The organism is Halorubrum rutilum (assembly GCF_042665015.1).
Classification (GTDB): domain Archaea; phylum Halobacteriota; class Halobacteria; order Halobacteriales; family Haloferacaceae; genus Halorubrum; species Halorubrum rutilum.
This window is the reverse complement of record NZ_JBHTBL010000002.1, coordinates 113,066-222,659: the sequence shown is the minus strand read 5'-3', so window position 1 is coordinate 222,659 and position 109,594 is coordinate 113,066. Positions and strand designations below refer to the sequence as shown.

At 66.2% G+C, this 109,594-nt stretch carries 112 protein-coding genes, 1 tRNA gene and 4 pseudogenes (1 of these 117 only partly in view); 60 read left to right on the top strand and 57 right to left on the bottom strand.

Going from position 1 to position 109,594, the window contains the following annotated elements; all coding sequences use genetic code 11:
- The 3 genes in view from ACFQMF_RS03935 to ACFQMF_RS03925 are tightly spaced (each overlapping or abutting the next) and all read left to right on the top strand, a layout consistent with a single transcriptional unit that may run on beyond the window.
- Positions 1–3,239: the 3' portion of a cobaltochelatase subunit CobN gene (locus tag ACFQMF_RS03935; protein WP_256407601.1), read on the top strand. 721 nt of this gene lie to the left of the window's left edge; 3,239 of the gene's 3,960 nt are visible here — the last part of the coding sequence; its start codon lies beyond the left edge, outside the window; its stop codon occupies positions 3,237–3,239.
- Positions 3,229–3,927 carry a precorrin-8X methylmutase gene (locus ACFQMF_RS03930; RefSeq protein ID WP_256407602.1) on the top strand — a complete coding sequence of 233 codons (699 nt, stop codon included), beginning with the start codon at positions 3,229–3,231 and terminating at the stop codon, positions 3,925–3,927. Before ACFQMF_RS03935 ends, ACFQMF_RS03930 begins: the two co-directional genes overlap by 11 nt.
- On the top strand, positions 3,924–4,706 hold the full coding sequence (locus ACFQMF_RS03925; RefSeq protein ID WP_256407603.1) for a cobalt-precorrin-7 (C(5))-methyltransferase: 783 nt from the start codon (positions 3,924–3,926) through the stop codon (positions 4,704–4,706). The genes ACFQMF_RS03930 and ACFQMF_RS03925 overlap by 4 nt, the downstream gene beginning before the upstream one ends.
- A 50-nt stretch (positions 4,707–4,756) precedes the next feature.
- Here ACFQMF_RS03925 and ACFQMF_RS03920 read toward each other — a convergent pair whose 3' ends face one another.
- Positions 4,757–5,506: a CbiX/SirB N-terminal domain-containing protein gene (locus ACFQMF_RS03920; RefSeq protein WP_256407604.1), complete on the bottom strand. Its 750-nt coding sequence runs from the start codon at positions 5,504–5,506 to the stop codon at positions 4,757–4,759.
- 218 nt (positions 5,507–5,724) lie between these two features.
- On the opposite strand from ACFQMF_RS03920, the gene ACFQMF_RS03915 reads away from it, so the two are divergent.
- Positions 5,725–5,850 carry a hypothetical protein gene (locus ACFQMF_RS03915; RefSeq protein ID WP_256407605.1) on the top strand — a complete coding sequence of 42 codons (126 nt, stop codon included), beginning with the start codon at positions 5,725–5,727 and terminating at the stop codon, positions 5,848–5,850.
- A gap of 85 nt (positions 5,851–5,935) precedes the next feature.
- Here ACFQMF_RS03915 and ACFQMF_RS03910 read toward each other — a convergent pair whose 3' ends face one another.
- Positions 5,936–7,024 (bottom strand): sensor histidine kinase, encoded by a 1,089-nt coding sequence (locus ACFQMF_RS03910; RefSeq protein ID WP_256407606.1) that lies wholly within the window; start codon positions 7,022–7,024, stop codon positions 5,936–5,938.
- 131 nt (positions 7,025–7,155) lie between these two features.
- Between ACFQMF_RS03910 and ACFQMF_RS03905 the strand changes: the two genes are divergently transcribed.
- Positions 7,156–7,839, top strand: coding sequence for a haloacid dehalogenase type II (locus ACFQMF_RS03905; RefSeq protein ID WP_256407607.1), 684 nt, complete (start codon positions 7,156–7,158; stop codon positions 7,837–7,839).
- 169 nt (positions 7,840–8,008) lie between these two features.
- On the opposite strand, the gene ACFQMF_RS03900 is transcribed toward ACFQMF_RS03905, so the two are convergent.
- Positions 8,009–8,082 (bottom strand) — tRNA-Val (locus ACFQMF_RS03900).
- 61 nt (positions 8,083–8,143) lie between these two features.
- Here ACFQMF_RS03900 and ACFQMF_RS03895 point away from each other — a divergent pair.
- The 3 genes from ACFQMF_RS03895 (at position 8,144) to ACFQMF_RS03885 (ending at position 9,881) form a co-directional block, all read left to right on the top strand.
- Positions 8,144–8,623, top strand: a complete 480-nt coding sequence (locus ACFQMF_RS03895) for a DUF192 domain-containing protein (RefSeq protein WP_256407608.1) — start codon at positions 8,144–8,146, stop codon at positions 8,621–8,623.
- A 99-nt stretch (positions 8,624–8,722) separates the two neighbouring features.
- A complete protein-coding gene (locus ACFQMF_RS03890; RefSeq protein WP_256407609.1) occupies positions 8,723–9,136 on the top strand; it encodes an SHOCT domain-containing protein in 414 nt (137 codons plus the stop codon).
- Positions 9,137–9,200: 64 nt separating this feature from the next.
- A complete protein-coding gene (locus tag ACFQMF_RS03885; protein WP_256407610.1) occupies positions 9,201–9,881 on the top strand; it encodes a DUF4013 domain-containing protein in 681 nt (226 codons plus the stop codon).
- Positions 9,882–9,935: 54 nt separating this feature from the next.
- Here ACFQMF_RS03885 and ACFQMF_RS03880 read toward each other — a convergent pair whose 3' ends face one another.
- From ACFQMF_RS03880 to ACFQMF_RS03865, 4 genes are all read right to left on the bottom strand, one after another.
- The gene (locus ACFQMF_RS03880) at positions 9,936–11,081 is read right to left on the bottom strand and encodes an ABC transporter ATP-binding protein (RefSeq protein WP_256407611.1); all 1,146 of its coding nucleotides are present in this window, start codon (positions 11,079–11,081) and stop codon (positions 9,936–9,938) included.
- Positions 11,082–11,177: 96 nt separating this feature from the next.
- Positions 11,178–12,125, bottom strand: coding sequence for a carbohydrate ABC transporter permease (locus ACFQMF_RS03875; protein ID WP_256407612.1), 948 nt, complete (start codon positions 12,123–12,125; stop codon positions 11,178–11,180).
- Positions 12,122–13,204: a carbohydrate ABC transporter permease gene (locus ACFQMF_RS03870; protein ID WP_256407613.1), complete on the bottom strand. Its 1,083-nt coding sequence runs from the start codon at positions 13,202–13,204 to the stop codon at positions 12,122–12,124. The genes ACFQMF_RS03875 and ACFQMF_RS03870 overlap by 4 nt, the downstream gene beginning before the upstream one ends.
- 31 nt (positions 13,205–13,235) lie before the next feature.
- The gene (locus ACFQMF_RS03865; protein ID WP_256407814.1) at positions 13,236–14,393 is read right to left on the bottom strand and encodes an ABC transporter substrate-binding protein; all 1,158 of its coding nucleotides are present in this window, start codon (positions 14,391–14,393) and stop codon (positions 13,236–13,238) included.
- 545 nt (positions 14,394–14,938) lie between these two features.
- Here ACFQMF_RS03865 and ACFQMF_RS03860 point away from each other — a divergent pair.
- Together ACFQMF_RS03860 and ACFQMF_RS03855 are read left to right on the top strand one after the other, a co-directional pair.
- A complete protein-coding gene (locus tag ACFQMF_RS03860; RefSeq protein ID WP_256407614.1) occupies positions 14,939–15,988 on the top strand; it encodes an AAA family ATPase in 1,050 nt (349 codons plus the stop codon).
- 2 nt (positions 15,989–15,990) lie between these two features.
- Positions 15,991–16,623 (top strand): protein sorting system archaetidylserine decarboxylase, encoded by a 633-nt coding sequence (locus ACFQMF_RS03855; RefSeq protein ID WP_256407615.1) that lies wholly within the window; start codon positions 15,991–15,993, stop codon positions 16,621–16,623.
- Between the two features lie 42 nt (positions 16,624–16,665).
- Here the strand turns inward: ACFQMF_RS03855 and ACFQMF_RS03850 are convergent, their stop codons facing one another.
- A complete protein-coding gene (locus ACFQMF_RS03850) occupies positions 16,666–17,415 on the bottom strand; it encodes a pirin family protein (protein ID WP_256407616.1) in 750 nt (249 codons plus the stop codon).
- A 201-nt stretch (positions 17,416–17,616) separates the two neighbouring features.
- On the opposite strand from ACFQMF_RS03850, the gene sod reads away from it, so the two are divergent.
- Complete coding sequence (gene sod / locus ACFQMF_RS03845) at positions 17,617–18,216, top strand: superoxide dismutase (RefSeq protein WP_256407617.1); 600 nt, start codon at positions 17,617–17,619, stop codon at positions 18,214–18,216.
- A 124-nt stretch (positions 18,217–18,340) separates the two neighbouring features.
- Here the strand turns inward: sod and ACFQMF_RS03840 are convergent, their stop codons facing one another.
- Positions 18,341–19,318: an ArsR/SmtB family transcription factor gene (locus ACFQMF_RS03840; RefSeq protein ID WP_256407618.1), complete on the bottom strand. Its 978-nt coding sequence runs from the start codon at positions 19,316–19,318 to the stop codon at positions 18,341–18,343.
- Positions 19,319–19,424: 106 nt separating this feature from the next.
- Positions 19,425–19,768: pseudogene (locus tag ACFQMF_RS16280) on the bottom strand (IS6 family transposase); the annotation flags it as partial.
- A gap of 52 nt (positions 19,769–19,820) precedes the next feature.
- Here ACFQMF_RS16280 and ACFQMF_RS03835 point away from each other — a divergent pair.
- A pseudogene (locus ACFQMF_RS03835) lies at positions 19,821–20,009 on the top strand (IS6 family transposase); the annotation flags it as partial.
- Between the two features lie 2 nt (positions 20,010–20,011).
- On the opposite strand, the pseudogene ACFQMF_RS03830 reads toward ACFQMF_RS03835, so the two are convergent.
- Positions 20,012–20,194, bottom strand: a pseudogene (locus ACFQMF_RS03830) (IS6 family transposase); the annotation flags it as partial.
- 200 nt (positions 20,195–20,394) lie between these two features.
- Between ACFQMF_RS03830 and ACFQMF_RS03825 the strand changes: the two are divergent.
- A complete protein-coding gene (locus ACFQMF_RS03825; RefSeq protein ID WP_256407619.1) occupies positions 20,395–21,576 on the top strand; it encodes an AGE family epimerase/isomerase in 1,182 nt (393 codons plus the stop codon).
- A gap of 175 nt (positions 21,577–21,751) precedes the next feature.
- Here ACFQMF_RS03825 and xacF read toward each other — a convergent pair whose 3' ends face one another.
- Entirely contained in the window at positions 21,752–23,194 is a 1,443-nt protein-coding gene (gene xacF / locus ACFQMF_RS03820) for a 2,5-dioxovalerate dehydrogenase (protein WP_256407620.1), read from the bottom strand.
- Between the two features lie 84 nt (positions 23,195–23,278).
- Between xacF and ACFQMF_RS03815 the strand changes: the two genes are divergently transcribed.
- The gene (locus tag ACFQMF_RS03815; RefSeq protein ID WP_256407621.1) at positions 23,279–24,145 is read left to right on the top strand and encodes a fumarylacetoacetate hydrolase family protein; all 867 of its coding nucleotides are present in this window, start codon (positions 23,279–23,281) and stop codon (positions 24,143–24,145) included.
- 6 nt (positions 24,146–24,151) lie between these two features.
- Here the strand turns inward: ACFQMF_RS03815 and ACFQMF_RS16275 are convergent, their stop codons facing one another.
- The 3 genes from ACFQMF_RS16275 to ACFQMF_RS03805 are packed head-to-tail and all read right to left on the bottom strand — an operon-like array spanning position 24,152 to position 26,728.
- Positions 24,152–24,409, bottom strand: coding sequence for a DUF7968 family protein (locus ACFQMF_RS16275; RefSeq protein ID WP_465261785.1), 258 nt, complete (start codon positions 24,407–24,409; stop codon positions 24,152–24,154).
- Between the two features lie 44 nt (positions 24,410–24,453).
- A complete protein-coding gene (locus tag ACFQMF_RS03810; RefSeq protein WP_256407622.1) occupies positions 24,454–25,551 on the bottom strand; it encodes a Gfo/Idh/MocA family protein in 1,098 nt (365 codons plus the stop codon).
- 1 nt (position 25,552) lies between these two features.
- Entirely contained in the window at positions 25,553–26,728 is a 1,176-nt protein-coding gene (locus ACFQMF_RS03805; protein ID WP_256407623.1) for a mandelate racemase family protein, read from the bottom strand.
- A gap of 83 nt (positions 26,729–26,811) precedes the next feature.
- Between ACFQMF_RS03805 and ACFQMF_RS03800 the strand changes: the two genes are divergently transcribed.
- The 3 genes from ACFQMF_RS03800 to ACFQMF_RS03790 all read left to right on the top strand — a co-directional run bounded on the left by ACFQMF_RS03800 (position 26,812) and on the right by ACFQMF_RS03790 (position 29,220).
- Positions 26,812–27,618 (top strand): SDR family NAD(P)-dependent oxidoreductase, encoded by an 807-nt coding sequence (locus ACFQMF_RS03800; protein ID WP_256407624.1) that lies wholly within the window; start codon positions 26,812–26,814, stop codon positions 27,616–27,618.
- A 2-nt stretch (positions 27,619–27,620) separates the two neighbouring features.
- A complete protein-coding gene (locus tag ACFQMF_RS03795) occupies positions 27,621–28,490 on the top strand; it encodes an amidohydrolase family protein (protein WP_256407625.1) in 870 nt (289 codons plus the stop codon).
- Between the two features lie 274 nt (positions 28,491–28,764).
- Positions 28,765–29,220: a universal stress protein gene (locus ACFQMF_RS03790; protein WP_256407626.1), complete on the top strand. Its 456-nt coding sequence runs from the start codon at positions 28,765–28,767 to the stop codon at positions 29,218–29,220.
- A 359-nt stretch (positions 29,221–29,579) separates the two neighbouring features.
- Here ACFQMF_RS03790 and ACFQMF_RS03785 read toward each other — a convergent pair whose 3' ends face one another.
- From ACFQMF_RS03785 to ACFQMF_RS03775, 3 genes are all read right to left on the bottom strand, one after another.
- The gene (locus tag ACFQMF_RS03785; RefSeq protein ID WP_256407627.1) at positions 29,580–30,341 is read right to left on the bottom strand and encodes an IclR family transcriptional regulator; all 762 of its coding nucleotides are present in this window, start codon (positions 30,339–30,341) and stop codon (positions 29,580–29,582) included.
- A 68-nt stretch (positions 30,342–30,409) separates the two neighbouring features.
- Positions 30,410–31,381: a carbohydrate kinase family protein gene (locus ACFQMF_RS03780; protein ID WP_256407628.1), complete on the bottom strand. Its 972-nt coding sequence runs from the start codon at positions 31,379–31,381 to the stop codon at positions 30,410–30,412.
- Positions 31,382–31,432: 51 nt separating this feature from the next.
- Positions 31,433–32,089: a transaldolase family protein gene (locus ACFQMF_RS03775; RefSeq protein WP_256407629.1), complete on the bottom strand. Its 657-nt coding sequence runs from the start codon at positions 32,087–32,089 to the stop codon at positions 31,433–31,435.
- A gap of 299 nt (positions 32,090–32,388) precedes the next feature.
- Here ACFQMF_RS03775 and ACFQMF_RS03770 point away from each other — a divergent pair, with 299 nt between their 5' ends.
- The 4 genes from ACFQMF_RS03770 (at position 32,389) to ACFQMF_RS03755 (ending at position 36,460) form a co-directional block, all read left to right on the top strand.
- Entirely contained in the window at positions 32,389–33,603 is a 1,215-nt protein-coding gene (locus ACFQMF_RS03770) for a sugar ABC transporter substrate-binding protein (RefSeq protein WP_256407630.1), read from the top strand.
- 3 nt (positions 33,604–33,606) lie between these two features.
- Complete coding sequence (locus ACFQMF_RS03765; protein WP_256407631.1) at positions 33,607–34,614, top strand: ABC transporter permease; 1,008 nt, start codon at positions 33,607–33,609, stop codon at positions 34,612–34,614.
- Entirely contained in the window at positions 34,611–35,438 is an 828-nt protein-coding gene (locus ACFQMF_RS03760) for an ATP-binding cassette domain-containing protein (protein ID WP_256407632.1), read from the top strand. The genes ACFQMF_RS03765 and ACFQMF_RS03760 overlap by 4 nt, the downstream gene beginning before the upstream one ends.
- Before the next feature lie 116 nt (positions 35,439–35,554).
- Positions 35,555–36,460: an SMP-30/gluconolactonase/LRE family protein gene (locus ACFQMF_RS03755; protein WP_256407633.1), complete on the top strand. Its 906-nt coding sequence runs from the start codon at positions 35,555–35,557 to the stop codon at positions 36,458–36,460.
- Here the strand turns inward: ACFQMF_RS03755 and ACFQMF_RS03750 are convergent.
- Entirely contained in the window at positions 36,457–37,422 is a 966-nt protein-coding gene (locus ACFQMF_RS03750) for a mannonate dehydratase (protein ID WP_256407635.1), read from the bottom strand. The genes ACFQMF_RS03755 and ACFQMF_RS03750 overlap by 4 nt on opposite strands.
- 82 nt (positions 37,423–37,504) lie before the next feature.
- Here ACFQMF_RS03750 and ACFQMF_RS03745 point away from each other — a divergent pair, with 82 nt between their 5' ends.
- Entirely contained in the window at positions 37,505–37,849 is a 345-nt protein-coding gene (locus ACFQMF_RS03745; RefSeq protein ID WP_256407636.1) for an L-rhamnose mutarotase, read from the top strand.
- Between the two features lie 26 nt (positions 37,850–37,875).
- Here the strand turns inward: ACFQMF_RS03745 and ACFQMF_RS03740 are convergent, their stop codons facing one another.
- The 3 genes from ACFQMF_RS03740 to ACFQMF_RS03730 are packed head-to-tail and all read right to left on the bottom strand — an operon-like array spanning position 37,876 to position 40,605.
- Complete coding sequence (locus ACFQMF_RS03740) at positions 37,876–38,901, bottom strand: aldo/keto reductase (RefSeq protein WP_256407637.1); 1,026 nt, start codon at positions 38,899–38,901, stop codon at positions 37,876–37,878.
- A 46-nt stretch (positions 38,902–38,947) separates the two neighbouring features.
- Positions 38,948–39,736, bottom strand: coding sequence for an SDR family NAD(P)-dependent oxidoreductase (locus ACFQMF_RS03735; protein WP_256407638.1), 789 nt, complete (start codon positions 39,734–39,736; stop codon positions 38,948–38,950).
- 20 nt (positions 39,737–39,756) lie between these two features.
- Positions 39,757–40,605: a fumarylacetoacetate hydrolase family protein gene (locus ACFQMF_RS03730; protein WP_256407639.1), complete on the bottom strand. Its 849-nt coding sequence runs from the start codon at positions 40,603–40,605 to the stop codon at positions 39,757–39,759.
- Positions 40,606–40,922: 317 nt separating this feature from the next.
- On the opposite strand from ACFQMF_RS03730, the gene ACFQMF_RS03725 reads away from it, so the two are divergent.
- The 4 genes and pseudogenes from ACFQMF_RS03725 to ACFQMF_RS03710 all read left to right on the top strand — a co-directional run bounded on the left by ACFQMF_RS03725 (position 40,923) and on the right by ACFQMF_RS03710 (position 45,047).
- The gene (locus ACFQMF_RS03725; protein WP_256407640.1) at positions 40,923–42,851 is read left to right on the top strand and encodes an archaea-specific SMC-related protein; all 1,929 of its coding nucleotides are present in this window, start codon (positions 40,923–40,925) and stop codon (positions 42,849–42,851) included.
- 364 nt (positions 42,852–43,215) lie between these two features.
- On the top strand, positions 43,216–43,842 hold the full coding sequence (rdfA, locus tag ACFQMF_RS03720) for a rod-determining factor RdfA (RefSeq protein WP_256407641.1): 627 nt from the start codon (positions 43,216–43,218) through the stop codon (positions 43,840–43,842).
- A 449-nt stretch (positions 43,843–44,291) separates the two neighbouring features.
- Positions 44,292–44,456: a DUF1931 domain-containing protein gene (locus ACFQMF_RS03715; RefSeq protein WP_256407642.1), complete on the top strand. Its 165-nt coding sequence runs from the start codon at positions 44,292–44,294 to the stop codon at positions 44,454–44,456.
- Positions 44,449–45,047 (top strand): annotated as a pseudogene (locus ACFQMF_RS03710) (IS6 family transposase). Before ACFQMF_RS03715 ends, ACFQMF_RS03710 begins: the two are co-directional and overlap by 8 nt.
- Before the next feature lie 317 nt (positions 45,048–45,364).
- Here ACFQMF_RS03710 and ACFQMF_RS03705 read toward each other — a convergent pair.
- The 3 genes from ACFQMF_RS03705 to ACFQMF_RS03695 form a co-directional block, all read right to left on the bottom strand.
- Complete coding sequence (locus ACFQMF_RS03705) at positions 45,365–45,835, bottom strand: hypothetical protein (RefSeq protein WP_256407643.1); 471 nt, start codon at positions 45,833–45,835, stop codon at positions 45,365–45,367.
- 178 nt (positions 45,836–46,013) lie between these two features.
- Complete coding sequence (glnA2, locus tag ACFQMF_RS03700; RefSeq protein ID WP_256407644.1) at positions 46,014–47,366, bottom strand: gamma-glutamylputrescine synthetase; 1,353 nt, start codon at positions 47,364–47,366, stop codon at positions 46,014–46,016.
- Positions 47,367–47,444: 78 nt separating this feature from the next.
- On the bottom strand, positions 47,445–48,152 hold the full coding sequence (locus tag ACFQMF_RS03695) for an N-acyl homoserine lactonase family protein (RefSeq protein ID WP_256407645.1): 708 nt from the start codon (positions 48,150–48,152) through the stop codon (positions 47,445–47,447).
- A 134-nt stretch (positions 48,153–48,286) separates the two neighbouring features.
- Here ACFQMF_RS03695 and ACFQMF_RS03690 point away from each other — a divergent pair, with 134 nt between their 5' ends.
- A complete protein-coding gene (locus ACFQMF_RS03690) occupies positions 48,287–49,099 on the top strand; it encodes a M14 family metallopeptidase (RefSeq protein WP_256407646.1) in 813 nt (270 codons plus the stop codon).
- A gap of 25 nt (positions 49,100–49,124) precedes the next feature.
- Here ACFQMF_RS03690 and ACFQMF_RS03685 read toward each other — a convergent pair whose 3' ends face one another.
- The 3 genes from ACFQMF_RS03685 to ACFQMF_RS03675 form a co-directional block, all read right to left on the bottom strand.
- Positions 49,125–49,928: an alpha/beta fold hydrolase gene (locus tag ACFQMF_RS03685; RefSeq protein WP_256407647.1), complete on the bottom strand. Its 804-nt coding sequence runs from the start codon at positions 49,926–49,928 to the stop codon at positions 49,125–49,127.
- A 41-nt stretch (positions 49,929–49,969) separates the two neighbouring features.
- Positions 49,970–50,188 (bottom strand): hypothetical protein, encoded by a 219-nt coding sequence (locus ACFQMF_RS03680; protein ID WP_379791578.1) that lies wholly within the window; start codon positions 50,186–50,188, stop codon positions 49,970–49,972.
- A gap of 180 nt (positions 50,189–50,368) precedes the next feature.
- Positions 50,369–51,346 carry a bile acid:sodium symporter family protein gene (locus ACFQMF_RS03675; RefSeq protein ID WP_256407648.1) on the bottom strand — a complete coding sequence of 326 codons (978 nt, stop codon included), beginning with the start codon at positions 51,344–51,346 and terminating at the stop codon, positions 50,369–50,371.
- A 273-nt stretch (positions 51,347–51,619) separates the two neighbouring features.
- On the opposite strand from ACFQMF_RS03675, the gene ACFQMF_RS03670 reads away from it, so the two are divergent.
- The 4 genes from ACFQMF_RS03670 to ACFQMF_RS03655 are packed head-to-tail and all read left to right on the top strand — an operon-like array spanning position 51,620 to position 55,348.
- Positions 51,620–52,762 carry an FAD binding domain-containing protein gene (locus ACFQMF_RS03670; RefSeq protein WP_256407649.1) on the top strand — a complete coding sequence of 381 codons (1,143 nt, stop codon included), beginning with the start codon at positions 51,620–51,622 and terminating at the stop codon, positions 52,760–52,762.
- Between the two features lie 50 nt (positions 52,763–52,812).
- Positions 52,813–53,490 carry an HVO_2922 family protein gene (locus ACFQMF_RS03665; RefSeq protein ID WP_256407650.1) on the top strand — a complete coding sequence of 226 codons (678 nt, stop codon included), beginning with the start codon at positions 52,813–52,815 and terminating at the stop codon, positions 53,488–53,490.
- Between the two features lie 7 nt (positions 53,491–53,497).
- Positions 53,498–54,034 carry a DUF5518 domain-containing protein gene (locus ACFQMF_RS03660; RefSeq protein ID WP_256407651.1) on the top strand — a complete coding sequence of 179 codons (537 nt, stop codon included), beginning with the start codon at positions 53,498–53,500 and terminating at the stop codon, positions 54,032–54,034.
- A 54-nt stretch (positions 54,035–54,088) separates the two neighbouring features.
- A complete protein-coding gene (locus ACFQMF_RS03655) occupies positions 54,089–55,348 on the top strand; it encodes a DNA primase (protein ID WP_256407652.1) in 1,260 nt (419 codons plus the stop codon).
- A 13-nt stretch (positions 55,349–55,361) separates the two neighbouring features.
- Here ACFQMF_RS03655 and ACFQMF_RS03650 read toward each other — a convergent pair whose 3' ends face one another.
- Entirely contained in the window at positions 55,362–55,577 is a 216-nt protein-coding gene (locus ACFQMF_RS03650) for a DUF7472 family protein (RefSeq protein ID WP_256407653.1), read from the bottom strand.
- A gap of 171 nt (positions 55,578–55,748) precedes the next feature.
- Here ACFQMF_RS03650 and ACFQMF_RS03645 point away from each other — a divergent pair, with 171 nt between their 5' ends.
- Positions 55,749–56,435 (top strand): hypothetical protein, encoded by a 687-nt coding sequence (locus ACFQMF_RS03645; RefSeq protein ID WP_256407654.1) that lies wholly within the window; start codon positions 55,749–55,751, stop codon positions 56,433–56,435.
- Here the strand turns inward: ACFQMF_RS03645 and ACFQMF_RS03640 are convergent.
- Positions 56,416–56,607, bottom strand: coding sequence for a hypothetical protein (locus tag ACFQMF_RS03640; RefSeq protein ID WP_256407655.1), 192 nt, complete (start codon positions 56,605–56,607; stop codon positions 56,416–56,418). The two genes, ACFQMF_RS03645 and ACFQMF_RS03640, sit on opposite strands and share 20 nt — an antisense overlap.
- A 156-nt stretch (positions 56,608–56,763) precedes the next feature.
- Between ACFQMF_RS03640 and ACFQMF_RS03635 the strand changes: the two genes are divergently transcribed.
- Complete coding sequence (locus ACFQMF_RS03635) at positions 56,764–57,336, top strand: response regulator (protein WP_303654672.1); 573 nt, start codon at positions 56,764–56,766, stop codon at positions 57,334–57,336.
- A gap of 39 nt (positions 57,337–57,375) precedes the next feature.
- Here ACFQMF_RS03635 and ACFQMF_RS03630 read toward each other — a convergent pair whose 3' ends face one another.
- The 4 genes from ACFQMF_RS03630 to ACFQMF_RS03615 form a co-directional block, all read right to left on the bottom strand.
- Entirely contained in the window at positions 57,376–58,344 is a 969-nt protein-coding gene (locus tag ACFQMF_RS03630) for a sensor histidine kinase (protein WP_256407657.1), read from the bottom strand.
- Positions 58,345–58,501: 157 nt separating this feature from the next.
- Positions 58,502–58,648, bottom strand: a complete 147-nt coding sequence (locus tag ACFQMF_RS03625) for a hypothetical protein (RefSeq protein WP_256407658.1) — start codon at positions 58,646–58,648, stop codon at positions 58,502–58,504.
- Between the two features lie 169 nt (positions 58,649–58,817).
- Positions 58,818–59,162 (bottom strand): winged helix-turn-helix domain-containing protein, encoded by a 345-nt coding sequence (locus tag ACFQMF_RS03620; protein ID WP_256407659.1) that lies wholly within the window; start codon positions 59,160–59,162, stop codon positions 58,818–58,820.
- Between the two features lie 159 nt (positions 59,163–59,321).
- The gene (locus ACFQMF_RS03615; RefSeq protein WP_256407660.1) at positions 59,322–60,860 is read right to left on the bottom strand and encodes a bacterio-opsin activator domain-containing protein; all 1,539 of its coding nucleotides are present in this window, start codon (positions 60,858–60,860) and stop codon (positions 59,322–59,324) included.
- Positions 60,861–61,108: 248 nt separating this feature from the next.
- Between ACFQMF_RS03615 and ACFQMF_RS03610 the strand changes: the two genes are divergently transcribed.
- Together ACFQMF_RS03610 and ACFQMF_RS03605 are read left to right on the top strand one after the other, a co-directional pair.
- The gene (locus ACFQMF_RS03610) at positions 61,109–62,248 is read left to right on the top strand and encodes a hypothetical protein (protein ID WP_256407661.1); all 1,140 of its coding nucleotides are present in this window, start codon (positions 61,109–61,111) and stop codon (positions 62,246–62,248) included.
- Positions 62,249–62,701: 453 nt separating this feature from the next.
- A complete protein-coding gene (locus ACFQMF_RS03605; RefSeq protein ID WP_256407662.1) occupies positions 62,702–63,271 on the top strand; it encodes a hypothetical protein in 570 nt (189 codons plus the stop codon).
- 72 nt (positions 63,272–63,343) lie between these two features.
- On the opposite strand, the gene ACFQMF_RS03600 is transcribed toward ACFQMF_RS03605, so the two are convergent.
- Positions 63,344–63,838 (bottom strand): hypothetical protein, encoded by a 495-nt coding sequence (locus ACFQMF_RS03600; RefSeq protein ID WP_256407663.1) that lies wholly within the window; start codon positions 63,836–63,838, stop codon positions 63,344–63,346.
- A 98-nt stretch (positions 63,839–63,936) separates the two neighbouring features.
- Here ACFQMF_RS03600 and ACFQMF_RS03595 point away from each other — a divergent pair, with 98 nt between their 5' ends.
- A complete protein-coding gene (locus ACFQMF_RS03595) occupies positions 63,937–64,290 on the top strand; it encodes a hypothetical protein (protein ID WP_379791572.1) in 354 nt (117 codons plus the stop codon).
- Between the two features lie 27 nt (positions 64,291–64,317).
- Here the strand turns inward: ACFQMF_RS03595 and ACFQMF_RS03590 are convergent, their stop codons facing one another.
- Entirely contained in the window at positions 64,318–66,018 is a 1,701-nt protein-coding gene (locus ACFQMF_RS03590) for an ATP-binding protein (RefSeq protein ID WP_256407665.1), read from the bottom strand.
- Between the two features lie 410 nt (positions 66,019–66,428).
- Between ACFQMF_RS03590 and ACFQMF_RS03585 the strand changes: the two genes are divergently transcribed.
- Positions 66,429–66,899, top strand: a complete 471-nt coding sequence (locus tag ACFQMF_RS03585; RefSeq protein ID WP_256407666.1) for a hypothetical protein — start codon at positions 66,429–66,431, stop codon at positions 66,897–66,899.
- Positions 66,900–66,968: 69 nt separating this feature from the next.
- The gene (locus tag ACFQMF_RS03580; RefSeq protein ID WP_256407667.1) at positions 66,969–67,238 is read left to right on the top strand and encodes a hypothetical protein; all 270 of its coding nucleotides are present in this window, start codon (positions 66,969–66,971) and stop codon (positions 67,236–67,238) included.
- Between the two features lie 129 nt (positions 67,239–67,367).
- Here the strand turns inward: ACFQMF_RS03580 and rpl12p are convergent, their stop codons facing one another.
- The 3 genes from rpl12p to ACFQMF_RS03565 are packed head-to-tail and all read right to left on the bottom strand — an operon-like array spanning position 67,368 to position 69,406.
- Entirely contained in the window at positions 67,368–67,712 is a 345-nt protein-coding gene (rpl12p, locus tag ACFQMF_RS03575; protein WP_256407668.1) for a 50S ribosomal protein P1, read from the bottom strand.
- 18 nt (positions 67,713–67,730) lie between these two features.
- Complete coding sequence (locus ACFQMF_RS03570) at positions 67,731–68,771, bottom strand: 50S ribosomal protein L10 (protein WP_256407669.1); 1,041 nt, start codon at positions 68,769–68,771, stop codon at positions 67,731–67,733.
- Entirely contained in the window at positions 68,768–69,406 is a 639-nt protein-coding gene (locus ACFQMF_RS03565; protein WP_256407815.1) for a 50S ribosomal protein L1, read from the bottom strand. Before ACFQMF_RS03565 ends, ACFQMF_RS03570 begins: the two co-directional genes overlap by 4 nt.
- A gap of 350 nt (positions 69,407–69,756) precedes the next feature.
- On the opposite strand from ACFQMF_RS03565, the gene ACFQMF_RS03560 reads away from it, so the two are divergent.
- Positions 69,757–71,301: an acyl-CoA carboxylase subunit beta gene (locus ACFQMF_RS03560; RefSeq protein ID WP_256407670.1), complete on the top strand. Its 1,545-nt coding sequence runs from the start codon at positions 69,757–69,759 to the stop codon at positions 71,299–71,301.
- Positions 71,301–71,651, top strand: coding sequence for a hypothetical protein (locus tag ACFQMF_RS03555; protein ID WP_303654643.1), 351 nt, complete (start codon positions 71,301–71,303; stop codon positions 71,649–71,651). The genes ACFQMF_RS03560 and ACFQMF_RS03555 overlap by 1 nt, the downstream gene beginning before the upstream one ends.
- A 214-nt stretch (positions 71,652–71,865) precedes the next feature.
- Here ACFQMF_RS03555 and ACFQMF_RS03550 read toward each other — a convergent pair whose 3' ends face one another.
- Entirely contained in the window at positions 71,866–72,096 is a 231-nt protein-coding gene (locus ACFQMF_RS03550; protein WP_256407671.1) for a hypothetical protein, read from the bottom strand.
- Positions 72,097–72,236: 140 nt separating this feature from the next.
- On the opposite strand from ACFQMF_RS03550, the gene ACFQMF_RS03545 reads away from it, so the two are divergent.
- On the top strand, positions 72,237–74,135 hold the full coding sequence (locus ACFQMF_RS03545) for an ATP-binding protein (protein WP_256407672.1): 1,899 nt from the start codon (positions 72,237–72,239) through the stop codon (positions 74,133–74,135).
- Between the two features lie 164 nt (positions 74,136–74,299).
- Here the strand turns inward: ACFQMF_RS03545 and ACFQMF_RS03540 are convergent, their stop codons facing one another.
- The 3 genes from ACFQMF_RS03540 to ACFQMF_RS03530 form a co-directional block, all read right to left on the bottom strand.
- Positions 74,300–74,686: an RDD family protein gene (locus ACFQMF_RS03540; RefSeq protein ID WP_379791568.1), complete on the bottom strand. Its 387-nt coding sequence runs from the start codon at positions 74,684–74,686 to the stop codon at positions 74,300–74,302.
- A 646-nt stretch (positions 74,687–75,332) separates the two neighbouring features.
- Complete coding sequence (locus ACFQMF_RS03535) at positions 75,333–76,175, bottom strand: beta-keto acid cleavage family enzyme (RefSeq protein WP_256407674.1); 843 nt, start codon at positions 76,173–76,175, stop codon at positions 75,333–75,335.
- Positions 76,172–76,399: a hypothetical protein gene (locus tag ACFQMF_RS03530; RefSeq protein ID WP_256407675.1), complete on the bottom strand. Its 228-nt coding sequence runs from the start codon at positions 76,397–76,399 to the stop codon at positions 76,172–76,174. Before ACFQMF_RS03530 ends, ACFQMF_RS03535 begins: the two co-directional genes overlap by 4 nt.
- A gap of 97 nt (positions 76,400–76,496) precedes the next feature.
- On the opposite strand from ACFQMF_RS03530, the gene ACFQMF_RS03525 reads away from it, so the two are divergent.
- The 3 genes from ACFQMF_RS03525 (at position 76,497) to ACFQMF_RS03515 (ending at position 78,089) form a co-directional block, all read left to right on the top strand.
- Complete coding sequence (locus ACFQMF_RS03525; protein ID WP_256407676.1) at positions 76,497–76,844, top strand: hypothetical protein; 348 nt, start codon at positions 76,497–76,499, stop codon at positions 76,842–76,844.
- A gap of 131 nt (positions 76,845–76,975) precedes the next feature.
- Positions 76,976–77,455 carry a TRAM domain-containing protein gene (locus tag ACFQMF_RS03520; RefSeq protein ID WP_256407677.1) on the top strand — a complete coding sequence of 160 codons (480 nt, stop codon included), beginning with the start codon at positions 76,976–76,978 and terminating at the stop codon, positions 77,453–77,455.
- Positions 77,456–77,591: 136 nt separating this feature from the next.
- On the top strand, positions 77,592–78,089 hold the full coding sequence (locus ACFQMF_RS03515; protein ID WP_256407678.1) for a Tfx family DNA-binding protein: 498 nt from the start codon (positions 77,592–77,594) through the stop codon (positions 78,087–78,089).
- A 36-nt stretch (positions 78,090–78,125) separates the two neighbouring features.
- Here the strand turns inward: ACFQMF_RS03515 and ACFQMF_RS03510 are convergent, their stop codons facing one another.
- Together ACFQMF_RS03510 and ACFQMF_RS03505 are read right to left on the bottom strand one after the other, a co-directional pair.
- On the bottom strand, positions 78,126–79,154 hold the full coding sequence (locus ACFQMF_RS03510; RefSeq protein ID WP_256407679.1) for a succinylglutamate desuccinylase/aspartoacylase family protein: 1,029 nt from the start codon (positions 79,152–79,154) through the stop codon (positions 78,126–78,128).
- A gap of 42 nt (positions 79,155–79,196) precedes the next feature.
- A complete protein-coding gene (locus ACFQMF_RS03505; protein WP_256407680.1) occupies positions 79,197–80,429 on the bottom strand; it encodes an RNA-guided endonuclease InsQ/TnpB family protein in 1,233 nt (410 codons plus the stop codon).
- A 215-nt stretch (positions 80,430–80,644) separates the two neighbouring features.
- Here ACFQMF_RS03505 and ACFQMF_RS03500 point away from each other — a divergent pair, with 215 nt between their 5' ends.
- Both ACFQMF_RS03500 and ACFQMF_RS03495 read left to right on the top strand, forming a co-directional pair.
- Positions 80,645–81,472: an MBL fold metallo-hydrolase gene (locus ACFQMF_RS03500; protein WP_256407681.1), complete on the top strand. Its 828-nt coding sequence runs from the start codon at positions 80,645–80,647 to the stop codon at positions 81,470–81,472.
- 60 nt (positions 81,473–81,532) lie between these two features.
- The gene (locus ACFQMF_RS03495; protein WP_256407682.1) at positions 81,533–82,621 is read left to right on the top strand and encodes a molybdopterin-dependent oxidoreductase; all 1,089 of its coding nucleotides are present in this window, start codon (positions 81,533–81,535) and stop codon (positions 82,619–82,621) included.
- Between the two features lie 34 nt (positions 82,622–82,655).
- On the opposite strand, the gene ACFQMF_RS03490 is transcribed toward ACFQMF_RS03495, so the two are convergent.
- Entirely contained in the window at positions 82,656–85,094 is a 2,439-nt protein-coding gene (locus ACFQMF_RS03490) for a DEAD/DEAH box helicase (RefSeq protein ID WP_256407683.1), read from the bottom strand.
- Between the two features lie 311 nt (positions 85,095–85,405).
- Here ACFQMF_RS03490 and ACFQMF_RS03485 point away from each other — a divergent pair, with 311 nt between their 5' ends.
- The gene (locus ACFQMF_RS03485; protein ID WP_256407684.1) at positions 85,406–85,852 is read left to right on the top strand and encodes a DUF5807 family protein; all 447 of its coding nucleotides are present in this window, start codon (positions 85,406–85,408) and stop codon (positions 85,850–85,852) included.
- A gap of 27 nt (positions 85,853–85,879) precedes the next feature.
- Here ACFQMF_RS03485 and ACFQMF_RS03480 read toward each other — a convergent pair whose 3' ends face one another.
- The 3 genes from ACFQMF_RS03480 to ACFQMF_RS03470 all read right to left on the bottom strand — a co-directional run bounded on the left by ACFQMF_RS03480 (position 85,880) and on the right by ACFQMF_RS03470 (position 90,584).
- Complete coding sequence (locus ACFQMF_RS03480) at positions 85,880–87,532, bottom strand: long-chain fatty acid--CoA ligase (RefSeq protein WP_256407685.1); 1,653 nt, start codon at positions 87,530–87,532, stop codon at positions 85,880–85,882.
- Positions 87,533–88,006: 474 nt separating this feature from the next.
- Positions 88,007–89,290, bottom strand: a complete 1,284-nt coding sequence (metX, locus tag ACFQMF_RS03475; protein ID WP_256407686.1) for a homoserine O-acetyltransferase MetX — start codon at positions 89,288–89,290, stop codon at positions 88,007–88,009.
- Between the two features lies 1 nt (position 89,291).
- A complete protein-coding gene (locus tag ACFQMF_RS03470; RefSeq protein ID WP_256407687.1) occupies positions 89,292–90,584 on the bottom strand; it encodes an O-acetylhomoserine aminocarboxypropyltransferase/cysteine synthase family protein in 1,293 nt (430 codons plus the stop codon).
- Positions 90,585–90,741: 157 nt separating this feature from the next.
- Here ACFQMF_RS03470 and ACFQMF_RS03465 point away from each other — a divergent pair, with 157 nt between their 5' ends.
- Positions 90,742–92,163 carry a DHHA1 domain-containing protein gene (locus ACFQMF_RS03465; protein ID WP_256407688.1) on the top strand — a complete coding sequence of 474 codons (1,422 nt, stop codon included), beginning with the start codon at positions 90,742–90,744 and terminating at the stop codon, positions 92,161–92,163.
- 40 nt (positions 92,164–92,203) lie between these two features.
- On the opposite strand, the gene ACFQMF_RS03460 is transcribed toward ACFQMF_RS03465, so the two are convergent.
- Together ACFQMF_RS03460 and ACFQMF_RS03455 are read right to left on the bottom strand one after the other, a co-directional pair.
- Positions 92,204–92,503, bottom strand: a complete 300-nt coding sequence (locus tag ACFQMF_RS03460) for a DUF8036 family membrane protein (RefSeq protein WP_256407689.1) — start codon at positions 92,501–92,503, stop codon at positions 92,204–92,206.
- Entirely contained in the window at positions 92,500–92,772 is a 273-nt protein-coding gene (locus tag ACFQMF_RS03455; RefSeq protein WP_321169209.1) for an ArsR/SmtB family transcription factor, read from the bottom strand. The genes ACFQMF_RS03460 and ACFQMF_RS03455 overlap by 4 nt, the downstream gene beginning before the upstream one ends.
- A gap of 126 nt (positions 92,773–92,898) precedes the next feature.
- Here ACFQMF_RS03455 and ACFQMF_RS03450 point away from each other — a divergent pair, with 126 nt between their 5' ends.
- Positions 92,899–94,122 (top strand): RNA-guided endonuclease InsQ/TnpB family protein, encoded by a 1,224-nt coding sequence (locus ACFQMF_RS03450; protein ID WP_256407691.1) that lies wholly within the window; start codon positions 92,899–92,901, stop codon positions 94,120–94,122.
- A gap of 198 nt (positions 94,123–94,320) precedes the next feature.
- Here the strand turns inward: ACFQMF_RS03450 and ACFQMF_RS03445 are convergent, their stop codons facing one another.
- Both ACFQMF_RS03445 and ACFQMF_RS03440 read right to left on the bottom strand, forming a co-directional pair.
- Entirely contained in the window at positions 94,321–95,844 is a 1,524-nt protein-coding gene (locus ACFQMF_RS03445) for a molybdopterin-dependent oxidoreductase (RefSeq protein ID WP_256407692.1), read from the bottom strand.
- A gap of 3 nt (positions 95,845–95,847) precedes the next feature.
- Positions 95,848–96,774, bottom strand: coding sequence for a spondin domain-containing protein (locus ACFQMF_RS03440; protein ID WP_256407693.1), 927 nt, complete (start codon positions 96,772–96,774; stop codon positions 95,848–95,850).
- A 343-nt stretch (positions 96,775–97,117) separates the two neighbouring features.
- Here ACFQMF_RS03440 and ACFQMF_RS03435 point away from each other — a divergent pair, with 343 nt between their 5' ends.
- On the top strand, positions 97,118–98,365 hold the full coding sequence (locus tag ACFQMF_RS03435) for an RNA-guided endonuclease InsQ/TnpB family protein (protein WP_256407694.1): 1,248 nt from the start codon (positions 97,118–97,120) through the stop codon (positions 98,363–98,365).
- A gap of 77 nt (positions 98,366–98,442) precedes the next feature.
- On the opposite strand, the gene ACFQMF_RS03430 is transcribed toward ACFQMF_RS03435, so the two are convergent.
- Entirely contained in the window at positions 98,443–99,006 is a 564-nt protein-coding gene (locus tag ACFQMF_RS03430) for a HalX domain-containing protein (protein ID WP_256407695.1), read from the bottom strand.
- A gap of 145 nt (positions 99,007–99,151) precedes the next feature.
- On the opposite strand from ACFQMF_RS03430, the gene ACFQMF_RS03425 reads away from it, so the two are divergent.
- On the top strand, positions 99,152–99,883 hold the full coding sequence (locus ACFQMF_RS03425; RefSeq protein ID WP_256407696.1) for an RAD55 family ATPase: 732 nt from the start codon (positions 99,152–99,154) through the stop codon (positions 99,881–99,883).
- Positions 99,884–99,894: 11 nt separating this feature from the next.
- On the opposite strand, the gene ACFQMF_RS03420 is transcribed toward ACFQMF_RS03425, so the two are convergent.
- Positions 99,895–101,169 carry an RNA-guided endonuclease InsQ/TnpB family protein gene (locus ACFQMF_RS03420; protein ID WP_256407697.1) on the bottom strand — a complete coding sequence of 425 codons (1,275 nt, stop codon included), beginning with the start codon at positions 101,167–101,169 and terminating at the stop codon, positions 99,895–99,897.
- Positions 101,170–101,540: 371 nt separating this feature from the next.
- Positions 101,541–101,876, bottom strand: a complete 336-nt coding sequence (locus tag ACFQMF_RS03415; protein WP_256407698.1) for a helix-turn-helix domain-containing protein — start codon at positions 101,874–101,876, stop codon at positions 101,541–101,543.
- 187 nt (positions 101,877–102,063) lie between these two features.
- On the opposite strand from ACFQMF_RS03415, the gene ACFQMF_RS03410 reads away from it, so the two are divergent.
- The 6 genes from ACFQMF_RS03410 to ACFQMF_RS03385 all read left to right on the top strand — a co-directional run bounded on the left by ACFQMF_RS03410 (position 102,064) and on the right by ACFQMF_RS03385 (position 105,887).
- Positions 102,064–102,402 carry a hypothetical protein gene (locus tag ACFQMF_RS03410; protein ID WP_256407699.1) on the top strand — a complete coding sequence of 113 codons (339 nt, stop codon included), beginning with the start codon at positions 102,064–102,066 and terminating at the stop codon, positions 102,400–102,402.
- A gap of 370 nt (positions 102,403–102,772) precedes the next feature.
- Entirely contained in the window at positions 102,773–103,351 is a 579-nt protein-coding gene (locus tag ACFQMF_RS03405; RefSeq protein ID WP_256407700.1) for an archaellin/type IV pilin N-terminal domain-containing protein, read from the top strand.
- Positions 103,352–103,353: 2 nt separating this feature from the next.
- Positions 103,354–103,938: an archaellin/type IV pilin N-terminal domain-containing protein gene (locus ACFQMF_RS03400; RefSeq protein WP_256407701.1), complete on the top strand. Its 585-nt coding sequence runs from the start codon at positions 103,354–103,356 to the stop codon at positions 103,936–103,938.
- A 2-nt stretch (positions 103,939–103,940) separates the two neighbouring features.
- Entirely contained in the window at positions 103,941–104,513 is a 573-nt protein-coding gene (locus tag ACFQMF_RS03395; protein ID WP_256407702.1) for an archaellin/type IV pilin N-terminal domain-containing protein, read from the top strand.
- Complete coding sequence (locus tag ACFQMF_RS03390) at positions 104,514–105,158, top strand: archaellin/type IV pilin N-terminal domain-containing protein (protein WP_256407703.1); 645 nt, start codon at positions 104,514–104,516, stop codon at positions 105,156–105,158. It abuts the gene before it with no gap.
- Between the two features lie 72 nt (positions 105,159–105,230).
- Positions 105,231–105,887 carry a DUF7500 family protein gene (locus ACFQMF_RS03385; RefSeq protein ID WP_256407704.1) on the top strand — a complete coding sequence of 219 codons (657 nt, stop codon included), beginning with the start codon at positions 105,231–105,233 and terminating at the stop codon, positions 105,885–105,887.
- Between the two features lie 720 nt (positions 105,888–106,607).
- Here ACFQMF_RS03385 and ACFQMF_RS03380 read toward each other — a convergent pair.
- The gene (locus ACFQMF_RS03380; protein ID WP_256407706.1) at positions 106,608–107,075 is read right to left on the bottom strand and encodes a zinc ribbon domain-containing protein; all 468 of its coding nucleotides are present in this window, start codon (positions 107,073–107,075) and stop codon (positions 106,608–106,610) included.
- Between the two features lie 265 nt (positions 107,076–107,340).
- Between ACFQMF_RS03380 and cheY the strand changes: the two genes are divergently transcribed.
- The 3 genes from cheY to ACFQMF_RS03365 are packed head-to-tail and all read left to right on the top strand — an operon-like array spanning position 107,341 to position 109,489.
- Positions 107,341–107,697: a chemotaxis protein CheY gene (gene cheY / locus ACFQMF_RS03375; RefSeq protein ID WP_092566902.1), complete on the top strand. Its 357-nt coding sequence runs from the start codon at positions 107,341–107,343 to the stop codon at positions 107,695–107,697.
- Positions 107,697–108,926 (top strand): chemotaxis protein CheC, encoded by a 1,230-nt coding sequence (locus ACFQMF_RS03370; protein ID WP_256407707.1) that lies wholly within the window; start codon positions 107,697–107,699, stop codon positions 108,924–108,926. Before cheY ends, ACFQMF_RS03370 begins: the two co-directional genes overlap by 1 nt.
- Entirely contained in the window at positions 108,923–109,489 is a 567-nt protein-coding gene (locus ACFQMF_RS03365) for a chemotaxis protein CheD (RefSeq protein ID WP_379791559.1), read from the top strand. The genes ACFQMF_RS03370 and ACFQMF_RS03365 overlap by 4 nt, the downstream gene beginning before the upstream one ends.
- The last annotated feature ends 105 nt before the right edge of the window (positions 109,490–109,594 follow it).

Sequence of the window (109,594 nt, the reverse complement as noted above, 5' to 3'; positions counted from 1 at the left end):
ACGCCGTGCTCTCGTCGTTCATGTTCTCGCTGTCGATGAGCGAGCGCGGCCGCGACGCCGCCGATGAGGGCGCCGACGCGGAGGGCGTCTTCCTCGACGAGCTCGGCGTCCCCGTGATCCAGACGGTGACGACGATGCGCTCGCGGTCCCGCTACGCGTCGAGCGACACCGGCGTGATGGGGTTCGAGCTCGCGCTCTCCGTCGCGCTCCCCGAGTTCGACGGCAACGTGATCACGCACCCGATCTCGGGGAAGGAGCGCACCGACGACGCCGCCGGCATCGGCTCGGCGCCGAAACAGCACTTCCCGATCGAGGACCGCGTCGACCACGCCGCGCGGCTCGCGGTCAACTGGGCCGAGCTCCGGCACACGCCGAACGATGAGAAGAAGGTCGCGGTCGTGCTCCACAACTACCCGCCGAGCGACGACGGGATCGGGACCGCCTTCGGCCTCGACTCCCCCGAGTCGACGGTCAACCTGCTCGACGAGCTCGACGCGCGCGGCTACGACCTCGGTTCGGGGACCTGTGGCGCCGCGGGGGGCGGCAACGCGGGCTCCGGCGGCGCGGGATCCGGCCCGACCGGCTCCGCCCCCGTCGCCGACGGCGAGGAGCTCATCGACGCGCTCACGAGCCAGCTCACGCTCGACGACCGGTGGGTCGCCCCGGGCGACGTGCGCGACCGCAGCGTCGACACCGTGTCGCCGGCGCGGTACGCCGAGTGGTTCGACGGAGCGAGCGACCGGTTCCGCGAGGGCGTTCTCGACGAGTGGGGCGAGCCGCCGGACCGGCCGTTCGCGATCCCGGGCGTCGAGTTCGGCAACGTCCTCGTCACCGTCCAACCCCCGCGCGGGTTCGGGATGGACCCGGAGAAGGTGTACCACGACTCCGACCTCTGGCCGCCGCACGACTACGTCGCCTTCTACGGGTGGCTCCGGAACGCGTTCGACGCCGACGCCGTCGTCCACCTCGGCACCCACGGCTCGCTGGAGTGGCTGCCGGGCAAGACGGTCGGGCTCGGCTCCGGCTCGGCGCCGGACGGCCTGATCGACGACCTCCCGAACGTCTACCCCTACATCGTCAACAACCCCGGCGAGGGGACGCAGGCGAAGCGGCGGTCGTACGCCGCGGTCGTCGACTACCTCACGCCGGTGATGCGCCGCGCCGGGGCCTACGACGAGCTGGCCGAGCTGGAGGACCTCGCGCGGCGATACCGCGAGGCCGGCGGCACCGAGGTCCGCACCGACGAGGGCGCGCGGCTCGGCGAGCTCGTCCGGGAGGCGGTCGACGAGCTCGACCTCGCCGTCGAGCTCGGGATCGGCGGCGAGGTGGACGAGAAGGCCGACGTCCGCGGCCCCGACGCGGCCGGGACGACGCTCGCCGAGGGCGCGGTCGACGGCGACGAGCTCTCGACCGACGAGCTCGTCGAGCGGATCCACGCCTACCTCACCGACGTGAAGAACACCCAGATCCGACTGGGGCTCCACACGATGGGCGAGCCGCCGGTCGACGACCGGCTCGTGGAGTACCTCGTCGCGCTCACGCGGCTGGAGAACCCGGGCGGGCCGAGCCTGCGCGAGTCGGTCGCCGGGGTGCTCGGGGTCGACTACGACCGGATGCTCGACGCGCCGGGCGAGTACGACGAGACGCTGGGGATGACCTACGGCGAGGCCGCCGACGAGGTGTACGAGACGAGCAGGGAGCTCGTCCGGACGCTGGCCGCCCACGGCTTCGACGTGCCCGAGTCGGAGTCCGACGCCGGACCGGGGGACGAGACGACGATCAACCTGCTCGTCGTCGACGTCGACCCGCTCGGCGACGCCCGGGTCCGCGGGGGCGCCCACGACGACCTCCGGGACGCGCTGCGGTTTATTTCCGAGGAGGCGGCCCCCCGCGTCCGCGGCGCAGAGGCGGAGATCCCGCGCACGGCCGACGCGCTGGCCGGGGAGTACGTCCCGCCGGGCGGCTCCGGCGCGCCCACCCGCGGGGGCGTCGACCTGCTCCCGACCGGGCGGAACTTCTACACCCTCGACCCGCGGAAGGTGCCCGCCAAGGCCGCGTGGGAGGTCGGGAGCGAGATCGCGGCCGACACGCTCGCGCGCCACCGCGACGAGCAGGGGGAGTACCCCGAGGAGATCGGCGTCGTCGCCTGGGGGACGCCGACCGTCCGGACCCGGGGCGAGACGATCGCGCAGGTGCTCGCGACGATGGGCGTGCGGCCGGTGTGGACCGACGCGGGACGGATCGACGACGTGGAGCCGATCCCGCTCGACGAGCTGGACCGCCCTCGCGTCGACGCCACGACCCGCGTCTCCGGGCTGTTCCGGGACGCGTTCCCGCAGGCCGCGAGCGTGATCCACGACGCGGTCGACGCCGTGGTCGCCCTCGACGAGCCCCACGAGATGAACTACGTGAAGAAGCACGTCGAGGAGGAGGCCGCGGCGCTGGCCGACGACGGCCACGAGGACCCCGAGGCGGCCGCGAAGCATCGCGTGTTCACGACGCGCCCCGGCGGCTACGGCGCGGGGACGAACAAGGCGGTCGACGAGGGGAACTGGGAGGACGCCGCGGACCTGGCCGAGGTGTACGTCCAGTGGGGCGGCTACGCGCTCGGCTCCCGCGGCACCGCCTCGGCGGCGCACGACGCGTTCGAGCGCCGGCTCGGGAACGTCGAGGCGACGGTGAAGATCGAGGACACGATGGAGCAGGACGAGTTCGACTCCTCCGACTGGTACGCGTTCCACGGCGGGTTCATCACCGCCGTCACCGAGGTCTCGGGCGCGGAGCCGGCGTCGTACGTCGGCGACTCCTCGGACCCCGACAACGTCGACGTGTACACGAACGAGGAGAAGGTCCGGAAGGCGATGCGGGCGCGCGTGCTCAACCCCGACTGGCTCGACTCGATGGCGGAGCACGGCTACAAGGGCGCCGGCGACCTCTCGAAGACGGTCGACGTGGCGCTCGGCTGGGACGCGACGACCGGCGTCGTCTCCGACCGCCTCTGGCGGGACGTCGCCGAGAAGTACGCGCTCGACGACGACCGGGCCGACTGGATGCGCGACGTCAACCCGTGGGCGCTCGAATCGATCACGGACACGCTGCTGGAGGCGGTCGACCGCGGCCTCTGGGACGCGGACGAGGAGGTCGTCAGGGCGCTCCGGGACCGCAACCTCGACGTCGACGGCGACATCGAGGAACGCGCCGCCGGGGGGCCGACGGAGGTGCCCGGCGATGACGACTGATGGGACGGAGGCGTACGCCGACCTCGGCGCGACGACCGCGGACGCGATGGAGATCGCCGAGACGAGCATGGACCGCGTCCACGAGCTCGTCGACCAGGAGACGCCGACCGACCGGCTGCGCGCGAAGGCCGTCCACGCCACCGGCGACCCCGAGTTCGCGCACCTGATGCGGTTCGCAAACGACCCGGTCTCGGCCGGGGCGGAAGCCGTGCTCGACGAGCGCCCGATCGTGACCGACATCACGATGGTGAAGTCCGGGGTGACGGGCCGCGGCCACGACTGCGAGGTCAGGAAGGCGATCGGCAACGGCGCGGAGCTCGCCGCCGAGACCGGGATGACCCGCACCGCGGCGAGCGTGCTCGAACTCGACGAGCGCGGCGTCTACGACGGCGCGATCGCCGTCGTCGGCAACGCGCCGACGGCCGCGCTCGCGCTCGCCGACTGCATCGAACAGGGGACGCGGCCGGCGGTCGTCGTCGCGACGCCGGTCGGGTTCGTGAAGGCGGCCGAGAGCCGGGAGCGGGTGCGCGAGGTCGCCGCCGCGCACGGCGTCCCGGCGGTGACGAACGTCGGTCGGCGCGGCGGCTCCGGGCTGGCGGCCGGCCTGACCAACGAGCTCGTCCACGCCGCCAGCGACGTCCGCAACGGCGAGACGACGCTCGACGCGCTCCGCGGGGCGGAGCCGTGACGGACGAGTACGACCTCGACTCGGGTCCGGACCCGGCGGCGTACGCCGCGGACGGTCCGGAGGCCGACCGGACGGCCGAGTCGGAGGCGACCGTCCACGCCGTCGGCGTCGGGCCCGGCAACCCCGAGTACCTGGTGCCGCGGGCCGAGCGCGCCCTCCGGGAGGCGGACGTCGTCGTCGGCTTCGAGACGGTCGTCGACCTCGTCCGCGACCGAACGGACGCCGACTGCCTGACGTGCGGGTACCGGGACGAGGCGGGCGCGCTGGCGGCGTTCGCCGACCGGGTCGCCGGCGGGGAGCGCGGGGTCGCGGTCCTGATGGGCGATCCGAACCACTCCGGCTACCAGTTCGTCGGGAAGGTCGAGCGCGCGGTCGACGGGGCGGCGGACGGCGGGGTCGACCTCCGCGTCGTCCCGGGGGTCTCATCGATACAGGTGGCGGCCAGCCGGGCGCGCACGCCGATGGAGGACGCGGCCTTCGTCACGCTCCACAAGAGCGGTGACCTCACCGAGGGCCTGGACCGGCTCCGAGACGCGGTCGGGGAGCGTCACCTCCTCGTGTTGCCCCGTCCCTTCGACTGGATGCCGGGGGACGTCGCCGCCGACCTGCTCGAACACGGCGGCGACCCCGGCGCCGAGGCGCTCGTCTGCGAGCGGCTCACCCGCGACGACGAGCGGATCACCCGGACGACGCTCGGTGAACTCGCCGCGCACGCCGACGGCGACGGCCCCGACGACTCGCCGTTCTCCGACCTGTCGGTGCTGGTCGTTCGGCGGTAGCGGGGTCGACGCCGATCGCAGCGAACGCGGCGCCGGGCCGACGCGACGCGTCAGTCGCGCCCGCTGCCGTCGGTGGCGACGGGCTCGGCGTCGGCGACGAGGTCGGGGCTCGGGGCCGAGACACCCGCGTTGGCGCGGGCGCGCTCGACCGCGACGGCGATCGCGTCGGTGACGGCCTCGTCCGCCCCGAACGGCTCGGCGTAGTCGATCCCCCCGCGGCCCAGTTCGAGCCGCTCCGGGATCCGGTCCCGGGTCGCCTCGCAGTCGGCGACGAACAGGGGACACGCGACCGCGCGGTCGGCCCGCAGCGTGTACCGCGCGCACTCGACCGCCGGGCTCTGGAGGAGGAACGCCGCGCGGACCTCGTCGAACTCGTCCCGCAGGCGGGCCGCGTGGAAGCTCGCCGACGTCCGCGCGTGGTCGCCGCGGCTGTTGCCGAAGGCGACGAGCAGGAGCGCGTCGGCGTCGCTCGCCGCCCTCGCCCGGTCCCGGATCGCGTCCGTCACGGCCGGGCTCTTCCCGATCGGATCGCAGTAGTGCACGTCGCCCGAGAGCCGAGCGAGCGCCCTCGGGACGCCCTTCAGCGTCTCGTGCGTGTGCGCGAAACACAGCGGCACCGCGTACGTTCGGTCCCCGGTGACGGCCGAGAGCGGCCCCCTGAGCTCCGCCTCCGGCTCCGTCTCGTACGTCGCGGTCGTGACCGCGTCGGCGATGCCGGCGCTCCGCAATCGGTCGGCGTGCCGCTCCGCGACCGATCGGACCTCACTCCGCCCGACGAGGACTACCGTTTCTCGTGACATGAGTACAATTAGTTTTGTTCTACTGCAATCGAGCTTGTTACGGGGATATCGGGCTTCGGGTAAATAGTTTATCCACGGATCTCGGTACGGGCCGTCGGGAACCCCCTCTCCCGGACCGGGTCGGCTTTCGATCCCCTATTACACTTCCCCGTCTGGAAGCCGATTAGGACTGTTAACACGGAACGTTCATAAGCGCGTGCGAGCCGACACCGACCGCGATGTCGAACGACGACTCCGCGACGACCGAGGAATCGCCGATCGGGACGCGCACCCGGGTCCCGCCGGGGGACGCGACCGAGGAACCGGACGCGCCGCCGATCGCGATCGGAATGCGAGCGCCGTGAGGGCGGTCGGCCCGCGCGCCGCGAGCGCCGCGTGTTTCGGATTTTTCGACCGGGAACGCGCCGGAGCGCGTTCGCCGCGACTCGGTCAGTCGTCGACGTCGACGCCGGTGACCTCGAACCGGGCGCCGCCGTCGGCGCTCTCGGTGACGCCGACGTCCCAGCCGTGGGCGGCGGCGACCTCGCGGACGATGTTGAGCCCGAAGCCGGTGCCCCCGGTGTCGGTCGTGTAGCCGACCTCGAAGACGCGGTCCCGCTCCGTCTCGGGGATCCCCGAGCCGTCGTCGGCCACGTAGAACCCGGCCGGGAGCGCCTCGGCGCGCGTCGAGGTGTACATCGGCTGGATCGTCCCCACCGTGACGGTGACGCCGTCGCCGCCGTGCGCGACCGCGTTGCCGATGAGGTTCTCCAGGAGCTGTTTCAGCCGGCTCGGGTCGGCGCGCACGCGGGCGTCGCCCTCGACGACGAGCGTCGCGTCACCGGTGGCGACGGTGGTCCAGCACGCCTCGACGGTCTCGCGGAGCCCGACCGACTCCAGCTCGCGCGGGGCCTCCCCCTGTCTCGCGAGCGCGAGCAGGTCCGCGATCAGTTCGAGGGTGCGGTCCACCGCGGTCGCCGCGGTGTCGAGGTGGTCGCCCTCGGGGTCGTCGCGTGCCATCGCCAGCCGCCCCTGCGCGACGTTGAGCGGGTTGCGGAGGTCGTGGGACACGCCGCTCACGAACCGGTCGAGGCGCTCGCGCTGGCGGTCCGCCTCGGCCACGGCGCGGTCCGACGCCACCGCGTTCCCGATCCGGTGCGCGACCAGCCGGGCCGCCGGGTCGCCCTCGAAGCAGCGGACGACGTCGGTGACGCCCGCCGCGAGCGCCTCCCCGAGGACCGCCGACGGGTCCGCGACGCGGACCGCGTCGATCGCGAGGAGGCGCGGGGCGCCGCACCCGTCGGCGCCGTCGACGAGGAACCCGAGGCCGTCGCCGTCGGCGAAGCCCGACTCGGCGACGACGCAGTCGAACCGGTCGGTCCCGGACAGCGCCGCCGCGTCGTCCCGGTCCCGGACCGTCTCGACCGCGAGGCGGTCGTCCCGCCGTTCGAGCGACCGGGCCGCGGGCGTCGACGAGGCGCCGCTATCGGCGGGGGCCGCGGCGAGGAGGACGCGGATAGTGTCGTCTGACGGGTTCATACGCGACGCGTTGCCGGACCGAGAGTCCCACCGTTCATAAAGATTCGTGAGGATCCGACCGACCCGGAGCCCACCGCCGGACGGCGGCGACCACCGGGAGTAATGACGCGGGCGGTCGAAGGGCCACGCGAATGTCCTTCGACCCCGACCGCGTCCGGACGGTGACGTTCGACTCGTACAGCACGCTCGTCGACGTCGAGGCGGCCGAGGCCGCGCTGGCCGACCGCGTTCCCGACCCCGAGCCGGTGTCGCGGCTCTGGCGGTCGCGGTCGCTGGCGTACACGTTCGTCGCGAACGCGATCGACGCCTACCAGCCGTTCTACGAGATGAACCGGGACGCGCTGACGTACGCCCTCGAAGCGCACGGCGTCGACCTCCCGGCGGCCGAGCGCGACGAGATCCTCGCGGTGTACCACGAGCTGGAGGTGTTCGACGACGTCCGGTCGGGGATCGAGCGCCTTCGCGAGGGCGGCTACGAGACGTACGTGCTCTCGAACGGGAACCCCGAGATGCTCGACTCGATGGTCGAGCACGCCGGGATCGAGGACCTCGTCGCGGACGCCATCAGCGCCGACGAGGTGGAGACGTTCAAGCCGGCCGCGGGGCTGTACCGCCACGGCGCCGCCCGGACCGGGACGCCGATCGACGAGGTCGTCCACGTCACCGCCGGCTGGTTCGACGTGATGGGCGCCGCCCACGCCGGGATGCAGGCGGTGCGACTCGACCGGAAGGGGACCCCGTGGGAGCCGTTCGACGGGGAGCCGGACCGCACGGTCGAGTCGATCCACGAGCTGGCGGACGCGCTCGGCGTCTGAGTCGGGACGGCCGGGCGCGACGGTGAGGGGGGTGGCGGAACGAGCGGGTTCGAACCGAAATCAGACGTGCTCGCTCACTCCGTTCGCTGCGCGCGACTGATAGGGTTCGAACCGCGCCCTCGAACAGTCACGGCGGCGCCGCTCACGATGTGTTCGCGGCGCCGACAAGTGGGCTCGGGCGGGTTCGAACCGCCGATCTCAGCCTTGTAAAGGCCGCGTCATAACCAGCTAGACCACGAGCCCTCAGAGGTTTCAACCCGCCCGGAGCGGAAAACGGTTTCTTTCTCCGCCGCGACGATCGACCGTGAACCGTCGCCTCGTCGGGATCGCCGCCGGCCTCGCGCTGATCGCCCTCGTCGCGCTCGGCGTCGCCGCGGCGAACCCGGCCCTCCTGATCACCGGCTACGAGACGGCGACCGTCGAGGCCGTCGACGGCGAGACCGGGGAGACGCTCGCGACCGTCGAGGCCCGCGTCGCCGACGGGTTCGTGAAGCGGTACGTCGGGCTCTCCGCGACCGACGAGCTCGGCGAGGGCGAGGGGATGCTGTTCGTCCACGGCGACGCCGCCGAGCGCGCCTACGTGATGCGGGAGATGGCGTTCCCGCTCGACATCGTCTTCGTCGCCCCGAACGGGACGGTCACGACGATTCACGAGGCGGCGCCGGAGGCGCCCCCCTACACCCGGTACCGCGGCACCGGGCGGTACGTCCTCGAAGTGCCGCGAGGGTGGAGCGAGCGCCACGGCGTCGAGCCGGGCGACCGGATCGTCGTCGACCGCGGGTGAGGCGCCGAGCGGGCGACGGTCCCCGGACTAGCGACGGTCCGCGGGGCGGCGCCGCCCCGCGACGAAACCGATTTCACCCTCGCAGTCGTCGGCCCGAGCATGACCGGGCTCCCCGCACGGATCGCGTGGAACCTCCGCCACTGCTGGCGGCGCGTGTTCGCGCTCCTCGTCGTGGGCGGCGGCGTCGCCGCCCCGCTCGCCACCGGGCTCTGGTGGACCCTCCCGCTGGTCTGGTTCCTCGGGCTGTTCGTCGCCCTCCCCGTGCTCCACACGCTGACGCGACCGCTCCCCGACCGGGGCGACGGGGACGAGGGGCGCGACGCCGACCCGGCGCTCGACGCCCTCCGAGAGCGTTACGCGCGCGGCGAGATCGACGAGCGGGAGTTCGAGCGGAAGCTCGACCGCCTGCTGGAGACCGAGGACGCCGAGACCGTCGACCGGTCCGGCGACGGCGACGTCGCCGACCGGGTCCGCGAGGGGATCCGGCGCGAGGTCGAGCGGGTCCGAGAGTGACCGACGGACGCCGCCCGCCGCGGGCGCGACCGACGCCCATGCGCGAGCCGCCGGAGGGCGGGTGATGTTCCTCGACGCCCTCCGGTACCCGTTCGCGGACCGGGCGCGGCTGGACGGCACCGCGAAGTGCCTCGCGGCGCTGCTGCTCGGCGGCGCGCTGCTCCGGGCGGCGGCGCGGCTCTGGCCCGACTGGGCGCTCCTGGCGCCGCTCCTGCTCGCCGTCGGCCCGCTGGTCGCGTTCCTCGGTCTCGTCGGCGGCGTGCTCGCGGGCGAGGGGTTCCGCCCCGTCGCGACGGTCGCCACGGCCCGGCTCGCCGGGCGGCTGCTCGGCGTCGTCGCCGTCTACCTCGCGCCGGCGGCCGTCACCGTCGCCGCCGTCAGTTACGTCGTCGCGGCCGGCACGGTCCCGAGCGCGCTGAGCGGGGTCGGGCTCGCGACGCTCGCGACCGTCGCGCTGCTCGTCACGGTCGTCTGCGCGTACCTCCTCCCCTCGGCGGCGGCCGCGAGCGTGCGCGACGGGCTCCGCGCCGGGCTCAGACGTGAGGCGATCCGCGGGACCGCCTCCAGCTCGTACTTCCTCGCGTGGGTGGGCGCGACCGTCCTCGTCGTCGTCGCGTGGACCGCACTCGCGGCGACCGCCACGCGGAGCGTCGCCGCGCTCCTCGCGCTCGGCTGGGGCGCCTACGCCCACGTCGCCGCCGCGGCGCTGCTCGCGGACGGCGTCGACCGGACGAAGTACTGGTAAGCGCTGGAAGGAGCGAGGCGAAATCGGGAGACGACGGCGGCGACGCGCGGCGCGTCAGATGTCGATCTGCTCGGCCGCGTCCTCCATCGAGCGGTTGTGAAGCGCCTCGCCCGTGCCCCGGTCGAAGAGGTGGATCGCGTCCTCCGGGATCCGCGCGGTCACCGTGTCCCCCTCGCTGACCCGGTTGAACCCGTCGATCGTCGCGACGAGCGTCGCGGCGGTCTCGGGGTCCGCGTCCGGATCGAAGTGGAGGTACACCGTGTTCTCGTCGCCCATCGGCTCGACGACGTCGACGGTCGTCTCGAACGCGTGGTCGCCGCCCTCGTCGACGAGCTCGACGGCCTCGGGGCGGATCCCGAGGACGAGGTCGGTCGCGCCGCCGAGGTCCGCCCGGACGCCGTCGGCGATCGGGTACTCGAAGGCCTCGCCGACGAGGCGGTCGCCCTCCAGCGTCACGTCGAAGAAGTTCATCGACGGCTCGCCGAGGAAGCTCGCGACGAACCGGTTGGCCGGCTCGTGGTAACACTCCAGCGGCGTCGCGATCTGCTGGAGCTCGCCCCCGTCGAGGATGGCGATCCGGTCGCCCATCGTCATCGCCTCGGTCTGGTCGTGGGTGACGTACACCGTCGTCACGCCGAGGTCGTTCTGGAGCCGCTGGAGCTCCGTGCGCATCTCCGCGCGGAGCTTCGCGTCGAGGTTGCTGAGCGGCTCGTCCATCAGGAACACCTCGGGGTCGCGGACGATGGCGCGGCCGAGGGCGACGCGCTGCTGTTGGCCCCCGGAGAGGTCGCTCGGCTTCCGGTCGAGCAGGGGCGAGATGCCGAGCATCTCGCCGGTCTCCGAGACCATCCGATCGATCTCGTCGTCGGGGAGGTCCGTCGACTCCTCCAGGCCGAACGACATGTTCTCTCGGACGCTCATGTGCGGGTAGAGCGCGTACGACTGGAACACCATCGCGATGTCCCTGTCCTGGGATTTCACGTCGTTGACGACGCGGTCGTCGATCCGGAGCGTGCCGGCGGTGATCGTCTCCAAGCCGGCGACCATCCGGAGGGTCGTGGACTTGCCGCAGCCGGACGGACCGACGACGACGAGGAACTCGCCGTCGTCGATCGACAGCGACACGTCGTCGACCGCGACGATCTCCTCGTCGCCGTCCTGGAACGTCTTCGTTATCGAGTCGAGTTCAAGCGTTGCCATATCTGTGAGTTGTGATCGGTGTCGAGTGGTCGGTCGCGCGCCGCGCCGCGTCGTCTCCCGGTCGGTCCTCGCCGCCGGACGAGGTCGGCGTGCGGGTCACGCCGCCACCCCCTCGGCGAACTCCTCGCCGAAGAAGATGTACACCGCCAGCGTCGGCAGCGCCGCGAAGAACGCCCCGGCCATCCGGAGCGCGAAGTCCTGCCCCTCCAGCGAGGTGCCGAGCCCGGCGAGGATCAGCACGACGGGCGCCGCGGGGCTCGACTCCGTCGAGACGAGCACCAGCGTGAAGAGGAGGTCGTTCCAGATCTGGGTGAACTGATAGATGAGGACGACGGCGAACATCGGTCCCGACAGCGGGAGGACGATCCGCCGGTACACCCGGCGGAGCGTCGCCCCGTCGAGGCGGGCCGACTCGATCATCTCGTCGCTCATCGTCTTGTAGTACGTCCGGAAGAGGAGCGTACAGATGGGGATCCCGTAGGCGACGTGGGTGATCACCAGTTCGATGATACCGACGTAGTCGTTCGGGACGCCGAGCGCCCAGACGAACGACAGCAGCTCCGTGAGCTGTGCCCACTGCGACCAGAACTGTGTCAGCGGGACCAGCACGGCCTGATACGGGATGAAGATCCCGGCGATGATGAGCATGAGCACCAGCGCCTTGTACGACTTCTTCCAGGTCGGAATGGTCAGTCCGTACGCGGTAATGCTCCCGACGAACGCCGAGATCACCGTCGCGGGCACGGCGTACAGCAGGCTGTTCCCCATCCCGCGCAGCAGGGCGTCGAACGCCGTCCGCCACTTCTCGAAGGTGAACCCGGACGGTCCCGGGGGGGCGAACGGCGCCGTCTCGATGATCGCGGTCCCGGTCTTGAACGACGTCACCAGCCCGGACTCGATGGGAACGAGGTAGAACGCCGCCGCGAAGGTTAAGACGACGTACAGGCCGACGTCCCCGACCGTCGTCCGGTCGAGGGTCCGGCGCAGCCGCGCCGCCGCCGTCGGCGTCGCGCCGCCGTCGGTCCGCGGTTCCGCGTCGCTCATAGGTTATCCCTCCGGTACTCGTAGACGAGGTAGGGCCCGATGACGCTGAGCGCCATCGCGAACAGCACGATGGCGATCGCCGACCCGTACGCCCAGTTGAGGTTCGCGTACGCCTCGCGCACCATCTTCGTCGCGAGGATGTCGGCGCCGTTCGGCGGCCGGTACCCCCCGACCAGCGAGTAGAGGAAGTCGAAGGCCTTCATCCCGAACACCATCAGCACGACGGCGGCGCTGATGGTCGCGCCCTTCAGCTGGGGGATAATCACGCGCCAGTACATCTTGAGGGTCGAGGCGCCGTCGACCTTGGCCGCCTCGTAGTGTTCGGTCGGAATCGCGCGCAGCCCGGCGAGGTACACGACCATCGCGTACCCCGAGAACTGCCACATCAGCGCGAAGATGACCGCGTAGAGGACGACGTCCTGGTTCCCGAGCCAGCTTATCGGGCCGATCCCGAACGTCCCGACGACGCTGTTCGCGATCCCGTTGTTGTAGTTGTAGATCCACAGCCAGAACTGGGCCGTCACGACGAACGAGAGGCTCATCGGAAGGAGGTAGATCGTCCGGAACGTGTTCTCGAACCGGATCCCCCTGTCGATCAGGATGGCCAGCACGAGGCCGACCGCGAGCGTCCCCGCAGTGAACAGGACCAGCAGGACGAGCGTGTTGACCGCGGCGTCGACGAACCCGGAGTCGGCGAGCGCCCGGGTGTACATCTCGAAGTCGAGGTCCGAGTAGTCGGGCGCGTTCGCGAAGCGCTCGTAGTCGGTCAGCGAGATGAGGAGGTTCCAGATGACCGCACCGTAGACGAACAGCCCCATCAGCAGGAACGGCGGGAGCCAGAAGACGGACGACTCGATGAAGTCGCTCCCGAAGCGCCGGTCCAGGCTCGCCTTGAGACGGGCGGTCAGGTCCCGGTCCGGCTCCGCGGTCGACCCGGCCCCGGGGGCGTCGCTCACGACGCCGCCGTCGGCGCGGACCCCGCCGTCGTCCGTGCGGGCCTCGTTATCGTCCGTGCGGATCTCGTCGTCGTTCGGGCGCGCCTCGTCGTCCCCCGAGGAGGGCCTGATCGTCCGGTACAATCGACGGTAAAAATCGAGCATCGCGTGGAGTTCAGTTCGACACCGCGTCCAGGAAGCCCTGCGTCGCCGCGTCGACGTTGTACGGGCCGGTGAACTCCGAGGAGATGACCTCGTTGAGCGCGGTCATCGTCTCGGAGGGGACGCCCAGGCCGTGCTGGAGGTTCGGCGGCCGGTACTCCGCGTTCGCGAAGTCCTCGGCCGTCTCCTGGAGGTACGGCCCGAACTCGTCCATGCTCACGTCGGTCCGGGTCGGGATCGACCCCTTGAACTGGTTGAACGCGATCTGGGCCTCCGGGCTGCCGACGAACGCCTCCCAGGTCTTCGAGGCCTCGGGCGTCGGGTTGTTCGCCGGGTAGAGGAACGAGTCGAAGTGGAGCGTGTACATGCCCTCCGTGCCGGGGAACGTCTTGAATCCCCAGTCGTCCTCGTACTCGAAGTCCTCTGCGTTCCGGAACGCGCCCGCCGCCCAGTTCCCCTGGTGGATGAAGGCGGCGTTACCGTTGATGATGTTCTGGTTCGATTCGGTCAGCCCGATCGAGGACGCGTCGTCGCTGATGTGGTTCTCCAGCATCTCCGCGGTCCGCTCGAAGGCCGCGCGGACGGCGCTCTCGGAGCCCTCACCGTTGAGGAAGTCCATGTACGGCTGATAGCCGTTCTCGCCGAGCATCACGGCGCCCCACAGCTGCGTCGTCGTCCACGTCCCGGACATCGCGTGGGTCATCGGGATCGCGTCGGTCTCGCTCGCGACCGTCTCGAAGGCGCCGATGAGCGCCGAGGGGCTGTCCAGCGAGTCGACGTCGATCCCGGCGTCCTCGACGACGGAGACGTTGTAGAAGAGGCAGTTCAGTCGGTGAGAGCCGAGCGGCACGGCGCGGTAGCTGCCGTCCTGCTGGTGGAGCTCGATCGCCTCGTCGACCATCACCTCCTCGTAGTTGTTCTCCTCCCAGACGTCGTCGACGCTGCCGAGGACGCCCTGGTACCGTTCGAGGTTCGGGCCGGGCCAGTTGGCGAACGATCCCGGCGGATCGTCGCTCTGGAGCCGGTTCGCGACGACGGCGTCGAGGTTCTGGTTGCCGCCGCCGCCGATCGGGCTCATGTTGAGTCCGACGTCGGGGTGGGCCTCGTTGAACGCCTCTTCGAGCGCCTCGGCCGCCGCGGCGCCGTCGCCGCCGGTCCAGCCGTGGAGCACTTCGACCGGGTCGCCGGAACCGCCGGAGCCGCCGTCGCTCCCGTCGCTTCCATCGCTCCCGTCGCTCCCGTCACCACCGTCGCCGCCACCGCCGGAACAGCCGGCGATCCCCACGGTCGCGAGGGTGCCCGCGCCGGCCACGTAGTGGCGGCGGGTGAGTCGGTCCTCCGAGTCGGCGCTGTTGTCACGTGACATGTGTCCACGGGTTCGGATGCGCCATACTTAACGATTGATGTTCATTTACTCGAAATCCTATTAAAAAACAGGAGTCACAAAATAGGGGATTAGACGCGCTATACGGAGGGAACAGCCGGTGAGCCCGGGGGATCGGATCCCCGTCGGTAACCGACTTCTGAACGATCAATACGGGGTCGATCGTAACAAAATACCCTCGAGCGCCCGGGACCGAGACTCGGCCGACGGGGACAGTTGCGGAGGGGGCGGTCGCAGGGGACAGTTGCGGAGGGGGCAGTTGTGGAGGGGGACCGTCGCGAGGGGGCGGCGGACCGACCGATTCTTGAGCGCCCGGCCCGGAGCCACACGGCATGGACGGACCGCTGTGGATCGACGCGCACGCTCCCGCGCTCGACGAGATCCGACAGGACGAGGCCCGCGAGCGGCTGGAGCGCGCGGTCGACGAGCCGATGAACCTCGTCGTGCAGGGGCCGCCGGGGGTCGGGAAGACGGCGGCGACCCGGGCGCTGACCCGAGCCGCCCACGAGAGCCCCGAGAGCGACCTGATCGAGATCAACGTCGCCGACTTCTTCGGCCGGACGAAGAAGGAGATCCGGACCGACCCCCGGTTCGAGGGGTTCCTGCAGGGGCGGAGCCGGATGGCGAAGCGCGACATGATCAACCGCGTACTGAAGGAGTCGGCGTCGTACGCGCCGATGTCGGGCGAGTACAAGACGGTCCTCCTAGACAACGCCGAGTCGATCCGCGAGGACTTCCAGCAGGCGCTCCGGCGCGTGATGGAGAAGCACCACCGGACCACGCAGTTCGTGATCGCCACCCGCCAGCCGTCGAAGCTCATCGCGCCGATCCGGTCGCGCTGCTTCCCGGTCCGGATGCGCGCGCCCACGACCGACGAGACGATCGACGTCCTGAAGGCGATCTGCGACCGCGAGGGCGTCGACTACGACGGCGACGGGCTGGAGTTCGTCGCCAGCGCGGCCGGCGGCGACCTCCGCGAGGCGATCCTCTCGGCGCAGGCGACCGCGGTCGAGGGCGGCGAGGTCACGATGTCGACCGCCTACGAGACGCTCGGCGAGGTCGGTGACGACGACGCGATCCGCGGGGCGCTCGCCGACGCCCGCGCCGGCGACCTGAAGGACGCGCGGTCGACGCTCGACGACCTCCTCGACGACGGCGGCTACGACGGAGAGGAGCTCCTCCGGGAGGTCCTGCGGGTCGCCCGCGCCGGCTCCGAGTACGGCGGCGACGACCTCGCGCGGCTCCACGTCCTCGCCGGCGAGGCCGACCTCGACCTGGTCGACGGCCTCGACGACCGGATCCACCTCACGCACCTGCTCGCCGCGTGGGCCGCCGGCCGCACCGCGCTCCGACCGGACCTCCGTGAGCCGGTGGAGGCCTGACGATGGCCCGGAGCCCGCCGCTCGCGCGTCTCCTCCCGTTCCCCGTCGTCGACGAGGCGTGGCGGCTCGCGCTCGTCCCGGCCCTCCTCGGCGCCGCGACGCTGCCCCTCGTCCCGCCGGTCGGCGCCGGCCTGCTCGCGCTCGCTCTCGGCGTCCTCTGGTTCCACCGCGACCCCGACCGGGAGCCGCCGGACGCCGACGGGATCGTCGTCGCGCCCGCCGACGGCACCGTCTCGGTCGTGCGCGAGGAGGGGAGCCGCTTGCGGGTCGGCGTGTTCATGAACGTCACCGACGTGCACGTGAACCGCGCGCCGATCGCGGGCGAGGTCCGCGAGGTGCGGCACCGCCCCGGCGCGAACCGGCCCGCGTTCAGCAAGGAGTCCGACCGCAACGAGCAGGTCGCGATCGACTTCGGCGAGTACGAGCTCCTGGTCATCGCCGGCTGGTTCGCCCGCCGGATCCACCCCGCCGTGGCGGCCGGCGACGCCGTCGACCGCGGCGAGCGCGTCGGCCACGTCTCGTTCGGCTCCCGCGCCGACGTGGTCCTCCCCGCCGACGTCGACGAGGATGACCTCCTCGTGCGCGAGGGCGACGCCGTCCGCGCGGGCGAGACGGTCGTCGCCGAGCGCGCGTAGGGCGCCGAGCGCGAGTGGGATCGTCCCTCGATAGGCGGTCGCCTACAGGACGAACGGTCCCTGCTGCCGGATCGGCTCGCCGTGCGGCCGGCCCGCGACGGCGACGAGCCGGAGGTCGCCGTCGGCCGCGACCGCGAACTCGCCGCCCTCGCGGGTCGTGAAGACGTCGCCCTCCCCGAACGCGTCGCCCTCGACGGAGCCGCTCCCCGCGACGCCGTAGAGGAAGCCGCTCCACCCGTCCGGCACCGTCCACGTCCACGCGTCGTCGACGCGGACGTCGAGATATTCCATCGGGGTGCGGAGCTCGATCGGCGACCCCTCGCCGACGACGGTCGTGACTGTCGCGCCGTCCGTCTGCCGCGTGGGGAGCTCCGCGGCGCTCGCGTCGACGTAGTCGGGGTCGACCTCCTTCCCCTCGCGCGGGAGGTTCACCCACAGCTGGAGGCCGTTGCAGGCCTCGCCGTCGGCGGGGAACTCGGAGTGACGGATACCCTTCCCGGTCGTGATCCGCATCGCCTCGTCCTCGCGGGCGGTGTGCTCGACGCCGAGCGAGTCGGCGTGGTCCATGCCGCCCTCGATCATGTACGAGACGATCTCGAACCCCTTGTGCGGGTGCATCGGGAACCCGTCGTCCGGGTCGATGTAGAACCGCTCGAACAGCACGAACGGGTCGAGGTTCGCCGGGTGGCCCTCGGTCGGGAACGCGCGGTTCGAATTTACCCCCGTCCCGTGGCGAACTCGCTCGCCCGGGAGGACACCGTCGCCGCCGTCGGTCGTCGCGTCGGTCTTCATATGCTATCTGATTGGTCCGGGACTGATAAGCGTCTCGTCGGCGGTAGTCGAGAAGTATACACTCCTGATGAGAAAAAATCTAAAATCGAATTGAGCCGGTTCCAGAGCCTCGAGATCGGGTAGTAGAATAGTGTATTTCCTTACTAAAACGCGCTACAGAGAACGTTCATGTGTCCGGCCGGCGTATCACTGGTCGTCGACATGAGCTACGAACTCGATCCGCTACCGTACGAGTACGACGCGCTGGAACCGCACATCTCCGAGCAGGTGCTCGAATGGCATCACGACACCCACCATCAGGGGTACGTTAACGGCTGGAACTCGGCCGAAGAGACGCTCGAAGAGAACCGTGAGTCTCACGACTTCTCTTCGTCTGCGGGCGCCATCCGGAACGTGACCCACAACTCGTCGGGTCACATCCTCCACGACCTGTTCTGGCAGAACATGTCCCCCGAGGGCGGCGACGAACCCTCCGGTGACTTGGCTGACCGGATCGAGGAGGACTTCGGCTCCTACGAGGCCTGGAAGGGCGAGTTCGAGGCCGCCGCCGGCAACGCGTCCGGCTGGGCGCTCCTGGTGTACGACACGTTCTCGAACCAGCTCCGCAACGTCGTGGTCGACAAGCACGACCAGGGCGCGATCTGGGGCGGTCACCCCATCCTCGCGCTGGACGTCTGGGAGCACTCCTACTACCACGACTACGGCCCCGCCCGCGGCGAGTTCGTCGACAACTTCTTCGAAGTCGTCGACTGGACCGAGCCGTCCGCCCGCTACGAGCAGGCCGTCGACCTCTTCGAGTAACGCTTCACGCATTCTGCCCCCGGTATTCCACTGTGGGCTCGCCGAACGCGGCGGGCGTTCCCCCTCGCTAGCGGTGGGAACGCGTTTTTAATTGGGTCGCGTCCGCGGCCGATCGACGCTCGCCTCACTCGACGAGCGTCGTCTCGATCACGGCGCAGGTCTCGTCGAGCAGGACGCGGAGCTCGTCGCCCGCGCAGGGGAGCGTCACCCGGACGCGGAGCGGGTCCTCGGAGACGACTTCCGTCAGCCGGTCGCTCACGCACCAGTCGAACTGCCAGAACGGGGCGGTGTTCAGGTCGACGCCGCGGTCCGAGTGGAAGACGAGCGTCTCGGCGTGGTCGAGGAGCGTGACGCCGACCGTCGACCGCAGCCGGTAGCTGCACCGCCGACAGACGTGTTCGACGGCGACGTCGAGGTCCTCGTCGTCCGGGTCGCGGACGAGCGTCGTGTCGATCGAGCCGGTGCACTCGGGACAGACCCCGTCGGCGGCCAGGCAGTAGTGGTGGCGGACGTAGTGGTGGAACGCCTGCAGCAGCTCGTCGGTGGTCCGGTCGTCGAGCCCGCCGGAGGGGAACGGGTAGCTCACCTGCACGGTCCCGCAGTCGGCACAGCCCACGGTGAGCTCGTCGTCGACGTACCAGCCGTGGAGGGCGCCGCCGCAGTCGTAACAGGCGCCGTCCGCGGGGAAGAAGCCGAGCTGCGCGCGCTCGGTGAGGCTCCCGGTGAAGATGGCGCTGACGACCTTCCGGCCGGGCGAGCGGAACTCGTACCCCGCGTCGCTCCGCCTGACGAAGTGGCCGGTGAGCTGCCGGAGGTGGTAGCTGAAGTTCGCGCTGTCGTCGACGTCGACGCGCTCGAACAGGTCGGTGAAGCTCACGGGCGCCTCGTCGGCGCCGCACTCTAGGAGGGCGCGGAGGATCGCGACGCGGGTGTCGTCGCCGAGCGTCGCGAACACCTCGGCGGGGAGCACGCGCGTCTCGGTGCGGGGGGTCGCCGGGCCGTCGCGGTCGGCCTCCGGCTCCCCGGTCGCGACCGACCCGTCGCCGTCGGCCTCCCGGTCGCCGCCCGCGTCCGTCCCGGCGCTGCGGTCAAACTGACTCACGCCTCGGCTATGCGCCGGGAGCGGGTAAAGGGTATCGGGGTCGTCGACGTCGCGGCCGGGGAGCCGGAAGCCGACCGCGACGCGAGGGGCCGGCCGTCGTGTTAACTCAAGCATGATTCCACCAGACGGCGTAGGCTTGTAACCCCGTTTCCGCGATCGACGGATCGACACGGGTGAAACGGTTTGAAAACGAAGGTGTTCTACGTTCTACCTCTCTAAATATACATTCGACTGAGTTTCTAAAGCCGTGTTGTCGAACGCGGTAGCTGTGGGTTTCGCGGCCGAGACCACCGATCGGATCGTTTGCGTCGTCGACGAGAAACAGGGCACCTTCGACATCGTGTGTCTCAGCTAATTCAGTGAAAAATTCACGTGCGATCGGAACGTATACGTCGGAAACAGCCGTGAATGAAGGATTCTGTTCGTTTCAGAATCGACTGCGGCGTACAGCAGTGTTCAGATACTGATTGAAACGTAAGGCGGTGCGTCTTCGAAGTGATCTATCCCCGAAAACGACCGCCTGAGCGGCCGTTTGGATGAGATTAACTTAGAGTTCGTGGAGCGAGAAGCAACACCGAAGCTGTTGGTGAAGCTCAATATTCAGCTCCATTTAGCTGGACTATCGATTTCGAATACTGTTTCGTTTATTGAGGTGTTTAGCGTTGACCGGGTTCATCCTACGGTTCACAATTGAACGGTTGATCGAGCACGTTCGACACCAGATACACCAAAGATAGAGACTGTATTTGAAAGTGATAGGAAAGCGAGATGGAGATGAATACCGAGCCTCATCAGCAACCTCAGTGTCGCTTTTCGTTCCACAAAACCTAATTTGATCTGGTCGATACTACCGCTGAGGCGGTCGTTTTCGGGCATAGAGCATTCAGAAACCTCACCGCCTCACCTTTCAGTCTTATCTGAACACTACCACTTAACGCGACCCAAGAACGAAGGATACCGACCGTTAATCTGTATTTTTGTTGAGGCGTACCGGACGAATTCCGACAGATATGGACGATCTCTTTCCCGTATTAATAACCAGAGTAGTTTTCTGAATCCAGAATGACTATGCCTCCATGGGTATGTGGCGCGATTCAGACTGGTTACAATCACACATTCAGCGGATTCTTGAGTTCTATCATCCAGACTGTATCGACACGGCTCACGGTGGATACATTGCACAGTTCGATGAGGAGACAGGCGACATCTATGAGAAGCGGTCCAAACACCTCGTTGCTACTTGTCGGTTCATCACAAACTACTCAATTGGCCACCGCGTACTGGATCGAAACTGGTGTCAGTCGGCCTGTGAACACGGATTGGATTTCCTCCTTGATTACCACCATGATGAGACACAGGGTGGTTTTCACTGGATCGTGGAAGGGCGTGAGCCAATTGATTCCAAACGGGTTTGTTACGGTCATGCGTTCGTATTGCTTGCGCTTGCCCGTGCGAAAGAAGCTGACATTGTATCATGGGATATTCCGCTCGTAGAAACGACCGATTTTGTTATGGAACGGTTCTGGGAAGACGAACATGGTCTGTGCAAAAGTGAATACGATTCGACGTGGACACGACCAGAAGCCTACCGGGGACAGAATGCCAATATGCACATGTGTGAGGCGCTGATAGCGGTGTACGAAGCGACTCACGACGATCAGTATCTCGACGATGCGCTGACGATCGCGGAGGCGCTGACCGTCGCGCTCACACAGAAAACTGACGGGCTAATCTGGGAGCACTACGCTCCAACTTGGGAGCACGACTTCATGTACAACAGGGAGACCCCAAACGACACGTTCAGGCCATGGGGATACCAACCGGGACACCAGATCGAATGGGCGAAGCTGTTGGCTATCCTTTCTCGACATAGCGAAGCGGACTGGCTGATTCGCCGCGCAGAGGAGCTTTTCCGGCTCAGCATCGACTACGGGTGGGACTCTGACCGTGGTGGCTTCTATTATTCGTTCGATCGTGAGGGGGCGCCCGTCGTCACGGAAAAGTACTCGTGGGAAGTGGCAGAGGCAATCGGCGCGGCAGCCGCACTCTACGAACGGACGGGCGATTCCCAGTATCTGGACTGGTATGACACTTTCTGGCAGTATGCTACTACACATATGACGAATTCGGAGTTCGGAAACTGGTACACGAAGGTCACCGAGACGAACGAGCCGGTCCCGACAACGGAAGGTATTGCTGTAGAGCCGGGATATCACCCGATAGGCGCCTGTACTGAGGCGCTCCGATCGATTGCATAACTCCGAAAATGCGGCCGTGGCCTCTTCGAACACGACCCTATTTTAGCCTCGACGTAACCGGAGTACATCGACGTAAGTACCGGTAGCCCGTCTACACTGCCGGTTACAGAATGGGGTACGGTCAGTCACACTAGGTGGGAGGGTGGTGCGCGGGGATCGCTACCCGATTATCGCGTCAATAGTTCATGTAGACAGTTTTTGAGATGGTGTAGAAGTCGATCCCGGCGTCGCCTTGTTCGCGATACGTCTCGCTGGAGGAATCTTTCATCCCACCGAAGGGGACGTGCAGCTCGAGTCCAGTGGTCTTTTCATTGACTTTCACGACGCCCGACTCAGAATCCTCGACGAACCGGTTTGCCTCGGAGAGATCCTGTGTGACGATGCTGGCTGAAAGCCCATAGCGAACACCGTTGGCGACCTCAACGGCCTCCTCGTACCCACTGACCGGAATGACGGCTAATACCGGCCCAAAGATCTCTTCCTGAGCGATCCGCATAGTCGGGTCAACGTGGGAGAACACCGCAGGTTCGACAAAGAAGCCGTCGCCGGCGTCGATCTCGTCGCCGCCAGTTTCGAGTGTTGCTCCCTCGTTAACGCCGATATCAACGTACTCTAAGGTACTGTCGAGTTCGCTTTCGCTGACCTGCGGTCCCATTTCAGCCCCGTCTAAGCCCGGGCCAACTTCGACGGCCTCGGCCGCCGCGACGGCACCCTCGACAAACTCATCGTAGACGTCCTCGTGGACGATGGCTCGTGAGGTCGCCGTACAGGCCTGTCCGGTGACACCAAACGCACCGCTTACCACGATGTCGACGGCCTCGTCGACGTCGGCGCTGGGCATCACGATAGTGGGGTTTTTGCCGCCCATCTCCAGCTGGACCCGCTTGCCGGTCTCGTTGGCTTGCCGGCCGACAGTGTCGCCGACCGCCGAACTGCCGGTGAACGAGACGGCGTCAACAGCCTCGTGTGTTGAGAAGGTTTCCCCGACCTCGCTTCCGGGACCGGTGACGTAATTAAGAACACCGTCGGGCAGCCCGGCCTCATCCAGACACTCGACGAGCTTCCGCGAGACGCCGGGGGCTTGGGAGGCCGGCTTGAACACAATCGTATTACCGGTTGCGAGCGCCGGTGCGATCTTCCAGGCTGGGATGGCAATCGGGTAGTTCCACGGTGTGATGAGACCCGCAACACCCACCGGTTCATTCACCGTGTACAGACGCGTGTTGTCGCTGCTCGAGGCCTTTACTGTTCCTCCAACATCGCTCGCCTTCGCGGCGTAGTAGCCGAAGATATCGATTGCACGCTGGACCTCGCCGGCCGCCTCAGGCCGGGCTTTCCCCTCTTCGCGGACGAGCGTTTCGGTGAGCTCGCCCTTGCGGTCCGCGAGGTTTTGTCCGGCTGCTCGCAGTATACGGCCCCGCTCGGGGCCGGGCGTGTCGGCCCACATCTGGCTGGCCTCGTCAGCGGCTTCAACGGCCGCTTCGGCGTCGGCAGTCCCCGCCTTCTGAAACTCGCCGACGACATCCGATCGGTCGGCGGGATTGTGTACGGCAAAAGTCTCTCCGGTGCCGGCGGCGACCCACTCGCCGTCTACGTAGTTGTAGTTGGTTTCCGTCATCAGCCCTACCGACGGGATCAACTCACGAGAAGCTTTGGGACGGTCACCGGAACGGATAAATCAGTGCCGATTGAATCGAGCCGTATGCGATACTATCGCACAGTCGGTGCTGACGGTCCCCGTCTCGTTGCGAGGATGGACGCCGACGCCTACGACCTGACCGCTGCTCGGCCGAGCGTGACGGCGTTCGAGGATCTCGCGTATGTCGCGAGCGTGAGTAACCAGACCATCGATGAGGTGGCTGTTGACCTCCTCGGTGAGGCCGAGACAGTTTCGATCCCGGACGAAACATCCGTTGGGATCCCAACGCTCGTCGACGAGGTGTGGGCAGCAGGCGTGACCTACGAGATCAGCGAGCAGGCTCGCGAAGCGGAGAGCGGGATGCCGGAGATCTATCTTGATGTTTACGGGGCTGAGCGCCCGGAAGTGTTCTTCAAGGCAACTTGGGACCGGGTGGTTGCATCTGGCGACTCAGTCGGTGTTCGTGGCGACTCCGATTGGAATGTCCCCGAACCGGAACTGGGAATTGTCCTATACGAGGGCGAGATTGTTGGCTATACCATCGGCAACGATGTGAGCAGCCGCTCTATCGAGGGACAGAACCCTCTCTACCTCCCGCAGGCGAAGGTATACGACCGATGCTGTGCGCTCGGTCCCTGTGTCGCAACCCCCGAGAGCGTCGAGGACCCCCACGACCTTATGATGACGATGACCGTTGAACGCGACGGGGGGACGATCTACGAGGGAGAGACCTCGACGAGCGAGATGGTCCGGACCTGCGAGGAGTTGGTTTCGTATCTTAATCGACACAACTCTGTCCCCGAATCGGCGGTACTCCTCACCGGGACCTCGCTCGTTCCGGAGGAGGGATTCTCGCTGACGCCGGCCGATGAGGTCCATATCGATATCGACAATATTGGTCATCTCGCGAACGACGTAACGACTGTCTGAGTGCTTTCAGTGGTTAGTCCGTTCGTACTCAATTTCTGTTTCCGGACCGATCCGCTGACCGTGTTCGACCGCGCGCACGGTGAGTGTGACCGGCGTTGTCCGGCCGCACCCGTCCAAGACTACTTCTGACCACTTGTCCCCAGCCGCGACCGGGCCGGCTTTCGACTGGCGGAGGTACCGCACGTATGCGGTCGTGCGTAATTCCTCAGCGACGGTCTCGTCACCGGTGTGAGCAAGTCGCACTCGGGCGGCGTCGGCAGTCATGAAAACGGTGCTGAACTGGAATTAACCGTCTCCCTGCTTGTGTCTCACCACGACGTGACAGTCACATCTCGCAGCGGCTGAGCAAGTGGGACTGATACCTGTCCGCCGGTGTGGTGGGAAACGTACAACCCGATGATAATCTCCAGCGAGCGGGTCGCTTCCTCCCCCGTCGATGGGTTCTCGATAGTACCGTCTAGGACACTGACGACATCAGCGGCGGCGTTGGCAAAGGCGTCGCGATAGTCCTCGTCCCACGTCCACGCACCCTCGATCCCGGGGAGGTCGGCCTCAACGTGGGTGCCGTCGTCGAGTCGCCAGTACCGCCACTCGCCGTCGTCGTTGTTCAGGTACAGTTTCCCCTTGCTGCCGATGAACTGGAGCGTCATCGACGAGGCCTCCCGGGGGATGGTACAGTCAATGGTGACGAAGCTCCCGTCGTCCATCACCACGAAGCCGCCGCCGCCTGCGTCGTCGACTCGCTCTTCGGCTTCGAGGGAGTCGACTGCTTCGTTCTCACCGGTGATGTAGCCCGAGACCCGTTCTGCACGGGCGTCGAGCAGGTACACCAGCGTGTCCAGTAGGTGCGTGGAGTTGCGCAATAGCTCCATGCGGAACTGTGTGGTGACGGAGTGTATCTCTCCCAGCAGATCTTGGTTCTGGATAAGCTCTCTGAGCTGCTGGAGTTTTGTCGTGAATCGGAACGAGTGGTTTACCAGCAGTTCCGTGTCCGTCTCCTCGCAGACGTCGACCATCTCCTCCGCGTCGCTGACCGACGACGCGATGGGCTTTTCACACCAGATCAGTCCGGGGTCGGCCGCCGACTCGGCGGCGTCTATGACGTGGTCGGCATGGAGGTACGAAGGTGTACAGACGGAGACGATATCAAGATCCTCTGCGGCGAGCATCGACTCGTGGCCGACGTATCGCCGGTCGGATGGTATCTCCCACGCCTCTCCAAACCGTCCGAGTTTGGTTTCGTCGATGTCGGCGACGGCAACCAGGTCGACATCCTCGGTCGCACGGTACCCTCCGGCGTGGCTGGCCTCAACCTTTTTTTGACCGATATCCTCCTCGTCGTGCATTCCGAGGATGCCCATCCCAGCGATACCTCCGGTTCCGATGATGCCGGCTTTGTAGGTCATGTCAGTTGTAGGTGTGGACGCTTCCCGTGGCGTTGTCTTCGATGTACTCCCAGTCGTAGTCGACGCCAAGCCCGGGCCCGTCGGGAACCTCGATCAGTCCATCGTCGTCGACGGCGTCGAGCATATCGGAGTAGCCTCCCTCGTACACCGGGGGCTGAGTGTTCGGGCAGTCGGGGTGGACCAGGGCGAGTTCGTAGTAGTTCGTGTTGCGAATCGCTGCGATGCAGTGACGCTGGGCCGGCCCTGGCGCGTGGAACTCCACGTCAAGGCCGAACCCTTCTGCCACTTTCGCCCGCTTCATTGCGCCGGTGATCCCACCATCGTACTCTGGGTCCGCGCGCAGGAAGTCAGTTGACTCGTTAGCTACGAAGTCTGTCGCCGGCTCAAGACCCCGGACGTGCTCGGTTTGAAGAACGGGGGTGTCAAGCGCCTGTCTGAGCTTGCGGTGGGCGTGTTGTGAGATGCCCCCGTCTCGGTACGGATCCTCATACCAAAAGAAGCCCTCTTCGTCTAGGGCCCGTCCGAGCTTCAGTGCGTCGGCGTAGGTTTCCAGTTCGCAGGCGGGGTCATGCATCAGGTCCATCTCATCACCGACCCGCTCACCAACCGCGTGGACCGCCGCGAGTTCTCGATCGAGGTCGCGGGACCCTTCGCTGCCGCCCCAGCCGTGGATCTTGAAGCCGCCGTACCCCATCTCGAAACACGTCTCGGCGAAGTCGGCGAAGGCCTCTGGCGTGTCGAGCCCGCCGTTCTCGTCGCCGTGGTAGGTCGACGCGTAGGCGGGGAGCCGCGTTCGGTAGGTCCCGAGCAGTTCGTGGATCGGAGCGTCGTACTTCTTGCCTGCGTAGTCCCACAAGGCGATGTCGATGGGACCGATCCCCATCCGGTCGTACTTCCGCATCGCGCGTTTCATCTCGCTCCAGTGACGCTCTCGCTCAAGCGGGTTCTTGCCGACGAGGTAGTCGGCGAAGGTGTTGATCTGGGCTGCACCCGGCGAATTACCACCGACGTACTCTCCGGTGATTCCCTCGTTTGTGTGTATCTTGATGCCGAATAGTTTCCGCTCGGTCACAGATCCCGGCTCGTACACGAGATTGAACCCGTGCTGGTCTGTTCCGACATCTTCGATGGGGTAGGCAAACTCGGTGGATTCGATGCTGGTTATCTCTGGCGCCATGAGGTTGTATGTAACACCACGGGAGATAAACGTAGGGCTTCTCACCGGTGGTTTCATCTCGGTGTAGTGAGTAACCGGTTGGCATGGTCGGACACACGCAGTACGACTTCAGCGGCGAGACCGCCATCGTCACCGGATCCACGAAGGGGATCGGCCGGGGGATCGCCGCCGGGCTAGCCGACGCCGACGCCAACGTCGTCGTCAACTCTCGGACGGAGTCGGAGGTGGCCTCTACGGCCACGGAACTCGGTGAGCGCGGGACGGGCCGCGTCGTCGGAATTACTGCTGACGTTGGGTCCACGGACGATATCGACGCACTCGTCGACCGGACTATCGACGAGTTCGGGCAGATCGACCTGCTGGTCAACAACGCGGCCGTTTGGCCCGAAGAGGAGTCGCTGGTCGACTCCGACGTCGAACAATGGAACCACACGATGGCCGTCAACGTCCGTGCACAGTACTACGCCGCGAAGCAAGTCGCCCGGCACATGATCGATGAGAGCGTTGAAGGCTGTATCATCAACCACACGAGTCAGGCCGGCGATCGCCGGACGGGACAGTTCGGGCTGTATGGTATCTCGAAGACATCAATCAACGGACTGACGTGGCGGATGGCACAGGAGCTAGCCGAACACGGTATTCGGATGAACGCCGTCTCGACGGACGTGACCGAGACGGCCCAGCTCCGCTATGAAGCCGAACAGGAGGCGGCGGACGATCCGGACCGAACCGCCGAGGAGATACTGCGAGCTCGCGGCGAGCGGCGACCGCTCGGCCGGCTCGGACAGCCCGAAGACCTTGCCGACGCGGTGCTGTGGCTCGCGAGCGACCGCGCAGACTACGTCGTCGGCGACATCGTCCGCGTTAGCGGAGGCGGCAACCTCGAGTGACGATGCGTCTCGTTGACACCCACACCCACACGTGGGGCTCCGACACCGCGGAGCTGCCGTGGCCCGAGCCGGTTCTCCCGCCGGGTTGGGAAGGGCCATACACCGCCCATGACCTCATCGAGGACATGGACGCCGCTAGCGTCGAGGAGGCCGTAACAGTGACGACACCAATGTACGGTCGCGGCGTTCGGGCGAACGAGTACACGATGCGTTCCGTCGAGGCGTACCCGGACCGCCTGTGGGGGGTCGGTCTAATGGACTTCTACGGCGATCCCGACGAAGTACGCGCAGCGCTCCGTCGGGTCGTCGGCCACGAACGAATGCTGGGCGTCCGATTGCACGCGTGTCTCGAGTACGAGGAGCATTCGACGGATTTAGATCGGACCGCCGACTGGATTCTCGACGACGAACTGGAGCCGGTCTGGACCGAGGCCTCCCGACAGGAGGCGACCGTGTTCATCTTTCCGAAGGCTGAACAGCTCTCGATGGTTGCGACCCTCGCAGAGCGACACCCGGACGTTCAATTGATCGTCGACCACATGGCGTTCCCCGACGAGACGACGAGCCCCGACGCCGCCCCCTGGACGGACTTCGAGACGGTGGCCGAGAGCGACAACGTCGCAGTCAAGATGAGCTCTCTTCCGCGCTCAAGCGAGGAGGACTGGCCCTACGAGGACCTGTGGGGATACGTCCGTAACCTCGCGGACTGGTTCGGAACCGATCGCCTATTGCTCGGGTCGGACTACCCGTGGATGGACGACTGGGCTACGTACGAGCAGTGTCTTTCATGGATCGAGGAGGTGCCGTTCCTGTCCGCACGCGATTACTCGTATCTGTCACACCGGACCTTTGACGCGATTCTCAGGGACTGACGCCGTCCGCTCACAGTTGTTTATACCTCTTACCTATCCCGGACCCCGTCTCAGCGGCAATTAATCGTATCGAGGTGAGCGGATACAGCTCCGAACTCTCCGGGACAGGTAGCCTATCAGACAGGTCCAAAATTATCTACGATCCGGGGACCACAACGGAACGAAATTCGTGTATGGCCCGGATTGAGATGCTCCCTCAATGGTATCGGATCGCCCGGGCACCACTTTCACCACAATCCAAAACACCTAATCGTCCCTCATACGACTGTCCTGTATGGCGTACGACCGCGTACTGCTAGCAATTGGTCCGGACGATAGGGACAGTCTAGATGACCTCGTGGATACCGTGATTAACCTTGCGGCGCCCTCGAACGCGAGGGTGACTCTCCTGTACGCCTTCCCAAGAGATGACTACGAGGCAGTAATGGAACAGATGGATATCGACACGACGACTAGCGGTCTCACGCCCGACGAGGTCGCACAGCGTCACGAGAGTGTCAGAGGGCCGGGCGACCGGCTGGAGTCGCTGGATATCGAGTACGAGATCCAGGGGGTCTCCGGCGGGGATCTCGCGGAACAGGTCGTGCGAACGATAGAACGGAGCGGCGCCGACATCGCTGTTGTCGGGGGCACCAAGCGATCTCCGACCGGGAAGGCGATGTTCGGTGATCACGCCCAACAGGTCCTCCTGAACGCACCCGTGCCGGTGGTGTATGTCAAGCGAGAGTAAAGTGACATCGACTGGTCATCGTCTCTTTATTCCCTAGATCGCAATACGCGTGTGCTACCATCGTGTTGCACAGCGATCCGAACAGACATTTTAGACGCGGTTCTGTTCGGTCGAGTCGTAACTCACCAGTTGCGAATCTGACTTAACACGCAGATGCATTAGGAGATTTGTACGGCGCGAAAATATATCCGACTGACCTTCTGTTCTGTAGAACTGAACATACTACTGGTAGAAGAGAACACAGACCGGGACAGAAATTACAAATGTACGTTTGTAATGTTCAGCAGCTATCCCCCATATGAGAGGCTTTACCACGAATATTCACCAGAGCGAAACGAACCTATGCGTATATCGTACAGCTAGGAGTACGTCAGATTGATCTCGATTACGTTGGCAGCCGACCGTAGTAGTTCAGGGATATCATTATGGAATCGGTCTCCCTTAATTCGGGTTGTCGGTCCGGAGACGCTGAGCGCCGCCACAATTTCACCCTCTTCCGGGACGACAGGAGCAGCCACACAGCGCAACCCGGAGAGCCGCTCCTCCCGATCGTACGCGTACCCTTGCTTCCGAATCTCGGCAAGTTCGGACTTTAATCCCTCTCGATCTGTAATGGTGTTTTCTGTTCGCGCCGGGAGACCGTGGGTGTCAATGATATCATCGACGCGCTGTTCAGGCAGTTCCGCGAGGATTGTCTTCCCAAGCGCGGTACAGTGGAGGTTCACCCGCTTGCCCGCATACGTATCGACCGTAACGGCTTCAGTACCCTCTGCACGGGTAATATAGACACCCTTACCGTGCTCCTCAACGGCTGCGTTTGCCATCTCACCTGTCTTTTCGGCTAATGACGTGACCTCCGGTCGGGCTTTTTTATAAATGTCCATCCGGTTACGCTTGTACTCGCCCAATTCGAGAAACCGCAGGCCAACGCGATAGACGTTGTTCTCTTTCGTAATGTATCCCTCCTCCTTCAGCGTTCTGAGGTGATTGTGGACCGTACTCTTCGTCATATCGAGATCGTTCGCCACCGCTGTTACGCCGGCTCCATCTAACCGTTTCAGGGCCTCGACAATTCGGAGCGATGTTCTGGTTGCGGTGATTGTGTTCCCTTCTGTTGGCATACGCTGAAGAGGATCCTCCTACATACATAAAACTGTTCACTAGAGTAGAACACTTATCCACGTAGACGCTACGATAACCAAGGGATATCGTCGTGGAACTGTCTGAGTGCGTCGGGCCCTGTCAGCGCCGTGACTGCACCGGCTTGGGTCGTTGCGACAGCGCCGGCGGCGTTCGCAAGCGCGAGCGCGCAGTTTGGGTCTTTAACACCGTGTGTCAATGAGGCAATAAATCCCGCGAGGAAGGCGTCGCCGGCACCAGTAGCATCGACGGGGTCGATACTGTATCCCCCGTGTCGAGCCTGCCCGGTTACTGGGCTGTCGTCGGTTCCGAAACAGAGTGCACCCGCCTCTCCGAGAGTGAGCACCACGGTGTGTGGCCCCTCGTCAGCAACAGCGCGGGCTAACGCCGCCGGATCGTCGGCTTCGAACCCCGCAACCGACAGCTCATCAGGTGTCGCTGTGACGACGTCGATGTCCGGCAGCGCCCCTCGGATGACGGCGCGGAACTCGTGGCTGCTGTGCCACATTTCGGGTCGCCAGTTGGGATCCAGTGACACCGTACAGCGGTCGGCAGCTCGCGACTGCAGCTCGAGCGTCGCTGAGCGGCTCGGTTCGACGCTCATGGTTACGCCGGTCGTGTGGACCCACGACACCGATTCGAGCGTGTCGTCAGACACAGTACCCTGTTGGAGCTTGGTGTCCGCACCATGCTCTCGGTAGAAGGCGAACGATGGTCCTCGGTCGGCGTCGTGTGTGACCAGCGAGACCGTCGTCCGCGCGTCTTCGTCGATCACAAGTAGGTCGGACGGAATGCTGGAGGCTGCGAAGTGTTCTTGGAGAAAAGCTCCGAGGTCGTCGGTCGCAAGCCTCGTCCAACACAGCGGCGGGAGGCCGAGCCGATCCAACGCCATCGCGGCGTTCGCGCCAGAACCTCCGAAGGTCGGTTCGTACCCGCCGGCGTTGCCCGGTGGCCCGGGGTTGTGCGGAACGAAGTCGACGAGCGCATCGCCGGCGACTAGGACTGTCGGAGCCGTTGGCATGCGGATAGATACCATCCGACGATATTTAGTAATTCGCTATAGACGGAGCTATCACTCCGACAGTGGAGGGTCCTGGTCACCCCAAGCGGCCGCGAAGCCGGCAACGCTCTCGGCAGTCTCCGAGGAGTCGACGTGGGCATCGAGGACGGCAGGTGACATTGTGATTCCATCAATGCCGGACTCATAGAGGGCGGTCGCCTGCGTAGTATTCCGGATACTTGCGGCTAACACCTCCGTTTCAAAGCCCTGAGCATCGAAAATCGACTGAATGCGACGGGTTGTAGCAATCCCGTCGGCGCCCGAATCGTCGATTCGACCGACGTATGGAGCGACGAAGGTTGCATCGTTCTTTGCAGCCAGCACCGCCTGCTCAGCGGTGTATACTACGGTGGCTCCTGCGGGAACTCCGTCAGCTCGGAGACGGCCTAAGGCCTCGAATCCCGGCCGTGTCGCCGGAATCTTTGCGACCACGTCATCTGCCCAGTCTTGGTACCCTCGCGCTTCGCGGACCATTCCGTCAACACTCTCGGCGAGGACCTGTGCGAACACCGGTCCGTCAGTGATCTCACCTGCGGTTTCGACGATGTTCTTGTACCGACGGTCGGTCTCGGCGACGATCGATGGGTTCGTCGTCACCCCGTCCAGCTGGAAGCGTCGTTCGGCAGTCCTGATCTGTTCCGGCGACACCGTGTCAATATAGATATTCACAGGGTAATCCTAGTACCTAGTCTCATGAAATTACTGCTTGAATGCGAGTGTTAGTCATACCATTGTTGGACTTCTCTGATGATTTGGATCCACGCGCGTTAACATAGATTAGTCGCGTTTTCATTACAGACGACTGTTGGACTCAGCGATCTATTACACAGAAGCATTAAGTATCTATCATAAACTCAATTTATATACAAGATTTATCGGGGAAACGACGGACGACCCGTATACTGCACCGGCACCACACGGTATATCATCAACAATATTTATATAGTAATAGTCGTATCTCTACCTGCATGCGAAGCAGTAACAGACGGAATGTTCTGAAAGCGACTGGTGCAGCAATCACAACCATCTCACTGGCAGGGTGTAGTGGAAGCGGTGGAGATGGCGGAGACGGCGGCGATGGAAGTAGTGGAGACGATGGTGGCAGCGATGGTGGTACTGCGGGCGACTCTGGGAGTGGCAGTGGAGAGAACTCTCTGGACAGGGTCGGGATGAGTGCGTACGTCCGAGGTGGATCTTGGATTACGGCATACATTGAAGCGGCCGAGTTCTATGCCGAAGACCAAGGTATCGAACTTGACGTCCGACCAAACCAACAAAGCGCACAGAAGCAGGTATCTGATATTCGCGAGTTCGCCAGCGGTGACTACGATGCTATCCTCGTCGGTGTCTGGCAGACCGGCGCGGCGGAGGGAGCTATTAATCAGGCAATTGAGGGTGGCACGCCAGTGTTCGCAACGAACGCTGATACGGCCAGTTCGGAGATCCCCTTGTACGTCGGGTTCAGTAACTACGATGGTGGTGCCAGTTCCGGTGAGCAGATGCTCAACGCGCTTGAACAGCAATACCCGGACAAGGATACATGGCGCGTGCTGAACATCCGAGGCCCGCAGGGCAACCAGTCTGCCAATCAGCGCTCGCAAGGGTTCCTGGATGTAATGAATGAGCAGGACCGTGTCGAAGTCGTCCGAACGATCAATGGAGAGTTCGCTCGCGACGTCGCCCAGTCGAACGTTCAAGAGTTCATACAAGCAAACGGCCGCGTAGACGGGATTTACTCCGGGAATCTCTCAATGGGACTCGGCGTTGTCGGGGCGTTACGAAACCTCGATATGTTGGTTCCGCAGGGCGAAGATGGCCACATCTGTCTGACCCAGATGGACGGGAGCCCCGAGGTGAACCCGCTCGTCGGCGACGGCATGATCGACGCAGCGGTCGACCAGCCCAACTACTTCTACAATCCAATCGCGATGCATTACATGCGTGAGTACGTCGAAAGCGGGATGGACGACAGTGTCATTCCGGAAGTAGGGTCAGAGGTCACGGCTGACCAGCTGAACATCGAGCCCGGCCAACACAAGGATGTCGAGCTATGGTCGGAGCCCATCTGGGAACCTGGGGTCATGCGCGAGCAGAATGGCCACCCGTGGTTCCGGACGAACAGCGTCGTCATCACGCAGGATAACTTCGACCAGCCGTTCCTTTGGGGTAACGTCTGGGGCTGATCGATGGCAACAGACCAGGGATTTATCGGCCGGACCTTCGGGGACCGGGACGACGTGATGCTGACACTGTTGGATAATATGATCTGGCCGATCCTCGGTCTCGTCCTGATCGGGGTGCTGGTGTTAGTTCCTCAGACGTTCAGATCGGCTGAGCTGATCCTGTGGGGGGCGGTTCCGATTGGGCTGCTTGTGCTGGCCGAGAGCCTCTGCCTCTTGTCGGGACACTTCGACCTCTCGATAGGATCGATCGCCGGTTTCTCGGCGATATTCACTGGGATGATCCTTGGAACCTGTCCGAGCTGCTGGGGGCTGACGACCAGTCCGTGGATCGGCTTTGCTATTATCCTACTGGTCGGATCGCTTATCGGTCTCGTTAACGGTGTGATGATCGCGAAGGTCGGGCTGAACCCGTTCCTGCAAACGCTGGCGTTTCTCATCATCTTCGAGGGTGCGAAGACGGCGCTACAGACCCAACCGGTCACGGGTCTGCCATCACTGTATACCCAAGTTGGTGGGACGCCTCGATTTGCTATCGGGTTCATGTTGGTTGCGTTCCTCGTCGTCGGCTTGGTGTTACGATACACCTCCTTTGGTCAGGCCGTCTACGCGCTCGGGAGCTCCGAAAACTCTGCCCGTGAGGTCGGAATCGATACCGAGCGGCTCATCATTATTATTTACACTATCAGCGGCATCCTCTCTGCGATCGCCGGGCTGATGCTAACCGGCTTTGTCGGCGTCGTCCCGCCGCTGATCGGTGAGGGACTGGTGTTCCAGGCGTTCGCTGGTGCGGTCATCGGAGGAATCAGTCTCTTTGGTGGCCGGGGGAAGATCACCGGGGCACTCGGTGGTGTTATTCTCATTCAGGTCATTCAGTCAGCGCTGAACAACAGTCAAGTGATAGGTGCGACCCAGATTCAGATGATTAATGGCATCGTCTTATTCGTGGCAATCCTCCTGTATAGTACCCAGAGCAAACTGCGCTCTCGCATCCTTGCGAGTGGTGCGGTATGAGCGTTGAAAAAGAGGATTCGACGGGCCAACACTCCACAGGGGGCGATGACACCGGCAAGGCTGAGACGTCGAAGCTCCGTATGGAGAACCTCACCAAGCAGTTCGGTCGTATCGTCGCCGTCGAGGACGTTTCACTCGATATCCACTCGTCGGAGGTGTTCGCGCTTGTTGGCGACAACGGCGCCGGCAAGTCGACGCTAATGAACATGCTTAGCGGCGTCCACGAACCCTCGAAAGGTCAGATATACAAGGACGGCAAGCCGGTGAACTTCAGCAACCCATCTGAGGCCCGTGACAACGATATTGAGACTGTCTATCAGGACCTTGCGCTGATGGATGACCTCGACATCGCGACGAACATCTTTATGGGTCAGTTCCCGCGAACCGGGTTCGGCCCGTTACAGCTTATCGATTGGGATGAGACCTACGAGCGGGCCGAACAGATCATGATGGAGCGGCTCGGTCGAGACCTCGACATCAAGACGGAGGTGGAGTTCCTCTCGGGCGGCCAGCGGCAACTTGTCGCGATCGGGCGGTCGCTTGCGTTCGACCCGGACGTTATCATCCTTGACGAACCGACGAGCGCGTTGTCAGTCGACGCAACCCGGCTCGTCCAGGACACCATCGACACGCTGGCCGACCAAGGGATCACGATCGTCATCGTCAGCCACAACATCGAGTCGGTGCTGAAACACGCCGACCGTATTGGCGTCCTGTTTCGGGGGTCGCTCGTTGATATCAAACAACCCGAAGAGACGGACTTAGAAGAATTAAACGAATTGATGACGACCGGAACGCTGTCGAGCGGCCGTCTCGATGACTAACGAGGACTGCTGCCCACGCCCCGGTCCTCGGCTTCTGTGAACGGAGGCCGAAGGACCCGTGAACGACACGGAACCGACCTCCCGGTTTTTCAATCCCGACGATCATTGGTAGTGGCATGAGCACACCCAAACGGGTTGTCGACATCGAGTGTGAGACCGGTGAGGGGCCACTGTGGCATCCCGAAGACGAACGACTCTATTGGTGTGATATCCCGAAGGGGCGGGTCTATCGATACGACCCACGGAGCGATGATTATGAGTGTGTCTACCACGACAGCCACGAGCGAATTGGCGGTTTCACCATCCAGCGGGACGGGTCACTATTATTGTTCCAAGAGGCGGGGGCGGTCCGCCAGCTCTCTCGAGAGGACTGGACGACCGAAACCATCCTCGCACCGGACCCTGACCGCTTCCATGAACGGTACAACGACGTCATCGCGGACCCCGAAGGTCGGGTCTTCGCCGGTGTCATGCCGGACACCGATCGAGGGCTCCCCGGACGGTTGTACCGACTGGACACCGATGGGACGATTACTCTCGTGCGAGAGTCCTGCGTGCTCCCGAACGGGATGGGGTTCACGCCGGACCTGTCGCAGCTGTACTTCACTGATACTTGCGAAGTGGATCCGTCGGAACCGGGGTACATCTACCGATATAACTACGACCGTGCGAGCGGCAGACTCACCGACCCGGAGGTGTTCGTCGACGCGAGCGACATCGACGGCTACCCCGACGGGATGACCGTCGATAGCGAGGGCTACGTCTGGTCCGCGTTCTGGGACGGGGGCGCAATCCACCGCTTCGCGCCCGATGGAACACACGAGCGGACGCTTTCGTTTGACCCCCGAAAGGTGTCATCGCTGACCTTCGCCGGTGACGATTACGACACGGCCTACGTAACGACGGCCTGCGTTGAGACCCGTGAGAGGGAAGGTCCGGGTGCAGGAAGTCTCTACCACGTGGACCTTGGCGTGACCGGTCGGTCCGAGTTCCGTTCCGCTATTGATCCCGACCGTCGTTAGCCGTCGACTCTCGTCTGTTCCCGCAGCCCGCGCATGTAGCCGATGGCGAACAGGCGCCCGTTCGTGTGGTAGCCGGGGTTAGAGTTGTCCTCGCCGGCCATCGTTGGGACGTGGTCGGGTCGCATCGGCACATCGTCGCCGACATGGCGTTCGTAGGCCCGCATCGCGGCGAGCATATCGGTCGGCCCGTCGTCGTGCCACGTCTCGACGAAGCTGTCGGCGTCACCCTCGATGTCACGGAAGTGAATGAAGTTGATGCGGTCACCGAAACGCTCGACCGTCTCGGGAATGTCAGCGTCCATCGCCGCAAAATTACCCTGACAGAAGGTGATACCGTTGTACTCGCTGTCGTAGATGTCCAGCACGCGGTCGTAGTTCTCGACGCTCGTGACAATACGAGGGATGTCACGCAGCGAAGCCCGGGGCGGGTCGTCGGGATGGAGACCGAGTTTTACGCCCGCCTCCTCCGCGACGGGGACGACCTCCTGCAAAAAGTACTCCAGACCCTCCCAGAGGTCTTCGTGTGTGGCGTCGGGTAGCGTGTCGGGGCCACCTTGGGTCTGAGAGATATCAAATTCAGTGACGTAGGAGCCACCGCGGGCCTCGACGTGGGCCGCGGTCCGTGCCCAACGGACGCCCGCCATCCAGTCGTAGCAGACCACCGGAATACCGATCTCTCCACAGTTCCGGAGGAACCGTTTGAAAGCCTCGATGTCCTCATCGCGACCTTCCCGGCCGAGGCGGATGCGATCCGAGATGGGAACACTCCCCTCTAGCACGGAGAAATTCAATCCGACGTCTGACAACCAGTTTGAGAGCCCCTGTAAGTCGTCGTAGGTCCACTGCGTACGACCGTCGCCAATCTCGATTGGGTGGATCACGGCATCCGTGACACCCATCTGTCGGGCGAGGTGCCAGCGTTCATCCGGTTCGTGTGGCAGTACGAGTGCGGGCGAAACCATACCTGCCCGTCGGGTGCAGGTTACTAATACCCACCGCCGCCGGTCCCGTAACGCTGATTTACTCACTCTGAGTAATCAGGGTATGGCAGAGACTGAACGCGCCGTCTACGTCCAGCGACTTGCTCCCGACCAGCGCGAGGCGTACGTCGACGCCCACGACGATGTTCCCGAGGGAGTGACTGACGCAATGGAACGAGGGGGAGTCGAAGCGTTCGAACTGTACGTCCGCGATGATATCGCGGTCTGTATCCTAGAGTGTCCGGATATCGAGGCCTATCTGGAAGCCGTTGACGGTGACGAGGCTGTCGCCGATTGGGAGCGGTACACCGGCCAATTCAAACAGTCAGGTGTCGATGCCGATGCCGATCCCAAAGACGGCATCCCGTTCATGGACCGGATCTGGCGGTTTGAGCCCGATACTGAGTGAGACTTGACGGACCGCGACGCTGCCCCTCAGTGTCCCCAAAGGTTCCCGTCCGGATCGTACCGCGCGTCCATAATGCGGTCCCACTGCGCGTCCGAGAGGTCGATATCGGTCGCAGCGACGTTCTCGTCGAGTTGGTCGACCGTGCGGGCCCCAACGATAGGGATACAGGTAATCTCGTCCCAATCCATCAGCCAGCGGAGGGATACCTGTGCGGGCGTGGCGTCGACCTCCGTCGCGATGGTCTGGATTTCGTCGAGCACGTGCCAGCCTCGCTCCGAGAGGTAGTAGTCGTCGAAGAAATCATCGAAGCTCCCACGGGCACCGTCGGGAGCTTTGACCGCTTCCGGATCGTCCGGATCAGCGCGTTCGTACTTTCCGGTGAGGAAGCCACCCGAGAGCGGGGAGTACGGACAGACCGCGATGTCCTGGTCTGCACAGACGTCCAGGTACTCTTTCACGTCATCGTAGTAGCCGGCGTGGTGCAGCGGTTGTGTTACCTCGAATCGTTCGAGACCCTCCGCGTCAGACTTCCAAAGGGCCTTAGTCAGCTGCCAGGCCGCCATCGTGGAGGCACCGAGGTAGTGTACCTTCCCCTCGCGCACGAGATCGTTCAGCGTCCGTAGGGTCTCCTTGATATCGCTGTTCTCATCCCAGCGGTGAATGTAGTACAAGTCCAGGTAGTCCGTCCCGAGGCGGTCCAACGTCCCTTCGACCTGTGCGCGGATGTGCTTGCGACCCAGTCCGGAGTCGTTCGGACCCGGCTCGCCCCAGCCGTCGAATGGGAAGTACACCTTCGATGCAATAACGAAGTCCGTTCGGTCGTGGCCCTCGAGCCACTCCCCGATGTACTCCTCGCTGGTTCCGTGCGGTGAGCCGTAGACGTTCGCGGTGTCGATGAAATTGACACCACGATCCCAGGCCGCATCTAGTAGTTCGTGGGCTTCCTCCCGTCCGGTTTCGACCACGCCGTTTGTCTCCTTCCCGAAACGCCACGTCCCGAGACAGAGTTCCGAGACACGAGTCCCCGTACTGCCAAGCTGTCGATAGTCCATCGTGCAATCGGTTCGAACGTTGCTGTAAAATTGTTTCGCTGAACAGTTAGAGCCCGCTGTGTGCGAGCCAGCCACCGTCGACCGCGAGGTTCGCACCGGTGATGAACGCCGCCTCATCACTGGCGAGAAACACCGCGGCGTCGCCGATATCACTTGGTTTCCCGAATCGAGGCAAAAGCGTGTGTTCCTCTGCTTTGGCGACGTCCTCGTCGGTGTTGATGTCCTGCAGCGGTGTTTCGATGTATCCGGGATTGATGCAGTTGACTCGAACGCCGTCCTCACCCAATTCTATCGCTAGGTCCCGGGTCATGTTGACGACACCACCTTTGGCCGCTGCGTAGGGCGGTCCGCCGCCGCCTTCGAAGCCCCGCACGGAACCAATATTGATGATCTGTCCCTGACGCTCGACGAGATGTGGGACCGCGAACTTTGCGCAGTAGAACGCTCCGCTTAGGTCGATGTCGATAGACCGCTGCCACTCTTGGACCGAAGTCGACTGGGAGTCTCCCGCGATCTGGATGCCGGCGTTGTTGACGAGGACATCGATACCACTGTACGTTTCGACCGCTTTCTCGACCATCGCGGCGACGCTGTCGGCATCGCTGACATCGGTCTCGACGTACGTGGCCTCTCCAGAGGTCTCCTCGGTAATGACGACGTCTGTCGGAGTTGTCACATCACTATCGTATCGGGCTCCCTGCTTCGGCTCCCGCTGGATATCGGCTACGACGACGTTCGCGCCCTCATCGCCGAATCGTCGTGCGATGCCGCGTCCGATACCACTCGCCGCGCCGGTAACGACGACCGTCCGATCAGCGTGTCGATCTTTGGACATAGTTAGTGGTTTCTTGACCGCTAGTCTCGCTCGGCGACAACGGGATTTGTTAGTGTCCCGATATCTTCGATTTCGACGTCGACCGAATCACCCGGTTCGAGCAGCTCCGGCGGGTCGCGGAAGATACCGACTCCGCCAGGGGTCCCCGTCGAAATAACGTCGCCCGGGCGGAGCGTGGTAATCCCGCTGATGTAGGAGACAACCTCCTCAACGCCGAAGATGAACTCCTCGGTGTTCGACGACTGCATCGTCTTGCCGTTGAGGCGGCAGACCACATCTAGATCATCTGGGTCGAGCCGGTCATCGGGGACAAGTGTTGGTCCCATCGGTGCGAAGGTGTCGTAACTTTTCCCACGGAAGAACTGTCCGTCGTCGAACTGTGCGTCCCGTCCGCTCACATCATTGATCGCGGTATACCCCGCGATGTAGTCACGCGCATCAGCTGTTGAGACATCCTTTGCGGTCTGGCCGATAACTACACCGAGCTCGACTTCGAAGTCGACCTCGTCGAGTTCGGCGGGGTGGATGATCGGGTCCCCGGGGTTGGTGACTGCGGTTCCTGACTTTCCGAACAGAAGGGGCTGTTCGGGTATCTCCTCGTCCTGTTCTTCTGCGTGGTCATAGTAGTTCAGTCCCACACAGATGATCTTGCCAGGCCGTGGAACCGGGGCGAGCAGGTTCGCTTTCGACACGGGAATCGCTTGTCCGGCCGCCGCATCGGCGGCATCTTTGACAACTCGAAGGAAACCGCTGTCGGTCAACTGTTGATACGTGATTTCCTCTCGAAGTCCCGCCAGTGGGATAATCCCCTCGTTACGACGGATACCCCACGCTGGTGAACCCCTAGTCGTGTATCTGACGAACTGCATCACCGATATTTGTTGAGCGCTTCCACCTAACTGTTATGTTCATTTGATATCATAAATCTCGCAGGTTTCAATACTATTTTATTGATAAGTAGATGACGATACTGTGATGGTAAGAATTTTATATTTAATATACTGAGAATCACTGGCTCTTCCGTCCGATATGAAGGATCCGCGTTGTTTTACAGACTTTTCAATACTGAATCAAAATTTTACAATTAGAATGGGCCATTCAGCTTCACATGCGGTAACCCTGTCTAAACACGACTGTATGTCTGAAAGGTAGATTTAACTCTTCGAACATCGTACTTATAATATCAATGTCTCAGATCTCAAAACCCGTTGTCCACATCGATGTTCGGAACATCGGTGGGATCAACGAAGCCTCGGTGACCCTCCCTGAGGGCGTCTCAATTTTGACGGGACGCAATGCGACCAACCGGACTTCGTTCTTACAGGCGCTAATGGCCGGGCTGGGCAGTCGACAGAGCTCGCTGAAAGGCGACGCTCAGAATGGTGAGGTAACGCTCGAATTCGACAACGAAACGTACACGCGAACACTGGAACGCGAGGGGAACTCCGTTACATTTAGCGGGGATCCGTACCTTGACGATCCGGAACTGGCGGACCTGTTTGCGTTCTTATTGGAGGGCAACGAGGCACGCCAAGCAGTGGCACGCGGCGATGATCTCCGTGAAATCATAATGCGTCCGATTGATACCGACTCGATCGACGCAGAAATTCGCCAATGTAAAAATGAACGCGACGAGCTGGAGTCTCAAATTGAGGAATTAGATAGTCTTGAACGTGATCTCTCTGACCTCGAAGCGAATCGCCGCGAAAAAGTAGAGGAACTCAAAGCAGCAAAAGAGAGACGAGAGACGATCCGGGAAGAACTCGACGAGCTTGATACCGGCATTGAAGAGAGTCGGACACGCAAACAAGAACTCGAAGAGGCATTCCAACGTGTCCGTGACGCGCGCTCCGATCTCGCGGATCTTGAATTCGACCTTGAGACCGAGCGTTCGACGCTCTCAGAGCTGAAGGCGGAACGTGAAGAGCTCCAAGAGACAGTCGAAACAAAAGAAGAGCCTGACGAGACCCCGGACCGACTTGCGGGTCGTATCGATGAACTACGCCGCCGGAAACGATCCCTCGACGACGATATCAACGAACTTGGGAGCGTCATCGGATTTAACGAGGATATGATAGAGGATTCAGAGATCGATATCGATGAGGAGAGACATAGCAGCACTCCGACTGATTCGCTGACTGGAAGTGACCAGACAGTTTGTTGGACCTGCGGGTCGAATGTTGAAACTGACCAGATTGAGGCGACACTTGACCGACTGCGAGAGCTTCGCTCCGAGAAGCTGGATGAACGCACCGAGATCCGTGAGGAGATCGAGGAACTCACCGACAAGCAGTCATCAATTCAACAGGCAAGGCGTGAAATCGAACACGCTAAACAACAGCTCGATTCAGTTGAGACGGAAATCGAGTCAACCGAGTCGCGGATCGCAGACTTGGAAGACCAAGTCGAATCAAAACGTGAAGAGATCAAGGAACTAGAGGCGGAAGCTGAAGCGGTCGATGTCGATGCCTACGATGAGACGTTGGAACTCCACCGTGAGGCGAACGAGATCGAGCTCCGAATCGAGCGGCTCGAGGACGACATCGACGAACTCGACACCGAGATTGACGAGCGGGAAGCCGCGATCGAGCGACGCGAGGAACTGAAGGCGGAGCGCGAGGAACTCGCCGAGCAGTTGACCGAGCTGCGGACCCGGGTCGATCGCATCAAGGAAAACGCTGTGAAGCAGTTCAACGATCACATGGAAACCGTCCTCGACATTCTGGAATATGAAAACCTCGATCGAATATGGATCGAGCGTCATGAAACCGAGGTCCGTGAGGGCCGCCGCAAGGTTACGCAAACACAGTTTAGCTTGCATATCGTCCGATCGTCGCCGGACGGAACGGCCTACGAGGACACTGTAGATCACCTCTCAGAGAGTGAGCGCGAGGTGACAGGGCTCGTGTTCGCGCTTGCGGGATACCTCGTCCACGACGTTTATGAGGTGATCCCGTTCATCCTGCTCGACTCGCTGGAGGCTATCGATTCAGACCGTATCGCACGCATTATCGATTACTTCCAAACCCACGCCAACTACCTTGTCACTGCACTCCTTCCGGAAGATGCCGCTGCCCTCCCAGACGACTACGCGTATATCGAGGCTATCGATTGACCGTCGTTGATCGAATATCTTGACTCGGGAGCAGCACTTCTTCCCCCTGATTGGCTCATACTTCCCGCCCAATTTTCCTGAGTCGTTCGTGTCGTCTTACCGCCTAGCTCACGTGAGTTTCCTCGTCGCAGATCCGGCGAGTTCGTCCAGCGTTCTAGTTTAATTGAAATTATTATTAGCTGGAGGTCTATAAAAATTGGAATAGCGTTAGTTGCCTTTAATTGATAGATACCGTTGTTCTGCTTCGACGTTTCGTTAGAGGAGGTATGTGAGCAGGAATAGAGATCAGTTCGGACCTCCACACTCGCTGCACCCAACAGATCGGCACACAAATCTTTGTCACGGTGTAGGTCGAAACCTAGGTATGACCACCGAAACGAGCGGGCCAAACACAAAGGTAGCACGGGTGATTCGCGAGTACGATCTCGACGATATCGGCTCAACCCTAGAGGACGCGTGGACCGGTGAGGCCGGCGAACGGACGAGTCTTCGGGATCTCGCAGATGAGTTCAACGAGGCTGTATTGGAAGCGGCACTCCGCGACATCGACGCCTCACCGCTGTCCGTTGAGGTATCGAGCATGTACAAGGCCCTCCGCAACGGATCGAAATCGTCGGCGACTCGAGCCCGCCGCCGTCTCAAACGCGAGGGTATTGATGTCGACAAGCTGACCGGCGACTTCGTCACGCACCAAGCAGTCTACACGTACCTCACAGAGGTGCGCGGGGCGAGCCTGCCAGCGGCGGACGAGGAGATGATCGATCGGAAAATCGATACAATTGAAAAACTGCAGGGTCGGGTCTCAGCTGTCACGGAATCGGCCATCTCATCGCTTGCGAACGCAGAGGAGCTCGACTGCGGCGACTACGACGTGCTCGTCGATGTCCGCGCCGTCTGCCCAAATTGCGGGACTGACACGACGGTCAGTGAACTCCTTCGACGAGGCGGCTGTGACTGCACTGTCAAGCCCGATTCGACCGACAACAGCTGAATCGAAAAGCACGGAGGGTCGAGACGGTCGCCGTTACCCACGAAATATGCTCCTGTTATCCTCAAGTGTTAGATGGTAAATATTATTACATTCTGCTATTATCGGTCTCGCAACGCTGGTTATATTACTTTACAAGCTATTATTTATATTAACTTTCTCACTAATCATCCGGACGCGTTAATGTTAACACCCGCATCGAAACCTGTATCACGGCTTGACGACTGCAGGTGCATGACGATCGAAGGATAGCAGGGCGACAAAGGAAATTTTAGTTAATGGGTGGTTCCTGCCGGCTATCGACTAATGCAATGGGGACTGTGTAGAACGGGTCCTTGGAGCCGAAAATCATGCTCAACGAAATATTGAACCAGATTTGATCGTAGATTTTGAACCAATCTTGTGTGTATGAATTAAATATGGATAAGTAATATGATTTCAAGATAGAATGTTTGACTAAATTATTAAATCAAGTCACGAAGAACGGATTCTCGGAGCACAACGTTTCGGCGGATCTCTACGACGCCCTCGATGAGGAGGTCGCCGAACTGCTCAACGACGCCACAGAGCGGACTCAGGCCAACGACCGGAAGACGGTACAGCCTCGCGATCTGTAGGCTGAGGTATGACAGTAGACCCGTCACTGCAATACCGCGGCTGTCGATGAAGCTCAGTATTCAGCTTTATTTAGCTGAACTCTCGCTTTCGAATACTGTATTCTTTCTTGAGGTGTTGGTGTTAATCGGGTTCGATCGACCGTTCACAACCGGGTTCACAAAGCCGATCTACAGCCGGAAACTGGCCGAAACTCGAATCACGTGGCGGTTGGTGAGACCGCGATTCAACTGGACGGTAAACAGTATCGGCTGTATGCCGCCCTCGATCGACTCAGACGATTTGCTCCACACAAAGCTTGAACCGACAAAAAACGTGATCGCAGATCAGTTTTTCTCGGAACTCCGCGGCAAACACGATGTGGATGACGCAATCTTTCTCGTTGGTGGTGCGGTTCCACTTCACCGAGCCTGTGACAAACATGGCCTCGATTTCAGATACGAAAAACACGGAAATCGGAACAGCGACGAACGTGTCTTTTATAGGATGAAACGTGAAAATACTAGTTTCTCAAACTGTTTTAGCAACGCCGAAGCAGAACTGCTAACGAGTGGCTCAGATCGTTCAGCTTCGCATGGAATCAGCTTGTCTGAACACTATCGAGACGGCCCGCTGCATTACTTAGTATGTGGACGCACGGCCAGCTTTGCTGCTGTACAAGACGAGACGTCGCTGGGTAGTCGGTACTCGACGATTCCGCCGGGCTCGTCGCTTCGCTCCCAGCGTCCCGGCGCCGCGGGCAACCGCCCACTCAACACATCCGGATCGACCCCTGTCTCAGTGTGTGTACTCGGCATAATGTGTGTTCGATTGGCTCGCGCATCGGAACCTCCCCATTGCTGATCACACACCGTCCACGTACTGTATCCTGGGCGTTCCCGTTCCGTACTGAGCGGTCACGCGGCCGTCCTCACACGATATCAGTGAAAAACAGCGCGGCGACGACGACCGTCACCACGGGGATCAGCACCAGAGACGTCGGTGGTTGCCACCGCTGTATCGGGGCCCGAAACCGGCCCGCCTCACGGACCGCCGCTGGGTTCGTTGCCACCGCGATATCACCGCTCGAGGGCGTGGCCCAGAACGCGACCGCCGGAAACAGTACCATCGCAAGCGGTGATTCGGCCGGCAGGACCGTTCCTAGCACGGTTGCGACACCGAGATACAACGGCAACGGTGCTAGCGCACATAGCCGGATCACAGTCGGCGAGGTCGACGCGGTCACGCTGGCGTCGAATTGACCCAACGGGGTCGCTCCATCCCACGCGGGAAGGATGGTTATCTTCGGGGACAGCCCAGCTATCGCCGCCGGGATCGCGTGACCGAGCTCGTGTGGTTCAACAAGCAGTCCCACGAGGACTTTCGCCGCCCGAACGCCCATTGCGATCAGTCGTCTGTAACGCTCTGAACCCACTTTACCAATCGGTTTGGCCTCCGCTAACCCTCTCTGAGGGCCCCGCCAATCCTCCCCAAACCAGGGGGTTACTGACAGCGCTGCCGACGTCGACGACCGGTGCGGTCCGAGTGCGGCCTCCCGAATTCAAGCTCCGGGAACCGATTCAGAATCCCCGGGCTAGGTACCCCGTCCGTTGTTCTCCATCTTCGATGGATTGGTCCCACTCGCTTCGTTTGACTTCGAGATACGACTGGTGTAACGCGTCGCCCAACGCCTCTGCTAACACCTCGTTGGTTTCGAACGCATCGAGGGCCTCTTCCAGCGAGGTCGGGAGCCGTGAAATGTTCCGGTCGGCGAGCTCATCCTCGGCAACCGTCTCCGGATCCGCGTTGAGCGGCTGTCCGGGATCGAGTTCGCGTTCGATGCCGTCGAATCCGGCCGCTAGAAGGCCAAGCTGGGCGAGATACGGGTTGTTCGTGTTATCAGAGGGCTTGAACTCGATACGGGTCGCAGCCTCGGGGTTGTCCGTGTTGACGGAGGGAATTCGAACCATCGCCTCCCGGTTGTCATGCCCCCAGCAGGTGTACGCTGACGCCCACATGCCCGGGGCCAGTCGGTCGTAGGATTCGACCGTCGGGGCGGTCAACGCCACGAGCGCCGGCGCGTGGTCGAGTAAGCCGCCCACGAAGTGCCGTCCCCGTTCGCTCAATGGGTATCGGCCGTCCGCGTCCGGATCGTACAACACGTTCTCGTCGTCCTGCCACACCGAGAGATGGATATGACAGCCGGTGCCGGGAAGCTCGGGGAACGGATGTGGACGGAACGTGGCTCCGACATCGTGCGCCTCCGCGACGGCTTTCACGGTTTCTTTGTACAGGATCTGGTTGTCGGCCGCTGTGACGCCCGTATCATGATCCACGACGAGTTCCTGTTGGCCGGGGCCGTACTCGGGGTAGTACGCAGCGAGTCCCATCCCCTGTGCTTTCAGTGCGTCGACAGTCTCCAGAATCAGGTCGTGAGCGCTTCGCATTCCGTCCGTTGAGAAACACGTCGTCTCGTCGAGGGGAACCGTTTCGCCGTCCGTCGTCTCACGCGTATAGTAGAATTCGCTCTCGAATGAGAGCTCCGGGACATACCCGTCTGCTTTGAGTTCGGAGAGGTACTCACGGAGCTGTGCTCGTGGGCCGGCCGCCCACGGGTTCCCATCGAGATCGTGCAGGTCAGCGAGCATAATCCCTGCCCGGTCATCGTAGGGCAGTTCGGTGAACGTCTCCGGATCTGGGACAACGCGCACCTCGCCGGCCGGTCCGTACCGGCCGTCGGGTGCGAGCCGGTCGAGTGCGTTGAACGACTGCATCGCCTGTGTGACGTTCGTCCCGGCTTCGAGGACGTCCGGAAGCGTCTCGGCGTCTACGACGCGTCCCCGTGGCACACCGCTGTTATTGACGAAGACGATCCGCACGAGATCGATACTGTTCGTATCGACACGATGCCGAACTTCGTCCGCGTCTGTCATATCCACATACGGTTAGTGAAACAGGATAAACACGGCTTGTACCGGCAAATTCGCGTGTCGACCGGTGACGTGAGACCGTCAGTCGCACAGGCCGGCGGGCGCAGCGTCGAGAATCTCCCACTCGTGTCCGGGGAGAATCCGATCGCCACGTTCGAGTACTTCTGTCGCGCTCTCCCACCACGCAATTTCGTCCATGGCGATCCCGGGCCGTTGCGGGGTCGCTGCGTCGAGGGCGACATTTGCGAACGTTGGGACGGCATCGGCCGCGATGACCGTGGTGCCGGTACGCGTTTCGACGGCCACCGACTGGTGGCCGACGGTGTGGCCCGGTGTCGGGAATGCGACGACCCCGTCACAGATGGTCGTTTCACCGTTGAGTGCCGTCAGGTCAGCTGTCGACCACGGCGGCTCGTGGCCTGCCGACGGTGCATCGTACCGTACTGCATGGGGTGGGTACGGGGCAACTGCGTATCCGAGTTCCTCGCGTTGGACGTACAGCGTCGTGTCCGCATCGAACAGTGACAGGTTGTAGCAGTGATCCCAATCGAGATGGGAGAACACGATACTGTCGACCGCACCCGGTGATACCCCTTCTGCAGCGAGCACCGCCTCAAGCTCCTGATCAGCGGTTCTGTGACAGCGGAATTCGGGATGTCTCTCAGCCATCAACGCGGGCTCCCCGAAACTCGTATCGACGAGGACCGTCTCCTCTGCCTCGATGAGAGACACCGTTGATGGCGCCTCAATGGTTCCGGACTCGCCGGCCACTAACACGTCCGCATCCATCGTCAATGAACCACAGCAAAGGGGGGTAACCTCTGGAACCATACCTCGAACTCGAGCCACGAGGGTAAGAAATACCGTGGTGAACGCCGCTCCGGGACAGCGTATTTCGGACGGGACCCTCATGGAGCGACGTGATGCGCGTTGAGGTGCTCGGTACGTGGGAGACGACTGACACGCCGCCGGTTGCGGTCGTCGGCGCGATTCACGGCGACGAACCGTGTGGCGCCCGTGCGATCGAGCGCTTTCTCACGTCCGCGTTTGTCGAGACAATCCGACGGCCAGTCAAACTCATCATCGCGAACGAACGAGCGCTCGCAGCCGGGACCCGATACGTTGACGCGGACCTCAACCGATCGTTCCCCGGAACAGCAGACAGTGACGTTCACGAAGAGCAGCTCGCAGCCGACCTTCTCGAGGAGATCGCCGGCTGTGTGACGCTCGGATTCCACTCGACAGTCTCGTTCGCCGAGCCGTTTGGCACGCTTGCTGACCCGACCCCGCTGAAGGCGACGATTATGGAGGCGCTGCCGCTCGCTCACGCTGCCGATTTCTCCGGTGTCGTCGACGGTCGAAGCGTCAATCTCCCCAGGTTTGTGAACGTCGAAGCGGGGTATCAGGGCTCAGACACTGCCGCTGAAAACGCGTACGAATGTCTGCTTGCGTTTCTCAGAGTGATGGATGTCCTTCCGGGTGAGGTCCCCTCGACACCGACAACCCACTATCTCGTCCAAGACGCGATTCACAAAGCGACTGATCAGACGTATCGCGTGCATGTCGATAACTTTGAGCGGGTCGCGGCGGGAAACGTGTTCGCGACGACAACCGCTGGTGAAGAGTTGGTTGCAGATGAGGAGTTCTGGCCGGTTCTTCTGTCTGCAACCGGCCACGACGTCCTTCTCGGCTACCGCTCTATCCGGCTTGGCAAACTCGGTGACGCGTCCTCGTGAACTGGAATTCACTGAACTGAGGGCGCTACGGATGGCAGCGGTTCGTGATGAACGACGAGACGGCCTCATTGAACGCTTCGGGCGCTTCGAGGAACGGGCAGTGACCGCTGTTGGGGAACCGTTTCACCTCGGCATCGGGCGTCCTCTCGCCGACATACTCGACGCCAGCGTTCTCTAGCATCGTTTCGTCTTCACCGAGACACACGAGAGTGGGGACATCCACCGCAGGGACCGTCTTCCGGTAATCCCGCACTGATTGGTCAAACAGAATCGCGCTCGTGATTGACGGTGGCACCCGCGTTATCTCATCGAAGAGGCGCTGTTCGACGGCGGCCGGTTCGTCCACCAGCATCTGCTCGATCAACGACCGCGCCAGCTCGTGTGGGTCCGTCTGTGCGAGCTCCATGAGGCCCCGGAGCTCGTCGAAGTCGAACACACCGTGATCGTACCCCGCTTGTTCGAGATCGAGTGGCTGTTGTTCGACGCTCACGAACCCCCGGAATCGGTCCGTCCCAAACTGGCGGACGTATTCCCACGCCACAAGCGATCCCATCGACCACCCGACAAGGACGATATCAGCGAGGCCCCGAGCGTCAAGTAACGCCTCTAGGTCGCGAGCATACTGCGGGAGTGTATGGCCCGTTTCGGTCTTTTCAGAGCGACCGTGGCCCCGAAAATCGAGTGTGACCGTCCGGTACTCCTCCGCGAGCGGCTGCTGTTCGTCGAAGAAGCGGCTGCTCATCAGTACGCCGTGGAGAAACACAACCGGTACTCCGTCCCCGCTCGATTCGTAGTACAGTTCGGCCCCGTTGACCGACTCAGTTGGCATACGCGGGAATATGTGTGATCGCTGTTAGTCGTTGTGACGGGTCACCCGGCGGCGTCTCCTTGAGCTCGTGTGGTTACGGTAACGAGGAGGAGAACTGACGCCGATGTCAACATTGCAGCCGATCCGGCCATCACGACCGCGGTTTCGTCCCGGACGAGACCCAATATAACTGTGAGGGCACCGCCGAAGGCGGTTAGCACGCCGCCTACTGCCCACAGATCGTTCGTGTCCAATTTATCCGAGAGGATGGATGCGGGCATACCGGAACTACTCCCCGGACGTGATTAGTCCCTCTGCTCGGGGAGTCGGATACTGACGCTCCCTCCCTGAGTCGCGCGTTCGAGGTACTCGACGTTTACGACCACTGACCGATCGGTGGCAACGCACGGCGCTCATCTACACGTGAGACGAGCAATCAAGCGCTCGGGCGCCGGCAGCGGTCAGTCCGCTGCGACGGGGCCGCTCGTGGCCCGGTCGTCGCTCCACGTGAAGTAGCTCGCGAGCGCGGGACCGCTGACGTTGTGCCAGACGCTGAACAGCGCCGGAATGAGGGCGGCCGCCGGGTCAAACAGCGACGCCGCGAGCGCCACCGCAAGCCCACTGTTCTGGAGACCGACCTCGAACGTGGTCGTCCGCACCCGGTCCGTGGTCATGCCGAACGCACGGCCGACGCCGTACCCCGCGCCGAGGCCGATGCCGTTGTGGAGAACGACTGCGGCCAGCACGAGCGCGCCCGCCGTGAGGATGTTGTCGACGTTCGCCCCGACGACGCCCGCGACGATGGCGACGATGGCGGCAACGCTGATCACGGGGAAGACGTCGACGCCGATCTCTGCGGCCGTCGGCGAGTAGCGGTCGAGGGCGTACCGAACTCCAAAGCCGAACACGACCGGAATGATGACGATCTGGACGATGCTCGTGAACATCTCCATGAACGTCACGTCGATGGCCTCCCCGAGGATGAACAGCGTCCACGCGGGCATCACGATGGGGGCCGCGAGCGTCGTCACCGTCGTGATCGCGACGGAGAGGGCGACATCGCCGCGGCCGAGGTACGTCATCACGTTCGACGCCGTCCCGCCGGGCGCGGCGCCGACGAGAATCAGTCCGACGCCGACAGCCTCGGGCAGGTCGAAGAGAAGGTAGAGCGCGTACGCCGCTAGCGGCATCGCGAGCCACTGCGTGATCGCACCGATGCCGACATCGACGGGCCGTTCGACGAGCCGCTGGAAGTCTGCGGGCTGGAGGGTCAGCCCCATCCCGAGCATGATGATCCCGAGCAGGGGGTTGACGTAGTCGAGCACCGGAACGAACGTCGTCGGGGAGACGAGTGCCAGACCCGCCGCCGCGATCACCCAGACGACGAAGTACTTGCTCGCGATCCGTGCCGCCCGCGAAATTCCATCAGCAACGCCCATACGGATATCGCGCTAGCTCGTGAAGAGAAAAGCTTCGTTTCCTGGCAGTATTGCGGGGCAGCTCTCGGTCAACGCGATCGCCGACCGCACCGGCGACGCCGAGCCGCGTCTCGCCGGTCGGACACCGAGGGCGGTCGCCAGCAACGCGTTCGGGCGCTCGGTCCCCCCTGCGGCTGCTGACGACATCTCTCGATCGTTCCGTGCTCGCCGCAGAGAGTCGCGCCACGTCGGCGGATCCGCAGGCTTTCACCCGTCACGCGGGAATGGATCCGTATGTCCACGGAACAGTCGCGTCAGTCCGTTTCCGGGCTTGATGTTCTCATTTCTGGCGGGTCGATGGGCGGACTCTTTACCGGTCTCGCACTCGCACGGGCGGGTCACCGTCCAACGATCTACGAGCGATCAGCGGGAGCGTTAGAGAGCCGCGGCGGCGGGATCGTCGCCCAACAGAACATCCGACGGTTTCTCAGCGAGCACGGTATCGTTGACCCGGAGGCGATTACGACGCGGTCTCACGAACGCCGGTTTCTCGCGGAGAACGGTGATGTCAAACGCGCCGTGTCCGAGACGATGGTGTTCACCTCGTGGGACGCGCTCTACCGACGGCTCCGTGACGCCTTCCCCGACGAGCGGTACCGCACAGGAACCGCAGTCACGGCCGTGACGCCCGAGACGGCCACCGTGACGATCGGCGACGGCACGGAACGGACGGCCGATGTGGTCGTCGCTGCCGAGGGCGGCCAGTCGACGACGCGCGCTCGGCTTCACCCCAACGTGGAACCAGAGTTCGCGTCGTACGTCGCGTGGCGTGGCGTCGTCGACGAAGCGGCGCTCCCGGCTGCGTGCGGTGAGGCCTTCGACGGGACCTTCACGTTTTACCAAGGAACCGACCAGCTCGTTCTCGCGTACTTCATCCCCGGCCCGGACGGTGAGACCGAGCCGGGGTCGCGTCGACTCAACTGGGTGTGGTACGACACGCTCGACGGGCGGGATCGGGGTGCGATATTTACGGACACGAGCGGTACCGAACGCCGGTTCTCTGTCTCACCGGGTCGATTGCGCGATCCGGTTCGTCACCGACAGCGTGAGCGCGCGGCGACACTTCCGCCAGCATTCGAGACGCTCGTCAGCGCGACCCCGGACCTCTTCGTCCAGGCGATTTACGACCTAACGGTGCCGGCGATGGTCGCGGATCGGGCGTGTCTGCTCGGTGACGCCGCGTTCGTTGCCCGCCCGCACACGGCAGCCGGGACGGCGAAGGCGGCTGGCGATGCGACCGCGCTGGCCGACGCTCTTGCGTCCCGCGGATCGGTCGCCGACGCGCTCACCGCGTGGAGTAAAACACGCACCGAGCACGGCGCCTCCCTCGTCGCCCGTGGGAAACAGATGGGTGACGTGCGACTGAATTTGGCCTGACCGGGGGCCGGCCATAGCGTTTTGTGTGCCGCCCGTGAGGTGAGACACGTATGCCCGAAGAAACGATCCACGAGTCGAAGGGGTCTCGGAGTCGACAGGCGCTGGCTACCTACTTCCGCCGCATCGCGCGGGCGCTGGGTCGCGGGGAGCCGGTCCCGGTCGACGACGCCGGGACGGTGACGGTCGACCCCGCCGCCGAGTCCGAGGTCGAGGTCGAACTGGAACGCGAGGACGGCACCGTCCACTTCGAGGTGGAGGTCGAGTTCGACGAGGCGGAGGGCGCGGTCGACGCCGACGCCGCCGCGAGCAAGGCGACCTTCGAGCTGTACGCCGACAACGCCGGCCAGTGGCGCTGGCGGCTCGTCCACGACAACGGGAACATCATCGCCGACGGCGGCGAGGGGTACGCGGACAAGCGCGACGCGCGGTCGGGGATCGAGAGCGTCCAGCGGAACGCGCCGGGCGCGCACGTGGTCGACGAGAGCCGCGACGAGGAGCCGCCCGAGGAGGGCGGGAGCAGCGCGACGTTCGAGCTGTTCCGGGACAAGGCCGACGAGCACCGCTGGCGGCTCCGCCACGAGAACGGCAACGTCATCGCCGACGGCGGACAGGGGTACGCCTCGAAACAGAAGGCGAAGCAGGGGCTCAACAGCGTGAAGTCGAACGCGCCGGGCGCGGCCGTCGACGAGCTCGACGGCGACGGGCCGGGCGAGGACGACGAGGAGTGAGCCGGTCGTGGTCCCCGACGACTCCTCCACCGACGACGCGGGAGCGGAGCCCCTCGCCGGCGGCGACGCGGACACCGCCGCCGACCGGGGCACACGCTCAGACACCGCCGCCGGCGGCAACGCGAGGTCGGACCCTCCCGCCGACCGGGACGCCCCGAACGACGACTCGGACGGGCTCCTCTCGCCCGGCGACGACGCGCCCGCGGACCTGAGCGATATCGTCCTCTACGGGCTGGCGGGCGGGGTCGCCGGCTCGGTGCTGTCGTTCGTCCCCTTCGCCACCGTGCTCGGCGGCGCGCTCGCCGGCTACCTCTGCGGCGGCACGTCGGGCGACGCGCTCAAGACGGGCGCGGTCGCCGGCGCCGTGATGACGCTCCCGTTCCTCGCGGTCGTCGCCTTCGTCCTCTTCCTGTTCGGGTTCGCCGGGGCACCGGCGGAGTTCGGGGTGCTCGCGCTGCTCGTCGTCGGACTCGGCGCCGCCTACACCCTCGGCTCGGGCGTGATCGGCGGCTACCTCGGTCATTACCTCCGCGGGGAGCTGTAGCGCGGCCGCGGACCGCACCGCTTATTCGACGCCCGTCGCTACCTCGGGTCGGACATGGACGCGCTCGACGCCAAGTACCCGTTCTTCGCGGCCGCCCGCGAGGCCGTCGCCGACGCCGCGGTGTCGCTCCCGGAGCTCGTCGCGGCCGACGCGCCGGCCGTCGAGCGGGGCCGCGAGCGCGTCGAGCGCGCCCTCATGGACGGGACGGTCGAGTCCGAGAGCGGCGAGTTCCCCGGGGAGTCGGACTACGACGTGCAGGCGGAGCTGCTGTCGTACCCGATCGCGCGGATCCTCGTCTCGCTGCTCGACTCCGAGCCCGCCATCGAGAAGTACGCCGCCGCGGAGGCCGCGACCGCCGTCGACCGGATCCGCGGCGACCTCGCGACCGACGACGAGCTGCGGTCGGTGCCGACGCCGACCGTCGCTCTCGACGACGTGCTCGCCGAGTTCGACCTCGCCGACGCCGTCCGCCCGGAGTCGTCCCGATCGGCGTCGGCCCCCGACGCCGGCGCCCCCGGCCGCGACCCCGCGCACTACCGGATCGACGTCGGCCCGTACCTCCGGCTCACGTCGCCGTCGTGGGGGGAGTCGTGGCGGCTCGTCAACCGCGCGCTCGCCGACGGGGCGGTGCGGGTCTCCCGCGGGGAGCTGCTGGACGCGCTGGAGGCCGCGGTCGAGGAGCGGGTGCGCGAGGGGCTCCCGTTCGAGCTGGCGGCCGGCGAGGGGATCGCCGCGGAGTTGGAGGAGGGCGTCGCCGACCTCAAGCGCCTGCTCTCCGAGCGGAGCTACGCGGGGCCGATAGACGTCGTCGCCCCCGAGCTGTTCCCGCCCTGCATGACGAACCTGATCGAGAAGGCCGAGCGCGGCGCGGACCTCTCGCCGCCGGAGTCGTTCGCGCTGATGGCGTTCCTCGTCGGGATCGGGATGACGCCCGACGAGGTGGTGGCGTTCTGCGCCGACACGAGCCTCGACGCGGAGGGAATCCGCTACCAGACGGAGTATTTGAAGGACGACCGCGGGACGCAGTACCCGCCGCCGACCTGCGAGACGCTGGCGAACTACGGGATCTGCCACAACGAGGAGGACCACATGCAGGTCGCCGCCGACCCGCTCGCGTACTACGAGAAGCGGGTCGCGGCCGCCGACGAGGTCGCCGACTGGCGGGACCGCGAGGACGGCGACGGGGAGAGAGACGGCGACGAGAAGGAAGGGGACGAGAGGGAAGGGCACGAGTCCGCGGAGGCGGGCGGAACCCCTGAGTCAGGGGGGGCCGCGGAGTCGAGCGGGACCGCGACCACGGACGGAGCGGAGTGACCGAGCCGCCGGCTCACTCCCCGTCGTTCGCGCGGATGAGGTACGCGCCGACGAGCGCCATCAGGAGGACGAACCCGGCCAGCAGCCCGACGAGCGCGATCGCGCCGGACTCCGGAAGCTCGGACGACCCGCCGAAGGTGACCCCGATCCCGACCAGCCCGACGACGAAAACGGCGGCCGCCAGCAGCGAGACCGCGATCTGCCGACGGAGCTCCGCGTCGATTTCCATGCCCGCGGTTTTCCGTCGCCGCTAAAAAAGGACTTCGATGAGGGCGGCCGGGTCGGAGTCGCTCCGGCGACCGATCCCCAGAGATTCGTCGTTCGGCCCCGCTCGGCGGCGAATTTAACCGTTCGCGGGACCTATCTCGGCGCGAAGCGAGGGCCGCCCTCGCGGTCACCCATGACGCACCTCAGAAACCCACCCGCGTCAACGGCCACCGACTCGGGCGTCGATATCGAAAGCGGTGCCGAGAGCCGTGCCGACTCCGAGACCGAGCGCGACGCCGAGACCCACGCCGAGAGCGACGTGGACGAGCGATCGGCCCGCGCCGCCGCGGAGGAGATGACGGTGCGGCCGCTCCGCGACCGCCGGTACGTCGTCGAGACGGACGGCGGCACCTACGTCGCCGCGCTCGACGCCGGCACCTGCACCTGCCCCGATCACGCCATCCGCGGCCTCCGGTGTAAACACCTCCGGCGCGTCGCGATGGAGGTGACCGCCGGGTCGGTCCCGGCTCCGGACGAGCGCGTCGGCGCCTGCGCGGTCTGCGGCGCGGAGACGTTCGTCCCGCTCGACGACCCGGGGTCCCACCTCTGTGACCGGCACGCGTTCGAGCCGGGCGAGGTCGTCCGCGACCGCGAGAGCGACGAGCGGCTCGTCGTCGTCGCGGTCACGACCGAGCGGGCCGACGCCTACCGGACCGAGGAGGACCGGGCCGTCGACGAGTACGCCACGAACGCCGCCTACGGCGCGCACGAGCCCGTCGTCGAGGCCGTGTACGCCGACGCGGTCCGTCCGGGGCGGGGCGTGGCCGACTGCGAGCGGTACGCCTTCCCGGCCTCGCGGCTCACCCGGCGAGGTGACTGATGTCGCGCCGCAGCGTGTACCCCTTCGGGACGCCGACGGCGCCGAGACACGCCTCGCACAGCACCCGCTCGTAGTCGCGGTTCGTCTCCTTTTCGAGCAGCGAGGCGTCTCCGATGGGGAGCACCGACTCGCAGCGGTCGCACTCGACCTTGTCGCCGTCGACGATTCGCATGCCGACACCGGGGAGGCCGCGGAACTTAAGCCTCCGTTTCGCGGTCATTCGGGCCGATCGTCGCTCGGGACCGTCGCGCGGACCCGTTCGCGTCGTCGCGCGGAAGCCGCGGATATTAACGGCTGCGGCCGGTAACGCCCCGACGTGACGGCCGACATGTACGTGGACCGGCCGCGGGTGCTGCTCGTCGACGACGAGAAGGAGGTCGCCGACGCGTACGCCCTCCGGATAGAGGCGGTCGCGGACGTGACGGTGACGTACAGCGGCGCCGAGGCGCTGTCGGCGGTCGACGAGTCCGAACCGCCGGACGTCGTCCTGTTGGACCGCCACATGCCGGACCGGTCGGGCGACGAGGTCCTCGAGGAGCTGCGGGAGTACGACATGCGCACTCGGATCGTCATGGTGACCGCCATCGATCCGGGGTTGGAGCTCCTCGAACTCCCGTTCGACGACTACCTCTGTAAGCCGGTCGACCGCGAGGACGTCAGGGCCGTCGTCGACCAGCAGTGCCGGGTGCTCGCGTACGAGCTCCTGGGTCGGTACTTCGGGATCGAATCGAAGCGGGCGGTCATCGCGGCGGAGCTGCCGCCGGAGCGGCTCGAAGAGCACGAGCGGTTCGCCGCGCTCGACGAGCGGGCCACCGAGTTGCGCGAACGGATCTGCCGGCTCCTCCCGGACGCCGACGAGCTGTTGACCGCGTTCTCCGGCATCGAGCGGGAGGCCTACTAGCTGGATAGCCGGATGCGCCCCGGGGGCCCGGCGTCCGGATCAGAGGCCGATCTCGAACCGAGCGCCGCCGCCGTCGGCCGTCGCGAGCGTCACGTCCCAGCCGTGCGCGTCGGCGATCCGCTCGACGATCGCGAGCCCGAGTCCGGTCCCGTCGGGGCGCGTGGAGTAGCCCGGATCGAAGACGAGACCGCGCTTCGCCGGCGGGACGCCCGGTCCGTCGTCGGCGACGTAGAACCCGCGTTCGAACGGTCGAACGGCGACGACCGTCTTCTCCCCGTCGTCGGGGGCGCCGTGCTCGACGCTGTTTCGGAACAGGTTCTCGAACAGCCGCCGGAGCCGATCGGGATCCGCGGTGACGGTGGGGAGCGACTCCGAGACCGCGAGCTCGGCCCGGTCGGCGTCGATCGACCGCCAGGCGTCCCTCGCGGCGGCTTCGACCGCCACCGCCTCTGACGGCCGAGCGACGGGGTCGTCGCGCGTCAGCGTCAGCACGTCGCGAACGATCCGCTCCATCCGGTCGTGCGCGGCCGCGACGGAGTCGAAGTGCTCGGGATCGCCGGTCTCTCGGGCCGCTCGGAGGTGCGCCTTCGCGACGTCCAGCGGGTTCCGCAGGTCGTGACTGAGCACGCTGCTGACCTGATCGACGCCCGGCGCGTCCCGTTCGTCGGGGTACTCGCCGAGGTCGGAGAACGTGAGGAACCCGGTGTCCCCGTCCGACGGGATCACGCGGGCGAGGAACGGGCCGCGGGTCTCGGAGCCGCCGAGGCGGACCCCGATCCGGTCGCCCCGGACGACGTGTGCCACCGGGTCCCGGTCGCCGGTCGTCTCGCACTCGCCGAACCGATCGAATATCGTCGAGACGCGCAGTTCGGGCGACGGCTCGTCGAACCGCCGTCGGAACGCGTCGTTCGCGGCCGTCACCCGAGCGTCGTCGCCCTCGACCGCGTACGCGACCGCGGGGTCCGGGAGCTCGGTCAGCGGGATCGCCGCGCGACGGTCGTCGCTCATCGGTCGGGTGCCTCTCGGAGCCGTCCGAGCGGCTCGGTCTCCGGGGTTCGCGGCGACGGTCGCCGGGCCCGATACATATCGTCGCCATGTCCCGGGCGCGTGTTTAACGCTGTGCTTCGGTTCTGGCTCGGAAACACCGCGTCGCGGACGGGGCCCGCTACGCGTTCCGGGCCGCCAGTTTCAGTATCTGGGGCGTGACGAGGAGGTCGGCGGCTCCGACGGCCAGCATCGCCAGTCGAAGCGTTCGGTCCTCGACGACGAGGAAGGCGATGGCCACGATGACGGCGGTGGTGAAAGCGGGCATTCCCCAACGGAAGAGCGGGCTGCGGAACAGGTTCGCCGATTGCGCCATGTGACGGCGTTCGAACGCGGACACATATCGGTACCGGCGTGTTTCTCGCCCGGAGTCAGTGCCGGTGGGATGGGCGACGCTGTTCCCGTCCGCGGGCTCGGAGACGGACCTCGCTCGGGCGTCAGTCGTCGACGCTGACCGCGGCCTCGATGTCGCCGCCGTCCAGCGACACCGAGAGGTGTCGGGCGCGGGCGGCGAACTGCTCGCGGTGGTGGCCGTCGTCCGCGAACTGGTACTCGCTCGTGACCAGGCCGGCGTCCCGGAGCTCGTTGAGCCGCCGGTAGGCCGTGGCGCGAGAGACGTCGGCCGCTCGGGCCACGGCGCGGCCGCCGCGGGGTCGCTCCGAGACGGCCTCGAACACCCGCCGCGTGTACTCGTCGCCGAACAGGTCGAGGAGCTCTTCCGCCGACAGCTGGCTGGCCGGTTCCTCCGCACGCTCGTGACGCGACTGCTGTCGCACTGCCATGTGGATCCCACTCGGCGGAACCCCCTTGGGAGGGGATGCTCAGTATGCAGAGTCGCACGGCGGACGGGAGTCTAACTATGCAGACTCTCGCCGCCGCGACGCGGCGTCCGCGCGTCGACGCAGACGCCGCCGCGGGAGGGCGGTCGGGGGCGAGGAGCGCTACGACTCGCCCTCGTCGCGTTCGTCGTAGAACGCCGCCAGCAGCTTTCGCTGGCTCGCGCGCAGGTGATGGAGCAGGGTCGATCCGGTGATCCCGAGCGACGCCGCGACCTCCTCGGCGGTGCTCCCCCGCGGCGACCTGAAGTAGTCCGCGAGGTAGGCGGTCCGGAGGGCCGTCGCCTGCCGGTCGGTGAGCCGCTCGTCGAGCTCGGTCCGGAACGCACGCGTCGTCGTCGGCGACCGGGTGCTGTCCCGCCGCGCGAGCACGGGAGCGGGCCCGTCGCCGCCGAGCACGCCCGCGAGTCGGCGGACGTTGGCGTCCGGGGACAGCTCGACGACCAGCCGGCCCTCGCCGGCGTCGAACGTCGCCGTCCGGACCGTGGCACCGCGGTCGACCGCCGAGACGAGCGGGGCCGCCTCGCCGAGCGTCACCTGGACCCGGCCGTGCTCCGCGTCCGTCCGTCGGACGACCCGGCCGTCCCGCGCGGCGTCCACCCCTTCGACGGCCTCGACGACGGCCTCCGGGTCGGCCCCGGACACCGTCAGGAAGCACGTCAGGCCGGCGTCGTCGGCGGTCACGGTCCCGTCCAGCGCCAGCGCCGCGTCGCGGCGGTCGCTCAGCCGCACCAGCGGGGAGCTCGCGTCGAGCTCGAACGTGACCTCTGTGACCGCGTCGGAGAGCAGGAGCTTCCGGTTCTGCGTGGCGTTGATCGCGTAGCCGGCCAGCTCGCCGAGCGTCTCGAAGCTCGACTGCACGTGGTCGCTGAACGCCGCCTCGGTCCCCGCGTAGACCCCGACGACGCCGTAGACGCTGGAGCCGTACACCAGCGGGAGCGCGAACACCGACTGGACCCCGTCCGCGAACCCGGCGGCGCGCACCGCCTCCGGCACCGACGCGTCCTCGCTCAGCGACCGAACCAGCGTCGGGCGCCCCCGCTCGACGGCCTCGCGTTCCGGGACGGCGTCCCCCGCCTCGACCGCCTCGCGGACCGCCGGGAACGTCTCCCCGGGGTCGCCCGCGACGCCGCCGACGACCAGTTCGTCGCCGTCAACGACGTACTCGCCGGTCCACGCGAACCGGTACTGGTCGGACGTCCCCAGCCGGTCCCGGATCGTCTCCGCGATCGCCTCCTGGGACGTGGCGCCGACGAGCCCTTCGAGCACGTCGGCGATCAGGGCGTCGAGCATCTCCGCCCGCTCGACCTCCGCGCGGAGCCGTTCGACCGTCCGCTCGCGGTCCTTCTCCGCGGTGACGTCGCGCACGTAGACGGTCGCGGCGTCGTCGCCGGGGACGACCGACACCGACAGCCATCGGTCGATCGACGGGTAATACTCCTCGAACGAGACGTCCGACACCGACGGGCCGTCGAACGCCCGCGGGAGCGACCGCTCGACCGACCGGGGGAACGCGTCGGCGATCGGTTCGCCGTCGGGGGCGTCGGCCGAGAGGATCTCGGTCGCGGGCTCGTTGCACGCGCGCACGATCCCGTCTCGGACGGTGATAACGCCGATCGGCGCCTCCTCAAGTCGGTGATCCATCGTCGTTCACTCGGGGGCCTCGTCGTTCACTCGGGGGACCTCGCCGTTCGCCGCGGGGCGTTCCATCGGGTCCCAGTTGAGCGCTCGTCCGATTTAACCCCTGTCCACGGTCGGGCGTCGTCTCGGCGTCCCGGCGAGCGGAGCGGCACCGAGGGAGCGGACCGAACTCCGGGGGACGCGGTCGCGGGGAGCGGCCAGCGGCGCCGTCGCCAGTAGTATTATTAGCCGCCGGGGGGTCGGGTAGGGTGATGCCCTCCAAGCGAGCGTTCGCGAAGCGCCTAGCCGCGCTTGCCGCGACCGGACTCGGAGCGAGCGGAGCGATCGACGACCTCACCGCCGAGGCCCCGCCGGACACCGCGTTCGCGGCGGACGCGAGCGCCGGCGGGGCCGCCTCGAACGGCGACGAGCGCGGGAGCGGTGCGGGCCCGAACGGGCCGCGGTCGGCGGTCGCCGCCGGGAGCTACGACCCCGCCGCGACGGCGTCGGCCGACGTCGACACCGTCGCGACCGCGCGGGCGGACCCGTCGGTGCTGACGGCGACCGGCCTGCCGAGCGGGATCGGGAAGCGCGTCCGCCGGCTGCTCGGCCGGTACGAGAGCGTCTCGCTCGGCGACTTCCGGGCGGTGGCGGGGAGCGTCGCGCTCGCCGCGGACGGACCCGAAGGGTGTGCGGTCGCCGTCGGCGACGTCGATCCGGACGGGCTCGGCGCGGAGCTCGACGCGGACCCCGCGTTCGCTCGGGAGGCCGGTCCCGGTTCCGAGTTCGCCCGCTTCGGGTCCGAGAGCGCCGGGGTAGCGGTCGCGGTTGGGCCGGGCGAACTGGTCGTCGCGCGCGGTCCGACCGCCGACGCCGCCGCGGCGCACCGCGACGCCGGAGTCGACGGTCGGGGACGGCCGGGGGCGGCGACCGCGAGCTACGGACCGCTCCCGTCGCTGCTCGGCGGCGACGCCGCGCTGTGCGTCGACCTCGGCCCGGAGACCCGCGGTCGCTTGCGCCGCGCGCTCGCGGACGCGCCGACGGCGCTCCGCGCCGCGGTCGAGGCCTCCGACGCCCTCGGGGCGTCCCTCCGGGTGACCGACGGCGGGCCCCGGAGCGACGGCGCGGACCCGACCGCGGACGCGGACCGAACCCGCCGCGGCGACGCCGGCGGACCGGGCGTCGGGCTGCGGTACGGCGCGGTCGCGGACCCGCGACGGCTCGACGGCGAGACCGCGAGGGCGATAGCGCGCGCCGCACGGGACGGGGACGCCGCCCTCTCGGACGCGACCGTCGCTCGACGCGGGCGGACCGTGACGGTCGACGTCGACGCGGGGACCGACCCGTTCGCGTCGCAGGCGTCACTGTTCGGGGTTCGCGTCGGCGACCGGATCGAGATACCCGTCGCCTGAGGTCGGGTTCGACGCGGGACGGGTCGCATGTGCTCGCCTCGCCGAGCGGTCGGTCTCGGGCGGGTTCCGCGCGGAGGGACGACGCCGCCGGGTGAGAGGAGGGCCGACGTCCGGCGGGGAATCGATCGGCGGAGCGTCGTGACAGGGGCGCGCGATCCCGTCGGACGGGGGAGAGACGGGACGCGCTCGGCGGTCGGATACTTGGTCGTCGGCCGCCTCCGACCGGCGGCACCTCCCCGTTACGCCGACTGCCATATGAACGGTACAACACCGTTTCGGGGCTCGAAACACCGGGGCCGTTCGAGACGGGGGCTCGTTCGAGCCGGGATGATCGTTCGAGGAAAGCGACCGCCGAGGCGGCGACCGCTCTCCGAGCCGAGCGCGTCCCCACGGCGTCTTTCCGTCCGCGAGACGCCGGACAAGGGATATACACGTGGTGCGAGATGAGCGCGTATGACGAGCGACGCCCCGGAAGGGAGCTCCGAGCGGGGGGCCGCGCGCGCCGAGTCGCGCCCCCGAGAAGGCTCGTACGCGGGTCGGGCCGACGCCTGGCTCTCGTCGAACGGGACCTACGTCGAGGCCGGAGTCGCCGCGACGGCGGCGGTCGCCGGAGCGGTGGCGCTCCCGGTCGTCGCCTTCGGCGCGCTCACCGCGATCGGCGGGGAGACGTCGATACTCACCGGCGGGCTGATCGTCGCCGCGGTCTGTCTCGGCCTCCTGACCCTCCTGGCGGGCCTCTTGCTCGTCCGCGCGTCCCTCGAAGTCCGATACCGCGGCGCGCCGTTCGGCGGCGACGACGCCGGCGTGTCGGCGACGCTGTACGGCGCGGCTCGAACCGCGGAGGCGATCGCCGCCGGGACGTTCCTGGTCGGGCTGGTCGCGTCGCTCGCGTCCGTCGCCTCGATCGGGAGGGTCCCGTCGCCGATCCTCCTCGCCGTCGGAGCCGGCGGGGTCGCGCTGCCGACGCTGGTGCTGTTGCGCGCGACGGGCGAGCTCGCGACGTCCGCCTTCGAGCTGATATAGGGGGACGAGAGGTCGCTCGGCGTCCGCAACGCCGACGCTGCCGTCGCCCCGGAGCGGCGCGCTCGCGGCCGGCTAGCCGGTGGCGTTCGGCCGCCCGAGGTCGGAGAACGACTCGCCGACCCGGACGGCGATCGGCTCGCTCTCGTCGCCGGAGCCGACGGAGAGGGCGACCAGCTCCGCTTCGGTGTCGTCGATGGCCACCCGCCGGTCCACCCGCGAAACGCCGCCGACCACGGTGTCCGTGAGCTCCATCTCGATCCGATACGTTCCCGGGGCGGTCCAGACGTCCGCGTACGCGACGACGTTGCTCTCGCCGTCCGACTCGGTCGAGGGCACGTCGAACGAGTCGTCGAGGACGGTCTCGCCCGCCGGGTCCGTCACTTCGATCGACCCGCTGACCTCGTGGGTGAGCTGATTGAGGACGTTCACCTCCTCCAAGACTCGGCTGCCGACCGCGTCGAGGACCGTCGAACAGCCGGCGGCGGACGCGAGGACGGCGCTCCCGACGGCCGCGACGGCTCGGCGCCTCGTGACGGCGTCGGGCGTCGAACTCGTGTGCTGACTCATGACCGGAGGACGTGCCGTCGTATCGCCCGACACCACCTAAACGTGGGCGCGTCGTCTCGGGGCGTGAAACTCCGCGGGAGAGACGGCGGACGAGGCCCGTGGAACGACGATATCGGTTTCACGAAACGGAGTCCGAACCGGTCGATATGCGGCGACGGGATAGTCGGCCGTTCTCGGCTTCGGAGGGATTAATAGCGACATCGGCCGAGCGAGTATCGATGCCCTCCGAAACGAACGAACTGCTCGAATCGGTTCGGCGCCTCCTCCTAGTCGTCGTGCTTCTGCTCGGGCTCGGCGTTGCGACGCTCGGCGATATTGCCGTCGCGGTTCGCGGCTACGCGACGCTGATACCGAGCACCGCTCGCGTGGTCGGGAGTGTGGTCGTGTTCACGGCGCTCGCGCTCCTCTTTTTCTCGGCGTTCGAACGGGTGGGCCCGGACTCGGCGGACTGAGCGTCTCGGGCGAGAGGCGAGAGGGAATCAACCGCCGGAGGCCGTTTCGACCGTCTCGGATTCGCGGGGTTCGGCCCGCGCGTCGCCGGACCGATGGGCACCGTGGAACCGGACGGTCACGGTGGTGCCCCGGTCGTCGCAGTCGAACTCGAGCTCGGCGCCGAGCTGGCTGGTCGCCCAGTTGACGAACCAGAGGCCGACGCCGAGCCCGTGCTCCAGCTGCGTTTCGCCCGCGTCGGCAAGGAGGTCGCGTTCCCGGTCCGAGATCCCCGGCCCGTCGTCGCTGACGCGCAGCAGGGGCGTTCCGTCGGCGGTCGCGTCGACCGTCACCTCGGCCCGCGCGGGGGCCTCCGAGTGGACGACCGCGTTCTCGACGAGCTCGGTGACGAGTCGGCGGACGATCGTGCGATGGGAGACGAACCGCACGTCGTCCGGCGCGTCCACCGAGATGCTGCTCTCCGGATACTCCCGGCGTGCGTCCGCGACGACCTCCCGGGCGACGGCCGCGAGGTCGATCGTCGACGGGGAGTCGCCGCTGTGGGTCATCACCGCCTCGGCCTCGCGGGCCTTCCGGCTCACCGACGCCAGCTCCGCCGCGCTGTCCCGGATCGGCGCCCGACGGCTCTCGTCTTCGATCCGCTCGGCGTGCGCCAGGATCACGTCGAGCTCGTTCCGGACGTTGTGCCTGAGCACGCGGTTGAGGACGGAGAGCCGCTGCTCGCGGGTGCGGCGGTCGGTCACGTCGCGGAGCACGACCGCCCTGGCGACCGGGTCCTCGTCCGGGTCGGCGTCGCCGTCCGAGACGCCGGAGACCGTGATCCGGAACTCCCGGCGTCCCTTCGTCGTCCGGAGGGTCGCGAAGTCGGTCGCGCCCGGGGAGAGCGAGGCGACGCCGATCCCCTCGGCGACCGACGAGATCGGCTCCCCGATCATCGCCCGGCTCGACCGCCCGAAGAGTTCCTCGGCCGCGGCGTTCGCGTCGAGGACGTCGTCCGCCCAGTCGACGACGATCACGGCCTCTTGCAGCGCCTCGACGACGCGGGAGCGGGCGACGTAGTCCGCCTTGGGGAAGACGGTCAACACCGGGTACCGTCGCAGCGAGACGAACAGCAGCGCCCCGGAGAGGAAGAGGCCGCCCGTCACGCCGTCCACGACGACGTCGCCGCTGCGCCACCCGCCGACGACGTACGGCGCCGACACGGCGCCGAGCAGCGCCGCCAGCTGGCCCGTCGAGATCCGGTCGTGGCTCCAGCCGTACCTGAGGAAGACGACCGCCGCGTAGACGTAGACGGCCGAGAGCTGGAACAGCTCCGTCCCGACGAGCGACGCGAGCGACCGCCGGACCTCCCCCGCCGACGGGTCGCCGTCGAGGGCGGCGACCGCGCCGACGAGCGGGAGCGCGAGGAGGACGAACACCGCGATCCGCGGGCGGGACAGTCCCGTCCCGCGGCCGGCGTAGCCGAGCACGTAGACGAGCCAGATCCCGGGGACGAACACCGCCGGGACGAGCTGTCCGAGCCCCGCGAGGTTCGCGCCCACGGACCACGCGTGGGGGAACTCGGACAGCAGCGACAGGACCGCCCACAGGAGCAGCGCGCCCGACAGCGCGGCGAAGGCGTCCGCGTTCGGCGGCGACCGGTCGCTCGCGACCCGCCACGTCACCCACGCCAACAGCGCGACGGCGACGGCGTCGACGGCCAGCGAGGCGAGGAGGGAGGCGATCACCATGGTCTGAGAGCGGGTCCGAGGCGGGTCCGGGAGGGTCGGATCGATCTACGTGGTCGGCCACGACTCGGAGGATGGAAATTCGTGTCGAATCCGTCGCGACGGGGCGCGGGGTCGCGACGGCGCGCGTCTCGACCGGCGACGACGGACCGGGACTCGCGACGGCGCGCGTCTCGACCGGCGACGACGGGCCGGGACTCGCGACGCCGGCGGTCCGCGGGACCGGACGGTCGGTCGACGGCGGGCATCACGCGTCCGCTATCGGCGGGGTCGCCGTGAATCCCCCGCCCGTGTTGCGCGTTCCGAGACGCGGCCGGCGCGTACCGGCGGGCGATACGCCGGACGGAGTGCCCGGACGCCGCGTCACTCCGCCCGGTACTTATTTATATCAGTACAAATTTATCACGGTTGAAATGAGACACTTGATAACACAGGGCTTTCGGGGGTACTGCGCGGTCGCGGTGATCGTCGCGGGCTTCACGGGGCTGTGGGCGGTCGACGTAATCTCGGTCGCGATCCCCGTCGTGGGGTACGCGTGGCTCGCCGTGGCGGCGATCGGGACCCTCGTCGCGGCCGGGATGGCCGCGCGGCCGGAGGAGGTGATCGAGCCCGACGCGACCGACGACCGGATCGAGGAGTTCGAGGAGACGGCGGTCACCGGGGCGCCGCTCGACCTCTACGCCGTCGCGCTCGCCGCGTGGGCGTGCGTGTCGTTCGGATGGGTGCTCGGCGGGATGGGCGCGGCCGGACTGACGGTCGTCGGCTACGGCTGGCTCGCGATCGCCGCGTACGGCGGCCTCGTGGCGGCCGGGCTCGTCGCGACGCACGGCGACGAGGTCGCGACCGCGGTCGACCCGTCCGACAGCCTCGAAACGGACGGCTGAGTCGCCCGCGTTCTCTCCCCTGATAACTGGCGGCGTGCGTTTATTATCGGTCGTCGACGGATCCGAGCAATGAGCGTCGAATCGCGGGCGAGCGAGGCGAGTGAGGCGAGCGCGGCGTTCGGCGTCGCCGTCCTCGCGGTGGCCGTCGCCGTGTGGGCGTTCCAGTTCACGCTCGGCGTCTTCGACGGGTGGGGATGGGCGCTGGTCGTCGGGAGCGCGTGGACGGTGCTGGGGCTGCTCCTGCTGTTCTCCGACGTGCGGGTGTACGTGGGCGCGCGGTCGCCGGCCGAGCGATACCACCGGACCGGGAGCGAGCGCCGCGGGGCCTCGGACGACTGACCGCTGAGGGCGCTCCGGCGACCGGTCCGTGTCTGCGTCGGCGTCGCGATCGGGAGCGCGGTCGCTCTCCGAGCGAAAAAACGGTGAAAACTGAACCGGTGCGGTCGGGGTCTCGGCGCTCTACCGGCGTCAGCCGAACAGCTCGCCGAGGCCCTCGCCGCCGTCGCCCTCGTCCTCGTCGTCGTCCGCCTCGTCGGCGGCCTCCTCGGCCTCGTCGGCCTCGTCCCCGTCGTCGTCCGCCTCGTCGGCGGCCGCGGCGTCGGCGGAGCCGCCCGAGGCGGCGCCGGCGGCGGGGGCCGCGGCGGCCGTCTCGACGGCCTCCTCGATGTCGACGTCTTCCAGCGCGGCGACGAGCGCCTTGACGCGGGATTCCTCGACGTCGACGCCGGCGGCTTCCAGCACGCCGGTGACGTTGTCTTCGTTGATCTCTTCGCCGGTCTCGTTCAGGATGAGCGCAGCGTAAACGTATTCCATTGGTGTGTCCTCGTAGTGTTAGCCGAACATCGCGCCGAGGCCCTCGCCGCCGTCGCCGCCGTCGTCCTCGTCGGCGTCGTCAGCGTCGTCGGCCGCCTCGGCGTCGTCCGTGTCGTCTTCTTCCTCCGCCTGTTCCTCCTCGTCGTCCGTCGCCGGAGCCGGGGCGGCTTCGACGCCCTGCAGCTCCTCGGGAAGCGCCTCCTCGTCGTCGATCTGGGCCGCGAGCGCGCGGAGCTGGGCGTCGGCCTTCCCGATGAGGTCGGGCACGACGTCCGGGCTCTCGATCTCCGCGAACAGCCCGACGGACTTCGCCTCGCCGGAGGCCTTCGCGAGAAGGCTGCCGACCGTGGCGGCCGTCGGGTACGCGGCGTTGATCGAGAGGTTCCGCGCGGCGGCGGCCGCCGAGCGGACGTCCGCCGCGTACTCGTCGACGTCGATCGCGAGCTCGTCCGGCTCGAACAGGACGCCCTCCGAGTAGACGCCCTTGAGGTCGAGCCCGACCTCCTTCGGCTCGATGCCGAGCTCGGTCAGGACGTTCGCGAGGTCGTCGTCGACGACCTCGCCCTCGCTGAGGACCTTCGAGTCCTCGGTGACCATGATCGAGCCGTCCTGAATGCGCGCGGCCGCGCCGACCGTCTGGAGCTCGCCCACGAACGGTCCGGGGTCGACCCCGGTGTCGCCCTCGGGGATGACGACATCGTTGGGGGCGACCTCGCCCGCGTTGATCGGGGCGGGCGTCTTCGAGGCTTCCAGCTGCTTGAAGAGGCCGAACGGGTTGTCGTTCGTCCCGATGAGCGCGACCTGACCCGAGACGTACCGGGTCAGCTCCTCGACGCCGCCGCCGACCTCCTCCAGGGCGCGGGTGGTGAGCGTGTTCCGGCTCACGCGGACGTCGGCCGAGCCGTGCAGCTCGCGGCGCATGGCCTGGAGCTGTCGGCTCGGAATGCCGCCGACGCCGACGATCCCGACGGAGTTGAACGAGTCGATGAACTCGACGAGCTCGTCGACCTCGTCCTGCTTCCACTGCGGGATCGTCTCGGTCTTGCGGACCGAGCTCATACGGGCACCTCCCTGGCGGGACCCATCGTGGTCTTCACGTAGATCCCGTCGATGTTGAGCGGCCCCTTCTCGAGGCTCGCTTCGAGCCGCCGGATGATGACGTCGATGTTGTCCGAGATCGCCTCGGCGCCCATGTCCTCGGCGCCGACGCGGGTGTGGAACGTGCGCCGGTCGCGCGACCGGAGCTGCACCGTGTTCTTCATCCGGTTGACTGTGTCGACGACGTCGTCGTCCGGCTGCAGTGGGGTAGGCATCTTCCCGCGCGGACCGAGGACGGTACCGAGGTACCGACCGATGTCCTGCATCAGGCCGGCCTCCGCGACGAAGAAGTCGGTCTCGCCGGCCAGGTCCTTTGCGCGGTCGTCGTCGTCTCCGAGGTCTTCGAGGTCGTCGCTGTCGAGCACTTCGTCAGCGACCTCCTCTGCGCGGACGGCGGTTTCGCCCTCCGCGAAGACGACGATCTGTGTCTCCTGCCCCGTTCCAGCCGGCAGCACGACGGACTCGTCGATGCGGTTCGACGGATCGTTGAGGTCGAGGTCTCGCAGGTTGATCGCGATGTCCACGGTCTCGCGGAAGTTCCGCTCGGGCGCATCGTCGAGTGCGAGAGTTACGGCCTCTTGTATTGTGTCTGCCATTTTCACCTCCGTAGTACGCAGGTCGCTCCTACGGGTCAGTGAAACAGGCGAAGCCTGTCTCACCGGAGAGAGGTCCATCGGAGGTTTAAAAGCGTCGAACCGCTCGTCCCCGTGCGAACCGGCGACAGGGCCGCTCCGCGGTGGTCGCACCGTCGACCGCGGTGCCGCCCTTCGCCGCCTCGCCGTTGCGCCGCCTCGCCGTTGCGCCGCCTCGCCGTTGCGCCGCCTCGCCGTCGCCGCCGCGGCCCCGGATTCGACGCCCGTCGAAGTCGGAAACGTCGGATAGGGGAACCCTTTTGATGCCGGTCGCCGACCCACGAGGTAATGACTCAGGGTGGTCCGGCGTGACGATGGACGACCGTATCGAGGACCTCCGCGAGCGCCGCGAGCGCGCGGCCGAGGGCGGGGGCGAGGAACGGATCCAGTCGCAACACGAGAAGGGGAAGATGACCGCGCGCGAGCGGATCGACTACTTCCTCGACGACGGGACGTTCCACGAGTTCGACCGGTTTCGGACCCACCGCAACCACAAGTTCGGGATGGAGGAACAGCAGATCCCGGGCGACGGGGTCGTCACCGGCTACGGCGAGGTCAACGGCCGGAAGACGTTCGTCTTCGCGCACGACTTCACCGTCTTCGGCGGGTCGCTCGGCGAGGTGTTCGCCGAGAAGGTGTGCAAGGTGATGGACAAGGCGATGGACGTGGGCGCGCCCGTCGTCGGCCTCAACGACTCCGCGGGCGCCCGGATCCAAGAGGGCGTGGCCTCGCTCGGCGGCTTCGCGGAGATCTTCCGACGCAACACGGAGGCCTCGGGCGTGATCCCACAGATCTCGGCGATCATGGGGCCCTGTGCCGGCGGCGCGGTGTACTCGCCCGCGATCACGGACTTCACGTTCATGGTGAAGGACACCTCCCACATGTTCATCACCGGCCCGGACGTCATCGAGACCGTCACGGGCGAGGAGGTGAGCTTCGAGGAGCTCGGCGGCGCGGTCACCCACTCGTCGACCTCGGGCGTCGCCCACTTCGCCGAGGAGAGCGAGGAGGACGCCTTAGACGACATCGCGCGGCTGCTCTCGTACCTCCCCGCCAACAACGTCGAGGACCCGCCCCGCGTCGAGCCGTGGGACGACCCGGAGCGCGCCGACGAGGAGCTGGCCGACATCGTCCCGAACGCGCCCCGGAAGCCGTACGACATGAAGGACGTGATCGGCAGCGTCGTCGACGAGGGCTCCTTCTTCGAGGTGCAGGAGAACTTCGCGAAGAACGTCGTCGTCGGCTTCGCCCGCCTCGACGGCCACTCGATCGGGATCGTCGCCAACAACCCCCGCGTGAACGCCGGCACGCTCGACATCGAGGCGAGCCAGAAGGGCGCGCGGTTCGTCCGCTTCTGTGACGCCTTCAACATTCCCATCCTCACCTTCGAGGACGTGCCCGGGTTCATGCCCGGCACCGACCAGGAGCACAACGGGATCATCCGCCACGGCGCGAAGCTGCTGTACGCCTTCTCGGAGGCGACCGTGCCGCTCCTGACCGTGATCACCCGGAAGGCGTACGGCGGGGCCTACTGCGTGATGTCGTCGAAGCACATCGGCGGCGACGTCAACTACGCCTGGCCGACCGCGGAGATCGCGGTGATGGGGCCGAAGGGCGCCGTCAACGTCCTCTACCGCGAGGAGCTGGCCGAGGCCGACGACCCCGACGCGCGGAGACAGGAGCTCATCGACGAGTATCGCGAGGAGTTCGCGAACCCGTACACGGCCGCCGACCGCGGGTTCATCGACGACGTCATCGAGCCCGCGGAGACGCGCGCCCGGCTGATCGACGACCTCCAGATGCTGACGGGGAAGCGCTCGGACGCGCCCGAGAAGAAACACGGCAACATCCCCATCTGATGGCGACCGACTCGACCGAGGCCGACGCCGGCCCGATCGACCCGGACGCGGACGCCACCGGGGGCGAGCCCGGCGATCCGACCGGCGCCGTCCTCGACGGGCTGACGATTCCCGACGACGCCGGCGACGCCGAGGCCGCCGCCATCGCCGCCGCGGTCGCGGCGCACGTCCGCGACGGGGAGCTGGCCGCGGCGGCCGCCGCCGCGGACGGCGACGCGGACGAGGGGTGGGCGGGCGAGCGGTGGGCGTTCGCCGGCCGGGTCGACCGGCTCACCGGCCGACCGGTCCGCGTCCCGGAGGGCGCGCCGACCGACCCGTGGGCCGCGGCCGGCCGCGCCGACCGCTTCTGAGGGGCCGGCGGGCCGCGACGGCGCCGCCGCTGGCTCGGTTCCGAACGCCCGCTCCCGGACGCGGGAGCGTCCGAGCGCGTGCATTCCCCCGGCGAGACGCCGCCTCGGCGAAACGCCTCCCGCGGCGAGGCGCGATCCGGCGTCTCGCCGTGCTAACCCCTCACGGGGTGCGTCGGAAGATACGTTCGATAGCTTATATATCTGTGGTCGGCCGTCACGCCTCGGGCGGCTCCTCGACGCCCTCCTCGGTCGCGGCGTCCTCCGCCGCGGTCTCGGCCGATCCGCCGAGGATCCGGTTGAGGACGACGGGGACGACGCCGGCGAGGAGGACGAGGAGCCCGATCCGGACGAGGACCGAGGCGTCCGTCAGGAGCGTCGCGGCGAGGTACGCGGCCGCCGCGACCAGCGTCGACGGCAACACGTAGGGGTTTCCGGGCGAGAGCATGTCGGGACATGGGACCGGGCAGCCCCTTAACCGTCTCGGGGAGTCGCGGTCGGCGCCGGGAGAGTACGACGATCGTCGTCACCGGTCGTCGTCGCGGACCGATAGAATGAGGTGGGTTATGCTGGAACGTTGGTGTAAGAATGTTCGACAAGGTTCTCGTCGCGAACCGCGGGGAGATCGCGGTCCGGGTGATGCGCGCCTGTGCGGAGCTGGGCGTCGACACCGTCGCCGTCTACAGCGACGCCGACAAGCACGGCGGCCACGTCCGGTACGCGGACGAGGCGTACAACGTCGGCCCGGCCCGCGCGGCCGACTCCTACCTCGACGGCGAGGCGGTCGTCGACGCCGCGCGGAAGGCCGACGCCGACGCGATCCACCCGGGCTACGGCTTCCTCGCGGAGAACGCCGACTTCGCGGCGCGCGTCGAGGCCGCCGACGGGATCACGTGGGTCGGCCCCGCCAGCGACGCGATGGAGCGGCTCGGCGAGAAGACCCACGCCCGCCGGGTGATGGACGACGCCGACGTGCCGATCGTCCCCGGGACGACGGAGCCCGTCACCGACGCGGAGGCGGTCACCGAGTTCGGCGACGAGCACGGCTACCCCGTCGCGATCAAGGCCGAGGGCGGCGGCGGCGGCCGCGGGATGAAGGTCGTCGAGAGCGCGGACGAGGCCGCGGAGGCGCTCGAATCGGCGAAGCGCGAGGGGGAGGCGTACTTCTCGAACGACTCCGTCTACCTCGAACGCTACCTGGAGACCCCCCGCCACGTCGAGGTGCAGATCGTCGCGGACGACCCGGCAGCGGCGGCCGACGGCGACGCCGACGGCTCGGTGACCGAGAGCGACGTGGTCCACCTCGGCGAGCGCGACTGCTCGCTCCAGCGCCGGCACCAGAAGGTGATCGAGGAGGGACCCTCGCCGGCGCTCTCGGACGAGCTGCGCGAGCGGATCGGCGCGGCCGCCCGCCGCGGCGTCGCCGCCGCCGACTACACCAACGCCGGCACCGTGGAGTTCCTCGTCGAGGAGGACGTGGAGCGCGACCCGTCGGAGCCGCTCGGGCCGGACACCCCGTTCTACTTCCTCGAAGTGAACACGCGGATCCAGGTCGAACACACCGTCACCGAGGAGCTGACGGGGATCGACATCGTCAAGGAGCAGCTCCGGGTCGCGGCCGGCGAGGGCCTCTCCGTCTCGCAGGACGACGTCGAGCTGGAGGGGCACGCGATCGAGTTCCGGATCAACGCCGAGAACGCCGCCGAGGAGTTCCAGCCCGCCAACGAGGGGTCGCTGGAGACGTACGACCCGCCGGGCGGGATCGGCGTGCGCGTCGACGACGCGCTCCGGCAGGGCGACGACTTAGTCACCGACTACGACTCGATGATCGCGAAGCTGATCGTGTGGGCCCCGGACCGCGAGGAGTGTCTCGCGCGCTCGAAGCGCGCGCTCGCGGAGTACGACCTGACGGGCGTCGTCACGATCGTCCCGTTCCACCGCCTCATGCTCGACGACGAGCGCTTCGTCGACGGGACGCACACCACGAAGTACCTCGACGAGGAGCTCGACCGGGAGCTGGTCGCCGAGGCGCAGGCGAAGTGGGGGACCGAATCGTCGTCGGGCGACGGCGACGACGAGGGCGAGGAGGTGACCGAGCGCGAGTTCACCGTCGAGGTGAACGGGAAGCGCTTCGACGTCGAGTTAGAGGAGCGCGGCGCGCCCGCGATCCGGGTGCCGGAGGGCGCCGGCGGGGGCGGCGGGGGCGGTCAGCAGCGCCCGCCGCAGGCGACGTCCGACGACGGCGGCGACGACGGCGTCGACGTCGCGGAGGGCGGCGAGGCCATCGAGGCCGAGATGCAGGGGACGATCCTCTCGGTCGACGTCGCCGAGGGCGACGAGGTCGCCGCCGGCGACGTGGTCTGCGTCCTCGAAGCGATGAAGATGGAGAACGACGTGGTCGCCGAGCGCGGCGGCACCGTCGCGAGCGTCCACGTCGGCGAGGGCGACAGCGTCGACATGGGCGACGTGCTGATCGTGCTGGAGTAGGATCGAGCGGTTTCCGGACGCGGTTGTTTATAACTGGTCGACGATTCTGGGGTGAGCAGATCCGGGGCTTAACCGTTCATGAGGCGTCGTTGAAACGCGCAGTCAGTGACGCACTCCGCCCCTTCGCCGGTCGGTACGGGGCGAACAGAGATGATCCGCTCCGATCACTGTTGCTTGACGACGACCGTATCTGCAACGAGGTCGCCGACCCGCTGATTGTCGTCAGTAAGCAATATCGACACCATTGCGACGAGGTTGAACGTCGGGAGTGCGTCGACGATCCACAACAGGTTCCGTAGTACTGACGCGCCAATCGTACAGTTCGAACCGTCGGACTTGACGACGACCAATCCGAGCAGGTATTTCCCCGGCGTGTAGCCGTACAGCCCCTCAAGTAGAAACCCGTAGACGAGTGTTGCAGCCAGCCCCGTGAACGTCAGCGCGAGGAGACCGATATCGCCGGGGGTCGCCCCGGCGAGTATAACGGGAACCCAGAGTAGCCCCATGAGGATCGAGTCGATAAGGAATGCTCCGACCCGGTGCCAGATCACGGCTCCGTTCGTCCCCCGTTGCGGTTGCGGATGCTTTTCCATGTTCCATTTCCGTCTCTCACCGCTTATTAATCCCAGATAGGTGTTTCAGAGGCGGAGATATGGAATCGTTCGAACGCTTCGTCGACCGGCCGTTTCGGTCGAAGATCGACGACGAACACCGCTAAATTCCCAGCCCCTCAGTTGTACGTGCTTGCTGGCAGCGGAGTGACGGAGAACGCCGCCAAAGCCCCAGCCGCTCGGCTGTACGCGGTTGATCCCGGATCGTCGGTGAATACCTCCAAAGCCCCAGCTGCGAGGCGGGCGCACGCTCGCTGCGCTCCTCGGTCGGTCGCTCGTTTCACTCGCTCCCGCCCTGCGGTGCTTACGTCGCCTGCCCCCGCCTCGCGGCTGCCCCTTTGAGTCCGACCCCTTACAGCACCGCAACCGCGCCTCACACCTCCCCAGCCTCGCCGCTCGCTCGGGACTCCCTTCGGTCGCCCACGTCGCTCGCGGCGTCCCTCGCGCGTGCGCCTCGCGGCCGCCTTCGGCGGCCACCCGGAGGCGCACGCCACCGCCCCGCGTTGATCGTTTATAAACAGTCGTCGCCGTCGCTCGCTCCGTTTAAGTATCATCTCGCTGTCGAAGGTCCCGACGCGCACTCCCGTTATCGCCCCCGCAGTCCCAACAGCTCCCGCGTCTGCTCGGGCGTCGCCACGGGCCGCCCCAGCTCCTCGGCGAGCCGCGCCGCGCGCGCCACCAGTTCCTCGTTCGTCGCCAGCTCGCCCTTCTCGTAGTACCGGTTGTCCTCTAAGCCGACGCGGACGTGCCCGCCGAGCAGCAGCGACTGGGTCGTCATCGGGAGCTGGTGGGGCCCGAACCCGATCACGTTGAACTCCACGCCCGCAGGCAGCGCTTCGACGCGGTTGATCAGGTTCCGGGGGTGCGGCGGCGACGTGGTCCCGCCGCCGAACAGGAAGTTGAGGTACGGCGGCTCGTCGAGCTCGTCGAGGATCGCCAGCGACTCGTTGAGGTGGCCGTCGTTGAACACCTCCAGCTCGGGCTTGATCCCCCGGTCTCTCATCTCGTCGTGGAGCGACGAGACGAGTTCGCGCGTGTTCTCCGAGGTGAGCCGGTCGTAGCGGTTGAGCGGCCCCATGTCGAGCGACGCCATCTCGGGCGGGGGGTCGGTCCGGAGCGGCTCGTGTCGGAGGTCGTCCGGGGCCGCGGTCCCGCCGGTCGAGTGTTGGAGGACGGCGTCGTCGGTGGCTTCTCGGACCGCGTCAGTGACCGCCTGAAACCGCTCGGCCGAGAAGGCGCGCTCCCCGTTCTCGCGGCGCGCGTGGAGATGGAGCACGCTGGCGCCGGCCTCCTCGCAGGCGGCCGCGGCCGACGCGATCTCCTCGGGGGTCTCCGGGAGGCCCGGGTGCGCCTCCTTGCCGTGGACGCCGCCGGTGAGCGCCGCGGTGACGATCGCGGGCTTCCCGTCGAGGTAGTCGGAGTAGGTCATCGGTCGGCGTCGGGGGTCTCGCCCTCGCCCTCGCCTTCGGTCGGTTCCGGCTCGACGTAGAACTCGCAGTCCGTCGCGGGGTCGAGCCCGTACCGCGCGTTACAGACGTCGGCGCGCATCGGCTGGACGAACGACTCCGTCACGGTGCAGAACGCGCGGGCGGTGTCGAACGACCTCCCGTCGCCCTTCTCGCGGTACGCCAGGTGCGGACACGTCTCGGCCATGGCGAGGAGAGGCGGGCCGGCGGCTTGAAACCACGCGTCGAGGGACGCTCCCGATCTGACCGACGCTGTTTAACCGAACGCCCGAGAACGTGGCCGCATGGAGCCGGTCGACGACTGGCGGGCGGCGATCGCGGAGGCCGGGGAGCTCACCGGCCCGATCGCCGCCGCGATCGTCGACGAGCACGGCGACCGCGGGCAGCGCGCGATCGAGGCGGTCGGGGAGGGCCGCGTGAAGCGCTACCGCGATTTCACCGTCGTCGTCGGCCACGACGACGAGTACGTCGTCGAGGAGGGCGAGTGCACCTGCGCGGACGCGACGTACAACCTCGACGCCGAGGACCCCTCCGAGCGCTGCTGGCACGCGATCGCGGTCGACGTGGCCGACGCGGTCGGCGCGGTCGACCACCACGACATGTGGTACTCGGAGGTCCGCGAGTTCCTGTGAGCCGGTCCGCTCCCGAGCGGTGACGGCGTAACGGAACGGCCGCCGTTCAGCCGGATGAGGCGCCGAGACACCGGATTTTCCACCCCCGCCAGTCGAAAACGTTTACAACGGCGGCCGGTCTCTCCTACGGTATGGCGGACTGTCCACTCGCCGACGACTGCCCCAGTTTCGACGAACGAATCGAGGGGATGGGGTGTCAACACTACGGCAACAAGGGCGGCGCGGAGTGGTGTAACCACTACGACATGCCCATCTACGAGCTGAAACAGCAGCCGGTCCAGCCCGGCGAGGAGGTCGTCGTCGAGGTCGACGACATCCACGAGAGCGGCGCGGGCGTCGGCCGCACCGACGACGGCTTCATCGTCCTCGTCGACGGGCTCCTCCCGCCGGCGCGCGCGGAGGTGCGGATCCACCGCGTGAAGTCGAGCCACGCGACCGCACAGGACGTCGTCGAGCGCCTCCCCGAGGACCCGGACGAGGAGGGCGACGAGGACGACGCCGAAGCGGGCGCCGAGGGCGACGACGCCGAGGCGGACGACGAGGGCGACCGACGCCGCGACCGCCCGGACCGCGAACGGCTCGGCAGCCGCGAGAACTTCTGGGGCAAGTGAGCGCGTCCCGGGGTGGCCCCGCCCCACGGACAGTCCGGACGCCGCCGATCGACCGGTTTCGGGCCGGCCGACCGAACCCTTCGGCCCGGGTCGCCGAAACCGCCGTTTTTTGACCGAGCGTCCCCTCGTCGGGAGTATGGTCGCAGACGACGGTCCGTCCGACGCGGTCGACGACGTCGGGGACGTCGACGCCGCCGCGCTGCTGGAACGGGCCGGGTTCGACGCCGACGAGAGCGTCCTCACCGACCGACAGGCGGAGGTGCTCGCGCTGCGCGAGCGGGGGCTCCGGCAGTCCGACATCGCCGAGCGGCTCGGCACGTCGCGCGCGAACGTCTCCAGCGTCGAGGCGAGCGCCCGCGACAACGTCGAGCGGGCCCGGGAGACGGTCGCGTTCGCGGAGGCGCTCGCCGCGCCGGTCCGCGTGGAGATCGAGGCCGGCACGGACCTGTACGACGCCCCGAAGCGCGTCTACGACGCCTGCGACGAGGCGGGCGTGAAGGTGAACCAGACCGCGCCGGACCTGATGAAGACGATCGGCGACCGCGCCGGCGACGCGGTCCACGGCCGCGAGGTGCGCAGCCGCCTGTTCGTCACGGTCGACGCGAACGGGCAGATCCGCGTGCGACAGCCCTGAGCCGCGCCGGCCGGTCGACGCCCCGCGATCCGGCTCCTACTCCGCCAGCCGCTCCGCGACGCCGACGAGCGTCGCGCCCGCGGTGACCGTCGCCTCGCGGGCGACCGAGTAGACGACCCCGTCGCGGTCGGCCGTCGCGGTCTGCAGCGGCTCGAACGTCGCCGGGTCGTGAACGACGCCGAGCCGCTCCCCCTCGACCACGTCGTCGCCGACGTCGAGGTCGCGCGCCGGCGTGAACAGCCCCGACTCGGCGGCGTTCACGCGCCCGAGGTGGTTCCGCGCGACGGTGCCGTCCCACGGCTCGGGCTCGCCGGGGAGCAGCCCCTCCCGACGGAGGACACCGAGGGCCCCTTTTAGTCCGACCTCGACGGCCTCGGGGACGACCTCGCGGCTGTGCGCGAGCTCCGGCGTGACCGTCGGGATCCCCTCTCTGGTGGCGACGACGCGGAGCTTGCCCGCGAAGCCGCGCTCGCTCCACTCGGCGTCCGCCTCGTCGCCCGCGGCCTCCGCGAGCAGGAGGTCGGTCCCGAACGCCTCCGCGAGCGACCGGCACGCCTCGTCGCCGCGCATGTAGACGGCGTGGGTGAGCATCGCCAGCGACCCGGTGTGGAGGTCGACGATCGCGTCCGCCGCGCCCGCGAACGCCCAGAGCCGGGCCGCCATGCGCTCGTGGAGCGTCCCCTCGTCGTCGCCGGGCCAGCAGCGGTTCATGTTCGACCGGGTCGCGTCGAGCGACTCCGGCGTCGTGTACGAGACCCGGTCGAACGTGAGCGGGTCGGCGACGGGGACGGTCACGAGGGTGCCGTCGAGGTCGTTCGCGTCCGCGGTCGTCGGGTCCCCGCCGGTCAGCCGCTCATGGAGCCGCCGGAGGACCGCGGTCCCGTTCACCTCGCGGCCGTGTTGGGCGGCCTGCGCGTAGACCACGGGGCCGCCGTCGGCCGGGATATCGAGCTCGGGGCCGTCCGGCCCCGCCGTGAGGCGCCCCTCGCCGTAGACGTGGACGGTCGTCCGGACCGGGACGCCCGAGGGGAGCCGCGCGAGGACGAGTTCGCTGGCGTCGTGCATACCGGAGGGTCGGCCCTGACGCGCTTATGAATTGCCTCGGGGTCAAGCCCGGAGGCTTCCTGTTTCCACGACGCGCTTTGCAGACACCGAATGGATGTCCGTAGGGAGCGCAGTCTCCACAGGCGTATCTTCGGGCCATCCCAGCCCTAACTCAGAAAATCCGCGTTGCAGGACGTTCATCGCTGCGTTCGCATCACGGTCACACTCGAAACCACACGACGGACAGGAGTGTTCCCGAACCCAGATAGGTTTCGATGTTTCCACACCACACCGAGCGCACTCTTTTGTTGTTCCTCGGGCTTCGACTTGAACGACGTGAGTACCGTACAACTCAGCCTTGTATTCAAGCAGTGTAATGAACTGCCGCCACGCCGCATCCTGCTTGTTCCGGGCGTTGTGCGACTTCTCAAGCATTCCCTTTACGTCCAAGTCCTCAACGAACACAGCGTCGTACTCACGGACGAGCCACATCGTGAGTTTGTGCTGGTAGTCAAGTACCTTCCGACGAATATGGCGCTTGATTTTTGCCACTTCATAGCGTTGTTTCTCGTAGTTGTTTGACCCTTTCTCCCTGCGAGACAACTTGCGTTGTTCGCGGCGAAGACGCTCATACTTGTCTTCGAGGTCAAGCCAGTCCACAGTCGTCCCGTCTGATGTGTGGATGTAATTGAGGATGCCCAGGTCGATACCCACACTGTTGGCCGCGCCAAGAGATTCCACATCCGATTTCTCAGGCAGGTCGGCCTCGTTGGTTTCGAGACCAAAAGAGACGAACCACTCGCCAGTCGTCTCCTTCTTGAACGTGACCTCCTTGACGGTGGCGTTATCGGGAATCGGGCGGTGGTAACGGATTTTCACCCACCCGATTTTACTGAAGCGGACGTAAGCATACCTTTCGCGGCCCCTCTTTTCATCGAGGTCGAAGCCGGACTGATTGTACGTCACGCTCCGGTAGTCGGTTGGTGATTGCCGTTTGAGCCGACCAACGTTGTAACCCTTCTCTTTCTTTTTGCGAAGGTTCGAGAGATTACGGTGGAAACGTGCGACTGTAGCTTGCGCGGCCTTCGAGTGCAATTCCGCGAACACAGACCATTTGCGCTTCCACTCAGGGAGTTTGTTGTTTTGGTCGTACTCACTCGGTTTGTCGTCTTCGGGACTGTTCGTGTAGTCCCATCGGACGTGATTGTAGAGTTGGCGATGAACGTTGAGATGGCGTTGCAGTCCTTCCGCTACTTCTTCTGTCGGGTAGGCGTGGTAGCGGTGACTGTATTCCATCGCTGTCTCCTGAGTATTGATATGTCGACTTAATGGTTTGTATCACGAGTTGTCGGCCTCATCCTCGAGGTCAAGCCTCAGGGTATTCGCCTTGTTTCCCGATAAATCGAGGCGGGAGGTGACGCCGGCGCTGCTCCGCCGGGTCGATCGCAGTCGCCCCCTCCGCCGGGTCGACCGCGGACGCTAAGTCGGTGGGTCGTCGAGACGGAAGCGAGATGCGGGTCACGCTCCTCGGCACCGGCGACACGACCGGGACGCCGACGGTCGGCTGCGACTGCGACACCTGCGCCGCGGCGCGCGAGCGCGGGGTGTCGCGCTCGCGGTTCTCCGTCCACGTCGCCAACGAGCGCACCGGCGAGTCGCTGCTCGTCGACTTCAGCCCCGACTTCCGGAGCCAGTTCCTCGATAACGACGTGTCGCTGCCCGACGCCGGGCTCGTGACGCACATCCACTTCGACCACCTCGACGGCCTCGGCAACGTCTACCGGCTGGTCGACGGGCTCCCGGTCCACGCACCGAACGAGACCGACCCCGCCACCGACGAGAGCGTCGCCGAGACGATCCGCGACAAGTACGACTACCTGGAGGACCGGATCGGGGTGCACGCCCGCGAGCCGTTCGAGCCGTTCGAGACGTGCGGCTTCGAGGTCCGGTTCGTCCCCGTCGACCACCCGCCCCTCCTCTGTTACGGCGTCGTCGTCGAGGACCCGGAGACCGGCGGGACGCTCGCGCTCACGGGCGACACGAGCTACGACGTGCCCGAGCGCTCCCGCGAGGCGCTCGCCGGCGCCGACCTCCTGCTGGCCGACGCCATCGTCCCCGCGGCGCTCTGCGGGCACCACCCGATCGGCGGGCGCCACGAGGGGCCCGACGGCGTCCCCCGCACCTTCGGGACGAAGCACATGACCCGGGAGGGGGCGCTCGCGCTCGCCGACGAGCTGGGCGCCGCCCGGACCCGGCTCGTCCACGTCGCGCACTACTACCCGCCGGACGAGGCGTTCGCGGAGCCGCTCGCGGTCGACGGCGAGACGTACGAGCTGTAGCGAGGGCGGCGGCCCCCGCGAGCTGTAGCCTTTTGTCTCGGTAGCACGTACCACGCGTAGATGGCTGCGACGGACCGGCTCCGGACCGCGCTCGACCGCCTGGAGCCCCCGCCCCGCGCGGTCGACTGGTCGCTGTTCGCGTTCGTGACCGCCGAGGTCGGCACCGGGCTCGTCTCGTTCACCGTCGGCGTCCCGGAGGGGTGGCCGATCTTCTGGCTCCACCGCGCGCTCGGGCTCTCGATCGTCGCCCTGCTCGCGTGGAAGCTCGCGCGCGTCCGGCGCCGTCTCACCGACCCGACCCTGTGGCGGCGGTCGACGGCCCTGTCGGTCCTGACGCTCGTCGCCGCGCTCGGCGCGCTCTCGACCGGAATCGTCTGGGTGTTCGGGCTCGACGTGCGGCTCTCCTACTGGACGCTCCTCTCGGTCCACGTCGGCTTCGGACTGCTCCTGCTCCCGCTCGTGGCCGCGCACGCGACGACCCGGTTCCGGCTCCCGCGCCGGGTCGACTTCGAGCGCCGTCGGACCGCGGTCCGCTACTTCGCGCTGCTGGCGGCCGGCGGCGCGACGTACCGGCTCCAGCAGGGGCTCAACGACCTGCTCGACACCGCCGGCGCGGACCGGCGATTCACCGGCTCTCAGCCCCGCGAGGGCGACGGGAACGGGGCGTTTCCGATCACCTCGTGGGTCGCCGACGACCCGGACCCGATCGACCGAGACGCGTACCGGCTGACGGTCGACGGGCTCGTGAGCGACCCGGTCGAACTCGACGCCGACGAGCTGGCGGCGGGCCACGAGACCGAGGCGCTGCTCGACTGTACGAGCGGCTGGTACACGGTCCAGGAGTGGGGCGGGATCCGCGTCGGCGACCTGCTGGACGGGGCCGGTGAAATCGATGACGACGCGGCCTACGTCCGGTTCACGTCGGTCACGGGCTACCGCTGGAGTCTCCCGATCGAGGAGGCCGAGGAGGCGCTGCTCGCGACGCACGTCGGCGGCGAGCGCCTGAGCCACGGCCACGGCGCGCCGGCGCGGCTCGTCGCGCCCGACCGGCGGGGATTCCAGTGGGTGAAGTGGGTGACGCGCGTCGAGGTCCGGTCGGAGTACGACCTCGGGCAGTGGGTGGTGACGCTGGTGAGCGGGTTCGACTGAGCGGCAGTCGCGTTCACGGCCCCGGAGCGCCCGACTACTCGTACTCGTTGCCGACGACCTCGCGGATGCGCTCCGCGGTCACCGGCCCCACGCCCTCGACCTCCAGGAGGTCGTCCTCGGGCGCGGTCATCACGGCCTCGACGGTGCCGAAGTGCTCCAGCAGGGTCCGGGCCGTGACGGGGCCGATATCGGCGATGGCGGAGACGACGTACTCCTGCTGTTCCGCGCGGGTCTTCGTCGTCTTCTCGCCGTGGACGCTCACCTCGCGGTCGCGCGTCTCCTGCTCCCGCTTGGCGATCGTCGCGAGCAGTTCGGTGGTGTCGTCCTCGCCCTCGGTGCGGAGCACGCTCACGTCGAAGTCGACCGCGAGCGACGCGAGCGCGCCCCGGATCGCGTTGGGGTCGATGTCGCGCTGGCCGTAGAGGTTCGTCCCCTCGACGACCATCACCGGGCGGGCGTACGCCCGCGAGAGCTCGCCGACCTGCTCGAACATCGACCGGTCGGCGTCGAGCATCGAGTCGACGAAGTCGGCCGCCGACTTGCGCTCGACGGCGACGCGGTCGGAGAGCACGTAGTCGCCGACCGCGAGCGTCTCAAGCCGGGTGACGAGCCCGTCGCGCGTCGAGAGGTCCTTCGCGATGGAGGAGTCGAGCTCGCGCTGGTCGACGACGACCTCGACGCCCTCGTCGACGCCGGCAGTGGCGACGACGCCGTCGTCGGCTTCCGTTTCCTCGTCGGCGCTCTCCTCGCCGGCCCGCGCTTCCTCGGCGAAGTTGGTGAGGCCGGCGTCGTCGCCGCCGGCGGCGTCGTCGCCATCGTCGTCGCTGTCGGCGTTCTCAGCCGGGCCGGCGTCGACGTTCGCGTCGCCCTCGGTCCCGGATCCCCCACTGAACGCGTCGAGGCCGGCCTGCCCGTCGTCGCCGACCGTCTCCTCGATGTCGTCGGTGGCCTCCTTCAGCTCGGCGAGCTGGCTGGCCATCTCCTTCTCGCGGCGCCGCGAGATCCAGAAGAACGCCTCGTCGCGGGTGTCCTCGGCCATGAGGACGACCACCTTCCCCTCGGCCTGCCGACCGGTCCGGCCCTTGCGCTGGATCGAGCGGATCGCGGTCGGGACCGGCTCGTAGAAGCAGACGAGGTCGACCTCGGGGACGTCGAGCCCCTCCTCCGCGACGGAGGTGGAGACGAGCACCTCGAACTCGCCCGCCTTGAACTCGTCGAGCGTCTCCTGCTGCTCCGTCTGGCTCATCCCGTCGGAGCCCTCCTTGTCGCCCTGGCCGACGAACTTTCGGACGTCGAAGCTGGCGGAGAGGAACTCCACGAGCGCCTCGGCGGTGTCGCGGGACTCGGTGAAGAGGATGGCTCGCTCGCCCTCGTTGATGCCGAGGGTCTCGGCGAGGAGGATCCGCGCCTTCGAGAACTTCGGGTGGAGCCCGTCGAACGACTCCGCCTTCCGCATCGCCTCGCGCACCTTGGGGTCGGCGACCATGCGCTGGCTCGCCTTCGAGGCGCCCGACGAGCGGGCGGCCTCGCGCTGGCGCTCGAAGTACCGCCGGACGGACTCGACCGACTGCGTCTCGACCAGCTCGGTCGCGCGCCGGAGCTTCATCACCTCGGCGTGGGTGGACATTCCCTTGTACCCGTCCGACTGGTCGTTGTCCATCATTTTCTTCAGCTTCCCCCGCATCTTGTTCAGGTCCTTCTGCGAGAGGTCGGGGTTCGTCGTGTTCGTCACGCCGAGCGACTTGAGCTTCTCCAACCGGTCGGTGATCACCTCGTTGAGCGCGTCGCGGATCTCCAGGACCTCGTCGGGGAGCGTCACCTGCTCCCACTGGACGTCGGTGTCGTGGGTGTACTCGTCGACGTCGGCGTCCTCCTCGGTCATCACCTCCACGTTCGAGAGCCCGAGGTTCTCGCAGACCGTCTCGATCTCCTCGGTGTCGCCGCCGGGCGAGGCCGACATCCCGGTGACGAGCGGGTCGGCCGCGTCGGCGTGGTAGCGCTCGGCGATGTAGACGTACGCGTAGTCGCCGGTCGCGCGGTGGCACTCGTCGAAGGTGAGGTGGGTCACGTCGCGCAGCGAGATCCGGTTGCCGACGAGGTCGTTCTCGACGACCTGCGGGGTCGCGATCACGATCCGGGCGTCGTCCCAGAGCGCCGCGCGGTCGTCCGGCTTCACGTCGCCGGTGAAGACGACGATCTCGTCGTCCGGAATCTGCAGCGCCTCGCGGTAGAAGTCGGCGTGCTGCTGGACGAGGGGTTTGGTGGGGGCTAAAAAGAGCGCCCTCCCGCCGACCTCGCGGAGGCGCTCGGCGGTGACGAGCAGGCTGACCGTGGTCTTGCCGAGGCCGGTCGGGAGGCAGACGAGGGTGTGGTCGCGGGCCGCGGACTCCGCGAGCTGGAGCTGGTAGCGGCGCTCCTGGAGGAAGTCGTCGACGAGCAGGGGTCTGTCGATGCCGGCGGCCTCTGTCGCCATCGGCGGGGCTTCGCCGCCGTCGGCCTAAAGCCTTCGCGAAGCGGGGTGAAAGTTATCGCTCGGCGGAACGCTCCTCTCGGTGCTCCTCGGGCACGTCCTCGTCGACCAGCTCCGCCCACTCCGCGAGCCGGTCTCCGGATGGTGTCTGCGCGCTCATCAGGGGACGGATCTCCGTGGTACGTCTTAACAGTTTCTCCGATTCCACACGATCTGTCATCGGTTCGGCGCCGGTCGGGGGTCGCGAGCACCGGGATCCGGGGGATCCGACCGCGACTCGCACGCCTTTTAGGGTTCACGCGCGTCCGACCGGTATGAGCAAACTCGACGCGTTCCTCGCCGGCGAGCGGCTCGACGACGTCGTCTTCTACCTGAACGACGCGTACCTCGACGACGACTCCCGGCTCCGGAACGTCGGGACCGAGACGGACGGCGGCGTCCGGCTGATCCTCGACGGCGAGACCGGCCGGTCGGCGTTCGAGGCCGGCACGGGGATGGGCGCGATGGAGTTCGCGAAGACGGCGATGGGCGCCGAAGGCGAGATCGCCCGCTCGCTCGACGGCGGGGAGTGTCCGTTCGCGGACGACGCGGGCGGGGACCCCGACGGCCACGCCGTCAGCTTCGTCTTCGCGTTCGCGGAGGCGCAGAACGAGGAGGTCGGCGGGCTCTACGCCGAGGGCGACGTGGTCCACGCGTACGCCCGCTGCGCGTGCGGCGAGAGCTACTCGCACAAGTGGATCGTCGGCGACCGCGACGATTGAAGCGTGGAAAACGCGGCGGAGCCGGCCTTACTTCCCCTCGGGCGCGTCCTCCTCCGGCACCGACCCCTCGACGAGCGACCGGTCGGCGTACCGCTCCCGGAGGTCCTTCTTCGAGAACTTCCCGGTGGCGGTCTTCGGGACCTCGTCGATGAACTCCACCGCGTCCGGCACCCACCACTTCGGGTACTCCTCGCGGAGGCCGGCCTCGATCTCCTCGACTAAGGCCTCGCGGTCGACGCCGTCCGCCGCGACGACGAACGCGACCGGCCGCTCCTGCCAGCGCTCGTGGGGGACGCCGACGACGGTCGCCTCGCTCACGCCGTCGTACGCCATGATCGCGTTCTCTAACTCGACGCTGGAGATCCACTCGCCGCCCGACTTGATCACGTCCTTCGTCCGGTCGACGAGCTCGAGGTAGCCGTCCTCGTCGACGGTGACCACGTCGCCGGTCTTCAGCCAGCCGTCGACGAACTCCGCCTCGCTGGCCTCGGGGCGCGCGAAGTACTCCTTCGTGACCCACGGGCCGCGGATCCGCAGCTCGCCGAACTCCTCGCCGTTCCAGGGGACCGCCTCGCCGTCCTCGTCGATGACCTCGAACTCAAGGCCGGGGACGACGAGCCCCTGCTTCGACCGCTTGTCGACCCGCGTCTCGTAGTCGGCGTCGCGCAGGTCGCTCGTGAGGTGCGAGACGGTGCCGATCGGCGACAGCTCCGTCATCCCCCACGCGTGGAGCAGCTCGACGCCCCGGTCGTCGTACCACTCGATCAGCGACCGCGGGGCGGCCGCGCCGCCGACGATCACGGTGTCGAGCGTCGAGAGGTCGACCTCGTTGCCCCCCTCGATGTACTCGCGGAGGCCGAGCCACACCGTCGGGACGCCCGCCGAGACCGTCACGCCCTCCTCCTCGATCAGCGCCGCGAGGTCGGCCGGGTCCGGCGACGGGCCGGGGTAGACGTGCTTCGCGCCCGCCGCGGTCGCGGTGAACGGCATCCCCCACGCGTTGACGTGGAACATGGGGACGACCGGCATCACCACGTCGGAGTCCTCCATCGGGATCCCCTGCGGCGTCTGCGAGGCCATCGTGTGGCTCCACAGCATCGACTGCGTGTACTCGACGCCCTTCGGCTTCCCCGTCGTCCCCGAGGTGTAACAGAGGCCGGCGGGCCGGTCCCCGTCGAGGTCGGGCCAGTCGTACTCGGTCGGCTGGTCCGCGACGAACTCCTCGTACGGCGTGGCGTCGAGCGCGTCGATCTCGGTCGAGCCCATGACGACGAAGTCCACGTCGGCGAACTCCTCGGCGCCCTCGGCCGCGCCCGCGAGTTTCCCCGCGAGCGACGGGTCGACGAAGACGATCTCGTCGTCCGCGTCGTCGACGATGTACCGGACGTGCTCGTCCGGCAGGAGCGGGTTGATCGTGTGGAGCTGCGCGCCGCTGCTCGGGACGCCGAAGTACGTCTCGAAGTGCCGGGTGTGGTTCCAGCAGAACGTCGCGACCCGGTCGCCCCGCTCGATCCCGTGCTCGTCCAGGGCGTTCGCGAGCCGCGCCGTGCGATCGGCGTACTCGGCGTAGGTGTGTCGCGTCCGTCCCTCGTGCGTCCGGGAGACGATCTCGGTGTCGGGGTACAGTCGTTCGGCGCGCCACAGGAACGGTCGGAGCGTCTGCGCGTGTCCACCTGGCATACCTCACACACCACGGATTCGAGAACTATGAACATTCGCATGATTGATAGTGAGGGATCGGCGGCGTGAGGAACGCGTCCGGAGCTCGGGCGCTCGTTTATAACCGGTTATTGATAGATCGTGGGTGAACGCTCCCAAATCCCCAGCCGCTCGCTTCGGCGTATCTGCTGTGAGACCATGGGCGAACGCTCCCAAATCCCCAGCCGCGAGGACGGTGCACGCTCGCTGCGCTCCTCACTCTGTCGCTCACTTCGTTCGCTCCCTCGTTGCGGTGCTTGCGTCCCCTGCACCGTCCTCGCGGCTGCCCCTTCGAGTCCCACCCGCCCGCACAGCACCGCAACCTCACACCTCCCCAGCCTCGTCGGGCGGCCTCCGCGTTGCTCCGGCCGCCCGACTCCCTCGCGCGGCGCTCCTCGCGCCCTGTGGGCGCTCGGAGGCGCGCGCCGACCGCACGATAGTAATTAAAAGAGTCCGCTATCCACGGAAGAGGCTCGCGTGCACCGGCGCGTGGTCCGACTCGGGCCGCGCGGACTCCTCGCCCGCGCCGCCGTCGTCGGAGACGGCCCGCCCCTCGACCCCCTCGGCGAGGAAGTCGCGGAGCGGCGGGCCGACGTGTTCGGGCTCGACGAGGAACGCGTCGTGGCCGTGGTCGGAGTCGATCACGTGGTGGGCGACGGGGACGTCGCGCTCGCGGAAGGCGGTCGCGAGCGACGCCGACTGCTCGACGGTGAAGTGCCAGTCGGCGGTGAAGCTCAGCAGGAGCGCCTCGCCCTCGAAGGCGGCGAGCGCGTCGGCGTCGGTGCCGTGGCCCGCGGAGAGGTCGTACTCGTCCATCGCGCGCGTGAGGTAGAGGTAACTGTTCGCGTCGAAGCGCTCGCTGAACCCCTCGGCCTGGTAGTCGAGGTACGACTCCACCTCCCGGTACGGGAAGAAGGCCGCCGTCGGCTCCGGCGGCAGCCCGAGGTCGCCCTCCTCGCGCGTCAGCGAGTCGCGGCCCGCGGAGCGCCGGCCGAACTTGCGCTCCATCGACGCCTTCGAGAGGTACATGATGTGGCCGATCTGGCGGGCCAGGGCGAGCCCCTCGCGGGGCGCGGGGCGGTCCTCACCGTAGTAGTGCCCGCCGTTCCAGTGGGGGTCCGCGCGGATCGCGCGGCGGGCGACCGCGTCGAGCGCGAGGCACTGGGCGTCGAGCCGTCCGGCGGTCGCGATGGGGACGATCCGGTCGACGTCGTCCGGGTAGCGCTTCGCCCACTCCAAGACGTTCATGCCGCCGACGCTGCCGCCGACGACGGCGCGCAGCCGCCCCACGCCGAGCTGGTCGAGCAGGCGCCGCTGGGCGCGCGCCCAGTCCTCAACCTGCACCGGCGGGAAGGCGGTCCCCCACCGGTCGTGGTCGGGCTCGTCGGGGAGGTCGAGGTCGGCGGGGCGCTCGCTCGCCGGGCCGGTCGTGCCGTAACAGGAGCCGGGGACGTTCGCGCAGACGACGAAGTACTCCGTCGTGTCGATCGCCTTCCCCGGGCCGACGATGTCGTCCCACCAGGCGCGGGCCTGCCCGGCCTGTCCGGCGTCCCGTTCGGGCGAGGGCGAGCGCGCGACGTTCTGGCTCCCGGTGAGCGCGTGGCAGACGAGCACGACGTTGTCGCCGTCGAACTCGCCGTGCGTCTCGTAGGCGACCTCCAGGTCGGGGACCGACTGGCCGCACTCGAAGACGAACTCGCCGAGCGAGACGGTCCCCGCCTCCGAGGGCGTCGTGCTCATCTCACTCTCCTCCGGCGGCGCGCTCGCCCGCCGCCAGCCCGCGGTCGAGGTCGGCGATCACGTCGTCGGCGTCCTCGATCCCGACGGAGAGCCGGAGCATCTCCGGGTGGACGCCGGCGAGCCGCTGCTGGGTCTCGTCCATCTGCGCGTGGGTGGTCGAGGCCGGGTGGATGACGAGCGTCTTCGCGTCGCCGATGTTCGCGAGGAAGCTCGTCAGGTCGACCGACTCGCAGAACGTCTTGGCGGCCTCGTAGCCGCCGTCGACGCCGAACGTGACCATCCCCCCGAAGCCGTCGAGGTACTCGGCGGCGTTGCCGTGGCTCTGGTGGTCCTCGAAGCCGGGGTACGCCACCCAGTCGACCCGGTCGTCGTCGCGGAGGAACTCGGCGACGGTCCGGGCGTTCTCGCAGTGGCGCTCCATCCGGAGCGGGAGGGTGTTGAGCCCCTGGATCGTCTGCCACGCGTCGAAGGGGGACTGCTGGCCGCCGGTCGGGCGCACCCCGCGCTGGCGGGCGACGTTCGCGAACGCCGCGTCGCCGAACCGCTCGACGAAGTCGATGGGGAAGGCGGGCGACTCGCCGTCGAGCTCGTCGTAGTCGGCGTCGGGGTGGTCCCACGGGAACCGCCCGCCGTCGACGACGACGCCGCCGACGGTCGTCCCGTTGCCCGTGATCCACTTCGTCGTCGACTCCCAGGTGATGTCGGCGCCGTGCTCGAACGGCCGACAGAGGTACGGCGTCGCGAACGTGTTGTCGACGACGAGCGGGACGGCGTGCTCGTGGGCGATCTCGGCGAGCCGCTCGAAGTCGGGCGTGACCAGCGAGGGGTTCGCGATCGTCTCCACGTGGACGAACGCGGTGTCCTCGTCGATCGCGTCCGCGTACGCCTCGTAGTCGAGCGTGTCGACGAGGCGGGCCTCGACCCCGCGGCGGTCCGCGATGCTCGTGAGGTACGCGGCCGTACCGCCGTACATCTCGGCGCTGGCGACGACGTTGTCGCCCGCGCTCGCGAGCACGGTCGTTATCGCGTCGAAGGCGGCCATCCCCGAGCCGGTCGCGACCGCGTCCGAACCGCCGGAGAGGTCCGCGAGCCGGTCTTCGAGGGCGCCCACGGTCGGGTTGGAGAGCCGGGAGTAGATGTGGCCCTCCGCCCGGAGCGCGTACATCTCCGCCGCCGTGTCCGCGTCGTCGAAGACGAACGAGGTCGTCTGGTGGATCGGGGTCGCGCGCGACCCGGTCGCCGGGTCGGCCTCGGCGCCGGCGTGGAGACTCCGGGTGTTGAACCCACGTGTCATGTGTCTAGTGCATATATCTCAAGATATCTATAACCATCAGTTACGGCAAGTGATGCCTCCGCCTGTGTCGGCGCGGCGGGAGCGACGCGAGTCCGGCCGTCTCCCACCGACCCGGCGAAGCGTGAGTTTATCCCCGATCGCGAGCCAACGAGGGGTAATGGCAGTCGCCGACCCACCCGTGCCGGAGCTCGCCGGACGCGCGAGCGCCTGCGCCGACCGGCTCCGCGCCGCGGACCGCGTGCTGCTCGCGTCCCACATCGACGCCGACGGGCTCACCAGCGGCGCGATCGCCTCGACGGCCCTCGGGCGGGCGGGGATCGACCACGAGGTCGTCTTCGAGAAGCAGCTCGACGCCGAGTCGGTCGCGGGGATCGCCGCCCGCGAGTTCGACGTGGTGCTGTTCACCGACTTCGGCTCCGGCCAGCTCGACGTCATCGCCGAGCACGAGGCCCGCGGCGACTTCGTCCCCGTCATCGCGGACCACCACCAACCGGCCGACCGCGACACGGAGTTCCACCTCAACCCCCTGCTGGAGGGGCTCGACGGCGCGAGCGAGCTGTCGGGCGCGGGCGCCAGCTACGTGCTCGCCCGGGCGCTGGAGGGGCCGGACGGCGACAACCGCGACCTGGCCGGACTGGCGGTCGTCGGCGCCGTCGGCGACATGCAGGACTCCGACGGCGGGCTCGCCGGCGCCAACGAGGCGGTCGTCGCCGACGGCGTGGACGCCGGCGTCGTCGAGACGCGCACCGACCTGGACCTGTACGGGAGACAGACCCGCCCGCTCCCGAAGCTGCTGGAGTACGCCTCCGACGTGACGATCCCGGGGATCTCGAACGACGAGGCGGGGGCGATCTCGTTTCTGACCGACCTCGACGTCGACGTGAAGCGCGACGGGGAGTGGCGGCGCTGGGTCGACCTCGACGGCGAGGAGCGCCAGGTGCTCGCGTCGGCGCTGATGCGCCGCGCCGTCGCCTCCGGCGTCCCCGCCGACCGGATCGAAGCGCTCGTCGGGACCTCCTACACCCTCGTCGACGAGGAGCCCGGGACCGAGCTGCGGGACGTCAGCGAGTTCTCCACCCTCCTCAACGCCACCGCCCGGTACGAGCGGGCCGACGTGGGGCTCGCGGTGTGTCTCGGCGACCGCGGCGACGCGCTCGCCGAGGCGCGGCGCCTGCTCCGGACCCACCGACGGAACCTCTCCGAGGGGCTCCAGTGGGTAAAAAACGAGGGCGTCACCGACGAGGAGCACCTCCAGTGGTTCGACGCCGGCTCGCGCATCCGCGAGACGATCGTCGGCATCGTCGCCGGGATGGCGATCGGGTCGCCGGCCCTCGACCGCTCGAAGCCGGTGATCGCGTTCGCGGAGGAGAGCGCCGCGGAGCTGAAGGTGTCCTCGCGGGGGTCACACGCCCTCGTGCGACGCGGGCTCGACCTCTCGGCGGTGATGCGCGAGGCGAGTCGGGCCGTCGGCGGCGACGGCGGCGGCCACGACGTGGCCGCGGGCGCGACGATCCCGATCGGCGAGCGCGACGCGTTCCTCGCCGAGGCGGACCGGCTGGTCGGCGAACAGCTCGCGTGAGTCGGTCCGGCCGCCGCCCCGGAGGGTCGGACCGCTCCGGTCACCGCAGCGTCGCGTAGGTCAGCAGCGAGACGGCGAGCAGTTCGAGCACGCTCATTCCGAGCACGACCCGACCGACCAGCGGGTCCATCGCGTACAGCGTCCGCATGTTGCTGAGGAAGAAGGCCACCGAGACCAGGTTCTCGACCAGCAGGACCGCGCTGAACCCCAACAGCCCCAGGAGGAGCGTCGACCCGAACTCGCGGTAGTTGTCGAGCCACACCGCGGCCAACACCGCCAGCATCGCGCTGTTGACGCCCGCGATCAGGACGGCGACCCCGGTCGGCGTCGCGGGGTTCATCCGGCGTCCACCTCCGACGTGATCTCCTCGAACGCGTCCGCGTGGCGCTCGAAGCGGTCGGTGAGGAAGTAGAGCTTCCCGTAGTCGTGGTCGCTCGGCTCGACGACGTCGTGGTCTTGCAGCATCTCGAGGTGGTGTGTGATCGTGTTGTAGTCGACGTCCAGTTCCTCGGCGAGTTCGTTCGCGTTCCGGGGGCGGGCGCGGAGTTCCCGGACGATCCGGACCCTGTTGGCGCCACCGCGGCTCGCGACGAACAGGTACCACCTAATACAGCGAGGGAGTCCTGCCGTTCAGGGCGGGCGGGAATCGCGCCGTGAGCAACACCCAACCGCAAAACACTATGCTAATCAACTTCCCAATTCATATAAATACATAGCACCACATGTGATGTATAGATGGAGCTTCAACGTACCGCTGTCGTGAAACTCTCCGTTCCCAACGACCGCCGGGACGACCTGAAGGAAACAATGGATACCTTCAGGAACGCCGCCCAGCGGTTCGCTGATCGAGGATGGGAGGGCAACAACGACGGGTACGTGATTACCTCTCGCTCCCAGCTTCAACCATACCTCTACGACGACATCCGAAATGAAACCGGATTGCACTCTGACCTCTGTGTTGCTGCGGTCAACCATGCTGCCGATGCACTTCGTGGCGTCGTTGAGCGCATGAAAGAGGGTGAGAAAGTTTCCAAGCCGGTGTTCACGTCGAACACGACCGTTTACAATACCAGTGCAATCAGCTATTTTGATGGGTATTGTACGCTTGCCGCCTACGGCAGTGGTCGTGTGAAAGCCGAATACGTCTATCCAGACGATTCCATTCAGGCTGAGTACATGGAATCAGACGAATGGGGCAAACAGGGGGCGAAGCTTCGATACGACCAGCAGACAGATACCTACTACCTCCACGTCTCAGTCAAGCAGGAACGTGACGACACGCAGGAAGAAGCCGAGGGCCGAACAGTCCTTGGCGTAGATCGCAACGTGGACGGGTATCTCGCTGTGACCAGCTCTGGTGCGTTCATCGGTAACGCAGACCTATTGAACCACAAACGCCGCGAATACGAACGCCGACGCGGCAACCTACAACAGACCGGAACGCGATCAGCCCATCTCACAATCCAGTCGATTGGTGATCGCTTCGCCAATTGGAGCGAGAACTATCTACACCATGTGTCGAAAGAGGTAGTTACTGAGGCTGTCGCCAACGGGTGTGAGACGATTGTACTGGAAGACTTAGAGAATATCCGAGAGCGGATGTCGGATCTCTCAAAGTTCCAGCAGTGGGCGTTTCGAGAGCTATCGCGGAAGATAACCTACAAGGCGAAGGCTGAAGGAATCACTGTTGAAGTGGTGAATCCAGCCTACACAAGCCAGCAGTGTAGTCATTCCGAGTGTGGGTTCACACATGAGGATAACCGCGACGGCGATGAGTTTGTGTGTCAGAAGTGCGGCAAAGAGCTACACAGCGACTACAACGCAGCGCGAAACATAGCAGCGCGGTATCTCCGGAATCGGCGTAAGTCTGGTTCCGGAGGGGCAACCAATCACCTTGCCCTGAAGTCAGGAACAGTGAATGGGAGCGGCGATTTCACGCCCACCGTATCACGCGGGTAGACCGGGAGTTCACTGACAAACCCCGGCGTTTACGCCGGGTGTAGGTGATAGGGCCTTCTCTATCTGACGTACTGGTGTGTCCGGTACGTGATGAAAGTCGTTTCGACCCGGACGGTGGTCCGGTGAGCGTTGCGGGACGGTGGTTCGGTGAGCGTCGCGGGACGACGCTCCGGGAGCAGTCCCGCGGCGGTCGACGCGTCAGCCGACCGTTCGGCGGACCCAGCCTGACGACCCGGTCGGCGACGGGTCGGAGCGCTCTCGGATCTGGCGGTTCCCCTCGCCGTCGACCGCGCGGACGACGACCTCGTGCGTCCCGTCGGGGTCGAAGACGTGGCGCCACTGCCGCCAGACGTCGGCGTCCGGGAGGGGGTCGGAGAGGGCGGCGTCGCTCCACGAGCCGCCGCCGTCGGTCGAGACCTCGACCCGCTCGATCCCGCGCGTTCCGGCGTACGCGTGGCCGGCGAGTTCGATCCGGCCGTCGTCGAGCTCCGTGATCCCCTCGTCCCAGAGCTTGGCGACCGTCTTCACCTCGCCGGTCCCCTCCCAGCCGCGCTCCTCCCAGTAGCCGTCTTCCTCGACGTTCAGCAGCTCGATCTCCGAGAGCCACTTCACGTTCGTCTCGCCCCAGTGGCCCGGGATCAGGACCCGGACCGGGTGGCCGTGGCCCGTCGGGAGCTCCTTCCCGTTCATCCCCCACGCGAGGAACCCCTCGGCGAGCACGTCGACCGGGAACTGGACGTAGTAGCCGTCCTCGCCGCGCAGCATCGCGCAGTCGCAGTCCCCCTGCGGGTCGACGGACTCGAGCAGCGGGCGGATCGGGGTCCCCGTCCAGACGGCGTTGTCCAGCTTCCGCCCGTTCAGGTCCTCGCCGACGCACCGGAGCGTCACCGCGCGGTGCTCGACCGGGCGGTCGATCAGCTCGTCGAACGTGACCGTCCGTTCGGCACCGGTCTCGCCGGTGAACGTCAGCGACCACTCGGTCGCGGCGACCTCCGGGTCGAACTCCGCGATGTCGACGTTGTAGAACTCGCCGATCGGGCTCGCCATCCCGAGGAGCTCGTCGCTCTCGACCGCCAGCGAGGCCGATTCGAGCTCCCGAAGCCGCTCGGCCGCGCCCTCGGACCGCGGGGCGTCGGCGAGCGTCCCGTCGTCGCTCCCGAGCGACCGCCGGCCGACGACCGTCGCCGCGGCGAACCCGAGCGCCCCCGCGACGGCGCCGAGCGTCCGTCGCCGCACCGCGTCCACGGCGCCCGCCGCCGGCTCCGCGACGGGGGAGTCGCCTCCGGACGCCGGATCGGGTGCCTGCGGGGGGAGCCCGCCGACCGCGACGACCGCCGCCGCGGGGATCGCCGCGCCCACCGCCTGCGTCGGGCCTCCGGCCAGAGCGGCGGCGAGCAGCCACGAGACGAGGCCCGTCGCCGCGGCGCCGGCCAGCGACCGATCGGTGCGCGCGGAAAGCCTGAGGCCGGCGAACGCGACCGCACCGAACAGCCCGATCACGACGGCGAACGCCATGGCGATGTGGATCAGGTGACCCGCGTCACCGACGGTCTCGATCATGAAGGTCACGATCGGCCCGGGCGTCAGGTTGACGATGGCCTGGTCGACGGGGCGGACGACGAAGGACGGCGTCCAGCCCGTGACGAGGTACGAGCCGGCGACCGCGGCCGTCCCGGCCGCCGCCGCGAGCAGCGAGTTCCGTTGCTCGGTAACGTCTCTCATAGGTTATCTCGGGGTTACAGTCACTTGAACCACGTCCTCGGCGGCCGGGTAGTCGTGGCCGTCGTCGACGTCGCTCAGCCGCCGCACGGTACCCCCCTCGTCCGCGCCCTGTGCGGGATCGTCCTGCGCGGGCGCCTGGTCGGGACCGAAGCCGGGCGGTTCCGCGTTCGGCTCGGTCCCCGCGTCGAACAGCGCCACCGCGTCGGTGACGTCGCCGTCGACCGGCTCGCCGTCCGGGGGCCAGAGCGCGACCCCCGCCTCGCCCGTCGACACGAAGACGTCGTTCGACGGGACGAACATCGAGGCGAACGAGAGGCGCTGACCGGGCGCGACCGCGGCCTCGAACTCGAAGGCGCCGCCGGGCGCGATCGGCGGAGCGCCCGGGACCTCTCCCGTCGGGTCGTTCGGGTCCGCGACCGTGTCCGCGGGGACGTACGCCCCCGAATCGCGGACGCCCGTCGACGCCTCGAGCTCGTCGACGAGCCCGTCCTCCCCCTCGAACCCCGTCGGCGGTCCGGCCTCGGCCAGCGCTTCGAGCCCGATCGACGCCGGCTCGCCGAGCTCGTATATCGGGTTCTCGCCCGCGTGCACGGCGTACGCGCCCGGCGTGACCCAGACGGCGCCGTCGGTCGACGCGTCGGCGGGATAGAAGTCCGCGGGCGCGACGTTCTCGATCCGAACGCGGACCGTGGCGGATTCCGTCATCCCGTCGCTCTCCTCGTCCGTCCCGTCGCCGTCCGTCCCGTCGCCGTCCATCCCGCCGCCGTCCGTGTCGTCTCCGCCGCCGTTCATCTCCCCGTCGCCGTTCATCCCGCCGTTACCGGTGTCGTCGCCGTCGCCCCCGCCCCCGCCGAGGCAGCCGGCGAGCGCCAGCGTCGCCAGTCCGCCGCTCGTCGCCAGGAACCGTCGCCGCGTGTCTCGGTCCGTCATGTCCCCGACGAGGGCGATGACGTGGATATAGATTTTTCAACTATCGGACAACATCGGTGCGGAGTCGGGGCGAGATCCGTTCAAACTTCCTCCGGAGTCCGGCCGCTGTCGTCGAGATCAGCGACGGGGGGCACCGCGAGGAGCTCGAGAGCGATCGGACGGAAGAGTCAGTAGGGCGTGCGCGACGCCGGGTCAGCATTTTCGAGGTGGAGCCCCCGACCTCAAGGGGCGAACGGAGTGAGCGAGTAGCCCGGAAAGGAAACCGACATGGGACGACACAACCGCCACACTGCGACCGACCGACTCCCAAGCATATAAGTACCGTTGGGTATCCTCTGAAACTATGGGCGTGCGTCGAACCGCCGTCGTGAAACTCGCCGTTTCCGACGAGCAACGCGACGCACTCCACCGAACCGCCGAGCAATACCTGTACTGCGCGAACCGAACCGCCGACTACTGTTGGTCCGACACCTCCCACACGGAGTGTAAAACCAACAAGCGAGAGGTTCGTGACGCGCTTTACGCCGACCTTCGAGAGGAGACAGACCTACAGGCCCAACTTGTCCAAGCCGCTATCAAACGCGCTGTCGAAGCCGTCAAAGCGTGTGTCGAACGGTGGAAAAAACGACAGCGCGTCTCTCAACCGACGTTCACCGCTGAAACGATGGACTACGACACACGGAGCGCCACCTTCTACCGCAACACGGTGTCGCTGGCAACTGTTGAGGGCCGAGTCGAACCGTCGTTCGTTCTCCCGGCAGACAGTCCGACGCCCTACGAGCGGTACGTACTCTCCGAGAACTACGAGTTCCGCGAGAGTACGCTTCGGTACGACGCGGCCACTGACGAGTTCTACCTCAACATATCAACGCGGCGGACAGACGGTGACGATGGGGTTTCGGAAGATACCGGGCACTCCGACCAAACGGTCCTCGGTATCGACCTCGGCGTCAACAGCCTTGCTGTGTCCTCAACCGGCACGTTTTGGCAGGGGGACGACTACGACCACTGGTGTCGTGAGTTCGAGAAGCGGCGTGGCGAGATGCAACAACGCGGCACGCAGGCCGCACACAAGGCGCTTCTTCGCCTTGGAAAGCGAGAGGACGCCTGGCGCAAACAGTACATCCACACGATCGCCAACGAACTCGTCTCGGAAGCCGTCGAACACGACTGCGACGTAATCGCGTTTGAGGAGTTGAGCGACATTCGAGATCGGCTTCCACACGCGAAGTGGCACCACGTCTGGGCGTTCCGACGCCTGTTTGAATACGTCTCCTACAAAGCCCCTGAACAGGGGGTCTCCGTAGAGCAGGTCGAGCCGACCCACACATCCCAACGCTGTTCTCGAACAGACTGTGGGTTTACGCACGACGGCAACCGCCACGGCGAACACTTCCAGTGCCAGAAATGCGGGTACGAGGTGAACGCGGATTACAACGCTGCAAAGAATATTGGCGTGCGGTACGCTCGGAAGCGACAACACAAACTCCGTTCCTCGCCCAAGTCGGGGAGCGGAGACGCACCAGTAGACGTGCGTGTGAATGGTGGGACGTTGAACGGCGAGAGTCACCAGCCTCTTGCTGGCGACTGATTGCCGGGAGTCCACATCAAATCCCTACCCTCAACAAGCGAACCCCGTATGGGGTGAGCGAAGTAGGGTAGGGTAGTTTACGCCTCGCCGAGGTCGCGGAACATCGCGCGGTAATCGTCGGCGGAGAGCGACTCGCCGAGCTCGTCGATGTCGGCGTCGAGCGTTTCGAGCCGCTCGACGAGCTCGGCGTACGCCTCGTTCCCCTCGCGCTGTGCGGCCGGCTTCTGGGCGTTGAGCACCGCGCGCTTGCTCGCGAGGGCCGCCGCCTCCTGAACGAGGTCGTCGTACTCGCTGCGGGTGAGAAGGGTGTCGATCGCCGCCAGCAGCTTCGAGCGGCCGACGGGCTTGGTGAGGTACAGGTCGAACCCCATATCGATGATGTCGAAGTCGGGCTCGACCGCGGTGACCATCGCGACCCGGCAGTCGTAGCCGGCCTCGCGGATGTGTTCGAGCACGTCGTCGCCGCTCCCGTCCGGGAGCCGACGGTCGAGAAGCACCACGTCGACGGTCTCGTCGATCCGGTCGATCGCCTCCGCGGCGGTCTCGGCCCGGTCGACGTCGTACCGCTCTTCGAGGAAGCCGGCGTACAGCGCGGCGATGTCGGGCTCGTCCTCCACGACGAGGACCGAGGGGTCGCTCACCGCCGATCACCGCCGGAGTCGACGGGGGACACTTCACCGGGCATACACGAACGGGCGGCGTGTCGAGAAATAAAGCTGTCGCCGTCGATTCGGCCGGTCGCGTCGGATCGTCTTTTATATACTCCCGTCGCCAATGGTGGGACGAATGTCAGAACTCGTCTCCACCGGGGTCGAGGGGCTCGACTCGATCCTCACCGGCGGCATCACGGAGCGGTCGACGGTGCTCGTCTCCGGGAACCCCGGGACCGGCAAGAGCATCTTCGGAATTCAGTACCTCCACCACGGCGTCACGGAACACGGCGAGCGCGGGGTGTACGTCTCGTTCGAGGAGGACGAGGCGGACATCCGCGGCGCCGCGGAGTCGATCGGTCTCGACGGGTTCGGCGACGCCGTCGACGACGGCGACATCGTAATCTTAGACAAGCGGGAGATGCTCCGCGAGACTGACTTCTCGACGGCGGTCGACCGCCTGCTCGACACGATCGAGGACGGCGACTTCGACCGGCTGGTGCTCGACTCGCTGTCGATGTTCCAGCTCTTCTTCGACGCCGAACAGGAGAAGCGGACGTACCTCCTGAAGTTCTCCGACATCCTCAAGGCGAACGGGCTGACCTCGCTGCTCATCAACGAGCAGGGCGCGGTGTTCCCGGACACGGAGGTCGGGCTGGAGAACTTCCTCACGGACGGGAACATCTACTTCATCCAGACGCCGACGGACTCGGGCGTGAACCGCTACGTCTGGGTGGCGAAGATGCGGAAACAGGACATCGACACCGACATCTTCCCGATGGAGATCGGCGAGGGCGGGATCACCGTCCACGAGCGGGCCGGCGGGTTCTCGATGATGGGCGGCTCCGAGAATCAGCCGTCGTTGTAAACTACCCCGCCCTACTCGCTCACGGCGTTACCGTTCGCTTCGTTGAGGGTGGGGCTTTCGCGTGGACTCCTGTTCTGGCCATCGCTGGCAGGCTCGTAATCGCCGTTCACATTCAACATCCCGCGATTCAAGCGCACGTTTACGGGTGCGCCTCCGCTTGACGACGTTTGCGCCGAGCGGAGATGCTTCAGACCGATATTCTTCGCCGCGTTGTAGTCGGCGTTCACTTCGTAACCACACTTCTGGCAACAGAACCGTTCTTGCGTCTTGCGGTTCTCTCGGAGTGTCGTCCCACACTTCGAACATCGCTGGGAGGTGTAGGCGGGACTCACCTGCTCGACCGAGATGCCGACGACTTCAGCTTTGTACTCGACGTACTCGAACAGGCGCCGGAACGCCCACACGTGGAACTTCTTGGCGTTCGGCATCCGCTCACGAATTCCCGTCAGGTTCTCGAACGCGATCACGTTACAGTCGTGCTCAACGGCTTCTGCGACGAGTTCCTTCGAGACGGTGTGGAGAAAGTGATCGTACCGGCCCGTCTCGGTACGTCCGACAGACCGGATAGTTTCGTGGGCAGCTCGCGTCCCACGCTGGTGGAGCGACCCACGCCGCTTTTCGAACTCGCGGTGCCAGTGGGTCAACTCCGACCCGTTCCAGAACGTGCCCGTCGAGGTGACGGCGACGTTTTCGATGCCGAGGTCAACGCCGAGGACTGTGCTGTGCTCGGCGTCACCTTCATCGGCAGTCTCGGACTCTACGTCCGCCTTTGTGCGGACGTGAAGGTAGAACTCGCCGTCTCGGTAGTGGAGTTCCGCACCCGTTACATCGTAATCGTCGTTGAACAGGTACTCCGAGTGGGGCGTCTCGCGGTCATCGTCCGGAAGGATGTACTCGGCGGTGATGCGGCCGTCGACGGTTGCGAGCGTCGCGTGGTCGTCGTTAAACGTCGCACACCGCTTGTCGTAGACGAGAGTTGAGGCAGTGAAGTGCGGCTTCCCTGCGTAGTCACCCTGTTTCCAGCGGGCGACGACGCTCTGGACGGCGTCGGCAGCCTTGTTGCGAGCGTTCTGGACGAGATTCGCTTGTAACCGTGTCTCAGCCCGCACATCGTCGTAGGTTTCACGTTGAAGTTGGGCTTTGCTCGTCGTTTTATACTCGCCTTGCCACGCGTGGTCGACGACGTAGTTGGCGGCCCACAGAAACTCGGAGATGGTCTCATGGAGGAGGTTGGCGTCGCTGTCGGCCACATTAATCTTGACAGGGACGGTGCGGCGGACCTCCATCCGTACTTCAGATATGTACTTTTGTTTTTATGTTAGTAACGATTCGGAGAGGAGTGGGTTAACCATCGAACGTGGCTGGTGTAGTGCCGGGTCGGTTTCTTCTCCGACATACTCGCTCGCTTCGCTCACTCCTTGAGGTTGGAGGATCCTCCTTGTACGCTCATGTGTAGGACATTGTTGATGTAGTGCCGTCTTGCGATTCTGGTATCAGGCAATCTAGATAAGAATCATCTATCTGAGTGGTCTACCAGTCATTTCCCATCACCACCACCTTCGAGGGAACTGTATCAACAATCTCCTACGGAAGAGCGCATCTTGTATTATGCTGACGGGTCGGGTACCGGCGGGAGGGAGACCGTCGCGGAACGGGACTACTTCGACGAGAGGTCGCGCCACACGTCGTCGAGCCGGTTCTTCACCGCGGAGCGCTCCTCGACCTCCACCGTGAGCCCGTCGCGGAAGTCGACCTCGACGCCGTCGACCTTCCGGCGGTACACCTTCACGCGGCGGTGCTCGTCCGAGAGCGGCCGGTCGTGGAGTTCGAGGAGGTCGGCCTCCTCCAGCTCGTTGATCCGGCGGTAACACGTCGCGATCGGGACGTCGAGCTCGTCGCTCAGGTCCTGCGCGGACATCGCGTCGCCGGTCGCCGTCAGGATGTCCGTGTTGTACTTGTTCCCGAGCACCGTGATCAGGTCATCCCCCGCCATTCACGTTATCGCTGTTGATTTTTACAGGGTAAAAGGATACCGGTGGGCGTGAGCGCCGTGGGCACGCAAGGGAACGGGGTGACGGACGGCGAGCGCCGCTTCGCGACGCCGCCAGCGGGAGACGAGGTGTTATCGCCGGTGATAGCCGCCACCGTGGGTTTATGTGTCGACTCCGAGCAGGGCGGGTATGGAGCTCATCGAGGGGTTGTATCTCGTGACGACCACCGTGTTGGCGGGCGCGAGCGCGACGCTCGCGGCGTTCGCGGTCGCGGCGTATCGGTCCTCCGGCCGCACCGCGATGGCGTACCTGGCCGTCGGGTTCGGGCTCGTCGTCGTCGCGGCCGTCGCCACGCCGGCCGCCGCCTTCCGGACATCGTTCGCGAACGCGCAGGCGCTGCTACTGATCAACACCGGGCTGCTGGCGGCGTCGATGGCGCTCGTCGCCGGGAGCCTTGCCGTCTACGAGCCGGGCACGCGGGAGCTGGTGATCCCGGAGTCGGAGCTCGCGCGGATTCAAGACCGGTAGCGACCCGCGGCGCGGCGAAGCGCGGCACGGGAGCGCGCGGCGTCGACGGCGCGGATCCCTTCTCACATCGTCCCACCGCGAATACGGACGGAATCGAGTAGCTACTGCACCCGCGCGATCCGGTTCGAGGTCGAACGCGGATCGCCCGAGATCCGGGCGCACGCTTACCGCATCCCGGATATCGGATTCGATAACCAGATCGGGATGTCGTTGATGATTATGGAAATTATCGCTATGAAATTAATACGATAATCGCATGACTGCAGTCGTTTATCAGGTCAAATAATCGGCACGGAGTCTTTAATAGGGAAATTTCACTTCATATCGATAACGCCCGCCGGGCAGGCCGGGGGCCGACATAACACAACCAATGTTCGAAACCAGACTGGACGAGGAAGAGCGCGGGCAAGTGGGGATCGGGACCCTCATCGTGTTCATCGCGATGGTGCTGGTGGCGGCGATCGCTGCCGGCGTCCTGATCAACACCGCCGGCTTCCTTCAAACACAGGCAGAGGCAACGGGTCAAGAAAGCACCGCACAGGTGACCGATAATCTTCAGGTGTACACGGCTGCGGTGCCACAAGGTGAAATCAATAGTACAGCAATCGCACAGATCAATCTTCAGGTTGGTCTCGGTCCTGGAAGTAACCGGCTTGATCTCCAAAATGCGGAAATCCAAGTTGTTGGCCCAGCCGGCGTGGCGACGGCAAGCATGGCAAGCGGTTCCACAACATTAATAGACTCAACTGACAGGCAGACGGTTAATCTAGTGCTTGGGTCCACGGCTACCGACAGCGGTAGTGGTGTTGATGCAACAGCTGCGACTGGTGACGGACTTGCCGCTGGCGAGACGCTTGAGGTGACGATCACAACCTCCTCCGGCGGACAAACGTTCGAAGTGTACACAGCACCCGACCCCCTGCTGGATAGCCGGTCAGTCAGCCTATAACAATGTTCAAAACGATCATTAACGGGAAGGAACGCGGGCAAGTGGGGATTGGGACCCTCATCGTGTTCATCGCGATGGTGCTGGTGGCGGCGATCGCCGCCGGCGTCCTGATCAACACCGCCGGCTTCCTCCAGACGCAAGCAGAGGCAACGGGTGAAGAAAGCACTGCACAGGTGACTAATAGCCTTCAGGTGTACACTGCTACTGCAGCGCAGAGTAATATCAATGGAGATGGCATCCAACAGATCGATCTTCGTGTCGGCCTTTCTCCAGGCAGCGATCCAATAACTCTGGGTGAGGATGTTGCAATACAAGTTGTCGGACCTGACGGTGTTGCAACGACGAACTTGAATAGTCTTGCTTCGAATACAGACTTGACTGACTCATCAGAAAGAGAAACGATCCCGCTTAATCTTGGGGCAGGTAACTCAAATACGATTGATGTTACCGAGGCTGTTGGTAGCCCGTCAGCACTTGAGGCTGGGGAGACGCTCGAAGTGACGATCACGTCTCCGTCCGGGGGACAGACGTTTGAGGTGTACACGGCGCCTGATCCATTACAGTCAGGACAGTCTGTTAAACTGTAACAATGTTCGAGAAACTAACTAACGAAGAGGAACACGGCCAGGTAGGCATCGGGACCCTCATCGTGTTCATCGCGATGGTGCTGGTGGCGGCAATCGCCGCCGGTGTTCTGATCAACACCGCCGGATTCCTCCAAACGCAAGCAGAGGCAACGGGCGAAGAAAGCACTGCACAGGTGACGAACAACGTCGACATCGTGTCAGCGACCGGCACTGGTGGTCCGCCGCTTACTACAGTAAATCTGGTTATCAAGAAGTCGGCAGGATCTGACCCGGTCGACCTTTCACAGGTAGAGATCCAGTACGTCGGACCCAGCGGTGTGGTCACGACCCAACTCGACGACAACGACAACGACATTGCGTTCAGAGAGATATCCGGCGGTGCTAACGGAATTCTCGAAAGTCAAAGCGATCGAGTCGAAGTAGAGCTCAGTCTCGACGGTTCTGATGGATTTGACAACGCTGGAACGCTGTCAGCCGGAGAAGAAGCCGATATAACGCTTACGACGGCGTCCGGCGCACAGACGTTCGAGACACTTCGGGTCAGTGACCCGGCCAGCAACCCGGAGGATCTGTAAATGTTCGAATCACTACTGAATAAAGAGGAGCGCGGACAGGTTGGAATTGGGACGCTCATCGTGTTCATCGCGATGGTGCTGGTGGCAGCGATTGCTGCTGGTGTCCTGATCAATACCGCCGGCTTCCTTCAGACACAAGCAGAAGCAACAGGTCAAGAAAGCACCGAACAGGTGTCTAATAATCTCAAAGTTGAGTCGGTTGTCAGTGAGGTTGAGAGCGGTCCGCAGATTAATGCTATCGCTATTGATGTGAGTCTTGCGCCAGGCTCAGACCCAATCGATATTACGAGTGCAACACTAGAATGGATTGGGAGTGGTGACTCTAAGACATTCAGTATAACAGCAGCAGATCCTAGTCAAGACAGCTCTAGTTTAGATCCGGTGATTGTTGATAATCAAAAGACTGAACTCACTAGCACCGGAGAAACGGCACGAATATACATTCTCAGCGGTACCCAGAGCAAAGCACTTGATTTAGGGACCAATGCCGGTAGCGGTGCCGGTACAGGTTCCGGAGTCAGCGACTTTCCCCTCACTGGAGGCGCTGAGGCTGACATAACAATCACGTCACCTAGCGGCGGACAGACTACTGCGACAGTTCGCGTGCCCGACGTGCTTGTTTCCGGCGAGGGTGTCCGACTGTAGCCTCAGCGCACAGCTACAGTTTAGGTTGAACCGCCCGGAACACCTATTTTCTTACGTCTTCACATATGTGTCATGAGCGACCGCGACACACCGGTGGGCGACCCGGACGCCCCGCCGGCCGACCCCGACGAGCTCGACTTCACCGACGACGAGACCGTCGTCGAGATCGGGGAGAGCCGGTACGTCGTCGGGACGAGCGGGCGCCCCAACATCCGCCGAGCGCAGCCGGACCAGCGTCCGGGGGAAGAGGGATTCACGTCCGCCGACCCGGAGAGCCCGGCGGAGCGCCGATCCCCGGATTCAGGGGGCAGTCAGAGGAGCGCGACGGGCAGTGGTGGCGCCGGTCCCCCGCAGGCCGACCGCGGTTTCCCCGAGGTCGACCGGCAGGCGGTGAGCCGGTGGCTGGCAAACTCCTTCGATGGCGATGGATTTAGCTACGGGATTGACGCAACGCTCCACGCCGACGGCGACACCAGTCGCCAGCGGATGGTCTCGAATGACGTGACGGCGACGTTCGACTCACTTGTGACATGGTTCGCGTCCAATACAGGTCCGGATTCACCGACGCCAGAGGCACTCGGGCTCTTGCTCGTCGCGAGCGAGACGGCGGTAGATCTTCCGCCAACGGTCATCAAGGAGTTCGCTACGAACCACGGGCTCACGGCGAGTGACAGCATCAGTGACCTTGTACGTGCTGCAGAGGGGGCAGACGGATTCCGGATTGAGTAGCGAGTCCTCACAACTGGATTTTCAGGAAGGCAAATCAGTCGCCGCGCAGTAAATCGGGCTAAGACAGCGTGGCCAAGTTGCTGTGTTTCAAGGAGCTTCCCCCCGCAATATACCCGCTAATAAGGAGTGAAACGGAGACCAAATGCGGGTGCCACAGAGACGCAACCGTCGGAGCGACACAGCTGCGATGTCACAAACGAGGGGTAGGCGACGTCTGCCCCGTACTTGCGGCAGCTCTAACTCACGGGTCACCAGAGATAGTGGGTCCAGACAGTAAAGTTAGTACCAAAATTTGACATGAGTATCGTGATTCTGCCGATCAGCCCGGACAGACCGGGGGTGGTAGCGACGATCTCTCATCTCAGCCCACGTATCAGACACCTATCGGGGTTCGTTGGTCGTCAGTTGAGAATGGGACGTAGGCATTCGAAACAGCGCTGCTGGCTGGCGATTTCGAGAGCCAAACACACGAACGGTGTCGAGCATAGCCACCTCACAACGCGGTGTGGTCGGTAATACCCTACTCACCGTGAGTTTCACTGGTTTCACGGGGAGATGTTGCGGGGGGACAAATCATTGAAACAAGTCGATTTGGCCGCAACGACACGCTGATTTGCCCTACATTCTAGTTGGGCAGGTGAATCTGGCAGGGTGTTTGCGAGCTAAGACGAATGGAACTTCCAGAAGTGACAAGCGCTCAGTACTCCTGTCTTCTGTCAGCTATAAGAACTGGAGCAGCGCCACGCCGACTAGAACGAGCACCACGTACAGTCCGGCCATCACCTCACGTTTCAGCGGGCTCCCGAGCGGCCCTGCTGTCAGGCGACGAACCGGCGGAAGGATCACGATCCCACCAAGTAACAGGGGGAACGCACCGATCTGCGGGACGAGCGTAAGCGCGACGACCACGGTCCCGTACCCGGCGACGTAGCAGCCGCGCCGCCAGAGCTGTTCTCTGTCGGTGAGCTCCTCGGTCGAGAGAAAGCCGTCGCCGTCGGCCGCGTCGGCGCTCTCGCCGAATCCGCTCCCGTCCCGGCCGGCGCCCGAGTCGCCGGTGATCTGCTGGGCCTGTCGCTGGACGTACTCGTCAAGCTCCTCGGCGGCCGCCTCGGTCTGAGGAGCGCCACAGTCGACGCAGTAGCGGGCTTCGTCGTCGATCGACGACTCGCACCGGGGACAGGTCTTCATCCTCATCGAAAGCGGACCGCGGTCGGGCTTAACTCTTCGGGGCTCGGTCAGCGATCGAACACCGCCGCAGTCGGGCGATTCGGCCCGAATTGAGTCGCGGCGACCGCCCCGAGTTCTCCAAAGCGATAATCTGAAGCGGGCGTCGGCGCCGTCGGCCGCCCTCGCGGTGTCCCGTTCGCGTCTCGGTGTCGCGACCGGACCGTTCTCAGCGTTGAGAACCGCGGGGGAGCGGTTAAGTGACCGCTGGCCCGCCTTCGAGACAACCATGGCAACGCGCGTGCTCATCGCGGACGACTCGGAGTTCATGCGGAACCTCCTCCGGGAGATTCTGGAAGGGGAGTTCGAGATCGTCGGCGAGGCCGAAAACGGCGTGGAGGCGGTCAACATGTACGAGGAGCACGGTCCCGACCTCGTGATGATGGACATCGTCATGCCGATCCGCGACGGGATCGAGGCGACGACGGAGATCCTCGAAGAGAACCCGGGGGCGACGGTGATCATGTGTACCAGCGTCGGCCAAGAGGAGAAGATGAAGGCCGCGATCAAGGCCGGCGCGGAGGGGTACATCACGAAGCCGTTCCAGAAGCCGAACGTGCTCGACGCCATCGGATCGGCGGTATAATGCGGGTCGACGTCCGGGCGCTCGGCGCGTGCAACCGGCTGGCGGAGCGCGGGGCCGAGCAGGCCGCCGGCGCGCTCGCCGATCTCACGGGGACCGACCTCGCGGTGGAGGTCACGGGCGCGAGCGTCGCCAGCGGCGAGGACCTCGCCGAGGCGTTCGCGGGCCGCGAGTCGATCGGCGTGAGCGTCGGGCTCGACGGCGGGCTCGACGGCGAGGCGGTGCTCGCGTTCGACGCCGCCAACGTCGGCGCGCTGCTCTCGCTGCTGCCCGGCGGCGCGTCGGTGGAGCGCAGCGCGGTGACCGAGGTCGGCAACATCGCGCTCGGCGGCTTCCTCGACGGCTGGGCGAACTACCTCGGGAAGGCGATCGACATGACGCCGCCGCGCTACTTTGAGGCCGACGGCGCCGCCGTCCTCCCGGACGGGGCGCTCGCCGGCGACGGGGTCTTCCTCTTCGAGAGCCGGCTGGACGCGACGACGACCGACCTCGACTTCTCGATATACATGCTGCCCGACTCCGGACCGTTCCGCGACCTCGTCGTCGGGAAGACGGCGCCGGCCGCGACCGCGGGCGCGGAGGCGGGCGCGGAGGCGGCCGCGGACGGCGCGGCGGGCGGCGGGGGCGACGCGGGCGGCAGCACCGCCGTCCCGTACGAGTCGCTGTCGACGTTCGCGTCGCTGGCGAAGCGGGGGTCGGCGAACGCCGCCGACAACATCGCGATGATGACCGGACTCGACGCGACCGTCGACGTGAGTCGGCTGCGGTTCGTCCCCCTCGCCGACGTGCCCGCGGAGGTCGGCGTCGAGCCGCACGCCGGGACTGTCTTCGAGCTCCAGGGGGAGCCGAGCGGCTACCTCGCGATTTTGTTCGAGGAGGAGTCGGCCGCAGCGATCGCGGCGTCGATGCTCCCGAGCGAGCCGGACGAGCCGCTGGGCGGGATGGCGGAGAACGCGCTCTGCGAGCTCGGCAACGTGATGACGAGCGGGTTCATCGACGGCTGGGCGAACGTGCTCGGCACCTCGATCAGCCACTCGCCGCCGGAGTTCGTCCACGACATCGGCTCGGCGACGATCAGCCCGCTGGTCGCCAAGCTGAGCCGGCGGCAGGACTACGGCTTCGTGATCGACGCCGCGATCCAGACGGAGGGCGTCCAGGCGCGGTGCGACGTGTACGCGCTCCCGGACGAGCGCGAACTGGCGCGGGCACTCGACCGTCTCTCGGAGACGTGAGCCACCCTTCGTCGTCCCGCGGCCGCGGGTCGCGGAACCGCGACGACGGCGACGGGTATCGCGAGGCGAGCGGGGTCGGAGGGGGCGACGCCGCCGAGCGTCAAATCAAGGTCGGCGTCGGCGAGCTGGCCGTCGCGACCGACGGGGAGACGCTGACGACGAGCGGGCTCGGCTCCTGCGTCGCGGTCGCGCTCGGCGACGAGCGGGCGGGCGTCCGCGGGCTCCTCCACGCGATGTTACCGACGAGCGACGAGGGGCGGACGGCCGCCGCCCGCCGAGGGAAGTACGTCGACGCCGGCATCGACGCGCTCGTCGACGACCTCGTCGCGGCCGGGGCGGCGCCCGACCGGCTGGAGGCGCGCGTCGCCGGCGGCGCCGAGATGCTCGATCTCACCGACGCCGTCGGCCCCCGGAACGTCGAGCGGGCCGAGCGGTGTCTCGCCTCGGCGGGCGTCCCCGTCGTCGCCAGCGACGTCGGCGACGACGTCGGACGCACCGTCCGGTTCGGGCGGGACGGCGGGCTGGTCGTCCGAGCAGCCGACGGGTTCGAGCGCACCCTCTGAGCGGGGCGGCGTCGCGGTGCCGCGAGTGGGGCGCCCGCCGCCTGGGAGCGAGCCCTCTTCTCACTGCTGATATTTTGAGGGGTGAATTGAAGTGTGTTCTGCGGG

Bases quoted from the DNA above. Each gene is read 5' to 3' on its own strand.
- ACFQMF_RS03930 (WP_256407602.1), top strand. From the start codon at position 3,229: ATGACGACTGATGGGACGGAGGCGTACGCCGACCTCGGCGCGACGACC.
- ACFQMF_RS03920 (WP_256407604.1), bottom strand. From the start codon at position 5,506: ATGTCACGAGAAACGGTAGTCCTCGTCGGGCGGAGTGAGGTCCGATCG.
- ACFQMF_RS03915 (WP_256407605.1), top strand. From the start codon at position 5,725: ATGTCGAACGACGACTCCGCGACGACCGAGGAATCGCCGATCGGGACG.
- ACFQMF_RS03910 (WP_256407606.1), bottom strand. From the start codon at position 7,024: ATGAACCCGTCAGACGACACTATCCGCGTCCTCCTCGCCGCGGCCCCC.
- ACFQMF_RS03905 (WP_256407607.1), top strand. From the start codon at position 7,156: ATGTCCTTCGACCCCGACCGCGTCCGGACGGTGACGTTCGACTCGTAC.
- ACFQMF_RS03890 (WP_256407609.1), top strand. From the start codon at position 8,723: ATGACCGGGCTCCCCGCACGGATCGCGTGGAACCTCCGCCACTGCTGG.
- ACFQMF_RS03885 (WP_256407610.1), top strand. From the start codon at position 9,201: ATGTTCCTCGACGCCCTCCGGTACCCGTTCGCGGACCGGGCGCGGCTG.
- ACFQMF_RS03880 (WP_256407611.1), bottom strand. From the start codon at position 11,081: ATGGCAACGCTTGAACTCGACTCGATAACGAAGACGTTCCAGGACGGC.
- ACFQMF_RS03875 (WP_256407612.1), bottom strand. From the start codon at position 12,125: ATGAGCGACGCGGAACCGCGGACCGACGGCGGCGCGACGCCGACGGCG.
- ACFQMF_RS03860 (WP_256407614.1), top strand. From the start codon at position 14,939: ATGGACGGACCGCTGTGGATCGACGCGCACGCTCCCGCGCTCGACGAG.
- ACFQMF_RS03855 (WP_256407615.1), top strand. From the start codon at position 15,991: ATGGCCCGGAGCCCGCCGCTCGCGCGTCTCCTCCCGTTCCCCGTCGTC.
- ACFQMF_RS03850 (WP_256407616.1), bottom strand. From the start codon at position 17,415: ATGAAGACCGACGCGACGACCGACGGCGGCGACGGTGTCCTCCCGGGC.
- sod (WP_256407617.1), top strand. From the start codon at position 17,617: ATGAGCTACGAACTCGATCCGCTACCGTACGAGTACGACGCGCTGGAA.
- ACFQMF_RS03825 (WP_256407619.1), top strand. From the start codon at position 20,395: ATGGGTATGTGGCGCGATTCAGACTGGTTACAATCACACATTCAGCGG.
- xacF (WP_256407620.1), bottom strand. From the start codon at position 23,194: ATGACGGAAACCAACTACAACTACGTAGACGGCGAGTGGGTCGCCGCC.
- ACFQMF_RS03815 (WP_256407621.1), top strand. From the start codon at position 23,279: ATGCGATACTATCGCACAGTCGGTGCTGACGGTCCCCGTCTCGTTGCG.
- ACFQMF_RS16275 (WP_465261785.1), bottom strand. From the start codon at position 24,409: ATGACTGCCGACGCCGCCCGAGTGCGACTTGCTCACACCGGTGACGAG.
- ACFQMF_RS03810 (WP_256407622.1), bottom strand. From the start codon at position 25,551: ATGACCTACAAAGCCGGCATCATCGGAACCGGAGGTATCGCTGGGATG.
- ACFQMF_RS03805 (WP_256407623.1), bottom strand. From the start codon at position 26,728: ATGGCGCCAGAGATAACCAGCATCGAATCCACCGAGTTTGCCTACCCC.
- ACFQMF_RS03800 (WP_256407624.1), top strand. From the start codon at position 26,812: ATGGTCGGACACACGCAGTACGACTTCAGCGGCGAGACCGCCATCGTC.
- ACFQMF_RS03795 (WP_256407625.1), top strand. From the start codon at position 27,621: ATGCGTCTCGTTGACACCCACACCCACACGTGGGGCTCCGACACCGCG.
- ACFQMF_RS03790 (WP_256407626.1), top strand. From the start codon at position 28,765: ATGGCGTACGACCGCGTACTGCTAGCAATTGGTCCGGACGATAGGGAC.
- ACFQMF_RS03785 (WP_256407627.1), bottom strand. From the start codon at position 30,341: ATGCCAACAGAAGGGAACACAATCACCGCAACCAGAACATCGCTCCGA.
- ACFQMF_RS03780 (WP_256407628.1), bottom strand. From the start codon at position 31,381: ATGCCAACGGCTCCGACAGTCCTAGTCGCCGGCGATGCGCTCGTCGAC.
- ACFQMF_RS03770 (WP_256407630.1), top strand. From the start codon at position 32,389: ATGCGAAGCAGTAACAGACGGAATGTTCTGAAAGCGACTGGTGCAGCA.
- ACFQMF_RS03765 (WP_256407631.1), top strand. From the start codon at position 33,607: ATGGCAACAGACCAGGGATTTATCGGCCGGACCTTCGGGGACCGGGAC.
- ACFQMF_RS03760 (WP_256407632.1), top strand. From the start codon at position 34,611: ATGAGCGTTGAAAAAGAGGATTCGACGGGCCAACACTCCACAGGGGGC.
- ACFQMF_RS03755 (WP_256407633.1), top strand. From the start codon at position 35,555: ATGAGCACACCCAAACGGGTTGTCGACATCGAGTGTGAGACCGGTGAG.
- ACFQMF_RS03750 (WP_256407635.1), bottom strand. From the start codon at position 37,422: ATGGTTTCGCCCGCACTCGTACTGCCACACGAACCGGATGAACGCTGG.
- ACFQMF_RS03745 (WP_256407636.1), top strand. From the start codon at position 37,505: ATGGCAGAGACTGAACGCGCCGTCTACGTCCAGCGACTTGCTCCCGAC.
- ACFQMF_RS03740 (WP_256407637.1), bottom strand. From the start codon at position 38,901: ATGGACTATCGACAGCTTGGCAGTACGGGGACTCGTGTCTCGGAACTC.
- ACFQMF_RS03735 (WP_256407638.1), bottom strand. From the start codon at position 39,736: ATGTCCAAAGATCGACACGCTGATCGGACGGTCGTCGTTACCGGCGCG.
- ACFQMF_RS03730 (WP_256407639.1), bottom strand. From the start codon at position 40,605: ATGCAGTTCGTCAGATACACGACTAGGGGTTCACCAGCGTGGGGTATC.
- ACFQMF_RS03725 (WP_256407640.1), top strand. From the start codon at position 40,923: ATGTCTCAGATCTCAAAACCCGTTGTCCACATCGATGTTCGGAACATC.
- rdfA (WP_256407641.1), top strand. From the start codon at position 43,216: ATGACCACCGAAACGAGCGGGCCAAACACAAAGGTAGCACGGGTGATT.
- ACFQMF_RS03705 (WP_256407643.1), bottom strand. From the start codon at position 45,835: ATGGGCGTTCGGGCGGCGAAAGTCCTCGTGGGACTGCTTGTTGAACCA.
- glnA2 (WP_256407644.1), bottom strand. From the start codon at position 47,366: ATGACAGACGCGGACGAAGTTCGGCATCGTGTCGATACGAACAGTATC.
- ACFQMF_RS03695 (WP_256407645.1), bottom strand. From the start codon at position 48,152: ATGGATGCGGACGTGTTAGTGGCCGGCGAGTCCGGAACCATTGAGGCG.
- ACFQMF_RS03690 (WP_256407646.1), top strand. From the start codon at position 48,287: ATGCGCGTTGAGGTGCTCGGTACGTGGGAGACGACTGACACGCCGCCG.
- ACFQMF_RS03685 (WP_256407647.1), bottom strand. From the start codon at position 49,928: ATGCCAACTGAGTCGGTCAACGGGGCCGAACTGTACTACGAATCGAGC.
- ACFQMF_RS03680 (WP_379791578.1), bottom strand. From the start codon at position 50,188: ATGCCCGCATCCATCCTCTCGGATAAATTGGACACGAACGATCTGTGG.
- ACFQMF_RS03675 (WP_256407648.1), bottom strand. From the start codon at position 51,346: ATGGGCGTTGCTGATGGAATTTCGCGGGCGGCACGGATCGCGAGCAAG.
- ACFQMF_RS03670 (WP_256407649.1), top strand. From the start codon at position 51,620: ATGTCCACGGAACAGTCGCGTCAGTCCGTTTCCGGGCTTGATGTTCTC.
- ACFQMF_RS03665 (WP_256407650.1), top strand. From the start codon at position 52,813: ATGCCCGAAGAAACGATCCACGAGTCGAAGGGGTCTCGGAGTCGACAG.
- ACFQMF_RS03655 (WP_256407652.1), top strand. From the start codon at position 54,089: ATGGACGCGCTCGACGCCAAGTACCCGTTCTTCGCGGCCGCCCGCGAG.
- ACFQMF_RS03650 (WP_256407653.1), bottom strand. From the start codon at position 55,577: ATGGAAATCGACGCGGAGCTCCGTCGGCAGATCGCGGTCTCGCTGCTG.
- ACFQMF_RS03645 (WP_256407654.1), top strand. From the start codon at position 55,749: ATGACGCACCTCAGAAACCCACCCGCGTCAACGGCCACCGACTCGGGC.
- ACFQMF_RS03640 (WP_256407655.1), bottom strand. From the start codon at position 56,607: ATGCGAATCGTCGACGGCGACAAGGTCGAGTGCGACCGCTGCGAGTCG.
- ACFQMF_RS03635 (WP_303654672.1), top strand. From the start codon at position 56,764: ATGTACGTGGACCGGCCGCGGGTGCTGCTCGTCGACGACGAGAAGGAG.
- ACFQMF_RS03630 (WP_256407657.1), bottom strand. From the start codon at position 58,344: ATGAGCGACGACCGTCGCGCGGCGATCCCGCTGACCGAGCTCCCGGAC.
- ACFQMF_RS03625 (WP_256407658.1), bottom strand. From the start codon at position 58,648: ATGCCCGCTTTCACCACCGCCGTCATCGTGGCCATCGCCTTCCTCGTC.
- ACFQMF_RS03620 (WP_256407659.1), bottom strand. From the start codon at position 59,162: ATGGCAGTGCGACAGCAGTCGCGTCACGAGCGTGCGGAGGAACCGGCC.
- ACFQMF_RS03615 (WP_256407660.1), bottom strand. From the start codon at position 60,860: ATGGATCACCGACTTGAGGAGGCGCCGATCGGCGTTATCACCGTCCGA.
- ACFQMF_RS03610 (WP_256407661.1), top strand. From the start codon at position 61,109: ATGCCCTCCAAGCGAGCGTTCGCGAAGCGCCTAGCCGCGCTTGCCGCG.
- ACFQMF_RS03605 (WP_256407662.1), top strand. From the start codon at position 62,702: ATGACGAGCGACGCCCCGGAAGGGAGCTCCGAGCGGGGGGCCGCGCGC.
- ACFQMF_RS03600 (WP_256407663.1), bottom strand. From the start codon at position 63,838: ATGAGTCAGCACACGAGTTCGACGCCCGACGCCGTCACGAGGCGCCGA.
- ACFQMF_RS03590 (WP_256407665.1), bottom strand. From the start codon at position 66,018: ATGGTGATCGCCTCCCTCCTCGCCTCGCTGGCCGTCGACGCCGTCGCC.
- ACFQMF_RS03585 (WP_256407666.1), top strand. From the start codon at position 66,429: ATGAGACACTTGATAACACAGGGCTTTCGGGGGTACTGCGCGGTCGCG.
- ACFQMF_RS03580 (WP_256407667.1), top strand. From the start codon at position 66,969: ATGAGCGTCGAATCGCGGGCGAGCGAGGCGAGTGAGGCGAGCGCGGCG.
- rpl12p (WP_256407668.1), bottom strand. From the start codon at position 67,712: ATGGAATACGTTTACGCTGCGCTCATCCTGAACGAGACCGGCGAAGAG.
- ACFQMF_RS03570 (WP_256407669.1), bottom strand. From the start codon at position 68,771: ATGAGCTCGGTCCGCAAGACCGAGACGATCCCGCAGTGGAAGCAGGAC.
- ACFQMF_RS03565 (WP_256407815.1), bottom strand. From the start codon at position 69,406: ATGGCAGACACAATACAAGAGGCCGTAACTCTCGCACTCGACGATGCG.
- ACFQMF_RS03560 (WP_256407670.1), top strand. From the start codon at position 69,757: ATGGACGACCGTATCGAGGACCTCCGCGAGCGCCGCGAGCGCGCGGCC.
- ACFQMF_RS03555 (WP_303654643.1), top strand. From the start codon at position 71,301: ATGGCGACCGACTCGACCGAGGCCGACGCCGGCCCGATCGACCCGGAC.
- ACFQMF_RS03550 (WP_256407671.1), bottom strand. From the start codon at position 72,096: ATGCTCTCGCCCGGAAACCCCTACGTGTTGCCGTCGACGCTGGTCGCG.
- ACFQMF_RS03545 (WP_256407672.1), top strand. From the start codon at position 72,237: ATGTTCGACAAGGTTCTCGTCGCGAACCGCGGGGAGATCGCGGTCCGG.
- ACFQMF_RS03535 (WP_256407674.1), bottom strand. From the start codon at position 76,175: ATGACCTACTCCGACTACCTCGACGGGAAGCCCGCGATCGTCACCGCG.
- ACFQMF_RS03530 (WP_256407675.1), bottom strand. From the start codon at position 76,399: ATGGCCGAGACGTGTCCGCACCTGGCGTACCGCGAGAAGGGCGACGGG.
- ACFQMF_RS03525 (WP_256407676.1), top strand. From the start codon at position 76,497: ATGGAGCCGGTCGACGACTGGCGGGCGGCGATCGCGGAGGCCGGGGAG.
- ACFQMF_RS03520 (WP_256407677.1), top strand. From the start codon at position 76,976: ATGGCGGACTGTCCACTCGCCGACGACTGCCCCAGTTTCGACGAACGA.
- ACFQMF_RS03515 (WP_256407678.1), top strand. From the start codon at position 77,592: ATGGTCGCAGACGACGGTCCGTCCGACGCGGTCGACGACGTCGGGGAC.
- ACFQMF_RS03510 (WP_256407679.1), bottom strand. From the start codon at position 79,154: ATGCACGACGCCAGCGAACTCGTCCTCGCGCGGCTCCCCTCGGGCGTC.
- ACFQMF_RS03505 (WP_256407680.1), bottom strand. From the start codon at position 80,429: ATGGAATACAGTCACCGCTACCACGCCTACCCGACAGAAGAAGTAGCG.
- ACFQMF_RS03500 (WP_256407681.1), top strand. From the start codon at position 80,645: ATGCGGGTCACGCTCCTCGGCACCGGCGACACGACCGGGACGCCGACG.
- ACFQMF_RS03495 (WP_256407682.1), top strand. From the start codon at position 81,533: ATGGCTGCGACGGACCGGCTCCGGACCGCGCTCGACCGCCTGGAGCCC.
- ACFQMF_RS03490 (WP_256407683.1), bottom strand. From the start codon at position 85,094: ATGGCGACAGAGGCCGCCGGCATCGACAGACCCCTGCTCGTCGACGAC.
- ACFQMF_RS03485 (WP_256407684.1), top strand. From the start codon at position 85,406: ATGAGCAAACTCGACGCGTTCCTCGCCGGCGAGCGGCTCGACGACGTC.
- ACFQMF_RS03480 (WP_256407685.1), bottom strand. From the start codon at position 87,532: ATGCCAGGTGGACACGCGCAGACGCTCCGACCGTTCCTGTGGCGCGCC.
- metX (WP_256407686.1), bottom strand. From the start codon at position 89,290: ATGAGCACGACGCCCTCGGAGGCGGGGACCGTCTCGCTCGGCGAGTTC.
- ACFQMF_RS03470 (WP_256407687.1), bottom strand. From the start codon at position 90,584: ATGACACGTGGGTTCAACACCCGGAGTCTCCACGCCGGCGCCGAGGCC.
- ACFQMF_RS03465 (WP_256407688.1), top strand. From the start codon at position 90,742: ATGGCAGTCGCCGACCCACCCGTGCCGGAGCTCGCCGGACGCGCGAGC.
- ACFQMF_RS03460 (WP_256407689.1), bottom strand. From the start codon at position 92,503: ATGAACCCCGCGACGCCGACCGGGGTCGCCGTCCTGATCGCGGGCGTC.
- ACFQMF_RS03450 (WP_256407691.1), top strand. From the start codon at position 92,899: ATGGAGCTTCAACGTACCGCTGTCGTGAAACTCTCCGTTCCCAACGAC.
- ACFQMF_RS03445 (WP_256407692.1), bottom strand. From the start codon at position 95,844: ATGAGAGACGTTACCGAGCAACGGAACTCGCTGCTCGCGGCGGCGGCC.
- ACFQMF_RS03440 (WP_256407693.1), bottom strand. From the start codon at position 96,774: ATGACGGACCGAGACACGCGGCGACGGTTCCTGGCGACGAGCGGCGGA.
- ACFQMF_RS03435 (WP_256407694.1), top strand. From the start codon at position 97,118: ATGGGCGTGCGTCGAACCGCCGTCGTGAAACTCGCCGTTTCCGACGAG.
- ACFQMF_RS03425 (WP_256407696.1), top strand. From the start codon at position 99,152: ATGTCAGAACTCGTCTCCACCGGGGTCGAGGGGCTCGACTCGATCCTC.
- ACFQMF_RS03420 (WP_256407697.1), bottom strand. From the start codon at position 101,169: ATGGAGGTCCGCCGCACCGTCCCTGTCAAGATTAATGTGGCCGACAGC.
- ACFQMF_RS03415 (WP_256407698.1), bottom strand. From the start codon at position 101,876: ATGGCGGGGGATGACCTGATCACGGTGCTCGGGAACAAGTACAACACG.
- ACFQMF_RS03410 (WP_256407699.1), top strand. From the start codon at position 102,064: ATGGAGCTCATCGAGGGGTTGTATCTCGTGACGACCACCGTGTTGGCG.
- ACFQMF_RS03405 (WP_256407700.1), top strand. From the start codon at position 102,773: ATGTTCGAAACCAGACTGGACGAGGAAGAGCGCGGGCAAGTGGGGATC.
- ACFQMF_RS03400 (WP_256407701.1), top strand. From the start codon at position 103,354: ATGTTCAAAACGATCATTAACGGGAAGGAACGCGGGCAAGTGGGGATT.
- ACFQMF_RS03395 (WP_256407702.1), top strand. From the start codon at position 103,941: ATGTTCGAGAAACTAACTAACGAAGAGGAACACGGCCAGGTAGGCATC.
- ACFQMF_RS03390 (WP_256407703.1), top strand. From the start codon at position 104,514: ATGTTCGAATCACTACTGAATAAAGAGGAGCGCGGACAGGTTGGAATT.
- ACFQMF_RS03385 (WP_256407704.1), top strand. From the start codon at position 105,231: ATGAGCGACCGCGACACACCGGTGGGCGACCCGGACGCCCCGCCGGCC.
- ACFQMF_RS03380 (WP_256407706.1), bottom strand. From the start codon at position 107,075: ATGAAGACCTGTCCCCGGTGCGAGTCGTCGATCGACGACGAAGCCCGC.
- cheY (WP_092566902.1), top strand. From the start codon at position 107,341: ATGGCAACGCGCGTGCTCATCGCGGACGACTCGGAGTTCATGCGGAAC.
- ACFQMF_RS03370 (WP_256407707.1), top strand. From the start codon at position 107,697: ATGCGGGTCGACGTCCGGGCGCTCGGCGCGTGCAACCGGCTGGCGGAG.